We start from the raw sequence: 112,498 nt of genomic DNA on the forward strand, positions 1-112,498 counted from the left end.
TTAAAGTGCTTTCTTTTTTCTGTCTACTATAGGGGGATCATCTCACTTGGTTTCCTCTATTTTTTTATTGTTACAACGCCTTCAGGTAATGAGCCATCCTGTATCCACTTTTCTACCATTTGGTTAAAGAAATCAGGATTCACAAATGATATCCCGTGGCCAACATTAGGTATCATTATCCCGGTACAATTTGAATTTCCTGAAACTATATCTAATGCTGATTTTTTCATTATTGCTTTTTCCTTTTCACCAACAGTAACCAAAATCTTGCCAACTGCTTTATTAAAACCGTTAGGTATCTCAAATGACATATTTTCCTCTAGTATTCTAATAAGTGTTTCAGATTTCATTTGAGAACTTTCCTTGTAATAGGTTTCAAAGTATTCATCATCAATATAAAGTGTTTTAGCTTGGAGTTTTGAAAAGGATTTATTTTTAACTAATGGAAAGAATAATTTTATTGACGGCCCTATCATTTTTTTTATATATGAATTAGGCCTAACTAATGCACTGTTTATAATCGCATAATGAATCGAATTCGGATCCATACTTAACATTTGAATGGTTACTTGCGCACCTAAAGAGAATCCAATAACAATAACCTTTTTACCATCTGCTATTTTTTCGATCAATTCATTTACTTTTTCTGCACTTGATTGAATTGAAAAGTTTTCGGTGTTTTTACTTTCCCCTTGTTCTGGTAAATCTATTGTGATGCAATGATAGTGACTGAAGTATTGAACTTGTTTATCCCACATCCAACTACTGACTCCACCTCCGTGTAAAAACACCATTAATGGAGCGGTCTTATCGCCATACTCTTGATAACTTAAATTCAAACCATTCACCTTTTTCATATATTTTATAGCTAATCCATTGGTTGAACAAAGACTAATGAACGACCGCCAGCAGAGGAAGAACGTTCAACTTGGCGTTTAGCCGCTTAGTAATCCAGTTCTTTTTGCATTGATATTCTAACAAGTTCTAAACACTTTGCTCATTTTGACAAGCTTCACATATATTTTTTCTTACATTGATTATCTCAAGAGTTCGGACACGTTTCAAATAACAATATTTTGCCCAAAAGAAAAGACGAGGTGGGGACAGACAAATTCTGCGGATCATTCAAGTTTTCGGATGAAACGGTGAGAGTCCGCCTGCTCCATTGCACACCAAAAAAGAGCAGGGGAGAGTTCCCCTGCTTTTTAAAAATTCTATCTCGCTTCAGCCGCTTGCCTCTCAGTAAACTCATCCTTAATAGCAGCAAGCACTTCCGGGTCGGTTACGAGCCTCAAAGCTGTAAGGGCAAGCCCCTTCGCTCCGGTGATTATCGCCTGGTCTCCTTGCGGGGAAGCGGCTGCTTCGCGGAATTCGACCGTATGGGCGACAAGATCGGCCGGGCCGATTTTTATATAAGGATGAATGCTTGGGACAACATGGCTGATATTGCCGGCGTCAGTTGAAGCGAGCCCGGAGCGGCCACCTGAAGCAACGGTTTCGCCAAGTTCCTCGATCACTTCCTTGAACACGGCATCGAACTTCTTATTTAATAGAAGATTGTCAACTTCGTTTTGGAAAGCGATGACGTTCAGCCTTGCTCCGGTTGCTAGTGCGGCGCCTTCAGCAATAGCTTTCACTCGCCGGGTCACTTCGTTCAAGCCGCTCCTCGTTGCCGCACGAATGTAGAAGCGCGCTTTCGCGTATTCCGGTATGATGTTTGGTGCATCGCCTCCGTGGGTGATAATGCCGTGGATGCGTACATCATCGGTTAGCTGCTGGCGGAGGGCGTTAATTCCGTTAAACAGCTGAATGACTGCATCAAGTGCGTTAATCCCTTCATGTGGAGACACGGCAGCGTGTGCAGGTTTACCGAAGAATTCGAAATCAAGCGGGTCAACCGCAAGTGAAGTAGACGAGAGCCTCGTTTCACCGTACGGATGAATCATTAGCGCAGCATCAATCCCTTTGACAAGCCCATGTTTAACGAAGCTTGCTTTCGCGCTGCCATTCGGGCCCCCTTCTTCAGCAGGGGTACCGAAAACGACCGCTTCCCCGCCAGTTTCATCAATAACCTTACTCAGGGCAATCGCCGCTGCTACACTCGTTGTGCCAATGATATTGTGGCCGCAGGCATGGCCCAGGCCAGGCAGGGCGTCATACTCCGCTAGGAACGCAATCGAAGGGCCGGGCTTGGCTGATTTCTTACGTGCCAGGAAGGAAGTTTCATGGCCGGCCACTGCTTTTTCGACTTCAAAGTCTTCCTCTTGCAAAAGTTTAACCAGTTGGGAGGAAGCGAAAAACTCCTGATTGCCGATTTCCGGTCGGGCATGAATTGCCTGGCTTGTCGCAATGTAGATGTCCCGCTTTTTCTCGATGTTTTCAATGATTGCATTTTTCAAATCGGTTATCGATTTTGCCGGTGCTGCCATTTTACCTTCCTCCTTATTCTATAAATTGAGGGAAGAAAGGAGACCATTCCTCCCATTCGGCTAAATCAACAGATTATCTATCAGTGGGAATAAGGATGACATAACTTTTTTAGATTTCATGTAAGTTGATTGGAGCGAAGGGCACCGACTCCTGCGGGATGCAGCGGCAAGGTGGAGACCCCACAGGCGCATGCGCCGAGGAGGCTCCACTGACGCCCCGCGGAAAGCGTGTGCCCGGAGCGGAAATCAACCGCAAGGTTCCGAAGAGTATATACATATCCTTTCAAAAACCGAATGTAGGAAAGGTGCAGTCCCCAGCTTCACTTACCACCCAATGTTGCTGAGTGGGACGAAGGTTGGAATGGAGTTGCCTTTGTATTCTTTTTCGATGAATTCTTTTACATCGTCTTCCTGGTACAGTTCAGCAAGTCTTTTTAGGGTTTTGTTGTCTTTGTCTTCTTCACGGACCGCGATGATGTTGATGTATGGGGTAGCGGTTTCGCTTTCAAGGAAGATTGCGTCCTCACGAGGCGTCAGGCCTGCATCAACGGCGACCCCGTTATTGATGATCGAAGCGGCCACATCCGGCATAACCCGTGGCGTCTGGCCGGCAATCATTGGAACAAGCTCGAGTTTCTTTGGATTTGCAACAATTTTATCAAGGGAGCCAATGCCGTCAAAACCTTCCTCAAGCTTGATCAATCCCGCTTCCTGGAGAAGGAGAAGGCCCCGTCCCATGTTTGTTGCTTCGTTGGCAAGCGCAATTTTGCCGCCTTTTGGAATATCATTTACATCTTTGTACTTTTTCGAATAAATCCCCATCGGAGCAATTTGTGTTGTCGCGATTGGCACAAGGTCAAGCTTATGTTCCTTGATGAACGCGTCGAAATACGAAACGGTCTGGAACGAGTTCGCATCCAATTCACCTTCAGCAAGCGCCAGGTTCGGCTGGACATAATCCGAGAACGTGACGATTTCAACCTCGATGCCTTCCTTCTTCGCCTTTTCCGCCACGAAATCCCATACACGGTGATCCGTGCCGCTCACTCCAAGTTTCACTTTTACCGTTTTTTCTCCCTTTGCGGATGAAGAGTTTGAGCATGCCGCGCTGAACACTGCAAGGACAAGAACAAGGATTGCTAATGTGATTTTTTTCATTGGTAAAATTCCTCCTGATTATCGTCTTCTGATTTTCTTTGCTGCTAAATTTCCTGCTGATTGCAAGCCTTGGACCATCACGATCAAAATTCCGACTGTAATCAGCATTGTTTTCGTATCAAACCTCTGGTAGCCGTATGTAATGGCCAGGTCGCCAAGGCCTCCGCCGCCAATCGCGCCCGCCATTGCCGAGGCTCCGATCAGACCGATTGTCGCGATCGTGAAGGCAAGGATGAGGGAGCTCAATGCTTCCGGTAAAATAAACCTGAACACAATTTGCCATGGGGAGGCACCCATTGCCTGTGCCGCCTCAATGACCCCGGGGTCGACTTCAAGAAGCGAATTTTCTACCAGCCTTGCAATATATGGACCGGCGTAGAAAACGAGCGGGACAATCGCTGCCGCCGTTCCGATTGACGTACCGACAATGAATCTTGTAATTGGAATGATTGCAACTAGCAAAATGATAAATGGAATTGAGCGCAAAACGTTGATCGTGCCATTTAGAACATTAAAGACAGGTGCATTCTCAAGCAAATGCCCTTTCCGGGTGACAACGAGCGCGATTCCAAGCGGGATGCCAAGTAAAGCCGAGAAAACAAGCGAAAATCCCACCATCTGCAACGTTTCGATGAGTGCCTCTATGATTTGGTCCGAATTAACTAGCATGTGCTTTCACTTCCTTTATGTTGACATTCTGCTGATGAATAAAGTTGAGGGCACGGATGATTTCCTTCTCGGTTCCTTGGAACTCGACAATAAGGTTGCCGAACGGCGTCCCCTGCAGCTCGGTAATATTCCCGAACAGCACGTTCACATCAAGGTCGAACTTTTTCGCAAGCTGGGACAGGAGCGGCTGGCCGGCCGACTCGCCGACAAAATTTATTCGGTACACCTTTTGCAGCCCAGCGTTTTGCTCAATTAGCTTCTTGACCGAATCTGGAATGCGATCATTCATAACCGAGCTCACGAAATTCCTCGCAGTCTCCGTTTTTGGTGCCGAGAACACTTCGAATACTGAACCCTGTTCGATGATTTTCCCCGCCTCAATGACCGCCACCCGATCGCAGATTTCCCTAATGACCGACATCTCGTGCGTGATCATCAAGATTGTGATGTTATACTCCTTGTTAATCTTTTTCAAAAGCTGAAGAATCGAGCTTGTCGTCTGCGGGTCAAGTGCCGAAGTCGCCTCATCGCACAGCAGGATCGACGGCTGTGTCGCCAAAGCGCGCGCAATCCCAATCCGCTGCTTTTGCCCGCCCGAAAGCTGATCCGGGTAACTGTCCGCCTTATCGGCAAGCCCGACAAACTCAAGCAGCTCGTAAACCCGGTTCCTGATTTTATTACTCGGCGTATTCGCGAGAACAAGTGGCATCGCCACATTCGCGAACACCGTCTTCGAATTAAGGAGATTGAAATGCTGGAAAACCATCCCGATATTCCTCTTTACCTCCCGGACTTCCTTTGCCGAAAGGGCAGTAAGGTCATTCCCATCGACAATCACCTTGCCTGAAGTCGGCCGCTCAAGCAAATTCACACAGCGGATCAGAGAACTCTTTCCCGCACCGCTGAAGCCGATCACCCCGAAAATCTCGCCCGTATTCACCTTCAAATCAATCCCGTCAAGCGCGGCAACCTGATTCCCGCTGCCCTCGCCATAAACCTTCCGCACCTGCTGAAACTCAATCATCTGCCTGCCTCCTTGTCACAAAATGTATGTTTGTTTTTTTTCTTTTGGGAAAAAATGCTTTGCGCCAACGCACTCCGAGGGTTATCCACCCAGTCTTCCACGCACCCCGTTTTGGAAAATAAAAAAGCCCTCTTCCGGCGAGACAGAAGAGGGCACACTTGGACAAAAGCAACCAAGGTCTCTTCTTATCTCCCAAGCTTTCGCTTGCTGGAATTGGCACAGACAAACATGTCCGCTGCCGAGGCGTCATAGGGCCAGTCCCTCAACCTCTCTGGATAAGAATGAAATCGTATAGGGTGATGTTTTTAGGAAAATAAAAAGCCTCTTCACAAAGAAGAGGACAGAATTGATCAAGTTCGCCTCTTCTTATCTATCAAGCCGCGCTTGCTGGATTTGGCACAGACTAATATGTCCGCTGCCGAGGTGTCATAGGGCCAGTCCCTCAACCTCTCTTGATAAGAAGGTAACATATTCGCTTTTCGAAATTTCCTGTGTCCTACTGTAACCCTTAAAAACAAAAATGTCAAACACTTAAAAAAAATTTAATGTTTTTGCAATGTGCCGGACCCCCAGCTGGGACATTATAAGTCCAGCCAAAGTAACGGGCATCCAACCGGGACAATAGTAGTCCAGCCGCGCTTCTAGGCCCCAAAAAGGGACAATAAGTCCAACCACGGTACTTGGCACAAACAAGGACAAAAAAACGTTCGCCATGGTGCCAGGCAGCTTACCCCTTTTATTCGAGGATGCTTCGATAGTGGTCTTTGATTAAATGGGCGAGATTGAGCCTTTCCAAGTATTTTACGGGTGCGAGGAAGGTAACGGTGACGACGCCCGGGTGGCGGCCGATTTCGATTGAGCCGGTGATGGTGGCCCGGTTCATCACTTCAGGGACAGTGATTCCTAGAGCTTTCGCCGCGCGTTCAAGCCCATTTGCGGTGGCGTCATTAAGGTTGGCCCCGGTCCCGATGAATGAGATTGGCAGTGATTCCTCCAGCTTGTTAACTCCCCATTGCCTTGCAAGTGACATGGCGGATTCTTTTTCTTTTTTCGTAATCGGTTTCGCAAGGTAGGGGAGGTCTTCCGGAACTGGCAGCAAAATCGGGCCATCTATCTTCAATCCTTTGATGACAATGGCCTGGAGCGTTACGATTCCTGCAACATCGGCGGTATGGCCGGCGATTTCACCATCCCCCTGCATCGCATGCATGTCGCCAATGTAAACTCCGCCGCCCTCAACTTTCACAGGACAAATCAGGACGGCGCCTTCGCGAACCCTGTTAATGTCCATGTGGCCATCAGTCCGGTCCTCCAATTGTTCGCGGGAGATGCTGTATTCATGCGGGGCCTCCACGAGGAATTGCCCGAAATCACCCGCATTATGTGAATCCGGCATCCGTCGCGCCGGGGTCGTTCCGAGCTGGCCGAGGAACGGGCGAAGTCTGGCAACGGTGCCGACCATATCATGTGGAGCGAATGCGACAATCGGATTTTGCACTGAATTTTCAGGTGTGTTCATGAAACTCCTGCCCTGTGCTGCCGCTTCTTCAGCCGCGGCCTTATCAAGCGTAATGCCTACTTTTCGCTCAGAATCGAACGCAATCGTGTAGCCATGTGTAAAAATGAACGGTGTAACATCGGTATCGCAATTCGCGCACCTTACTGACTCCGGGCCTGACCCAACGACTTTCGTGTCGGGATAAAGCGTTCCACAGCCCGGGCATTTCACTGCGACAAACGGATCGCCGATAAATCTTCCCTCGACTGGCGAGTCATTTCCCGATGATGTGCCCATCGATGTGACATCGATGGACTTGATGCGGATCGCAATCGCATCACCGACTTCCGCGCCCTCGACATAGACGGGCTTTGTCACCTCATGCCCGCCTCTCAAGCAGGGGGTGATCATCGGCCCCCAGCAGCCTGGTGCCGTATTCGCCACAATATGGCCTCCATTTTTCAAAGGACCCAACATATCTTCCCCGGGATCCAAAATGCCATTCGTGAACTCATTTACAAAGACGGTCTGACGAGCTTCCTTCAACATAACAACCCCTCCTCAAAAAATATCCAACCACCTTCATTATAGAGAACGAATGCGCCAGAAGACCAATTTTTGGATTAGCGGACTGCCCTGTTCGATTCGCCAAATTAATAAATGGCCTTACTTTTAAGAAAATAAAGGAAAAAAGGTAGATATTGTCGAAATAGGAAATACTAGTTAGTGAGAATGAAAGTGGCATCCAAAGAAATACTAGTTCGTTGTTTGGGGGGATGAGAGTGGAATCCAAAGTTGTTTTTGCCGGAGTTCCAAAAGAGAATGAGAAGCGGGCCATCCAGGAGCTAAAGAAAAAGCTGCCGCGTGAAAACCATATTATCATTGTCGGTGCCCTTGTGCCGAAGGATGGATACATAAAGGACCAGGAAATGGATGTTATCCTGATTTGCCCGAAAGGGATTTTTAACATAGAAATGAAATCGTATCGGGGAACGATTGTTACCCCTATCAGCAATATGAGCACAAAGCTTGTGACAAGGACCATTACAGGTGAGCAGAAGACGATCGATAATCCGATTATTCAGGCCGCATCGCAGTCGCGAACTCTCCATTCGTTTGTCAATCGTAAGGCGCAAAGGCGCTTGGGAAAACGGGTGTCGGTCCGTCCCGTTATATTATTTACAAGCCCGAGAAACGAATTGGCATACGAAATAGACCAGGGCGGGACGAATGAAGTCATCCACCATATGGATACAATTTCAAAAGTGTGGATGGAAGGCCAGCCGGAATTGACGCCGAATGACATCACGATCGTGTATGAGTCGTTTGGCATCCGCGAGGTGAAGTTTACCGGGCAATCGATCAATATTGATGTCGGCGGCTATGTAACGAAGCGTTTGCTTTTTGCACAATCCAATTATCACGTGTACGAAGCCGTTGACGAATTTGACCAAAAGTATTTCCTAAAGGTACATGAAATCAACCCAGCGCTCCTGAAGGAAGACCAGGAGCTGTTTTTGACGATCACAAAACGGGATACGAAGGTCCGGGCAAATCTAAAGGACAACCCATACGTTCTTTATTACCATGCGAGCCCATTCACGTATGGCGATTACATATGCTCGACAACCCAGTGGGTCGGCCATACCTCATTCTTTTCCCTGATAAAAAAAGCACGGCCGCTTGATGAGAAAATGGCACTCCTGAAGGAATTGTTCAAAGCGCTCCGTTCCATCCACAGGCAGGGGGTTTTCCACCGTGATTTGACCCCGCGCAACATCCTCTATACGGATGACCAAAAACTGAAAATCATCAATTTCGATTACTCGCGTATTGTAGGCGAACCAACCGTCGGTGCGGGAATTCCCTTTGATGAAAAGAATGCCTACGCAGCACCGGAAACGAATGTCGAGGAGCGGAAGGCGGATATCGATTTCCATACCGACTATTATTCGTTTGGTATCATCGCCTATGAGTTCCTTGCAGGCAAGTATCCGTATAAATCCGACATCGACCTGAAGCATGATACGCTCGACAAGCTTGTTCCGGGCGTCCCGGAGGAATTTGCTTTTGCGGTGGAAAGCCTGATCAGCATCAGCCAAAAAGACCGCGATTTCGGGTGGGAATTTTTAGAGGAGCTCTGGGGGCTATAATGTTCAATCCAAACTTCTACGACAACTACGACATTTTTGATCCGATTCCCGGCACCGAAAAAGAAACCGAGTTTTATGAGTCGTCCCTGTCATTCGGAAAACACCGTCAAACAGGAGAGGAAGTCGTTATCAAACAGATTTTCCTGATCGACCCAGCCGATATGAAAAACACCAAGAAAAAGATCGCCATTGAAAATATGTTCCAGGAAGAAATCCGGATTATGCGGAATCTTCTTCAGCTTGATTGTACGGCGAAAATAAGAGAATTTTTCATCGACGATTTCGAAGTCGTTTTCGCAATGGAAAAAGCAGAAGGATCCTCCGTAAGCGAGCTCATCTTTTCAGATGAGGCTACCCTCGGACAACGAATCAGAATTGCCGCGAACATCGCCAAGGCGTATAGTGCGATTCACCGGCTCGGGATTATCCATCGGGATTTGTCGGACAATAATATTTTTGTCAATGAAGCCGGAAACGTCAAAATCATCGACTTTGGCCTATCCTTCCAGCGTGTCGGCGTGCTGATCAAGGCGGGAACGGATGTCTTTCCACCTCCGGAAGCGGTCACACTTCACCACAGGCCGACGCCAGCCTATGATATTTTTTCATTCGGCGTCCTGCTCTACTTAATGGTTTATCGGAAACGCCCGTTTGAAAAGGGAGAAATTTTACAAAAAGGGGGAGTCGTCCTAGACTTTCCTGAGTCACCAACCATCCCGGTTGGCCTAAAGGAACTGATGGCCCATTGCATGCAATTTTCGCCGGAAAAACGGCCGAAATCAATGATTGAGGTCGCACGAAGGCTTGAAAGAGTGGTGATTAACATATGAGCGGCATCATTGGCGATGCATTGTCAGGCAGGACGATACGGGCATCGGGGGTGCTCAATTTCCAGGTTTCCGCGGGTGAAGCGGGGAATGTTCCCCTCATTCTCGCGCAAATAAAAGATAGCGAGTGGCTGTGGGCTGAATTCCGTGGCGAGGAGAACGTTCAGCTCCATACGAAGGATTACAAGCTGTTATGCAAAAAATACGACAGCCCCGCCCATGGAAATGCCGCATTCCGGGTCAATGGCGTGAAAAAACGCAATGCCGCCGACCGCACCCGGATGGTCCGTTACGGGCTCCGGCTTATCTTGCTTGAACAACCGTTTGTGTTTTCCGGGGAAAATTTCAACATGCAAAAGAACCGGAATGCCGCTTTTGTCTTTGCCGACCTTACTAAACTCTCGCTGAAACTCGGCAAGCTCCAACAGGAATCACGCGAGGACAGCTTCGAACAAAGGCGGCGGAAACATGCTGAACAGGAATGGGCCTCCCAGCTGATTCAGATGATTAATAAGCAGGAAGATAACGATTTCGCGGAAACGAAAAAGAAGTATTTTTATTATAGCCGGTTCACGGAAGCCGTTTCTTCCCAAGTAAAAGGCGTATCGTATTCCTTCAAGGTAGCGATTGATGAAAAATATGCTTACAATGACCTGGCCATTTCTCCTGACCCGTTTCCATTATCGTATGAAGAGCTGATTGTCGGAAAAGTGACCCGCTCGGATGAGAACGAAACGATTCTCTCCTTTGCCCACAGTGTCGATTATGGGAAAATTCCGAAACAGGGCTATTTGCTGGTTGTACCAAACAATACAACGTACCGCGTTCAGAAAAGGACTGTACAGGAGCTCATTGATGGACAGAGTGTAAATGAAAAACTATTAAACTATCTCGTCCATAAAGAATTTGAAACCTACCATGCAACAGGCACAGGGCAACCGAAAGGCGGCGCTTTGTTGCCCAAACAAGAGGAGGCGGTTGAAAAGGCGGTCGCGACAAATGATTTTCTTCTCGTCCAGGGGCCCCCAGGAACAGGAAAGACGACCATCATTGTTGAAATGGTCCGCCGCCTGATTGGAAAAGGGGAGCGGGTGCTCATCAGCTCGAAAAACAACCTCGCCGTTGACAATGTCCTCGAACAATTAATTGATGATGGCATCGACTGTGTCAGGATTGGCCGCGAAGAAAAGGTGAAGGTAGCCAAGGTACAGGAGGTCCTCCTCGACCGCGTTGCCGTCAAGCTTCAGGAAAACATGATTATACGCTGCGCAGAGGACCAGAAGCACCTTCACACGGAACGCACTCGCGCGGAGAAGTTTAACCTCCTCCTTGGGGAAGTGTCCGAAGATGTGAGCCGCTTTCAGGTGATTCACAGACAAGCGGCCGAATTCCGGGAAAGCCTTGGGAAGCTTGAAAAAAAGGAGAAATGGAAGCTGTTCCATTTATTCGGGCCATTGGCCGCACTTAGGAAAACGAATAAGCTCCTCCCTTTTTTAAAAATAAACACAGAAGGCATTGAAATAAAAGCCGAAACGAAATTAAAAGCCGCCCTTCAGGAAAATAATGTTTATCAAGAGCTTCTTGAACGGCTTGCCGGGGAGGAAAGCCAGGAAAATACGCACCTATTGATGCTAAGGGCGAAATTTGAAGGATACCTTGAACCGGAAAAAGTCCTTGAGTTTGCTGAAGAAGAAAACTGGCGCCGAATTCAGCTAAAAGCCGCCAACACGTTGGACTCGTTCCAAAAGCAAACATCGATTTCCGCCGACTGGATTGATGAACTGCAGGAGAGGCAGCAATCGCTTTATCCCTTGCTCCTGAGGACAGTGCCGGTCCTCGGGGCTACATGCATCGGGATTGACACGTCCCCGGAATTCAGGGATACCGAATTTGATACGGTCATTATTGATGAATCAGGCCAGATTACGATTTTTGATGTGCTCGTGCCTATGGCGAGGGCCAAAAAGGTTATCCTGATTGGCGACCATATGCAGCTGCCGCCGGTCTCCGACTCCAATCTCGCAAAGGAATTCAGGGAAATGGAATTGCCTAGCGAATGGATTGAAAAAAGCCTGTTTGAAGAGCTTTATTACAATGCCCCCGATTCACATAAGGTTATGCTCGATACACAATTTAGGATGCATCCGCTTGTGGCTTCGTTCATTTCAACTGAATTTTACAACGGGGAATACAAATCAGGGGTTAGCCCGGAGCAACGGACGATTGGATGGAATCTATACGAATCCCCGCTTGTATTTATCGATACAGCCCAATGTGATGAGCGATTCCAGCAATGCATCCCGGACGAGGACCATCTCGTCTATTTCAATCAGCTTGAGGCATACCTGGCCGCGCAGGAATTGATTAAAATCCTGAAATATGGCCGAAAGCCGGAAGATATCGGCATTGTAACACCTTATAAAAAGCAGAAGATGATTATTGAGGGCCATTTGCCTTCGATGCTAAAGGAGGCCGGATTTTCCCCTGAGGATATCAGGAAAATTGTATCCGGTGTTGAAATTGATACGGTCGACAGCTTCCAAGGGCGCGGAAAGGAAATCATCCTGTTCAGTTTTACGAGGAGCAGCCCTGATTTTGAAATCGGCTTCCTCAGGGAACTCCGGCGCCTGAATGTGACGATGACCCGTTGCAAATCGCTTCTCGTCTTGATAGGGGACATGGAAACTCTCGCGAACGCTAAAGACAAACGGTCAGCCGTTTTATTTAAAAATCTCAGGAACTATATCCGCAGGCACGGACAATATGTAGATGCCAAGCTCCTTTTGAAAGAAGGTGAAGCCCCGTGGCGACAGCTCGTATAAAATCCCCGCTTGGCATGATGCGGAACAGGGAAAATCAAAGGCCGCTCGGCAGGCTGATCCAGCTTGATTATCCCATCTATAACCTCCCTGTCATTTTGAAAGAACGGATGAGTGAGCCTTATGAGAGCCTCGAATGGTTCATCACCCGCTTTCTACATGAGGGGAATGTGGCTACACAGGATGAATTGTCTGTTAGGCTTGGCCTTCCAGGAGGGTCACGGATTCTTTCGGAAACGCTCACCCATCTTGAATCGATTGGCCATATCAAGGGCGTGGATGGACGTTACAAGGTGTTGAAGAATGGCGAGGAGTCGTATGAAAAACGGGAAAAAATTTATGATGCCGAGTCCCGAAGGCTTCTTTATTTTGATGCCCTTGCTCTAAAGCCGCTCCCGCGCGAATTTTACGATGACCCGGCAAATGTTATTTTACCAGCCGACAACAGGGACATGCTGAATAGGAGTTTCGTGTTCGATTTATGGAGCCCTCTTGCCGACAACACGGTCCAACAATTGCTCCGTTATAACGGGAGCCAGCGGTTTTCGTTCAATTTGCCGCAGGAAATGATTGAAATTGAGATTAACAGAGAATCACTAGCGGCTGGTGGACTTGGCTTAAAAGGTGAAATTCTTTTTATTCCATTGTTCGTTTGTTTCTTCGGAGAAGAGGAGGACTTTTTATCGTTCACGAGGACAAACAACTGGGCTGGGGTCGAAATCGAAGTGTATATTGGAACAACCGGAAAACGTTCCCCGTTTTTTGAGCAGTTAATCGTAGGGAATCTAGTCAGGGTTTGGGCCATGATCCAATCCGAACAGCAGCAATACAAAGGGAGGCAATTGTCTTTCTCTGTAATGGGCCTTCCTCTTGGGGATTTCCTGGACATGGGCAGGGTCGAAAACGACCGAACCGGAAATATGAACTATGCCATAAGGCCTGAAGACATCGAAAAGTGGAGAGGATTGCCGGAGTTCCAAAATAGAATCCTCCGGCATCTCGCTTACTTAAGGGATCTGCCCGTGCATGCAAATGAGCAGCTCGGCCCAATATTGTCTTTCCGTCTCGCAGACAAAAACACCTATAACGAGCTTCTAAAGCTGCTCAAACAACAAAACGAGGCCTACTACACCAAAAACGAATATAGTAACACCTATATCGAAAACCAAAACAACCACCTTCAAAAAGTTTTTTCCTTTACATGGGAAAGATAGAGAATCTGGGATTCTTGGCCCTCTTGTGAATATATTTTGTCCTGGCAAGGGGGCTTTTCTTCGCATTTCTCTATTCTTGTAAAACTTTAGTAAAAAAATAATCGAAAATTCCTTCCGTGGCCCCTTATACTTCAATTCTTCTTAAATGTCGCTGATTCCCCCAACACAAAAGCTCATGAGGGAAGGAACACTCCAGTAAAAGCTTCCGCCCTTTTGATTTCGCTTGCTGCAGCCTTTTACTTTTTATCGAATCCTATTCACCTTGCGCTTTGCCTTGCCGCTGTGTCAACACGATGTAGCAACCTACGAATATTAATTAAAATTATTAGTAAAATAAATTGATTATTTTACTAAATAAGATAAAATAGAAGTAATCGGAAGTGCGAAAACTATCGTCCCTGGAATAGTGTGGACGGGGAAAGGAGGGATGCACCCTGGCAACGATTAAGGACATCGCCGAACTGGCAGGGGTTTCAATCGCAACGGTATCACGGGTTTTGAATTATGACCCGGCGCTTTCGGTCACAGATGAGACGAGAAAGCGGATAATGGAAGCGGCGGAAGAGCTGTCCTATAAAAAACGGCCCGCCAAAAAAACAGCCGCGAAAAAAATCGCGATTATCCACTGGTATACCGAAAAGGAAGAGATGGAAGACCTTTACTATCTGTCCATCAGGCATGGCATTGAACGGAGATGCCAACAGCAAGACATTCAATTCGCAAATTATTTTTACGATGAACTGAAGGACATTAAATTCGACCAACTGCAGGGAATCATCGCGATTGGCAAATTCAGCCTCGGGCAGGTTGCCGAAATCGCCGGGGTCACCCGGAATATCGTCTTTGCCGATTGCAATCCGGATGATGAAGTGTACGACTCGGTCATTATTGATTTTGATAAGGCGTCGAAGAAAATCATCGATTACCTGAATGAAAAGGGCCATAAATCAATCGGCTATATTGGCGGGCGCGAGACTTACAAAGGAAGCTCCGTAGAGATTGCCGATCAAAGGGAAATGAGTTTCCGTTCCTATATGGCCGAAAAAGGGCTGTTGCAGAACGAAATGATTTACATTGGCTCGTTTTCGGTCGCAAGCGGGTACAGCCTTATGAAACAGGTAATTAGCATTCTCGGGGAAAGGCTGCCGACGGCTTTTTTTGCGGGGAATGATTCAATCGCGATTGGCTGCCTCCGTGCGCTCCATGAAGAAAACATCCCTGTTCCCGAGCGTGTGAACATCATTGGACTTAATGATATAAGCGTATCAAAATATGTATTCCCGGCATTGTCAACCTTGAAAGTCCATACAGAGCTGATGGGAGAAACGGCCCTTGAACTGCTGCTAGAACGGATTGATGGGCGAAGGGTCGCCAAAAAGATTTTCATCGGCACGGAACTGGTGATCCGGAAAAGCAGTTTCTAATGGAGTGCCGCCAACATCGAGACGCCCTTCGCAAAACCTATTAGTAAGGGGAAGAGATTATGGATCTACAACAATTAACGAAAGAATTCCGAGAACTTTTTTCTTACGGGGACACGGAAGGAGTCCGTTGTTTTTTCTCGCCGGGCAGGATCAATCTAATTGGCGAGCATACAGATTATAACGGCGGCCGTGTCTTTCCATGCGCAATCACGTATGGGACGTATGGTGTTGCCAAAAGGCGCGCCGATCGCCGTGTCCGCCTTTTTTCAAAAAACTTCCCGGAAGCAGGAATGATTGAATTCAGCCTCGACGAATTAGATTATGATCCGGCCCAAACGTGGGGGAACTTTCCCAAAGGAATGATCCGCTATATAATCGAAGCGGATTGGGGCATCCCGGCCGGAATGGACATCCTTATTAAAGGGAACATCCCGAACGGAGCCGGGCTATCTTCTTCGGCATCCCTTGAAATGCTGATCGGTGTTATCACCAATGAACTGTTTGCCCTTGAGATACCAAGAATTTCGCTCGTGAAGCTTGGCAAACAGGTTGAAAATGAATTCATCGGCGTCAACAGCGGAATTATGGACCAATTCGCTGTCGGGATGGGAAAAAAAGATTGCGGCATCCTCCTCGATTGTGAGACGCTTGAGTATGAGTACGCGCCGCTTAATTTGAACGGCTGCAAAATTATCATCATGAATACGAACAAACGGCGCGAGCTTGCCGATTCAAAGTACAATGAAAGGCGCAGCCAGTGCGAAAGCGCCCTAGCCTTTTTGCAAAAGGGTCTTAATATACGGTCACTAGGTGCGCTGACCGGGCAGCAATTCGATGCGCATATGCATCTCATCCCGGATGACATTTTACAAAAAAGGGCCAAGCACGCGGTATATGAAAATGAACGCACAATCAATGCCCTTTCCGAGCTGAAGAAAGGAAACCTGGAGGGCTTCGGAAAATTGATGAATGCGTCGCACCAATCCCTGAAGGAAGATTACGAGGTAACCGGAATCGAGCTTGATACACTCGTTGAAGCTGCCTGGGAGCAAAACGGCACTCTTGGCGCGAGGATGACAGGCGCCGGATTCGGGGGTTGCGCGATAGCGCTTGTCGAAGCTGACGAGGTAAATTCGTTCATCGAAGCGGTCGGCGAAGCCTACAGGAACAAAATCGGTTATGATGCAAGCTTTTATGTCGCCCATATTGGGGATGGCACGAAGGAACTTACGGCGGAGGTGAAATGATGGGCATCTTGGTGCTTGGCGGCGCGGGCTATATTGGCTCCCATGCCGTCTATCAGCTGACTGACCAGGGGTATGACGCAATTGTGGTGGACAATCTCCAGACTGGCCATGCGGAGGCCGTCCATCCAAAGGCGAAGTTTTACAAGGGAGACATCCGTAACAAGGAATTTTTGCGCGGGGTCTTTGAAAAAGAGGAGATAGAAGGGGTCCTGCATTTCGCCGCGAACTCGCTTGTCGGCGAATCGATGGAAAAACCGCTTGAGTATTTTAATAACAATGTGTACGGAACCCAAGTACTGCTTGAAACGATGGTTGAATTTGGTGTAAAAAACATCGTCTTCTCCTCGACCGCGGCGACGTACGGGGAGCAATCGGTCATGCCGATTACGGAAGACATGCCTGCGAGCCCCACAAACGCATATGGCGAAACGAAGCTGGCGATGGAAAAAATGATGAAGTGGTGTGAGATTGCCTACGGAATGAACTATGTGTCGCTCCGCTATTTTAACGTGGCAGGGGCAAGGCACACCGGTGAAATTGGCGAGGACCACCAGCCGGAAACCCACCTGATCCCGCTCATCCTCCAGGTTCCGCTTGGCCAGCGGGAGGCTATCTCCATTTTCGGCGACGATTATGATACAGAGGACGGGACATGCATCCGGGATTATATTCACGTCGAAGACTTGATTGATGCCCATATCCTCGCGCTAAGGTATTTGCAAAATGGGGGAGGGAGCGAAATCATCAATCTCGGCAGCGGACAGGGATTCTCGGTTAAGGAAATGATTGAAGCGGCCCGGAAAGTGACCGGCCATGAAATACCGGCAAAGGTCGTTCCCCGAAGAAGCGGTGACCCGAGCAGGCTGATCGCCTCCTCCGAAAAAGCAAAACAGGTGCTGGGCTGGAAACCGGAACGGACTTCGGTTGAACAAATCCTTGAGGACGCCTGGAAATGGCACCGGAATCACCCAGAAGGCTATAAAGGATAGGGGGGCTTGGCATGGAGGTTTATCAGGCGATACAGGCGTTGCTCGACCGGGCGCTTGCCTGCGATATGATCGAACAACAGGATGAAATCTACGCGCGCAACCAGATCATGGCCCTCCTGGAACTGGACGAATTTATCGAAAACAGCGCGGGCCCGGACAGCAAGGGGATTCCAGATCTCCTCGAGGCGCTCGCTGAATATGCCGCCGAAAAGGAAATCATCGGCGGCCTGGATTCCGAACGGGAGATTTTTACCGGTAAGATCATGAATGTCCTCATTCCAAGGCCTTCGGATGTCAATGCCTTATTTTATGAAAAATACAAAACGAATCCGAACCTAGCGACGGATTATTTTTACGAGCTAAGCAAAAACAGCAATTATATCCAGACGAAACAGATTGCCAAAAACATCAGCTACACGTATGAATCGGACTACGGAACGCTTGATATTACAATCAACCTTTCAAAGCCCGAGAAGGACCCGAAACAAATTGCCCTTGAACGGGAAATGAAAAACCGCGCCCCTGCATATCCAAAATGCCTCCTTTGTATCGAAAATGAAGGATACGCGGGTAGGATCGGATATCCGGCGCGCTCAAACCATAGGATCATCGGGCTCGAGCTTGGGGGAGAGCCCTGGTATCTCCAATACTCGCCGTATGTGTACTACAACGAGCATTGTATCGTCCTCAGCGCCGAGCACCGCGATATGAAAATCGGCCGGGCGGCGTTCACGCGGCTGCTTGAATTCGTTGCGCAATTCCCCGCCTATTTTCTCGGTTCGAATGCAGATTTGCCGATTGTCGGGGGATCGATATTGAGCCATGACCATTACCAGGGCGGAAAATACGAATTCGCGATGGCGAGGGCGGGAGAAATCTACTCGTTTCCCGTCGGAGGATTCCCGAACGTGGAAGCGGCAGCGTTGAAATGGCCGCTGTCCGTCATCCGGCTGCGCGGGAACGACCCAAACGATCTTGTTAGCGCCGCAGACAAGATTTACGAATCGTGGAAATGCTACAGCGACCCGGAAGCGGGAATCGAAGCTTATACTAGCCAGACGAGGCATAACACGGTCACGCCGATTGCGAGGAAGCGTGGCCACCAGTTTGAGATGGACCTTGTCCTCCGCAACAATCGGACGAGCGTTGAACATCCGCTTGGCATTTTCCATCCGCACAGTGATGTCCAGCATATTAAAAAAGAAAACATCGGCCTCATTGAGGTCATGGGGCTTGCCGTTCTGCCGGCAAGGCTCCAATCCGAGTTGAAGAAAATCGAAAAGTACTTGCTCGGCGAAGAGGCGGATGTGAAGGATTACCACCTCGCCTGGGCGGATGAATTGAAGCAAAGGCACTCCGCCGAATTGTCGCTTCATACAGCACCAGCGATTATCCGGCAGCATGTCGGCGCTAAATTCGCCAGGGTTCTCGAGGATGCCGGCGTCTTCAAACAAACCGAAGCAGGAAAGCGCGCTTTCCGGAAATTCACGGATTTATTACGATAAGAATGCAAAGCCTGTACCAGCACGAGCTGTTGGTGCGGGTTTTTTTGTTAGAAAAGGGAGTACGTAGAATCTACGTGTCAAATAACTTGGATTCCCCATAATGGGGGATTACCTTCATTTTTATTCAAAGTAAAACGGACGGAGTGTTAAATTCCGCCCGTTTCATTCTATTAATCTCATAATTTTTAAAAGGCTTGAACTCTACTTGAATTGAATCGGTACCATGCTTGACGTGAGAGGCACGAGTTTGAAATTCTGGCTTTTTAAATAATCCAACAATGCTGGCAGGTTGGCGAGCGTCTCCTCCCGTTCATGCAAAAGCACCACAATCGGCCCCGGTTTCCCCTTTTGCTTTTCGATTTGTTCAATCGTGCTGTCGACGAAGCGGCGGTCACGGTAATACCAGTCCCGGCTGTCGACATTCCAGTCCCACATTTTGTATCCGTGTTCGGCAACAGCCCTCTTATAATCAGCCGTCATATACGGAGAACTGCCGAAAGGGGTACGGATTAACGCCGTATCAATTCCCGTAATCCTTTTTATTGTATCCTTTCCCTGGTCCATTTCCGCTACAACGGTTTGTGCGGAATGGTAAAACTTTTGCTTGTTGTGGCTGACTCCGTGCATGCCGAGGCTATGGCCGGAAGCCGCCATCCGTTTGACCTGAACGGGATATTGTTTCATGTTCCCGTCGAGCAGAAAGAAAGTGGCCTTTGCATTGTATTTGTCGAGCAAGTCGAGGATTTGGTTTGAAACGCGATGCGGGCCGTCGTCAAATGTCAGGTAAAGCTCTCGTTGTTTCCCAGATGGAGCGGGAGGTTTAGCTGAAGGTTTGCTTTGGGCGGGAGCTGGCGTTGAGTTGCTTGTTTCTTCGTGTCCAGGCTTTTGGGCCGGATCAGGATTTTGAGCCTGTTGCTGAGCGGGTTTTGCAGTTTCCGCCTGGTTTGAAGCCGACCTCTGGGCAATTTTTGTACCTTGATCCTGGTTTGAAGCCAGGCTCTGGGCAATTTTTGTACCTTGATCCTGGTTTGAAGCCGGGCTCTGGGCAGTTTTTGCAGCCTCGGCCTGATTTGAAGCATGATTCTGTACACGTTTTGAAGTTTGTGCCGAATTTGATGCCGATTTCTGGGCAGGATCCGAAGCCTGCGCGGGATTTGTTCCCGGTTGCCTTTCGTGCTTAGAGGGTACTTGAGTATTCTGTGCAATCTTTGCTGGCTGCGCCTGCTTTTCAGACGGTACCCCAATGTTTTTGGAAGCGGCGGATGCCTGGGTACTTTTACTTCTCTCAAGTGGCGGGGAAACTAGTTTTACGGGGTGAAGCATTGTTCCATAATTGCGAAACTCCGCCGCGAGTTCGTTTTTTATCCCCGTAACGGCGGTGCTGTCAGTCTTTGCCGTCCCTGCTTTGGACGCATAGGCCCCGGCAGCCATACTTATCCCAAAAACAAGTGGAATAAAGGCTAGGCAAATCAATAATGTCTGTATCTTCTTGTTGGCAAGCAGGTTTCTCATCTTTTTCCCCTCTGTTTCGTAAAAATTCGCCTCTCATCTATATAGTCGATTATATTTCTATATCGTTACAAATATTTCTGATATTTTACAAATTACTAGTTTTAGAGAGAGAAAGATAGATGAATTTGTCCTATTTATTTGGAGAAGTTTGTAACATTTTGGAGAGAATCCTGTTCCTGGCTCCATGCAGGTCTGGGTGGTAAAATGTGGATAGTGGGTATTTTTTAAAAAATTAAATTAGGCCTGTTGAAAGCTTGCGCTAATAGCGAAAGCCGGATTTAATGGCGCTATTTATGAAAATATATTCAGAGCCGCTCATTCACTATAAATGACTTTAAATACCTAGAAAAAAACAAAAACAAGGGGTGATAGGATGAACAAGGAAATCAATTATAACAACCGGTGTCCGGAATGCGGCGCACCAGAAGCAAATGGGCTTGATTGCGGTGGACAGCTTGAACAAATTCTCGCTTGGGAGCAGTCCGACCCTGATTTGCTCGGACGGCATTTTTGGACAGTCGCGTGCTTCAATATCCAACATTCATCATCATTTACGGAAGAAGCTTGGACAGGGCTTTGTACCATTTTTTGCGAGGCATACGACCATCAACTAGCTGGGGGCGATATCCGCCGTAAAGTATCCTTGTTGTCGGACGGTCCTGTCAGGATCAGGAGGGAAGAGCCAGCTGTTCCAATATCCCGCGATTGGGCGATGGCCATTTCGGAGGTTTACCTTGCGGGTGAACCAAAAGGAGCGGCCGACCGAGTCCTGGCCTGGTCGAAGGTCATACGAAAACACCTTGAGGGGTTCCTGTGAAATCAACTTCTTCAGGCAATGAGGGTAAACTGTTATTAAGACCACAAAGATCGTTTGGAATACACCATTAAATATCCTGTAAAGACCGATGTTCCTCTTCCAATCGTCTTCTAAAGGTTTGTAAAGACGATTCCATCTCAAAACTAATTCATTCGGTCTTTAGACCCCGCATAAAGACCGTTTCGCGGGGGATCGTGTCCTGAAACGGTCTTTTGGCCCCGCGTAAAGACCGTTTCGCCAAGGATCATGTTTTGAAACGGTCATTAGACCCTGCGTAAAGACCGTTTCGTGGGGGATCGTGTCCTGAAACGGTCATTAGAACCCGTATCAAGACCGTTTCGGTGGGAAACGTGTCCTGAAACGGTCTTTAGAACCCGTATCAACATCGTTTCGCCAAGAATCGTGTCTGAAACGGTCTCTAGGCCACGTATCAAGACCATTTCGCCAAGGATCGTGTCTGAAACGGTCTTTAGCCCCGTATCAAGGCCTAAAAGCAGCCACATCATAAATGAAACAATAAATCGCCCAATCCCCATCCCAAAAATACCTCGATAAAAAGAAAAAACCATGGCATCCCCCTCATTCATGCATGAGAGGCGCCATGGTTTTCTAATCCTTTTTTTGAACCCCACTTTTAAACCAATTCATCGGATTTAAGCTTTTCCGGTAACGTGTTACGGCTTCTTTGCCGAGGATAATGCCGCCGATCCAAAAGGTGGCTTCTCCGGCAATGACAAGGCCACCGGTAACCGCAACCTTTGTCCCGGTTGAAAACGAACTAAGCGGGACGAGCAGGATGGCCGCATAGAAAATGCACGATACAATAATCAATACGACGCCTAAACGGGTGAGCGTTGCTTTTCTCTTTTGCTGGGCGGCTGTTGCTCCCTCATTCTCAAGCATGAATGACCTCCGATTCTTTTTTCTAAATTATATAGCATTGCCGCCCTGCAGGCTATTGAAAACTGGTGCGTCGGCTTGGTGGATAATTCATGCGTACTTCTGTACAATGGGAAGAATGAACGCAAGTGTGCGGGATTTTTCTAAAAAAAGAAAGGTGTTGGACATGGAAAAAAGCATAATCTTCTTTGATATTGACGGGACTTTGCTTGATGATGACAAACGTCTACCAGCATCGACAAAGGAAGCCGTATTCAAGCTAAAGGAACTGGGCCACGAGGTTGCGATTGCGACCGGACGCGGGCCGTTCATGTTTGAAGAACTCCGCGAGGAACTTGGCATTGATACATATGTTTCCTTTAATGGACAATACGTCGTCCTCCGGGGCGAATCGGTTCACCGTAACCCAATGAATGAGCGGGCGCTTGAACAGATTACCTTAACAGCTGCTGAAAATAATCATCCCCTAGTTTATATGGATCCGTTTGATATGAAAACAAGCGTTCCTGAGCATAACTGGATTGACGAAAGCATGGGTACGCTCAAGCTTTCAAAACAACCTTCGCATGGCCCTGACTATTTCAGGAACCGGGAAATTTATCAGACACTTCTTTTCTGCCAGCATGATGAGGAGCTTCGCTATGAAAAAGCATTTAGCGAATTTGATTTTATCCGCTGGCACCCACTATCCGTCGATGTCCTTCCTGCTGGCGGTTCGAAAGCGAAGGGGATTGAAAAACTCGTCTCCGCCATGGGATTGTCCATTGAAAATGCCTATGCATTTGGCGATGGCCTGAACGACATCGAAATGCTTTCATTCGTCCCGAACAGCGTTGCCATGGGAAATGCCGTACCGGAAGTGAAAAAAGCCGCAAAGTATGAAACCATCCATGTTAATGACGGTGGCATTCTGCACGGATTGAAACTCGTCGGGCTGCTTTAAGGGTAGGGCTGGCATTCAACTCTGTGAAATTTTAGCAAACGGACCGTTTCCGTATCACGATGAAAATCTAAATTGAAGGCCTGATTCGTTCCACCGTTTCAGGCAGAAAATAAAACTGAATCAAAACTAGGGTTCCCCGTTTCCTCCGCCAAAAGAATATGGCAATTTGGTGGCGAAATGAAAATGCATGCAGGAATTTGCGGGAACATGACGAATAAGTAAGTTGCGCCTTATCAGCAAAGGGCGGGATTAGGATTTTTTTCACTGATATGATACTATTTCAGGGGAAGAATCTTTAGGGGTGATGCAGTTGGCTTTAATGTTTTATTGGTACCCGAAGTGCGGGACATGCAGAAACGCAAAAAAATGGCTGGATGAGCACAGCTTATCCTATGAAGCGGTACATATCGTCGAGCAGCCGCCGTCAAGGGACGAACTAAAGGACCTTTACGAAAAAAGCGGGCTCGAACTAAAGAAATTTTTCAACGTAAGCGGCCAAAAATACCGTGAACTTGGTTTGAAGGATAAAGTTAAGAAAGCCTCCGAAGATGAGCTGCTTGATATCCTTGCTTCGGACGGAATGCTCCTCAAACGGCCGATACTGACTGATGGGAAAAAAGTCACCGTCGGATTCAAGGAAGAGGACTACAAAGAAATGTGGCTTTAGGTGCCTGTGCCGATCTCGGCATTCATGGTAGTATCGATGAACAATCGATAATAGACAAAAATGGACATATGGAGGGATTGCAATGAGTACACCAAAGGATTTGCGGTATTCAGAAGAGCATGAATGGGTAAAGGTTGAAGGGGAAAAAGTGCGGATCGGCATCACGCATTTCGCGCAATCCGAACTTGGCGACATCGTTTTCGTAGAACTGCCTGAGGTCGGCGATGAAATAACAGCGGACGAGCCATTCGGCAGCGTCGAGTCCGTCAAAACCGTTTCCGAACTTTACGCTCCAATTAGCGGCAAAGTAGTCGAAGTAAACGAAGACCTTTCCGACAGCCCGGAATTCGTCAACGAATCCCCATACGAAAAAGCATGGATGATCGTTATCGAGCCTTCTGACATGAGTGAAATCGAAAAACTCATGACAGCCGAGCAATACGAAGAAATGACCAACGAATAATACAAACCGGAGGCCTCCTGTTCAGGAGGGCCTCTTTTTTTCTGAAAATTGGACAACGCCCTAACTTTCCCAACTATGCATTCCAAACGCATCGGGCATGCTAATGGAAAAACAAAAAGGGTGGTCTACCATGACATTAAATGTACAGAAACTCGACATTACCGACAGGGTGGTTGGAAAACTGAAAAACGGGGAAATAAAACTATACCTGGAAAACGAGCCAATCGGCCGCATCAAGCTAGAAGGCGAGGTCGACTTCGAACTCGACAGGCGTTTTGACATAGACCAACAGCGAATTTTTCAGCACATCACCTTTTCCGAAAACCCCGACGCCAAATACACCGACTGCCAAGATGGAGGCTGGTGCTAAGAAGGCCAGGCACCACCAGGGGAGCAAAGTCCTGTATGTTCTTGTATGGCAGTGGTATAGTTGAGGCAGGGCGGGAGGCTACACACAAAGCGCGCGATTGAATAAGCTATTACCAACAACTTTCCTGCAGGTGATGTCAATGAGCGAAGAATACGCGGATAAAATTATTATTGTTGAAGGCAGATCGGATAAGAAGAAGGTTCTCGGTATGATTAAGGACCGTGTGGAAGTTATTTGCACGAACGGAACCATTTCACTTTCCAGGCTTGATGAATTGATTGATTCGTTCGGGGACAGACAGGTGTTTATACTCGCGGATGCTGATGAAGCGGGTGAAAAGCTGAGGAGGCAATTCCGCAGGGAGTATCCGGAGGCGGAGCATCTCTATATTGACAAGATGTACAAAGAGGTCGCAACAGCGCCATACCATCACCTAGCGATGGTGCTTTTGGCCGCCAATATTGATGTTCATGCCGAATTTTTGGAGATGGGCCGGAACGCGCAATGAAGGAATGGACAAGCGAAGAAGCTTACGCCTTTCTTCAAGGCGCGAAAACAGGGCTGCTTTACTTTTATACGCCTCTGTGCGGAACCTGCCAGGTAGCTTCGAAAATGCTTGAAGTTGTCGCTGCAATGAATCGCCATATCGAAATTGGCAAAATCAATCTCAATTATGCTCCCGAATTCGCGGAGACTTTTGCGATAGAAAGTGTCCCTTGCCTTGTGTTTATTAAGGAAGGGCAAACCATCGATTCCATTTATGCGTTTCGATCTGTACCGTACCTGCTGGAAAAAATACAAACTGTTTTACGATAAGCGGATGCCAGGGTGCATCCGTTTTTTAATATTTGTAGGCCACAGTAAGTGAGATGAGTCCCGAAACCCAGGGAATCCGGGACGGAAAAGTGGTTTTAGGACCAAGATGAGTCTCAAAAACCAGGGAATCGGGACACAAAGCCGGTTTTAGGACCAAGATGAGTCCGAAAATTTCATAACCCTTAAGACAAGCCACCTTCCGCCATCCACAACGGCACTTTCCAAGAATGGATCTCAGCCATATTCCCACTTAACCTAGCGAATGAGCAAGCAATCTTTTAATCAAGAGCCCTCTATATTCAACCTATCAGCCCTCTTATGGCATCTGCTTTCGCCAAACCCCCTCAAATTCGGATAAATTTCAAAAAAATAGGTATGTACCAGCAACTTCCCTAGTTTACAAAATGTTCCTCACCGATTATGATACTTAGGGAGGCGAAATAAATACGCTTTCCAACTAAGGGAATTATGGTTCGGGTTATTCCCGGACATCTGCAAAGGGCGGATCAAGATGGCATTTTACAAAGGATGGGCCAAACAGTTTAACGCCTATAATTACAATATTAAACTGAGTATGGCTGCCAATATCATTACCCAGATTGGAATTGGCATTTTCATTGTTATTTATAATTTTTATGTCCGTGAATTGGGTTATTCGGAATCCGTCAACGGTCAGATTATTTCAATGGCATCGCTAGCGACGGCGATTGTCCTTGTACCCGCCGGAATCATTGGCGACAAATTCGGCCGGAAAAGGGTTATTTTCACGGGCATTCTCGTATCTGGAACCTTGCTCATCATGAGAGCATTGGCAGCTGATGAAACGATGCTAGTGTATTTGGCATTTGCCGCGGGCCTTTCGGGCGCATTCCTGCAAGTTTCGGGAATTCCGTGGCTGGCTGAAAACTCTGACCCATCACAGCGGGTCAACCTGTTTTCGCTCCACTTCGCATTAATGACGGCGGCGAGTGTAATTGGAAACATGCTGGGCGGAATTTTGACCGATTTTTTCGGCCTTTTTTTCACCAGCCTTGAAAGCTTGCGGATTACATTGTTAATCGGGGCGGCTATTTATTTGGGAGGAGCAATCCCTGCCTTTAAGTTCAGGACTCCCGCCAATCGTATGGAAAAACCACAAATAGATGAAGCCGGAAGGAAAAAAGCCGCGTTTAACTGGAGCGGCTTCAAAATCATTGCCCTTTTTGCAATCGCGCAAATGCTGATTGGATTTGGGGCTGGGCTCGTTATTCCATACCTGAATCTCTATTTTGCGGGACGGTTTTCTGCTTCTACATCGACGACCGGATTCATCATTTCTCTTGGCCAGGCGGCCACCGCTTTTGCGATGATTATCGGACCCAAGGTCGTCAAGCGCGTCGGGGAGGTCAGGGCTGTCGTTATCCTACAGTTGCTGTCGCTTCCATTCCTGCTTTTGACCGCTTACACGGAAAACTTGTGGCTAGCTGCGATTGGTTTCCTGTTCAGGCAGGCGCTCATGAATGCCGGGAACCCGATTCAAAGCTCGCTCATCATGTCACGAGTTGATGATTCGATGAAAGGATTGGCCAATTCGATCAATCAGACTGTTTTCAATTTAGGTTGGGCGTTCATGGGGCCGGTTTCAACGGGAATCGTAGTCAAATACGGCGACTATTGGGGCTATGCATATGTGTTCACAATAACCGCAAGCCTTTACTTAATTAGTTCTGTTTACTTCTATCTTGTTTTCGGGCGGAAGGTTTTAAAAAGCCAGGCATCCAAGGTTCCAAAAGCTGCCGGAATGTGACATATTTCCCCGGAAATTTTGCATTCCCTTTTAGCTTTGGCGGATTTTTTTGAAAAACACAAAAGAAGCCTGCTTATGAAGATTTTGTCGAACGAATAATGGAGGAATCCTGATTCCGGAAATGAATTAAGTAAGCAGGGGGGATTCACAATGATTGAGCAGATTCATCGGTTCTGTGCAAATTTTAATAAAAAGCCGCATATCCATTCTTTATTTGGCAGCAGCCAGACGGTTTATATACAAATTGGAGGCTCTTTTGTGGAGTTTGGGGACGGTAAGGCGAGGGTTTCAAACGGCGAGAAACTAAGCAAACCCTTGCTTGCAAACATCACGGGAAGCCCTGAAGCTATCGGCGAACTGCTTTGCGGGACGGCAAGAATGCGCGATCTGCTCAATCATCGGGCAATACATATCGATGCGTCCTTTCGCACTGTGCTAAAGCTTGAATCCATTTTTCTTTTGGCAAAGGAACTTGAGTTTGAAAAAATTCCCTATTGACGGAAAGAATGTCTTAAGATAAACTTTCTTTAAATCTTTGGCAAGATTCTAATAATTTCATAATTCTTATCAAGAGAGGCGGAGGGAATGGCCCGATGATGCCCGGCAACCGGTGAATGCACGGTGCCAATTCCAGCAGGGAGACCCCCTGTAAAGATAAGAGGAGATAGCCCTCTTCTCTTATGGAGCGGGTTTTTATTTTTAAGGGATTGTAAATGATTCTGCATTGTGTGATTCTGGCTGATATTTCCGGCTCTTTTTCAAAAACTTCTTTATTGACACCTTAATTTCACCATGATACGATAGCAATCGTTATTAATTGAATAGTTTAGCTGCTCTTATCAAGAGAGGTGGAGGGATGTGCCCGATGAAGCCCGGCAACCGTCACAGGATGATTTCTGTGAAATGGTGCCAATTCACACAAAGCGTTCGCTTTGGGAGATGGGAGAAAGGATTAATGTTTAATTTGCCTTTCTGCCCGGTTGCAGAAAGGCTTTTTACTTTTCCGGAATGAATCCTGTAATAGATTCAAACGATAGGATTAGATAGATTAAGACATGATTGCTGCCCGGCATGATGGGTAAATGGGTGTAAAGAAGGTGATTCGATGATTTCGATAAAAAATGTCAGAAAAAGCTTTCCTTCAAAACACGGGACACTGACAGCGGTTGATAATGTCAATCTCGATATACGCGAAGGGGAAATCTTCGGTGTTATTGGGTACAGCGGCGCCGGCAAAAGTACGTTGATCCGGATGCTGAACAGGCTTGAAAGCCCAACCGAAGGATCCATAACGATTGCAGGCCGTGAAATTTCAAAAATTTCTGGAAGGGAGCTTAGGAAGGCACGCCAGGAAATCTCAATGATTTTCCAGCATTTCAATCTACTTTGGTCACGCACAGTCCGGGAAAATATCGCGTTTCCGCTTGAAATTGCGGGAATTTCGGGGCCGGAACGCAAAAAACGTGTTGATGAGCTAATTAAGCTTGTCGGCCTTGAAGGCAGAGAAAACGCGTATCCGTCACAATTGAGCGGCGGGCAAAAGCAGCGTGTCGGTATTGCCAGGGCGCTTGCGAATAACCCAAAGGTCTTGCTTTGTGACGAAGCGACATCTGCTCTCGATCCGCAGACGACGGATTCGATTCTTGACCTGTTGGTCGACATTAACAAGCGGCTCGGTTTGACGATTGTTCTGATTACCCACGAAATGCATGTTATCAGGAAAATTTGCCACCGCGTCGCCGTTATGGAGAGCGGTAGGATCGTTGAACTCGGCCCTGTATTGGATGTCTTTAAAAAGCCGCGGCAGCCAATAACGAAGCGATTCGTCCAGCAGGTAACAGAACCCGAGGAGACAAAGGATGCGGTCGAGCATCTGCTCGAGCGCCTTCCATCCGGAAAGGTCATCCAGCTCACATTTGTCGGCGAGGCTACCGAACAGCCGCTTATCACAAATTTGATCAGGAAGTTTGATATAACGGCGAATATTTTGCAGGGGAAGATTTCACAGACGCAAAGCGGATCCTACGGTACCCTGTTCCTTCATCTTGATGGACCGGAAAGCGAACTCGCAAAGGCACTGGAATATATCAACTCCCAGCAGGTAGGCGTGGAGGTGATTGCAAATGCTTGAAACCTATTTCCCGAATGTCGTCTGGGAAAATATGTGGGCGGCAACACGGGAAACGCTCTACATGACGAGCATATCCGTTGCGGTTACATTTGTCCTCGGCATCATCCTTGGATTGCTTCTCTTCCTTACTGGGAAGGGCAACCTTTGGGAGAATGCCTTCATTAATAAAATCATTGCAGCTTTTGTGAACGTCTTCCGTTCAATTCCTTTCATCATCCTTATCGTCCTGCTTATCCCGTTCACGGTGTTCGTAGTCGGGTCCATGATAGGGGAAAATGCCGCATTGCCAGCACTCATTATCGGTTCGGCGCCGTTTTACGCGAGGATGGTTGAAATCGGGCTGCGTGAAATTGATAAAGGCGTCATCGAAGCGGCAAAATCAATGGGCGCATCAACGTGGACGATTATTTGGAAGGTGCTGTTGCCCGAATCAATGCCGGCGCTTGTATCCGGAATTACTGTTACAGCGATTGCCCTTGTCAGCTACACGGCAATGGCTGGCGCGATTGGCGCTGGCGGACTTGGAAACCTTGCTTACCTTGAAGGCTTCCAGAGAAGCCGCAATGACGTAACAGTGATGGCCACAATCATCATCCTAATTATTGTTTTTATCATTCAATTAATTGGGGACACAATTACCCGTAAATTGGATAAAAGATAAAATCCCTCAGTCCATACGGCTGATAGTTTACTTACAACAAAGGAGAATAGAACATGAAAAAATGGCTTGGAACACTTTTAACATTCGCCCTTGTCCTTGTACTGGCTGCTTGTGGCAGCTCCGATGACAACAAAGCTGGAAGCGACAAAAAGGAAGACGACAACAAACTCGTTGTTGGCGCTACAAACGTACCGCATGCTGAGATTCTTGAAGAAGCGAAGCCGATTTTGAAAGAAAAAGGCATCGACCTTGAAATCAAAACGTTCACGGACTATGTTCTTCCTAACAAAGCATTGGATGCAAAGGAACTTGATGCTAACTTCTTCCAGCACATTCCATACTTTGAGGCCCAAATCAAGGAAAATGGCTATGACTTTGCCAACGCTGGCGGAGTCCACATTGAGCCAATTGGCGTTTATTCCAAGAAATACAAGAGTCTTGATGATCTGCCAGATGGCGCGCACATCATTGTGAGCAGCTCTGTTCCTGACCACGGCCGAATCCTTTCCATGCTTGAAAGCAAAGGGTTACTCAAGCTGAAAGATGGCGTTAACAAAGTTGAAGCGACTGTTGAAGACATCGTTGAAAACCCTAAAAACCTTAAATTCGATGCAAAATACGAAGCAAAGCTTCTACCGCAAATCTACAACCAGGGTGAAGGCGACGCAGTGCTCATCAACTCGAACTATGCGATTGACACAGGCTTGAACCCAATTGAAGATTCAATTGCCATTGAAGAATCCGATTCACCGTATGTCAATATCATCGCTGTCAACAAAGGCGATGAAAACAGTGACAAAATCAAAACTCTCTTGGAAGTCCTACACTCTAAGGAAATCCAGGACTTCATTCTTGAAAAGTACAAAGGCTCAGTCGTTCCGGTATCCGAATAATCGGATTGCGGATCGGCTTTCCTTAGGAAAAATGTGATACTTCTAATTTGGAGGCCCCCATTAAATGGGGACCGCTTTTTTATTGCTTTTCTTTGGAAGGAAGGGCGCCGCCAACACGCATACTTCCCCGGCCAATTCTCCATACTAACGAGGACAATGAATCGTTAGGAGTGGAAGAAATGGAACATTTTCACGAGCCCCAAAATTCAACTGAAGAAGCATTATACGAATATAAGGCTGGCCTTGGCGTCTTTACGAAAAAAATGCCCGAAATAGCGCGCCTGTACAACGCATTCACAGAGGAATGCTTTAAGGAAGGAGCCCTCTCCCAAAAGGACAAGCACCTGATTGCGCTTGGCGTATCCCTTCACGCGCAGGATGAATATTGTATTATTTATCACCTGAAAGGCTGCCTCGACCAAGGAGCGTCCGAGGACGAAATTCTTGAAACAGTCGGCGTGACAGCTGCATTCGGCGGCGGCGCGGCCATGAGCCAGGGCGTCACCCTCGTCCAGGAAGCAATCGACGAACTCAACCAGCTGAAGCAGTAATAAGAAATACTTTATTTAAAGGCATATGAAGACAGTTTTGAAGGCGTTTTGAGATTGATACTGTCTGTATTCCCACCCCTATATGAATCTTTTTCCATAAGTTCCTCCCTTTACCGTCCAGAAACTTGTTTTTATAAAATGTCCAAGGGTATACACTTAAAGTCGGAGAAATTCAATGCAAAGAGTCAATGGCCATTTTACAAAAACCAAACGCAATGGGTAAACGAAAGGACGTTTTATTTGTGGAAAAGCTTAACATGAGGTATACATCCGAGATGGAGAAAGCGATGCAAGGATCTCATGGAATCGGTTTTGAAGAGTACAAGCTAAAACATGACGTGCGGATGGAGGTCGAGCAGCGCCGCGAGAGGGAATATGTGAAAAGCCAGCGGCTGATTGCGGACATTGAACGGAAAATTTTCTAGGAAAAATAAGCCTGAAGGAAGGCATGCCTGGAAAGGGCGGTCCTTCTTGCAGGATGGACATACTATATAATAGGAAGAAAGCCGGGGAGCCAGTGGACCGTATCATTGGCTTTTCGGCTTTTTTTAAGCTATTGTTAAAGCGTGTATACATGAAGCTGTCCTGGCGAGGGGAGAATAGCCTTGAAAAATCGAAAGGGAGATTCTCAGTCCTGCCTGGTTCAGTGAAAATCAGTATAGCGCCATAACATTCAGTTTAGAGGGTTGCTAACACATTTGATTTGTTATAAGATTGGAATGAGAATAAAATGAGAATGGAAGTTTCCGCATTTCAGCCGGGCAGACTTCCTTATTAGTAGCGGAGGTATTGATATGGGTGGATCAACTTTAACGATCAAAGATCTTCATGTCTCGATCGAAGGGAAAGAAATTTTAAAGGGTGTAAACCTTGAAGTAAAAGGCGGGGAAATCCACGCCATCATGGGCCCGAACGGAACAGGGAAATCGACTCTCTCTTCCGCGATCATGGGACATCCTAAATATGAAGTAACAAGTGGCTCCATTTCGCTTGACGGCGATGATGTCCTTGAAATGGAAGTTGACGAGCGCGCGCGTGCGGGGCTTTTCCTTGCGATGCAATATCCAAGCGAAATCAGCGGCGTAACCAATGCCGACTTTTTACGTTCAGCCATCAACAGCCGCAGGGGCGAAGGCAATGAAATTTCATTAATGAAATTCATCCGCCAGATGGACTCCCAAATGGACTTCCTTGAAATGGACCAGGACATGGCCCAGCGCTACCTGAATGAAGGTTTCTCCGGCGGTGAAAAGAAGCGGAACGAAATCCTTCAGCTCATGATGCTTGAGCCGAAAATTGCCATTCTTGACGAGATCGACTCCGGTCTGGATATTGACGCGCTGAAGGTCGTTTCCAAAGGAATCAATCAAATGCGCGGCGAAGAGTTCGGATGTTTAATTATTACACACTACCAGCGCCTTCTAAACTACATTACCCCGGACCATGTGCATGTTATGATGCAGGGCCGTATTGTAAAATCGGGCGGACCGGAACTTGCGAAGCGCCTTGAGGCGGAAGGATACGAGTGGATCAAGCAAGAGCTTGGCATTGAAGATGAAACTGTCGGCCAAGAAGCATAAGCATTAGGGGGACTAGAGATGACTACTGAAACCATTTTGCCTTTTGACAAAGAGTTCATCAGCTCTTTTTCAAAAGATAAGGCCGAACCGGCATGGCTTGAGGAATTGCGTCTGAAGGCTTTTGCCAGCCTCGATTCTCTGCCAATGCCAAGGCCCGATAAAACAAAGATTGACAAGTGGAACTTTACACAGTTCGAACGCCACACTGTCGAAAGCCAACCTTTCACATCCCTGAATGACCTTTCCGATGATGTAAAGGCGCTTGTCGACATCGAAGGCCAAAAGAACCTATATATCCAGAGGAACAACACGCCGGCCTATCTTTCCCTTTCACAGGATCTGAAGGATCAGGGCGTTGTGTTTACCGATATTTTCACGGCAGCGAAGGAGCATGGCGACCTGCTGCGCCGTTACTTCATGAACCAGGCTGTCCAGGCTGACGAACACCGCCTTACAGCGCTGCATGCGGCATTGATGAACGGGGGCGCGTTCCTGTACATTCCGAAGAATCTTGAAGTAAGGGAGCCAATTCAGGCCGTTTATCTCCAAGATAATGCCGAAACGAACCTGTTCAACCATGTCATTGTCGTTGTTGACGACAACAGCTCGGCGACATATGTTGAGAACTACATTTCGACTGTCGATGGACAAGGCGTGTTCAATATCGTCAGCGAAGCGATCCTTGGCACGAATGCCAGCCTTCAATACGGGGCGGTTGACACTCTGGCCAAAGGAATTACGACATATGTGAACCGCCGCGGCGTTACTGGCAGGGATGCAAGAATCGATTGGGCGCTTGGCCTGATGAACGATGGCAACACGATTTCCGACAACGTGACGAACCTTGTCGGTGACGGTTCCCACGGCGACCTGAAAACGGTTGTTGTCGGGCGCGGGGAACAAGTCCAGAACTTCACAACACAGATTGTCCATTTTGGTAAAAATACAGAAGGTTTTATCCTGAAGCATGGCGTTATGAAAGACAGCGCAACCTCGATTTTCAACGGTATCGGCAAAATCGAACATGGCGCGACCAAATCGAATGCCGTCCAGGAATCACGTGTCCTGATGCTTAGTGAAAAAGCACGCGGAGACGCGAACCCAATTCTCTTAATCGATGAAGACGATGTTACCGCGGGACACGCAGCTTCCGTCGGCCGTGTCGACCCAATCCAGCTGTATTACCTGATGAGCAGGGGAATTCCGAAGTCCGAAGCAGAACGCCTTGTCATTCACGGCTTCCTTGCTCCAGTCGTTAACCAGCTGCCGATCGAAGGGGTTAAAAAGCAGCTGACCGAAGTGATTGAGAGGAAAGTAAGATGATGAATTCAGCCGAAATCCGCCAGCTGTTTCCAATTTTGAACCAGGAAGTAAACGGAAAGCCGCTCGTCTACCTTGACAGCGGCGCGACTTCCCAAAAGCCGGTTCAGGTCATTGAAGCGCTTGACAAATACTATCGCGAATACAATTCCAACGTCCACCGCGGGGTTCATACGCTCGGCACAAAGGCGACTGACGCCTTTGAAGGAGCGCGGGAAAAAGCGCGAAAGTTCATCAATGCCAAATCGACCCAGGAAATCATATTCACGCGCGGGACGACGACAGCACTAAATCTTGTCGCCCACAGCTTTGGCACGGCGAATTTGCGGGAAGGCGATGAAATCGTCATTACCCCGATGGAACACCACAGCAACATCATCCCGTGGCAGCAGGTAGCAAAACGGACCGGCGCCACACTGAAATACATGCTGCTTCAGGAAGACGGCACAATTTCCCTCGATGATGCGCGAAAGACGATTACGAAAAATACGAAAATCGTCTCCGTCGTCCATATTTCCAACGTCCTCGGCGTAGTGAACCCGGTCAAGGAAATCGCCAAAATCGCCCATGAAAATGGCGCGGTCATGGTTGTCGACGGCGCACAGAGCGCACCGCATATGAAGGTGGATGTCCAGGATTTGGATTGCGATTTCTTCGCTTTTTCCGGCCATAAAATGTGCGGACCGACTGGAATTGGGGTATTATACGGAAAAAAGCAACTTTTGGAAAACATGGAGCCGATTGAATTTGGCGGTGAAATGATTGATTTCGTCCATGATTACGAGTCGACCTGGAAAGAGCTTCCGTGGAAGTTCGAAGCCGGCACCCCGATTATCGCGGGCGCTATCGGACTTGGAGCGGCGATCGACTTTTTACAGGAAATCGGCATGGACAACATCGATGCACATGACCGCAGGCTCGGTGCCTACGCGCTAGACAAAATGTCCAGAATCGAAGGAATGAAGATTTACGGCTCAACGGATCCTGCCAAGCGCACCGGCATCGTGACCTTCAATATCAGTGACGTCCATCCGCATGATGTCGCCACTGTCCTTGATGCGGAAGGCGTTGCTGTCCGTGCAGGCCACCACTGCGCCCAGGTGCTGATGAGGTGGTTGAAGGCTTCGGCCACGGCTAGGGCAAGCATGTATTTGTATAACACGGAAGAAGATGTTGACAGGCTCGTTGACGGACTTGTCAAAACAAAGGAGTATTTCAGCGATGTCTTCTAATAACTTGGATCAGCTTTACCGCCAGGTGATCATGGACCACTACAAAAACCCACGCAACAAAGGGGTAATCGAGGATGGCAGCCTGACTGTCAATATGAATAACCCAACTTGTGGCGACCGGATCCAGCTGACGATGAACGTTGAAGACGGAATTGTAACGAATGCGAAGTTCGAAGGGGAAGGCTGCTCGATTTCGATGTCTTCCGCTTCAATGATGACGCAGGCAATCAAAGGGAAAAAAATCAACGACGCCCTCAAGCTGTCGAAGATTTTTTCCGATATGATGCAGGGAAAAGACTACGACGACGATCTAGACCTCGGCGACATCGAAGCCCTCTCCGGCGTTTCGAAGTTCCCGGCGCGGATCAAATGCGCGACACTGGCATGGAAAGCGATGGAAAAGGGACTCGCGGATGCTACTAAAGAATAGGTTTGACAGCCCTTTGGAAGCGGTGCGCGTGCAGGGCAACAATGCCGGGCCTCCGGTACTGTGCGTTGGCGCAAAGCACCTTTTCAAAAAAAGGACTTTAAAAACCTAAGAATGGAGGAAAACGGTGATGGCTAAAAAAGCGCCAGAAATCGGTGATTATAAATATGGCTTTGCCGACAGGGACGTTTCCATCTTCCGGTCGAAGCGCGGGCTGACGCGCGAGATCGTTGAGGAAATTTCGAAAATGAAGGAAGAACCCCAGTGGATGCTCGATTTCCGCCTGAAATCGCTTGAGCATTTCTACAAGATGCCGATGCCTCAGTGGGGCGGGGACCTGAATTCGTTGAACTTCGACGAAATCACGTATTATGTAAAGCCTTCCGAAAAAACTGAACGCTCTTGGGATGAGGTGCCTGAGGAAATCAAGGCGACCTTCGATAAGCTCGGCATCCCGGAAGCTGAACAGAAGTACTTGGCAGGGGTTTCCGCTCAGTACGAATCGGAAGTTGTTTACCACAATATGCAGGAAGACCTTGAAAAGCTTGGAATCGTCTTTAAGGATACAGACTCCGCGCTTAAGGAAAACGAAGAGATTTTCCGCAAGCACTGGGCAACGGTTATCCCTCCGACCGACAACAAGTTCGCTGCCTTGAACTCGGCGGTTTGGTCCGGCGGCTCGTTTATCTATGTACCGCCAGGCGTGAAGGTCGACACTCCGCTTCAGGCGTACTTCCGCATCAACTCCGAAAACATGGGGCAGTTCGAACGGACACTGATTATTGTGGATGAAGGGGCCCATGTACACTATGTTGAAGGCTGTACGGCGCCTGTCTACACAACGAATTCGCTGCATAGTGCGGTCGTTGAAATCATTATCAAGAAAAATGCTTACTGCCGTTATACAACGATCCAAAACTGGGCGAACAACGTTTACAACCTTGTAACGAAGCGCGCGGTTTGCGACGAGAACGCGACGATGGAATGGATTGACGGTAACATCGGCTCGAAGCTGACAATGAAGTATCCGGCAGTCATCCTGCGCGGCGAGGGTGCTCGCGGTTTGACGCTGTCGATCGCATTGGCAGGGAAGGGCCAGCACCAGGACGCGGGCGCGAAAATGCTCCACCTGGCGCCAAACACATCTTCAACAATCGTGTCAAAGTCGATTTCGAAGCACGGCGGAAAGGTAACGTACCGCGGTATCGTCCACTTCGGACGTAAAGCGGACGGTGCCCGTTCCAACATCGAGTGCGACACGCTGATCATGGACAACAAATCAACTTCGGATACGATTCCGTACAACGAAATCCTGAACGACAACATTTCGCTCGAGCACGAAGCGAAGGTTTCCAAGGTTTCCGAAGAGCAGCTCTTCTATCTGATGAGCCGCGGGGTCTCCGAACAAGAAGCAACTGAAATGATCGTTATGGGCTTCATCGAGCCATTCACGAAAGAACTTCCAATGGAATACGCCGTTGAAATGAACCGCCTCATCAAGTTCGAGATGGAAGGCTCCATTGGTTAATAATTTTGTTTTAAAACCGTCTGTCCTTTGGGCAGGCGGTTTTTGATTGTGACGAAGGATTCTCCGGGCAAGAAACTATTCGAGACAAACGCTGTGCGGGTGGTCCAAATACAGGTGGATTCAGACAAAGAAATGTAAAATCTTGAAAAGGTGTCGCACAAATCCGTTTGAGCGACAAGGAATTGCCCGAAAGAAGAAAAGATGTCCCACAAATCGGCTTGAGCGATAAAGATTTGTCCGAAAGAAGAAAAGCTGTCGCACAAATCTGTTTGAGCGACAAAGATTTGCCCAAAAAGCAAAAAGGTGTCCCTCAAATCGGCGTCAGCGACAAAGATTTGTCAGAAAGAAGAAAAGCTGTCGCACAAATCCGTTTGAGCGACAAAGATTTCCCCGAAAGAAGAAAAGCTGTCGTACAAATCCGTTTGAGCGACAAAGATTTGTCAGAAAGAAGAAAAGCTGTCGCACAAATCAGTTTGAACGACAAAGATTCTCCCAAAAGCCTAAAAGGTGTCGCACAAATCCGTTTGAACGACAAAGATTCTCCCAAAAGCCGAAAAGGTGTCGCACAAATCTATTTGAACGACAAAGATTTTCCCAAAAGCCGAAAAGGTGTCTCACAAATATCAAACCCCGACAAAGCTTGTCAGAACCCCACCCCGCTTTTACCCGCCCCAACCCCAACCCATACAAAGATCAGTGTTTACTTTCCTCCACCCCGGGAAAAAGACGTGAAAAAGGTGGTTTTTAGGTCTATTGTGCTATGATGGGTACTGGAGGGATTGTATGATTTATATTGGAGTGACAGGGTGGGGGGACCATGATAGCCTGTATCGGCCGGGGATGCCTGCCCGCGAGAAGCTAAGTGAATATGCGGGCCATTTTCCGGTTGTTGAGGTCGATGCCGCGTTTTATGCCATTCAGCCTATAAAGAACTCAACGAGATGGGTTGAGCAGGTGCCCGCCAACTTCCAGTTCATCGTCAAAGCCTATCAGGGAATGACCGGCCACCAGCGAGGCGACAACCCTTTTGAAACGGAAACGGACATGTTCGCCGCGTTCAAAGAATCGCTCATGCCCTATTTGGATCATGGCAAGCTTGCCATGGCCCTGTTCCAATTCCCACCATGGTTTGATTGCAAAAAGGAGAACGTGGACTATTTGCGTTTCTGTAAAGCAGAGATGGGTGACATTCCGTGCGCAGTTGAATTCAGGCACCAATCCTGGTACTCACCGGCGTTCCGCGAGCAAACGCTAACCTTCCTCAGGAATGAAAAATGGATCCACTCCGTGTGCGATGAGCCGCAGGCAGGCTCAGGATCAATCCCGATTGTCCTGGAAGCTACCAACCCCGACAAGACACTCGTCCGGTTCCACGGCAGGAACGTGCACGGCTGGCAAAAGAAAAACGCGAAAAACTGGCGCGAGGTGCGCTATTTATATAAATACAACCAGGAGGAGCTGGCCGAATGGGCAAACTACTTGAAACAGCTCCAGCAACAGAGCAAAGACCTTTACGTTCTGTTCAACAACAATTCGGGCGGGGACGCCGCAGGAAACGCAAAGGAAATGATTGAAATCCTAGGCATTGAATACGACATCCTCGCACCACGGCAGCTGGACCTTTTTTAAAAACCCTGGCTTTTTTTAAAAATGGCCTATGCCAGCCATTACAATAACATATATAGAATCAGCAAACACCACGCAAACAGTAGGCAGGTGCGCGCAACAGTAGGGGATTGACGTACAAATGGAATGGATATTCATTATATTGCTTGGGGTAGCGGCAAGCGCGCTTGGGTCACTCATCGGCCTCGGTGGTGGAATTATCATTGTTCCGGCGCTTCTCTACCTCGGCACGCTCGGCATCTTTCCGGATATCACGCCGCAGCAAATCGTAGGAACATCGCTTTTTACAATGATTTTTACCGGCGCGTCCTCGACCGTCGGCTATATTAAACATAAAACTGTTGACTATAAAAGCGCCCTTATTTTTCTAATCGGAAGCGCTCCGGGAGGTATTTTTGGCGCCTGGATGGTCAAAAACCTTGATGTGCATACCTTTAACCTTTACTTTGGCATGTTCATCCTATTTGTATCCGCCGTCATGGCCCTCCGGAACCGGATTAAGCCGCTTCCGTACAAAAAGGATTCAGGTTATGCGATGGCGTATACGGACAATAGCGGGAAAATCCACGAGTACGGATTCAATCCGTTGCTTGGCATTGTGATTTCCCTCGGGATTGGCTTCATCTCGGGAATATTCGGCGTCGGCGGCGGATCGCTTATGGTTCCGGCAATGATCCTTCTCTTTTTCTTCCCGCCGCATGTGGCCGTCGCGACATCGATGTTCATGATCTTTTTGTCCTCGATCATCAGCTCGACTGCCCATATCGCACTCGGAAACATTAATTGGCTTTATGCCGCCGCACTTGTCCCCGGTGCCTGGATTGGCGCTCAAATCGGCGTTTTCCTGAACAGGAAGCTGCAGAGCAAAACGATAGTCCTGATACTGCGCCTCATTCTAGTCATTATCGGTTTACGCCTTGTCTATGAAGGTGTCATTGGGTAAAAGAACCGGACGAAATCCAGCAAGACCTATAAAGATAAACAAAACACCGAACACTGCAGATTAAGAATCTTTGTACCTTCTTCTAAAGCAAAGGAAGCGACACAAATGGAAAAGATACATATTTATCACACAAACGATTTACACAGCCATTTCGAGCATTGGCCGAAAATCAGCCGCCTTATCCGGGACCGTGCCAAAGAGCACCGGAAAGCAGGGGAAGAGGTCTTCGTTTTTGACATTGGAGACCACGTCGACCGCTGGCATCCATACACCGAGGGGACGATGGGGACAGGAAATGCGGGGCTTTTGGAAGAAGCGGGCTATACCGCTGTCACAATAGGCAACAACGAGGGGATAACCCTTCCGTATGAAGGGCTTGACACCCTTTTTCGGAAAAAAAGCTTTGACGTCCTTGTCGCAAATTTTTACAACAAAAATGGACTTCGCCCTGAATGGGCCAAGCCTTTTAACATCTATACAACAGCGGCAGGCACGAAAGTTGGCGTCCTTGGCCTGACTGCCTACTTCGCGCTTTTTTACAAGCTGCTGGGCTGGCGTTTGACCGATCCGATCGAGGAACTCAGGCGCCAGCTTCCCGACTTGAAGGAGCAGGCCGATGTCATCATCCTTCTTTCGCACCTAGGCATCTATGAAGATGAACGGATTGCCGAAGAATTTCCCGAAATCGATGTAATCCTCGGCGGGCATACCCATCACGTCCTTCATGAAGGGAAGCTTGTGAACGGCGTCCTGCTCGCTGCCGCTGGCAAATACGGACATTTTGCCGGCCACGTCACATTGGAGATTGAAAACGACAGAGTCAGCAGCAAATCAGCCCTGCTTTACCCAATTGAAAGCGTTCCCCGCGAGAGGTGGGAACTCGATGAAACCGAAGCGTTATTTGAAATGGGCAGGAGCCTCCTTGAAAAAAAAGTTGCCGAGGTGGAGCTGCTGACCGCCGATTTTTTCATCGACTCGGATTTGCCCCAGCTTTTATGCGAAGCGTTAAGGGAATGGTGCGATGCCGACTGCGCCTTTTTAAACGCCGGCCTGGTCCTTGGCCCGCTTGAAGGAGCTGTGTCAAAGTTCGACCTGCTGTCCGTTTGCCCGCACCCGATCAACCCTTGCACAGTGACGCTCGAAGGGGACGAGCTGAAGGAAATCCTCCGCATGACTTTGGACGAAAGCCTGCCTCACATCGAGGTAAAGGGATTGGGGTTCCGCGGGACGGTTATGGGGAAATTTGTTTACGACCGGATTCAAATCCTCGAGAAGGAAAAGGACTTCCTCATTAACGGAAAGCCGATTGACCCAGAGGGGAAGTATATCGTCGCCATTCCTGACATGTTCACATTTGGCCGCTTCTTCCCGCAAATCGTCCGATCCGAAAACAAATACTACTACATGCCGGAATTCCTGCGTGACGTCCTCGAGTGGAAACTAAACCGGATGTAAGAAACAAGCGCCTTTTGCCCATGCAATTGGCGCTTTCGAATTTGCAGTATCCAACGCCGAAAGATAGTTTACGATGGCGGGACAAGTTCACTCCCCCTTCGCCCGTGCATACAGTAATAGGGACAGGGGGAAAGGAGTGGACACATGATTGACGTAACACCATTAGAAGTAGGCGGGAACACGTTCCTCGGAATCACAGTGAAACTCCCAAGGACGACCCTCCTCGTTATCACAGGCGGCTCCGGCTACATTATGTGCGGCGCGCTAGACATTGGCCTGTTAAACCGGAAACTGAAGGATAGAAAAATCATTGCTGGACGGGCGGTAGGCGTAAGGACAATTGACGAACTCCTCGACGCCCCGCTTGAATCCGTCACTCACGAGGCGGCAACGCGCGGCATCCACGCCGGCATGACAGGCCGGGACGCCCTATTACGAATGATTTGAATACACAAGGCATCCACCCGCCCACGGTTGAATGCTTTTTTTTTTTGGAAAAATTGGCCCATGAACTCCGGTTCGGCTGCGGGGCAATCCGTTCCCGGTCACCCGGATTTCGCCAAAAACCTTCTGAAAAAGAGCAGCATTTCTATTATCTAGAGTGAAAAAACACTTTCCAATAAACATTTTTCGGTATCAGTTGGAATTTTTAACAATATCATTATTTAAAGCCAATTTTTATAAACAAAAAGATTCATGAATTTTTCCCTAGAAAAAATCCTTATTTTTACTTTTAAACTAAAAGCTTTCCTCATTATAATAATATTTCGGTAAAATTTATTCTGTATGTGAACTATAAACCAAAATATTCTAAAATAATATTTTTTTAGTTGACAAGCCACCCTGGAATCCATATACTAACGTTATGATTTTAAAAGTCAGAAAAATAGCAATTTTGGGTTTATTCATCTAAGAATCTTGGAGGTATTTGTTTATGGAAAATAGACCGCAATGGGGAACACGCGCAGGATTCGTCCTTGCTGCCATCGGTTCCGCAGTAGGATTAGGGAACATCTGGAGATTCCCGGCCGTAGCGTATGAAAATGGAGGAGGGGCGTTCTTTCTCCCGTACTTGTTCGCACTTTTGACAGCAGGGATTCCGTTGCTCATTCTTGAATTTACGCTTGGCCAGAAATATAGGGGTTCCTCACCGCTGACATTCGCGCGGCTGAATAAAAAATTTGAATGGCTTGGCTGGTGGCAGGTGGCAATTTCGTTTGTCATTTCCACTTATTATCCGATTATCATCGCATGGGCGCTCTCCTACGCATGGTTCTCTATGAACCTCTCTTGGGGAAAAGACCCGGGCGCATTCCTTTTTGGCGACTACCTGAAGGTGGCACCAAACCCAGGGGAATTCATCGGCCTTGTCCCTGGCGTTTTCATTCCATTGCTCCTCGTTTGGGGAATTACGCTTGGAATCATGTTTAAAGGTGTTAAAAAGGGGATTGAAGCAGCAAACAAATTCATGCTTCCAACTCTGGTCATCCTATTTCTAATCATTGTTGTCCGTGCTGTTTCCCTTGATGGTGCTGTGGAAGGACTAAATGCTTTCTTCAAACCGAATTGGGAGGATATTGCGAACCCTAAGGTATGGGTGGCCGCATACGGACAAATTTTCTTTAGCTTGTCGATAGGTTTTGCCATTATGGTTACGTACTCAAGCTATCTTCCGAAGAAGACCGACCTGACGAACAATGCATTCATTACTGGCTTTGCAAACTCCGGATTTGAATTGCTTGCTGGTATCGGCGTATTCGCGGCGCTTGGCTTCATGGCTCAGCAGCAGGGCGTACCAATTAACGAAGTCGTTAAATCGGGAATCGGCCTGGCCTTTGTCGTTTTCCCGCAAATCATTAACGAGTTCCCGGCGTTCAACCAGTTTTTCGGATTTCTGTTCTTCGCCTGCCTGTTCCTGGCGGGATTAACATCACTTATTTCAATCGTTGAAACGTTCGTCGCCGGAGTCCAGGACAAATTCAACGTCTCAAGGACAAAATCAGTCATGATTGGCGGGGGACTTTCCGCTTTGGTTTCCTTCCTTTATGCAACACGTGGCGGCCTGTACCTGCTTGATGCGGTCGACAACTTCATCAACCACTTTGGTATCGTAATTGCCGGCCTTGTCGAGGTCGTCCTTGTTGCCTGGGTTGCCAAGAAGCTTACAAACCTGCAGGATCACGCAAACGCCATTTCGGATATAAGAATCGGGAACTGGTGGAAGATTTCCCTTTCCATCATCACCCCACTCGTCCTTGGTTATATGGCGGTGCAAAACTTTATTACAAATATAAAAGAAAATTACGAAGGCTATCCAACATCCTTCCTTCTTTACGCTGGCTGGGGCGTTGCCATCGCAGCCGTTGTAGTAGGATTCGTATTCATGTCCCTGCGCTGGGGCAAGAACAGCCTGAATATGCCTGATGAAAGGGAGGTTTAATACTATGGATGGAGATGCAATCGCGATGATGATCGTCGGTATGGTCATCATTTGGGGAGGACTCGTCGCAAGCATCGCGAACGCCGCTATTAAATCAAAAAAAGCAAACTAAAATAAGTGAAGCCATTCCGGACTGCCCGGAATGGCTTTTTTTGAATGTGGATTCGTGACAACGAAGAGCAAAAATCCAGTTTAGTTGTCACGCATGTACTCGATTCGTGACAACCAAGGGCTAAAACCCGATTAAGTCCGTATAATTGTGTAAAAGAAAAGGGTCATAAATCGTGAACCGCGATAAAATGTTTTTCGACCAAGAAAACCATTCACGGAGGACACGATTATAACCCATATTAATATTACTATAAACTTGGAAGATACTCAAACCCGAATGAGTGACATTGTCCGGACAGCCAAAATCGAAAAATGAAGCCACCCAAATCCAAATGAGTGACTTCAATCGTGAAAACTCCAAAAAGGATGTCACTACAGACCAAAAGAGACAACCCAACCCCAAAAACCAGCACCAAAAGAAAAAACAAGAAAGCCGCCCGTTACCTTCGTTTGGCCTTCTTGTCCAGGCGTGCCCACTTACGTAGATGCGGGTAAGGATTAAATGCCCATTCCGTATATCCATTGTCCTTGTACATCCCGTAGTGCAGGTGTGGAGGGAATTTTCCCGATGTTCCAGGCGGCCCGTATCCTGAGCTACCAACTCCGCCAATCAACTTGCCAGGTTCCACAACGTCTCCAACCTTAATATCTTTGGCAAACCCGCTCATATGCGCGTAATAATGATAATTATTATTCAAATCCCTAATTCCGATCCGCCAGCCGCCAAACCGGTTCCAGCCCTTCATCTCAACAATTCCATAGCTTGTCGCCCGAACCGGAACGCCATAGCCGGCAAAGATGTCCGTTCCTTCATGCATACGGCGGCCACCCCAGCCACGCGCATCACCCCATGTGTTTTTATAATCATGGCTGCTTCTGGAGGCGACGGGGAATACGTTTCCTTCAAGGTCAATCCGGCCAAACTGGTTGAACACTTTCGCAAAGCCCATAATTATGCCGACAGCTTTGTCACGGTGGTAATACTCCCAGAGTGCAATCCGGAAATTTTCGTTATCGGAACCGTACTTAAGAACATGGTTGGCAAATGCTTGAAGAACGTCCTCATCCTCAAAGCGGCTCGCTTTTTTGTTCCCGTTGCCGTCAATTCCGGCCCCGCCGAAAAATGCGATCGAAACTGGATGTTTGTCCTCGTGGTTCGGGTTCGCCGCTCCAGCCCAAGTTTCCGGGGTAAAATAAATCGAAATCGCCCCCTCCGGATCCGGCAAATCCTTGCGGGAAAGTCGGACATTTCGCTCATATCGGTCAACTGCAGCGATATAATACCATGGAATTCCGGTGGCCGCTTCTGTTTTTTTATAAAGCTGCAGCCTTATTTTATCCAAATCCAGCTCCGCCGCGCTAACACCTTCAATACTCGCAATGGCCAGCAGCAGCGAAAGAGCCAGCGATGATAACAATATCCTCAAAAATAGTCCCCTCCTTTCAGCCCGGCTTTTTCTGTATTTTGCCTCATTAAATTCCCCTTCATAAGGTACAATAATTGCCAATGAAAAGCCTTAATCTTGAAGGGCTTTCTTGAGTATGTTACAGTTCAAAAGAGAATAGCATTCTGTACATAATCATTGGAGTGGATGACATGACAACAGGAAACAAGCCTCTGAGAAAGCCTGATTGGCTGAAAATAAAACTGAACACAAATGAAAACTACACAGGGCTTAAGAAAATGATGCGCAGCAAAAACCTCCATACAGTGTGCGAGGAAGCGCGCTGCCCGAATATCCATGAGTGCTGGGCGGTCAGGCGGACAGCTACGTTCATGATTCTTGGGGACACCTGTACCCGCGCCTGCCGTTTTTGCGCCGTCAAAACAGGCCTGCCAACCGAGCTTGACCTGCAGGAACCGGAGCGCGTAGCCGACTCTGTATTCCAGATGAATTTGAAGCATGCCGTTATCACAGCTGTCGCCCGCGATGACCTTCGTGACGGAGGAGCCGCCGTTTTCGCGGAAACAGTCCGCGCAATCCGCCGCAAAAATCCGTTCACAACCATCGAGGTGCTCCCATCCGATATGGGCGGCGTTGAAGAAAACCTCCGTACGCTAATGGATGCCCGCCCGGATATTTTAAATCACAACATCGAAACAGTCAGGAGGCTCACACCGAGAGTCCGTGCACGAGCTACATACGACCGTTCTCTCGAATTTTTGCGCAGGGCAAACGAAATGCAGCCTGACATCCCGACAAAATCAAGCCTCATGATTGGTTTAGGCGAAACATGGGAAGAAATCCTAGAGGTGATGGACGACCTTCGCGCCAACAACGTCGACATTATGACAATCGGCCAATACTTGCAGCCAACGAAAAAGCACCTTAAAGTCGAAAAATATTACACGCCAGACGAGTTCAATGAGCTGAAGGGAATCGCCCTTTCCAAAGGATTCAGCCATTGCGAGGCAGGCCCGCTTGTCCGATCTTCATACCATGCCGACGAGCAAGTAAACGCTGCTGCCAAAGCACGGGCCGCGATGGCGGAAGCGGCTGGCAACGAAGCCATTGAGGCGTAACTCCCGCTTAGTCCACAAACCTATAGAACAAACCAAACAAGGCATCCGTCCCGGCGGATGCCTTTATCAATTCCATTGAACCCCGTTGGTATATGTCCGCCAGAATTCACAGATTCTCTGCAATCCACCAGCAGCCCATCAAGCCCAATCACCGTTTCATACCGCCATTCATCCCGCGCTTCAAATCATCAGAAGTCTCGCCATTTTCATTTTCCGAAGCATTAATCCTTGCACCCTGTGGCGATTTTTTCATCTCCTTAATCACCGCCGCGATGGCCTCATTCGCATCCTCGTCCTGCGTTGTCAAGCTTGTAAGGGTTTCCACATCACGCATCAGGTTTTTATTATCCGAAACATACACATGGAAAAATCGCGGGACCCGTGACATTGCCGTTCTCTTCACCTGGTCCGCCGTCAGTTCCCGGTTAGTTGTATCCGTATCGTAAGCGATAAGCACCTCTTCATCCGTGACAAGAACTGCTGCATCATTCACATTCGGCAGTGTTGTACTTACCCGGCTGATGTCCTTCGCGATTTGTTCCCTATCAAGGACGGCCATCTCTTTCGCATTTGACCGGTCTCCCATAATAGGGCTCTTCTGGTGCCGATAATAACCAAACCTCTGTGACACGTCTGGCCGCTTCTTATTTGCCTGGTCCCCATAGACCTCTGACCGGCGGTTATCCGGATGCAAATGGCTCACGCCGCCATAATTGTCCCCCTTCGGATTATCCTGGCACCCCGTAAGCAGCAGCCCGCACAGACCCGCAGCCAAAAGCTCCTTCCTCATTCGCAACACCTCCTACCACAAGTATTGCCATGCGTAAGTTATTTTCTGTTAGTAATTAGTTGGGAATCGGTTATAATGGAGAAAGAGATTTGCCTGCAAATGAGGTGATAGGAATGATCATTGTCAACAACACCGCTTACGAGGTCATAGAAGATTACAGGAACGGTTTCAATGAAGATGCCTTCAAGGACAGATACAGCGAAATCCTAGCAAGGTATGATTATATAGTCGGCGACTGGGGGTACGGCCAACTCCGCCTCCGCGGCTTCTTCGACGACCAGAACCAGAAAGCCACCTTCGACACGAAAATCAGCACCCTGACCGAATACCTTTACGAATTCTGCAACTTCGGTTGCGCCTATTTCGTCGTTAAGAAAATCAAGAAATGATCTTTTTTTGGAAAAAAGGGGCAGCCATAACCCGGCTGCCCCTTGCCAATGCCATCAATTAGCGGCCAAATCAAGGAGCCGCACACACCACGTTACACAATCTCTGCCAAAAACGAACGAAGCTCCTCCGCATCCTCCGCCGAAAGCTGGAAGGCGTACTCAAGATACCCTTCCTCCTTCAGGTCATCCTGGCCGATAATCGCAAATCTGCTCCCCTGCATATCGAGGACAAGGGTTTTGCCGTAATGCCGGCCAGTCTGGATGAGGGCTAAATCGAACCTATTGTTTTCACCAACGAAGCTCACGAACCGTGTTTTCGAAGCTTCCGTATCATCATATAAGAAAAAACGCTCTGCCATTTTTCCGCTCCTTTTAAAAAAATTGCTCTGTTAAACTTAGCTGTTGATTTCCGCTCCACAAAGGAAAGCTTCTGAGAATAAGCATCGCAGGGACAGGCGGTTTTTGCCTGTCACGAGGCACACGCTTTCCGCGGGGCGTCAGTGGAGCCTCCTCGGCGCTTGCGCCTGTGGGGTCTCCACCTTGCCGCTGCATCCCGCAGGAGTCGGTGCCTTCCGCTCCAATCAACGTAGTTAAAAATCAACAGTGTCCATTGACTGAGCAAAAAATATTTCCATATCCCATCATACCAAAATTCCCCTAAGAAATGCATGTCGACACCTTTTTTGGAAAATTGGATATAAAAACGACGAAAACTGCCAAATTGTGTTACAATACGGTTACAGGCACAACGGAGAGGAATGAAACGAATGGTCCGTCAGTATGTGACAAAGGCAACTCAATTCATGCAATGGGGCAAGATTGTTCTTCCCCTGTCATCCATAAAGTTTTTCCCTCCGCAATTCGTCCTCAGGAACCCGGTTGCCCAGGGAGTAAAAAATGCTTTCCGGGAAGGCTACGAGGCTGCCGTTATAGTATTTAACCTGAAAAATTTAAAGGAACTCGCCGATTTCCTTGGCCCAGCCGAATTTCCAAAATTCATGGGACGGTTCAGGGAAGTTTTTCGCGAGGCCGTTGAAACCGAAGTGGAAGAAGAAGACATCATTTCACTTCATGATTTTTATGGAGATGGGTTGTCGCTTTTCGTCCGTGTCGGGCATGACCGGAACGGGCTGTCCGTGATTGATTCAATCATGAGGAAAGTGGCGGGCACGGGACGAAGGGAGCTTCATAATGAGTTCCCAACAGCGCAAATGGTTCTTGAGACAGGCTATATGTTTGTTGAAAAGAAGCATTATTCAGTCCAGGAAGCCATCTTGAAAGCCCATCAGCAAGCAGTGGCAATGGCTGAAAAGCGAGTTGAATCCGAATTTAATGAAATGCTCTTCATTATGGGCAAAATCATTTCCCAAAAGGAAATTTTCCTGCTCGCCCAGCCGATTTTCGATGTGGCGACAAAGGAAGCTCGCGCATTGGAAATGCTGACTCGGGGCCCGGCAGGCACGATGCTTGAAAACCCATTAACGCTTTTCTCGGTCGCCAGGCAGACGGGGAAGCTATATGAATTGGAACTCGTTGTGCTAGAGAAAGCCCTTGAAGAAATTGGGCAGATTGAATGCACGCAGGATATCTTTATTAATTTCACGCCGCTGACGCTTGGAAATGAACGGTTTATCCGTGATGTGAAAAGGCTGATGCAAAAATACAAGAATATTTCCCCGAAGCGAATTACATTCGAAATCACGGAACGGGATTCAATGGAAGAGATGCGGGATTTCATCTACAACATTAAAGTCCTCCGCCTGATGGGATTCCGGATTGCGGTTGACGATACGGGCTCAGGCTATGCTAGCCTGAACACGATTAACGAAGTGATGCCCGACATCATCAAAATCGACCGCTCCGTCATTGAAAACATCGACAAAAATTCAGTGAAGGAATCGATGCTGAAGGGGCTTTTGCTTGTTGCCAAAGAGGCAGGCTCGCTTGTTGTCGCGGAAGGCATTGAAAATGAGGAAGAGGCTTCCGTCCTTTCCCGCAACAACGTCGACCTTGCCCAAGGTTATTTCTATGCGAGGCCAAGAATGCTGGCGAAAAAAATTGCAACATAGGGATGTGGATGTATGTACTTTGTCGACCGGGATCAGATGGAGGAAAAACTCCTCTACATAGAGCAGTTGGCCGGGCTGTTTAGGGCGCAAGGGAAATGGGAGTCCCCTCTTGAAAAAGCTGCGCTTGAAAGGATTGCCCATATGCTGGCTGAAGCGATTCTTGATGTTGGCAACGCTATGATTGATGGCTTCATCATGCGCGACCCAGGCAGCTATGAAGATATTATTGACATTCTCCTCGACGAAAAGGTAATCGATGAGCACGTATCCGCCAATCTGAAGGTACTCGTTTCCCAACGGAAACAGCTTGTCCAGTACTATACAGCCATCGACCATAAGCAGCTTGTTTCTGAAATTGCGGGAATCTTGGATGGAGTCAAGGACTTCCCAGGAATGGTAAGGGCATACCTCATCAACGAGCTCGGACCTGTATCGGCTTTTAAAAAATAACTAATCGACCTGGCCGCGTGCAAGCGGCCTTTTTTTATTATGGGTACGATAAAAACAGTAGAATGACATTTTGCCGGGAGTGATGATTGTGAAAAAATATAAAGGCTACATGATTGATCTCGATGGAACGATGTATAGAGGTACGGAACGGATTGAGGCTGCTTCCGGTTTTGTGAAGAGGCTTGAAAGCAAAGGGCTTCCGTACTTGTTCGTCACGAATAACTCGACTCGTACGCCCGCCCAAGTCGCCGAAAAGCTGCGCCGTTTTGACATACCCGCCACCGCAGAACACGTATTCACTTCAAGCTTGGCAACAGCTAGCTTTATCGCCGGGGAGAAGCAAGGAGCATCTGTGTTTATGATTGGGGAAGAGGGGCTTCGCCACGCCCTTCACGAAAAAGGGCTCGATGCGGGAGCGGAGCATGCCGACTATGTCGTCGTAGGGCTTGATACGGCTTTGACGTATGAAAAGCTCGCTGTAGCCTGCCTCGCTGTCCGCGGCGGTGCGCTTTTTCTGTCAACGAACAGCGATTTGGCCGTCCCGACCGAGCGGGGAATGCTGCCGGCAAACGGGGCAATTACGGCGGCGATTACCGCATCGACGGGGGTGCAGCCGACATTCATCGGGAAGCCCGAATCGATTATCATGGAGCAGGCTCTAAAAGTTCTTGGAACAAACAAGGAGGAAACGATTATGGTCGGCGACTATTATGATACCGATATTCTCGCCGGAATGAATGCAGGCCTTGACACCCTCCTTGTCCATACCGGCGTGACGAGCCGCGAATTATTGGCAAATTACGAAAAAAAGCCAACGTACTCAATTGACACCCTTGATGAATGGAATGTTTAAATGCAAACAGTCCAGCCGTCTTATGGCTGGACTGTTTTGAAATTTTTTTTGCAAATCGCTTTTTCTATTCCGCATTTTCTGCTCGGTGGGCGAGGCGGCTTGACGCGGCCGCGGCAACCGCTCCGACGATGTCATCCAGAAAGGTATGGACTTCTCCAGTCGATTTATCGTTCAAGCGCCTTAGGATCCCCGGCTTTTGTTTATCAATGTATCCATAATTCGTGAATCCAATCGAACCGTAAACATTCACGATCGAGAAAGCGAGGATTTCGTCTACGCCATATAGGCTTTCATCGGTTTTTATAATCGACTGGAGGGGCTCCTCCAGAAGGCCTTTTTCGGCAAGCATATCAAGCTGGATGCCGGTAATAATCGCATTTTGGACTTCCCTTTTTGAAAGAACTCGCTCGACGTTGTGGAGGCAGTCTTCAATTTTCAAGTCTTCATGGTACTTCTGCTGCAAGAAATAGACGAGGTCAGCGATATCCTGGACCTCGACCCCCCGCTCCTTCAGCCATCTGCGGGCGGTAGTTTCCGTTAAGTTTTCGTTCTTCTTCTCAGACATGTGGTAGTCACCTTTCCCCGTAATTTTCACTATATATATAACCCTATTTCTTTACATTATGCCTGACCTCCCCAAAAGGAACAAATTTGGGGATTCTTTCATATTGTTTGCAATTGCCGCCGGTTCATTCCGATTTTTAAAAAAACGGGCGCAACAAGTTTGCCGCGCTTTGGCATATACATAGTAGGGAATCCGGGAAGGCAGGTGGTTTCATGCTCGGGCAAATGCTTGAAAAAGTGTACGGGATTACTGCTGGAGAATATATGAGGATTGAATCGTACGATGCTTTCAGGGGGAATGGCTTTTACTATATTGTCGCCAACTCCCGGGGAAAAGACGAGGAAGAGGCGGCCGAACTGCAAAAAATAGCCGCCCATTTAACAGCATATGGAGATCGGAATGTTCCCGCAATCCTTCCGACGAAAAGCGGGAGCATCATTGGCGATTGGGAAGGGGGGAAGTATTGCCTGCTTGCTTTGGGTCCTCCGGCGCGCCAAGGGCAAATGCGGGTTGGGCGAAAGCTCGCAAAATTTCACGAGCGGGGCAGGATGGTTCCCTTTCAGGTCGAAAAAACGTCCAGAATCGGTCAATGGAAAAACATGTGGGAAACAAGGCTCGACCAAATGGAGCGGGTGTGGTCGGAACGGATTTTCCAGCCCGCAAATGATGAATTTGAACGGATGTTCATTGAATCGTTCCCGTATTTTGTGGGGCTTGCCGAAAATGCCATCCAATATCTTGTAGATACGGAGCTAGATGAGGATGCGGAAATGATTGATGGCGGAACAGTCTGCCATGAAAGGTTTTCGGAAGGATCCTGGGGCAGGCAATATATTTTAAAGAACCCAATGGATTGGGTTTTTGATCATCGCAGCCGCGATTTGGCGGAATGGGCGAGAGGAAGGTTTTTTCATAACAGCAGAACATGCGGCCCGGAAATCGCGCAGTTCTTCTCGGACTACAAAAGCATCGCGCCTCTGTCAAAATTTTCGTGGAGGCTACTGTATGCGAGGCTTTTGTTTCCTCTCCATTATCTTGAAACAATTGAAACGTATTACAGCTCCAACCGGGAGTCAATCCAGAAGGCGCTTGAGGACCGGCTAATCGCCATCTTGAAGCAGACATCTGACTACGAGCAATTTACCGCATCATTTTTTGCCACAGCCGGTTCGCCATTTACATCAGTGCTGCCAAAACCGGAGTGGCAGGCAAACCGCTAAGTACTATTAACCCGTCTTTTTGGGCGGCTGCATGGCCAAAATGGCTTCCTCCTGGCAGGCAAACCTCAACGTGCTTTAAACCCGTCATATTGTGATACTATAAAGGTAAGACGGGTTTTTTACAAAGAGGACAAGCATCGGTACTGAACGAGGCTTGCCCTTTTATCTGGAGGGATGAAAAATGAAGCCATACATATTTATTACACGTAAATTGCCTGATGAAGCAGTGGAGGGATTAATCGGGAGCTACGAAGTTTCCATGTGGGACAGCGAGGAAATGCCGGTTCCAAGGGAAAGGCTCCTGGAAGAGGCGGCCAAGGCGGACGCCCTATTAACGATGCTATCCGACCGAATTGACGAGGAGGTTTTAGACGCAGGCAAAAACCTCAAGGTTGTCGCCAATCTTGCAGTCGGTTTCGACAACATTGATGTCCCGGCCGCAACGAAAAGGGGGATCGCGGTCTGCAATACGCCCGATGTCCTGACGGATACGACAGCCGACCTGACTTTTGCACTCTTAATGGCAGCGGCCCGTAGAATTGTCGAAGCGGCTGATGTTATCAAAGATGACAAATGGAAAAGCTGGAGCCCGCTCCTTTTGGCAGGGCAGGATATTCACCACAAGACAATTGGGATTGTCGGTATGGGCAAAATCGGTGCCGCCGTGGCAAAGCGCGCAACGGGTTTTGACATGGCCATCCTTTACCATAACCGGTCACGGAATATGGAGGTCGAGGAAGCAATCGGCGCCCAATACGTATCCTTCGATGAACTTATAGCGGAATCCGATTTCGTCGTGTGCATGACGCCGCTAACAGAGCAAACAAGAGGGATGTTTACCCGGGATGTGTTCAGGAAAATGAAGAAAACCGCCATTTTTGTCAATGCCTCACGCGGTCCTGTCGTTGATGAAGAAGCGCTTTATGAAGCTCTCGCTGAAGGGGATATTGCTGGAGCTGGGCTGGATGTATTTGACAAAGAGCCGATCAGTGCCAGCCATCCGCTTTTGAAGCTTAAAAATGTGACGGCGATTCCACATATCGGAAGCTCGAGCATCGAAACGAGAATGACGATGATGAATCTCTGCGCGTACAATATTAGCCTTGTTTTGTCAGGCAAAGAACCGAAAACAATTGTGAATAAAGACTGGAAATCCTGATTCGGAGATAAAAAAAGCGATTGCCTGGTTGGGGCAATCGCTTTGCTATACATAATTTAGAATACTTGTTCAACTTCGACAACGCCAGGGACTTCTTCAAGAAGCGCGCGTTCAATCCCGGCTTTAAGTGTGATTGTCGAGCTCGGGCAGCTGCCGCACGCACCAAGCAAACGGAGTTTAACAATGCCATCCTCGACATCGACTAATTCACAATCGCCGCCATCGCGAAGGAGAAACGGGCGCAATTTATCTAGAACTTCTTGAACCTGTGCAATCATTTCCTGTTCTGTCATGAAAATCGACTCCTTTCATACTATCTATTATAATCTGATAGGGGTTAAAAATCCATTCTTCGGAACAGGAAATCTTTGAATAAAGACCTTTTTTATTTTATTATAGTCACAATGTTGTAAAATTAGGGCAAAGGGGTGATTCAGTATGGGAGAAAAGAAAGTGGAAATAATTGTTTATGGGGCTGATCAACTTTGTCCAAGCTGTGTAAATCTGCCGTCGTCCAAAGAAACCTATGAATGGCTCGAAGCGGCGGTAAGCCGGAAATTTCCGGACCAGCCGTTTGATATAACCTATGTGGATATTTACAACCCACCGGAAGCGGAAGAAAAAAGGTCCTTTGCCGAGCGCGTCATCGAAGAAGACATGTTTTATCCTGTCGTCCTCATCGGCGACAAAATCGTCGGTGAAGGGAACCCGCGGCTTAAAACGGTTTTCGCCGAACTTGAAAACCACGGCTACGGGGCGGGATAACAAAGTGCAAGCTGGAGGGTGGGTACGCAATGCCATCCAGCTATATATTAATCAGGAAATTACATCTCGTGTTTTATCATGACCGTTTCAGTATGGAGTTTAATCTAAAACGGTCTTAAGGACTGTTATCATGACCGTTTCACTATGGAATTTAATCTAAAACGGTCTTAAGGACTGTTATCATGACCGTTTTACTATGGAATTTAATCTAAAACGGTCTTAAGGATTGGTATGAAGACTGTTTCACGTTGGATTTTTAACTAAAACGGTCTTAAGGTTTCACGTTGGATTAACGGTCCTTGAGTGTTTAATAGAACGAACAAAGCAAATAGCCACAGCTAGGCATCAGAGGCATCTCAAAATAAACCTTGGGATGCCTTTCGTTTTTTTAAAAAAGGTGGCCACAAAAACTGCCGATGCAGCGGCCGCCAATCATATAAAAAACCAGGCGCAACACCTGGTTTCTCCATCAGCCCTTATGATATTTGTATAACCATAACACCCCGGATTTAAGTAGCCTGGCGACACGGCCTGTAATCGCGCGTTCCGCCATCATGCCAAAACCCTGTTTTTTTCCGAGTGATCCGAGAACGCCCTTTAATTTAATTGGCGGCATTGTTTCGGGAATCTCTTCGCCGCTCCATCTTTTTTTGAGGATTTCGGCGATTTGTTCGGCTTGCCCCTCGGCAAGCTGCGCGCTTGGCGCATGCGGGAGGCTCGCGCAATCCCCGACAACAAATACATTCTCATAGCCGGGTAGCTGATGATGTGGAGTTACCGTTAACCTTCCGGATGAATCCTTCTCCACATCGAGTTCGCGGACAATCCTATTTGCCTGGATGCCGGCGGTCCAAACAACCGCGTCGCACTGAACCGGTTCGACATGGTTATAAAGTACTTTTTCTTCTACTCTTGTAATATTGGAATTATTGATGACCTCCACACCGTGTTGGATGAACCATTTTTCCACGTACTCACTGAGGCGATCGGGGAAAGCAGGCAGGATATGGTTCCCTCTGTCGAAAAGCTTAACACGAAGGTCAGGACGGCTTTCACTCAGCTCGCTCGCCAGTTCAACACCGCTCAGCCCCGCACCGACAATGCCAACGGTTCCGCCGGGAGCAAGGTTGCTTAACGTTTGATACGTCTGGCGGGACTTTTCGATGCTTTGGATACTGAGAGTGTATCGATCAGCACCCGGAACATTATGGTATTTATCCTCGCAGCCAAGGCCAATCACAAGAATGTCATATCCTATTTTTTCGGAGCCGTTCAGATCGACAGACTGCTCGCCAAGATTTATTCCAGTCACATCGCCGTATTTAATGGTAAGGCGCGGATGTTCGGGAAAGTCAACACGGAGCTCTTTATCCGAAACTGTTCCTGCGGCAAGAGCATAATATTCCGTTTTAAGGGAATGATAAGGATTTTTGTCCACAAGCGTTACCGAAACTCCAGCAGGCAAGTGGTCCGGGAGAAGCTCGTTCAGCAGCCTCATCCCACCATATCCTCCCCCAAGGATAACTAAATTCGTCATAAAATAATCCCCTTTTGTATGCGCAAATGATTTTAGTAAACGGGTAAAATTTTCGCGGCATAGTTTTTAAATACGCACATTCATTCAGTTTGAGTATAGCTAAATTGTGTCAATTTCTCAACAAATTCACTTGACGTATTGACCTTACCCAAAACCGTATGGTAATTGACTGGAAAGGGCAAAAGAGTTAGGATAATAGGGTGTATAAAATGAGGTGAGTGAATGATTAAACCGTTAATAGAGTTCTGTATTAGCAACCTTGCGAGCGGCGCCCAGGCTGCCCTTGAAAAACTCGAAAGGGACCCGAACCTTGATATCGTTGAATATGGGTGCTTAGGCTATTGCGGAAAATGCGCTTCCTCCATGTATGCCCTCGTCAATGGGGATCCTGTCACGGGTGGCACGCCGGAGGAACTTGTGGAAAATATCTACCAATACCTGGATGAAAATCCAATGTTCTAATTTTGCCAAAGATGGGCAGACATGTTGAGAACTTACACTCAACTGAAATATACTGTAATTAAGGCCAGGAAAAGGAGGGATTTGGATGGAAAACCAAATTGTAAATCTTACAGAAGCGGCAGCCCTGCAAATTAAGGATATGATGAAGCAAAATGAAGAGGAAGGTGGATACCTTCGCGTTAGTGTAAAAGGCGGCGGTTGCACCGGCCTTTCTTATGGCATGGGAATTGACCATGAAATTGGTGAAGACGATATCCAACTCGAACAGTTCGGGATTCAAATTTTGGTCGACAAGGAAAGCGGCCCGATCCTGAACGGGACAAAGATTGATTATAAAGAATCCTTGATGGGCGGAGGCTTCACCATCGATAACCCAAACGCTATCGCTTCATGTGGATGCGGCTCATCGTTCCGCACAGCTACAGCCGCCGGCACCCCGGAAGAATGCTAAAGCACTTTTTTGAAAAATAAAGCTATACCCTTCCTGGCCATTTTGGGCAACCAAAATGGTTGGGAAGGTTTTTTCTTTTGGAAAAATAATTGTGCAAACAGACTGAGATTTACAAAACATTTCCGATGGAATCGGGACAAAGATCGGGTTATAAGAGCAAGATGAGTCCCGATAATCATACTTCCTCATAAAAGCCTCCAGGAAACAACCGGGAAGCCGCAACATCAAACAAAAAAGCCTCCCGGAAAAACCGGGAAGCCTTATTTTATTCACCAAACATTGACGAGCTGTGGAGCGGCTGGATTTTTGCTTTTGGATCGATGTAAGCTTTGGCGTTGTTAACCGCTGTCGGCGCTTCACCGAAACCGCAGGCGATCAGCTTTACTTTGCCGTCGTAAGTGCAGATATCCCCGGCGGCATAGATGCCAGGCACATTTGTCTCCATTTTTGAATTAACTAAAATGGAGTTCTTTTCGATTTGCAGACCCCATTCCTTGATTGGGCCAAGTGATGAAACGAAACCGTAGTTGACGATGACTGCATCCACATCGATCGCTTCCTTTGTAGTGCCGTCAACGCTGGCGATGACTACCTGTTTGATATCGTCGTCACCAATCAACTCATCTGGAACAAACGGAGTTTTGATTTCGACCTTCGAATTGTGAAGGTTCTCAACACTATGCTCATGGGCACGGAATTTGTCGCGGCGATGGATGATTGATACTTGTTCAGCGATTGGCTCAAGCATTAGCGCCCAGTCGACCGCTGAATCGCCTCCGCCAAACACGACAACCTTTTTGCCGGCGAAATGGTTCAAATCATCAATGAAATAGTGAAGGTTCTTTCCTTCATACTGGGAAGCGCTTTCCAATTCTAGCCTGCGAGGCTGGAATGCGCCGTTTCCAGCGGTGATAATGATTGTTTTTGAAAAATGCGTTTCCTTATTTGTGGTAAGCTTGAAAACACCATCAGCCTGCTTTTCGACTTTTTCAACCGACTGTTCAAGCGCGACCACTGGTTCGAACTTGGCCATTTGCTCCTTCAGGTTGTTGACTAGTTCCTGGGCGCGAACCTTCGGGAAGCCGGCAACATCGTATATATATTTTTCAGGATAAAGGGCTGACAGCTGGCCGCCTAGTTGTGGAAGGCTCTCGATGATTTTAACCGAAGCCTGTCTCATACCACCATAAAAAGCGGTAAACAGGCCAACTGGCCCTCCTCCAATAATGGTAATATCAAAAACTTTTTGCTCTTCTTGCACGTGTGTATCCCCCCAACAAAGTAGTAAAGGTAGTCCAGAGATAATCATACCACAACTGTGCCAATACAAGCCATATGCTGCAAAATTTAGGAAAGGGCTTTCATTTACTGCTTATCCAATTAATTCCTTTTTGAACAAAACCCTTGCCAATAAAGGGAAAAATAAATAAACTGAATTGTTGAACATTTTAAAAGGAGCGTTTTGGTTAAAGAATTCGCTTGAAAATACGTAAGAAAAAGAATAAGATGAGATATGAAATATTGTTACTAAATTGTGACGAAATCAGAAACTTTTTTTGAACACCCTAGTGAAAAAAATCACAATCTTTCTTTTGGTCCGTTATTTATCCAGATTTAGGGAAATCAAAGAATTATTGGTTAACTAAACAGGAGAACAGCGGCAGAAGCTAAAAACACTTGTATAAAATATAATGTAAAGGTGGAAGTGATTGCGTTGAGAATCCCTAAAATCGTCATTCTTGGGGCCGGCTATGGCGGGCTCGTTACCGCGGTCCGACTTCAGAAAATGGTTGGGGTAAATGAAGCGGAAATTGTCCTGGTCAACAAAAATGATTACCACTACGAAACAACGTGGCTGCACGAAGCCTCCGCTGGGACCTTGCACCATGACCGTGTCCGTTACGACATCGATACAGTCATCGACAGGCAAAAGGTTGAATTCGTCCAGGGTACGGTCGTAGAAGTAAATAAGGAAGAAAAGAAGGTCATTCTTGATACAGGAGAAGTTGCCTTCGATTACCTCGTGATTGCTTTGGGCGCAGAGCCAGAAACATTTGGCATTAAAGGTCTGAAGGAATATGCCTTCGGAATTACGAGTGTTAATTCGGCTCGACAGCTTCGTGAACATATCGAGTATCAATTCGCGACTTATAATTTTGAAGAAGAAAAGAAAGACGAGCGCCTGACAATCGTCGTTGGGGGCGCTGGCTTTACCGGGATTGAATTCCTTGGCGAATTATCGAATCGCATTCCTCAGCTTTGCCAGGAATATGATGTTGATTTCCACAAAGTTCGTGTAATCTGTGTGGAAGCAGCTCCAACAGTGCTCCCAGGGTTTGATCCCGAGCTGGTGGACTACGCTATGGCAACGCTCGAACGCAAAGGCGTTGAGTTCATGATTGGAACAGCCATTAAAGAATGTACACCTAATGGCATCATTGTTGCCAAAAATGAAGGCGAAGTAATGGAAATCAAGGCAGGGACCGTTGTTTGGGCCGCTGGTGTCCGCGGAAATTCCATTATTGAAAAATCCGGATTTGAAGCGATGAGAGGACGTGTGAAGGTCCAGCCAGATCTTCGAGTCCCAGGCTTCAATGATATTTTCATTATTGGTGACTGCTCATTGATTATTAATGAAGAAATCAACCGCCCATATCCGCCAACAGCGCAAATTGCGATGCAGCAGGGTGAAGTTGCCGCACGGAATATTGTCGCGCTTGTTCGCGGAAAAGAAGAGCTGGACGCTTTTGTTCCGGATATTAAAGGAACCGTCTGCTCGCTTGGCGAAGATGATGCAATCGGTGTCGTATATGGCAAAAAGCTGACCGGCGGAAAAGCATCCTTCATGAAAAAAGTCATCGACAACCGCGCGCTTTATCTCGTTGGCGGCGCTGGCCTTGTATTAAAAAAGGGAAAGTTCAACGTGCTATAATCGGAAGGGGCAGAGGAATCTGCCCCTTTTTGCATTGCAGTCAAAGAAAAAGCCCATTCTGGCCAGCAAGAGGGGTCTTTTTCCATAGATTGTAGTCATCTTTTTAACAAAAAATACATATGAAAATAATTAAATTTTGAAGGGGTGGAGGAGATGGCTTCGAATAAGCGCGGAAAGGTCTGGCTGGCCGCGGCTGGCCTTGTTGTATCTGATCAGGGGAAATGGCTTGTTGTAAAAAAAAGCTACGGTGGCCTTAAAGGTAAATGGTCTCTTCCGGCAGGGTTTGTGGATCAGGGAGAAACCGCGGATGAGGCGGCTGTAAGGGAAGTAATGGAAGAAACCGGGATTGAGTGTACGGTAAAAGGATTGATTGGCCTTCGCACCGGCGTCATAGAGACCGATTTTAGTGACAACCTTTTGCTGTTTTTACTTGAAGCGAGGGAAGGAGGCATCATTCGCCGACAAGAAAATGAAATCATCGAGGTTGCCTACATGTCACCTGAAGAATTAATGTTGGAAAAAGACGCTTCCATCCTCATCCACTATTTAATCGGCCTCGGGAATCTTGTCCATCTTCCTGGCAAAGACGAGCTTAACCCTGGCAAAGAGTTCGGTTATACATCGTACAAGCTCTTTTTTTAAAAATAGAGAAGGGTTTAATGAAAATCCCTAAAAATGTGGCAAAAGCGCGTCTTTGTTTATTGAATTATTTAAATTTTCAATAATTTTACGAAAGAGCGAGAAAATAAAAGCATGAGAGGCATGTATGCGTTTTCTTTGCCTTAAATTGGAGAATATTACGCTTTTCGTTTTCATATATTCCTGTTATATTATCAGAAAATTGAGTTAATAAAACAAAAGGAGAGGAACGTATGAAAACAGCTAAGACAGATGCAAAAAAGTGTATGTATTGCGGAGGATTTGGCTATTTTCAGTTGCTTCTTGGCGGTTCGGAAACGTGCACATGCTGTGGAGGTTCCGGAAAAAAGAAGGAGTAGCCGAAAAGGCCTCACACCAGCCGCCTAGATTTTAGGCAGGGCTGTTGACTGACCCAACGGGCTTGAGTAAACTATAACTTGAGTGCCTGAGGGGGATGAATGATGAGTATAGTTGAACTGGTCTTATCGATGCTTTTATTCTTTGTACTATTTTTCGGAATTGGGTTCCTTTTGAATATGCTTTTGAGAATGTCTTGGATCATGGCTGTCATTTACCCGGCCATTGTTCTATTGATTGTTGACAAGGTCAGGTTTATCGAGTATTTTACAAATACTAAAACGGCTTTTAGCCAACTAGGGAACCAGCTTGTTTCATTAGGGTCGGCCGATGTGATTATTCTTTCAAGCGGCCTAGTCGGTGCAATTACCGCGGGTGCTGCCATTAAGCTTTTACGAAAAAATGGATACCAAATGTTCTAGCCTTTTCATTCGTGGAAAAGGCTATTTTTATGTCCGTATAGGCAAATTTACCCGTTGAAAATCATTTTTTTGCTCCTTTTATGAATATTTTCCTGAATCTTGGGGAAGATTGTCATGGGAGGAGTGAAATTATGAACCATAAAAAAGTTTGGGCTAGGCGTTTTGCCATGGTACTCTTATTTGTTATGGCACTTACAACTACCTTTCAATCCATATCCGGAGTCGAGGCAAAAATGCTTATCTCCTACTCTGGACTTGGACAAGAAGCCCCACAACAAGAAAAAAGCGTTCACACATTTTTTGCCCATAAATTTAAATCGGTTGGTTTGAAGCTTAAAAAAATCAGGCAAGCAATTAGGCCACAAAGCTTAGTATCATCAAGCGAAGCAGTCGCGGCGTCCCCGCCAAAGCTCGAGGAAGCGATTGACTGGAGCAAGTACAGGAAAAAGACGGTCATTGCCACTGGCTACACGGCAGGGGTTGAGTCGACCGGAAAGGACGAAAACCACCCAGCCTATGGAATTACATACTCAGGGGTCAAGGTAAAACGGGATCTTTTTTCAACAGTCGCCGCTGACCCGACGATATTCCCAATCGGGACTGTGCTTTTCATCCCGGGTTATGGATACGGAGTGGTAGCCGATACGGGCAGCGCCATCAAAGGACATAAGCTCGATCTTTATTTTGAAACGGTAGAAGACGTTTTCAAGGAATGGGGCAAAAAGTCGGTTGATGTATTCATTGTTAAAATGGGCAATGGGAAGCTGACCGAAAAGGAACTGAGTGTCATGAACGAAACGGAATCCCTACAGGTTTTCCGGCAACAGTACATAAAATCCGAAAAAAAATAAAATGGAAAGTGGGCTGGCAATTCGTTGCCGGCTTTTTTTCATTCCTTTGAATAAGTGGTATCTCTTTTCTCTTGGAAATTCATGTGGAACGGCTTGTTCTTTGAGAAAAACCAGATCCGGAAGTATGATGGAAAAAAGGCTTCCAACAAAGGGGGAAGGTGGCCAAAATGGAACTTTATCCAGATCAGTACTATGAATTCTTTATTTATTTTAATGAAGGAGATTATTATACATGCCATGACCTTCTAGAAGAAATGTGGATGGAAGAGAAGGGAAACCTGTTTTTCAAAGGCCTATTGCAAATGAGTGTCGCCCTATACCATTATGGCTATGGCAATGTGAAAGGGGCCAGGGCGATGATGAACGCCGCCCATGACTATTTGCAGGGTTATAGGCCAAGGCATTGGGGCCTGGACCTTGAGAAGGTGATTGCATACATTGATGAATGCCGGCTGCTTATTCCCAACGGCATCGACAGGGTCCCGTTTGAACAGATCGATATGCTCCCGTCCCTGCCAGTACTCTTTTTGTATCTTCAGGATTAGGGTGAAACGGCTATATATTAATTTTTCAACCTTTTCGATATAATTGAAGGGTATAAAAAGGGAGGTTGTGAGATGTTTACGGTTAAGACGGAAGTCAATTTTTCGGCAAGCCATGAAAACCTTGTCGTAGGCCTATTTGACAGGCCGGTTAAATTTGATGGAGGACTGGCCCCGCTTGATGAACTCTTTGGCGGTCAGTTGAATGAACTTGCCAAGAATGGCGATCTTTCAGGAAAGCTGAAGGAAGTTGGTAAATTACATACGTTGGGCAAGGCTGGCGCGAAAAAAATCTGGTTTGTCGGCCTCGGCAGGGAAAAGGAGTTTACCTTCGATAAATTGCGGGAAGCTCTCGGCCGGGCATTCAAATCACTTAAAAATGCCAAGCAGGAAGAAGTGGCCCTTTACCTTGATTCTTTCCTGGCAGGCGATATCGACGCGGAGGATGCGGCATACGCGGTCAGCGAAGCATTCGCTCTTTCCACCTACACCTTCGAAGGATATAAGCAAAAGCCAAACGAACCGGATAAAAAGCTTGAAGAGATTACTATCTACTCGGAAGCAGCGGATGAGCAGGAAATCAACGCTTCGCTTACGGTCGGGTATGCATACGGGCAGGGAACAAATTCAGCGAGGACACTCGTCAACACGCCTGGAAATATGCTAAAAGCAACGGATTTGGCTGAGTATGCCCGTAAACTTGGGGAAAAGTACGGCTTTGAAACAGAAATCCTTGCCCTCGAGGAAATCAGGAAGCTTGGCATGGGTGCTCTTCTTGCTGTTAACCAAGGGTCTGTCGAAGAGCCACGGATGATTGTCCTTAAATACCAGGGCAAGGAAACATGGGAGGATGCAATCGGCATTGTCGGTAAAGGCATTACATTTGACACAGGCGGCTATTCCATCAAGACGAAAACAGGCATTGTCGGCATGAAGACGGACATGGGCGGCGCTGCGGCGGTTCTTGGGGCGATGGAAATCATCGGCGAATTGAAGCCTGAGCAAAATGTCGTCGCTGTTATCCCTTCGACTGACAATATGATTGGGGGAGGCGCTTTCAAGCCTGATGATGTGATTACATCGATGAGCGGTAAAACGATTGAAGTGTTGAATACGGATGCGGAAGGCCGTTTGGTCCTTGCCGATGCGATGACGTATGCGAAGCACCACGGGGCTCAATACCTTGTCGATGTGGCGACCTTAACAGGCGGGGTTATCACCGCTCTAGGCCTGCATACAACCGGCGCGATGACGAACAATGAAGAGCTGTTTGAACAAGTGCTTGAAGCATCGTTTGAAGCGGGCGAACAAATGTGGCGCCTCCCAATATTTGAGAAGGACCTAGAACGGGTGCGAGGAAGCAAAATCGCCGATTTAAACAATTCGCCAGGCTCTGAGGGCCATGCTGTAATGGGCGGCGCGTTTGTAGGAGAGTTTGCCGAAGGGACTCCATGGGTGCACCTCGACATTGCCGGAACGGCTACCTCAAGGCAGGACACTGACCTCGGGCCATCTGGCGCTACAGGCGTCATGTCAAGAACGCTCGCACTGTTTGTTGAGCGATTCGAGCCATTTGAAAAATAACAGGCATTCCAATTCACGATTGTTTTTAAAAAACAAGCCCTCCGGGACCGGAGGGCTTTTTGCCGTCAATCACCCACCCGCAAAAGCCCGCCCACTCAAACTCCTCCTTTCCTGCATATGAAATAAGGAAGGCTATAGCACAGAAAAGGAGGTTCCCATATGTATGACATGAGAAATCAATATTACTATGGCGGGGATCAGCGGTTTTTTGCAGGGCCATTCCTTGGCGGCCTGCTTGGCGGAGTGTTGGGGAGCGCATTGTTTTTCCCGCGTCCCTTCGTCCCATTCGGTGGCTATCCTGGCTTCGGATTTCCGGGATACGGATACGGATTCGGCGGTTATGGATTTCCATATTATTGAAAAATTCGTTTTCCGCATAGCTGACCGCTTCGTCCCGAAAAACAGCTGGCAGGAATGAAAAGGAGGGCTGCCCATAAAGGGTTCAGCCCTTTTTTCCTGATTGCATCCTTTGGAAAGCCCTTCCTCCTGTGATAAAATTAAAGAAATTAAACCATGGGAGAAAGGACAGGGTTTGAAAAAGTCTATCTCCACCTCAACGTAATTGAAACACCGCAGCAGCCGGGATCGGCAAAAACAACTGTAATCCCATCAGGGTCGTAGATGATTTTGACATCTTTCCTGATTCCGGATGAGGCAATCAGGTTTCTGACAGTTTCCGTTTTTGATGCCTGCGCCGCTTCCATAATCCGTTTCGAGAAATCACGGGAGCCTGCTATTTTATTCGCCAATATGCCTGCCTCCGTTAGGGCGGGCCTTACCTTTCGCGCCGAGGCCATGAACAAGTCGGGAACGGCCGGTGGAAAGACCCTGCCAAAATGTTCGGGATACCTAGAATATATCGTATAAGGATAGCCGTAATAGTGCATTGCATCACTTCCTTCTGAGATGGTATTTATTTAAAAAAAATGGTGCCTCTTGGACACTTCAGTTCATTAATGTATATGAAAATCGGTGCTGGCCTATACGGTTTGCAAAAGGATTGCCCTTAACAAAAAGGGGGAATGGATAGGAAAGGAAATTTAACTGGCAGGGGGGAACTATGGATGAATCTCGATTTTCTCTTAAATATCCTTGAAGAAAGCGGCTATGCCGGTTTGTTTTTGTGGATTCTGCTTGGTTCCTCGACCCTTCCGGTACCCAACGAAATCATCATGATGACAATAGGTGCCGCCGCTTCCAGGAGCGCTGCGGAAACACTTCCCATATTCTTTACCACTCTCGGAGGAGTTTTGACCGCATTGACGGCGAGCTATTGTTTCGGCAGATTCATCGGGTGGCCTTTGCTGAATTTTTTGTCCAAAAAGGAGCGGTTTGCCAAGAAGATTGGCGTTTCCCTCAGGCTGATGGACAAATACCATGCTTTCTCCCTTTCGCTCAGCTATTTTGTGCCGGGTGCCAGGGTGGTTGTCCCATTCCTTTATGGGTTTAGCCGGCTTTCTTTTAAAACATTCATGCTTTTCGCGTACAGCGGCGCCACTGCCTGGCTTTTGATCATGTTTTTTGCCGGTTATTTGTTTGGTGAGCATGTCGGGGGGTTTGTGGGGGAGTTTTTCATAGGGTTAATTATTGTTGCTGCACTCATTTATGGATTAATGAGACTGTTCCGCAAAAAGCGGGGAATTGATGACAATAATCAGGAGCCGATTCCTCCGGGCTGCCTGTCAGCCATACAGAAAGGCAGCCCGGACTAATTCCGGGCCGCCGATCCAAATGTCCAGTTACATTTCCCTTCGGTGTTCGAATAGGTCGATTGTTCCAAGAACAACATGGGCAAGGCCAAATCCAAGAACAGTATTGGCAACCGTTTTGTTGACTCCGTTGTTCCGTGACATTGCATAGCCAGCAGCAGTGACAGCCGATCCGAGGATTGTCGGGATCAGCCCTTCCCTGAATCTATTCAACGCGCTCACCCCATTCGAGATATTTCCGTTGGTCCATTGCTGGACATACATAGTATAAGCAGGAAATGGATTTGTATAGATAGAACATTTTTCATAGAAAGTGGGAGAACAATGGAAACAAAGAATACGTTGATTGAAGCGCTAGGAATTGAAATAACCTTGCTTGAAAAGGGCAGGGTGGAGGCGACGATGCCTGTCGATGAAAGAACGAGGCAGCCATTTGGCCTGTTGCATGGTGGCGCATCGGTCGCACTTGCCGAGACAGTTGCGAGTGTAGGGGCGTATCAGCTTGTCGACCATGAAACCGAGTCGGTGGCAGGGCTTGAGATTAACGCAAACCATGTACGGGGCATCAGAGATGGAAAGGTAAAGGCGGTCGCCACAGTTCTTCACCAGGGAAGAACAACCCAGGTCTGGGACATAAGGATAACGGATGAACAAGGAAAACCTGTTTGCATTTCCAGATGCACGATGGCCGTCCTCAAGTTGAAAAAATAAGGCAGAAGGCAGCGCTATCGCTGCCTTTATTCATTCCCACTGTTGTAAATTACTTAAAATGTTGTTAAAAAATTTAAAAAATTCCCCCGCCTACATGCTATAATAAGGTGAACCTTCCATCAGCTGGTTTTTAGCAGATGGTGTTAGTTCCTTTACTGCAAATGTCCCCATCTATCTTCAATTTCTCTGATTCAAGACGTAGGACGTTACTGCCAATTTAAGTGTGGACGCAAAGAAATATTTAAAAATAGAGCACGCGCACAAGTAATTGTACATGTTCCAAATATACTATAGTACAGGCGCAGGGGGAGGAGTGAATAGCTTGTCAGCGAAAAAACAATATTTGTTTATTGACTTTGAATTTACCATGCCGGAAAAAAACGTCAGGACAAGAGAGTTTTTTCCGGAAATCATTGAGGCGGGTATCGTTTCCGTAATCGACAATAAGATTCAATCCCAGTTCTCGGCATATGTGAGGCCGGCAAGGTTTCCGGTACTTTCAGACCGTTGCAAATCATTCCTACATATTACTCAGGAGATGATTGATGCGGGAATGCCATTTGCCGACTTGGTTAAGTACTTTGAGGAACTTGGCCGGAACCAGGATAACACGATTGTTACCTGGGGGAACATGGATATGAAAGTGCTTCGCCATAATTGTGAGGCTGCGGGGCTGCCTTTTCCGTTAAGAGGCAAAGAAATCGACCTTTCAATGGAATATAAGCGGTTTTTCGGGGACCAGAACCAGACGGGGCTATGGAAGGCTGTACAGGAATACGGCAAGGAAGGGACAGGGAAGCATCATCGGGCCCTTGACGATGCCTTGACTACGTACAATATCTTCAAGCTTGTCGAGAAGGACAAACGGTATCTTGAAAAACCGAAGCCGACGACGATTGGCGATAGGATTGATTTTTCAAAGCTTCTTAATGAATTTGTATAAAAGGCCAAATCACAATTCATGTGATTTGGCCTTCGTGTTTTAACGCAGGAAGTACTCTTTCTCAAGAGTTTCAAGATTGCGGAGGCTCATTTCCGCCCACGCTCCCGCATCCTTTTGGAGTTCGGCTTTCATTTTATCCAGAGATTCCTTAAGAGAGTCTTTATAATCCGGGACGTCACCGTCATATTTTTTCACCATTTGCTTCGGAATCATTGCCCCTTCCCGGTACGATAGAGCCTTGCGTTCATGGAAAAAGCCCACTTCGGCATCTTTTGGATGATGAAGATCACCCTGCATCGGGTGCTTCAAGACGGCGAGGATCCGGACCAGGATTCCATTCGGGCGCTCCTCGGTATATTCGGCAATGTATTTTCCAGTTTTATAAATGGCGGTTACAATATCGCCTTTTTGCAGTTCGGACAAGCGGACCACTCCTTTCGTGGAAATAGAGTTCATACTTGTCTTTATTATGGATGAATTTGATTGAAAAACAAAGTGCAAAAGATTACGATATCGGTTACAGTAATAAAATGGAGGGATGATTTGTGAAACTTAAAATTGCGTCTTTATTGGCCGGAGCAATGCTGATTTTATCGGCTTGTGGCTCCTCAGGAGAAAAGGCGGACGACAAAAAGACAACAGGTTCGGGGCAAAACACGACGGAACAAACTCCAAAAAATGATAACAAACAGGCACCAGAAGTAAAAACCTTTCCGCAGCTTTCGAACGATGTAGCGGAAAATGAAAGGCTCGTTGAAATGGTGACATCGATGGGGACGATTAAAATCAAGCTGTTTCCCGAACTTGCACCCAAAACGGTTGAGAATTTCATCAAGCTTAGCGAAAAGGACTACTATGATGGCGTAACTTTCCATCGGGTCATCAATGATTTCATGATCCAGGGCGGTGACCCAGAGGGTACGGGACGCGGCGGCGAAAGCATCTACGGCAAGCCATTCGAGGATGAATTTTCGCAGCAGCTCCTCAATTTCCGCGGTGCGCTGTCCATGGCGAATTCTGGACCGAATACGAACGGAAGCCAATTTTTCATCGTCCAGAACAAAAACTTTGATCCTGGCCTGAAAAGCCAGATGGAGGAAGCAGGCTATCCGCATGAAGCAATAGTGGGTTACGAAAAAGGCGGCACCCCTTGGCTCGATTTTAAACATACAGTCTTCGGCCAGGTCATCGAGGGAATGGATGTTGTGGATAAAATCGCAGAAGTAAAGGTTGGCGAATCGGACAAGCCGGAAGAGGATGTCATCATCAAGGATATCAAAATCCTAAAATAAGGACCCCCCAGTCGGGAAACTATTTTTTAAGCTCGGATGCTGCGGGTGTGGTATACTTACGATGAAATCAGGCTTAAAGGGGAAGAATCGATATGGACTCCTTAGTAATGGCACTACTACCCCTCTATTTTCCGGAGGATAAAACAGAATACATTCCCGCCGTAATTTGGTTTCTCTTTTTCTTCCTTGGTGCCATTGGTGCGATGTGGCTGTTTTTTCGTATTTCAAAAAAGGAAGCGCGGAAAGCAAAGGAACTTGAAGAGAAGCTGGGTAACAGAGGCGGACAAGAAGGAAACAGTTGATACGCTGTTTCCTTTTTTAATTTTAGGACAATTTAAATATGCCTAAAATCACGTTGAGCAACGAAGATTCGTCGAAACCCTGAAAAGGTGTCTTTCATACCTGCATGAGTGAAAACCGAGGACGAAAATCCCGTTTGGTTGCCACGCAAGTTCTCGATTCGTGACAATCAAGAGCAGAAATCGGGTTTAGTTGTCACGTAAGTCCCTGATTCGTAACAACCTGGGACGAAAACCCTGTTGGTTGTCACGCAAGTCTCTGATTCGTGACAACCAATAGCCAAAATCGGGTTTAGTTGTCACGCAAGTCCTCGATTTGTGACAACCAAGAGCCAAAATCGGGTTTAGTTGTCAGAATGAGGCTGGATTTGAGTAGATTGTAACGAAACCCAATTACCTGACAGCTGACTGCTCAATTTAGTTATTCGCCCTTGGGATCCTGTTCTTGTTTTGTTGATTTTTCTTCAGTACCGATTTCATTTCCCGTTGTGTATTCGTACGATGCCTCGACACCCGAGTACTTCGCTTTTTTCCCTTTCTTGACACGATACTGGGATAGATTCCTATAGACCATTATTGCTAAACCCCTTTCTTTTTATAAAAAACCATCAATTATCTTCAGCCATTTAGTTGGCCCCTATGAATCCCTTTTCACCGATATCCCTACTTTGTGCGAAATTCCATTTGCTGATGCAACGAAAAACTGCATTTCGCACGGATTTTTGCCTGAGCAAAAAAACTTACCGCGTAGATTAGAAAAGTTGATTAAGAACTGATAAAATAGATAAGGCGAAAAATTTTTTACACATATAAGGAGCGAGTGTTCAGATGAATAAGGTTCTTGTTTTTGGACATAAAAATCCCGATACAGATTCGATTTGTTCGGCTATTGCATATGCGGAACTGAAGAAAAAACTCGGCGTGGATGCGGAGGCTGTCCGCCTTGGGGAAATTAACGGCGAGACTGCTCATGCGCTGGAAACGTTCGGCGTTGAAGCGCCCCGCCTCGTGGACAAGGTTTCCGGAGAAGCTGCCGGAGTCATTCTTGTCGACCATAATGAAAGGCAGCAGAGTGCCGACGATATAGGAGAAGTGGGGATTCTGGAGGTTATCGACCACCACAGAATCGCAAACTTTGAAACAAGCGACCCACTTTATTACCGCGCAGAGCCAGTTGGCTGCACGGCTACAATTCTGAACAAAATTTACAAAGAAAAAGGGGTCGCGATCGATAAGGCAACTGCCGGGTTGATGCTTTCAGCAATCATTTCGGATTCGCTGCTTTTCAAATCCCCGACATGCACGCAGGAGGATATTGATGCGGCTGCAGAGCTTGCCGAAATTGCCGGCGTTGATGCCGAGAGCTATGGCCTTGCAATGCTGAAGGCTGGCGCGGACCTGAGTGACAAGACGATTGCTCAATTGATTTCGCTCGATGCGAAAGAATTCCAGATGGGTTCGGCAAAAGTTGAAATCGCCCAGGTTAATGCGGTTGATACGAACGATGTCATGAACAAGAAGGACGAACTGGAACAATCGATCAAGAAGGTTGTCGATGAAAAAGGACTTGATTTGTTCTTGTTCGTTGTAACCGACATCCTGACAAATGATTCAATTGGGCTTGCTGTTGGACGTGAGGCTTCCGCTGTCGAGCAGGCTTACAACGTTGCCCTTGAAAATAACACCGCCGTACTAAAGGGCGTTGTTTCAAGGAAAAAACAGATCGTCCCTGTCCTCACGGAAACTTTCCAGAAACGGAATCAATAAACAATAATCAAAAAGGCCATCCCTCGGGGGTGGCCTTTTTAAGGTGGTAACAGTTTTCTGCTAAGTTGACTAGCTTGCCATTTAAAGCCATCACTTGGACGAAGAGAGGGCTGCTTTAATCAAAAGCTTTTTTGAGGCGGCCAAGCCCGTCTTCAATGACATCCCTAGGACAGGCAATGTTCATCCTGACAAACCCTTCCCCGCCTTGGCCGTATTTTTTTCCTGGCTCCAGGGCAAGTTTGCCTTTTTCAATAAGCCTTCGCTGTATTTCCTCATCGGAAAGGAGCAATTCCCTGCAGTCGAGCCACAAAAGGTACGTGGCGTCCGGTTCGATTAGCTTGACAGCCGGTAGATTATTTTTCAAAAAATCCCTGACAAACGAAACATTTCCTTCTATGTATTCCAATAGAGCTTCGAGCCAGGTGGCTCCGTACAGGTACGCAGCTTCAGTCGTCACGGCTGCGAACGTGTTCAATGTTTTGAACCCTTGCATATTCTGTGCTTCCTTGAATTTTTTACGAAGGCCATCATTCGGGATAATTGCCGCTGCTGCCTGGATGCCACCGAGGTTAAACGTTTTGCTCGGTGCAATGAAAGTGACCGTTCTATCGGCGATATCCTCACTGATGTTTGCGATTGGAACATGGCTCCGCCCTTTGAAAATAATATCCGAATGGATTTCATCGGAAACGATTATACAATCATACTTGCCGCAAAGGTTCGCGAGCCGTTCGAGCTCATCTTTTGTCCACACACGGCCGCCTGGGTTGTGCGGGCTGCAAAGCAGGAACAGTTTGCATCCTTTTTTTATGGCATCCTCAAAATCCGCGAAGTCAATTTCATAACGTCCGTTTTTTAAAACAAGAGGCGATGTTTCAACCATTCGTCCATTCGCTTCGATCATTTCAAAAAAAGGATTATAGACTGGCGGCTGGACAAGTACTTTATCTCCCGGCTCTGTATACGCCTGAACCGCCGCGGCAATTGCAGGTACAACGCCGCTCGCGTATGCCAGCCAGGACTGGTCGATTGTCCAGCCGTGCCGGGAAGCTAGCCAGCTCTGGATCGCTTCATTGACGGAGGGCCGGACAAACGTATAGCCAAAGATTCCATGTTCCACCCTTTCTTGTACCGCATCAATCAATTCCTGCGGCGGGCGGAAATCCATGTCCGCGATCCACATTGGCAAAACATCGTTTGTTCCGTAAATTTCTTTATTCATCTCCCACTTGATTGACCCGGTGTTCAACCTGTTGATTACTTCATTGAAATTCATAATTAACCCCCATGTGGCAAAATTTATTACGGCTTCACTGTATGGTAAAATACAATAAGTTAATTGAATTGCAGGTGATTGGATGGAAACAGCGTTGATGAACCTTCTTCTGGCGGACGAACTGAATGAATGGGATCCGTTTGAAATTGGCGGCGGCTCCTATGACACGGAAATAGCGGACGCCATTCAGGCCGTTTACACGTTGAATGATGAGAAAGAGCTTGCAGAACGGCTGCAGTCCATATATGAATTCTCCTTCGAAGAGGTAATTCCTTTCGAAAATTGTCTCATAGTGGCGAAAAAGCTTCTTAGTATTAAAAATGACAGCTCCTGCTCGCTATAGAAATAATCCGGGCGGTCATTTTATCAAACGGCAAAAAGCAATCCAGATGAAACAGCGGCTAACTCGAAATGGGCGACAGCCGCTGTTTTTTTGTTCGGCCATGTTCTGACAGCCACAGCTTTAGAAATTTGCGTCATAGTCGTTCCTTTACTAGGCGTTCCGAAGGGGTCCACTCCCCAAAAAAACAACTCCGGCTTCGTTCACCTTACTCCTGCCTCTCAATAAACTCTTTCATATGTTGATATACTTCCTTGGGACGTTCTTCAGGAACGAGATGGCCTGTATTTTCAAGAACGATAAGCTCTGAATGTTGCAGGTCGCCATGCAGCCTTTTACCGACATCAAGGGGGACTACCCGGTCATGCACTCCCCAAATCAGGAGGCAGGGAGTCTTGATTTGCCGGAGCGCTTCAGGCCGAAGCTCGCCTTCACGGTCATGGATCAGACGGCCGAGGCCACGAAACATTTGCTTGTCCAAGAAGGGCTGCATGTAGCCTCTCAGCATATCCTCATCTATAAGCGACTGGTCATGGACGACAAGCTTTAAATTCTTTTTTACCCCGCCCGACTTGACAAGCCAGCGCTTGACAGCCAGATGGAAAAACGGCAGCATGCTGCCAAACGACAATAACCTTCCCGGAGGCTCGAGATAACTCGAACTGCAGAACAGCACAGCCTTCCTTGCCAAATCCGGCTGGAGTGCAATCATGTTAAGGACATATTGTCCTCCCATTGAATGGCCAGCCAGCACCGGTTTTTTAATTCCTAGCTTATCCAGAAGCGCGATCATTGTTGTGGCGATATTTTTATAGGAATATAAAAACTTTGTTGACTTGCCGCTTTTGCCAAAGGGGGGCACATCGACGTTCAGTACGTTATAATCCCTGTTTAGAAGCGGTACGAGCTTTCTGAAACTGAAAGAAGATGACAAAAAGCCGTGGAGGAGGACAACCGTTTCAGCTTGAGGAGAGGACGGGTGCCATTCATAATAAACGTTGATTCCATTTAACTTTATCATTGTTGCTTCTGCTGTTTGGCTCATGTGGCCCTCCTTTGTCAAAAGTGTTCTTTATAAGTATATCTAATACCATACCCACTTACTTTGGTGAAGCATCGCCAAAAATAAAAAACACATAAAACATCGCCTGATATCAACCCCCGCATCATTAGACAAGGCCGGAAAGGCGTTTATCCACAAGGGTCCAGTGGAATACGTGTAATGGAGTAGGCTTCAATCGCCTTTTGATTTAATCGGCTCGTTATGTTATAATTTTTTATTGCGTATAATTGGGATAAAAAATTTACAAAACTTAGGAGTGTTTTTATGTCGGAGAAAATTGAAGCAGGCAGCGTCCTGACTGGAAAGGTGACGGGGATCCAGCCTTATGGAGCATTTGTCGCGCTTGACGGGAATACACAGGGACTTGTCCACATTTCTGAAATCACGCACGGATACGTTAAGGATATCAATGAATTTTTAAAGGTTGGAGACGAGGTAAAGGTGAAAGTCCTGTCTGTTGACGAGGAGGCGGGAAAAGTCAGCCTTTCTATCCGAGCAACCGAAGAAGCTCCGGCGCAGGAGGCAAAACCGCGCAAGCCGCGCCAAAAACGCCAGCCAGCGGTAATTATTCCTGAAGCCGAACAGCAACAGGGCTTCAACACATTAAAGGAAAAGCTGCAAGAATGGATTGACCAATCCCAGCAGGAAGAAATCAATAAGTAAGCGAAAATGGCCTGTTCCTCATCGGAACGGGCTTTTCTTATGTTTTAGGAAATTATAAAATTGAACCTTGTGGATAACTCGAAACAAGTTATATTGGCCCCTTTTAAAAGAAACCCGGTTGTGCTGTTCCTGCATAAATAGAGAATGATTGGATTGTTGCGCCATATATTGTTTCAATAATAGCCGCTTCTTATGTACAATAAAGATAACTGTCTTTTAGCGTTTTTTTTTAGTAGGGATGGTGTTCTTTAAAAAAATGGAGGGATTTTAATGGTACATATGGCAAAAACCAAGGATGTAATTGAACAAACGGAAAAATACGGCGCGCGCAACTATCATCCGCTGCCAATTGTCATCTCAAAAGCGGAAGGCGTTTGGGTTGAGGACCCCGAAGGCAATAAATACATGGATATGCTGAGCGCCTATTCGGCTGTCAACCAAGGGCACCGCCATCCAAAAATCATCCAGGCCCTGAAGGACCAGGCAGACCGTGTGACCCTTACATCCCGTGCATTCCACAATGACCAGCTTGGCCCTTGGTATGAAAAGATTTGCAAGCTTACTAATAAAGACATGGCCCTTCCAATGAATACTGGCGCCGAAGCTGTCGAAACAGCGGTCAAGGCTGCGAGAAGGTGGGCCTATTTTGAAAAAGGCGTCGAAGAAAACAAAGCGGAGATCATCGGCTGTGTAGGAAACTTCCATGGCCGGACGATGACAGCGGTTTCACTTTCTTCCGAAGAGGAGTATAAGAAAGGGTTCGGACCTATGCTTCCAGGAATCAAGCTTGTTCCGTACGGCAACCTTGATGCCTTGAAAGAGGCGATTACGCCAAATACGGCTGCCTTCCTGATTGAGCCTATCCAGGGGGAGGCTGGCATTATCATCCCGCCAGAAGGATATTTGAAGAAGGCATACGAACTGTGCAAGGAAAACAATGTCCTTTTCATCGCGGACGAAATCCAGGCAGGGCTAGCACGCTCAGGTAAAATGTTCGCATGTGAATGGGAAGGCTTTGAACCGGATATGTATATCCTCGGAAAAGCACTTGGAGGCGGCGTATTCCCAATTTCCTGCGTAGTCGCGGACAAAGAAATACTCGGCGTGTTCAATCCGGGCTCCCATGGTTCAACATTTGGGGGGAATCCAATGGCCTGCGCTGTTTCCATCGCCGCACTGGATGTCCTTATTTATGAAAAACTTGCGGAAAAGTCTCTTGAACTAGGAGAATACTTTATGGAAAAATTAAAGGAAATCTCCAATCCAAGAATAAAAGAAATACGCGGCCGGGGCCTGTTCATTGGAGTTGAACTAACAGAGCCCGCCAGGAAATATTGCGAACAGCTGAAGGAAGAAGGCCTGCTTTGCAAGGAAACACACGATACGGTCATCCGTTTTGCGCCTCCACTCGTCATCACTAAGGAGGAGCTTGACTGGGCGATTGAACGGATCAAAAAGGTGCTTGAGCAGGAATAACCCGGATTGAGGTCCGCTTCTTCAAAAGGATTTTTTAAAGATGGGAAATCATTCCGTATTATAACCGAACAAAAGGGCTGATATTCAGGCATTCGACTTTGAGGAGAATCCCCATATGCTACAATCGACGCAAAGTGTAATGAAGGAAGCGCTTTGGAAACTGGGCTACAAAGATAATGTATATGAATTGTTAAAAGAACCTTCCAGGCTGCTTGAAGTGCGTATCCCGGTCAGCATGGACGACCGGTCCGTAAAAGTGTTCACGGGTTATCGGGCGCAGCACAATGATGCCGCCGGGCCAATAAAAGGCGGCATTAGGTTCCACCCCGATGTGGATGCCGATACAATCAAAGCCCTTTCCATTTGGACGGCGCTGAAATGTGGGATTGCCGACCTTCCTTTTGGCGGCGGGAAAGGTGGAATTGCCTGTGACCCTCGGCATCTGAGCCTTGGGGAACTCGAACGCCTGAGCCGTGGTTATGTCCGCGCTGTTTCGCAAATCGTCGGCCCAGCAAAGGATATCCTTGGGCCCGATGTGTTCACCAATTCGCAAATCATGGCCTGGATGGTTGATGAATACAACAGGCTGAAAAGATACGATTCTCCCGGTTTTATCTCAGGCAAGCCCCTTGCCCTTGGCGGTTCCGAGGGCAGGGAGAGGGCGAGCTCGCTCGGTGTTGCCATTTGCGTAGAGGAAGCGGCCAAAAAGAAGCAGTTAAGGATAAAAGGGTCTAGGGTGATTATCCAAGGATTCGGAAACGCCGGGAGTTATCTTGCCAAATACCTTCATGACGCAGGCGCGATTATCGTGGGCATTTCGGATGCCTATGGAGCGCTGTATGACCCCGATGGCCTTCCTGTTGAATATTTGCTAAACCGGCGCGACAGCTTTGGAACGGTTACCTCCCTTTTCGAAGGAACGATTACGAATGCCGAGCTACTTGAGCAGGAATGTGACATCCTTGTCCCCGCGGCTGTTTCGGGGCAGATTACGAAAGAAAACGCCCATAATATCAAAGCTTCGATTATTGTCGAGGCGGCGGGGGGCCCGACAACGCTTGAAGCCGAGAAAACTCTCGATAGCTTGGGCATCCACGTTGTCCCGGATGTCCTCGCAGGCTCAGGCGGGATTATCGTTTCGTATTTCGAATGGGTCCAGAACAAACAAGGGCTTTATTGGCCGCTTGAAGAAATTGAGAAGAAGCTTAGGTTAAAAATGACCGAAGCATTCAATACGATATACGACTCCGCAAAATCGAGGCGGATCAACATGCGCCTGGCGGCTTATATGGCTGGCGCACAAAAAATGGCCGAAGCCTCCATAAAACGGGGCTGGGTATAACGGAAAAACAAAAATCCCCGCATATGCTGCGGGGATTTCTTGTGTAAAAAAGGACTATCATAATACATTTTTGGGTGGGATCTTCCCAAATCCGCTTCCTTACCTCGTCGGATTCGTTTGGGCCGCTTCTTCCCTCTCATGGCTTGGGGCAAAGAGCAGGCCGAGGTTAATTAGGCCGGCAATTCCGACAAGGCCATAAATAATACGTGAAACCCCGGAATCCTGCCCGCCAAAAAGGGAAGCAACGAGGTCAAATTGGAAAAAACCGACAAGGCCCCAGTTAATAGCGCCAATAATTGTAAGGACAAGTGCAATCCTTTGAATCGTGCTCATCTAGATCCTCCTTTAATCGTTATCACTACTAATGTGGACACGATTAGGAATTTTATACATGCATGGCACCAAAAAAGCATGCGAACTTTTTGCAATCTATTATGCGATAATAAATAATAGTGTGTGTAAAGGAGGAGTTTCGATGGATAATTTTATTTTCTACAATCCTGTGCGATTGATTTTTGGAAAAGGCCAGCTGGCCGAATTGAAAAATGAAGTCCCGAAATACGGGAAAAAAGTACTTCTCGTCTATGGGGGAGGAAGCATTAAACGGAGTGGCCTTTATGATCAGGTTATTACGCTTTTGAATGAAGCCGGAGCCGAGGTTTTTGAACTGGCAGGAGTCGAACCGAACCCGCGTGTCTCCACTGCCAGGAAAGGAATCGAGATTTGCAAAACAGAAGGGATCGATCTTCTGCTAGCTGTTGGCGGGGGCTCGGTCATCGACTGCACGAAGCTAATTGCTGCCGGTGCAAAATATGAAGGTGATGCATGGGACATTGTTTTGAAAAAAGCAGTGGTGAACGATGCCCTCCCATTCGGCACGGTATTGACGCTTGCTGCGACCGGATCGGAAATGAACGCCGGATCCGTCATCACCAACTGGGAAACGAATGAGAAATACGGATGGGGTGCGCCGCCATACTCAATGCCACAATTCTCAATCCTTGACCCGGTTCATACGTTCACCGTTCCAAAAGACCAGACAATTTACGGGATTGTCGATATGATGTCCCACACATTCGAGCACTATTTCCATAAAGCAGGAAATACACCGTACCAGGACCGCATGTGTGAATCCCTCCTTCAAACCGTAATGGAAATAGCTCCAAAAGCTGTGGAGGACCTTGAAAACTATGAGTACCGCGAAACGCTCCTTTTCTGCGGCACAATGGCATTGAACGGCATGATCAATATGGGCTTCCGCGGCGACTGGGCGACCCACAATATCGAGCACGCCGTCTCGGCTGTTTACGATATTCCGCACGGCGGCGGGCTTGCGATCCTGTTCCCGAACTGGATGAAGCACAACCTGAAAAAAGATCCGGCCAGGTTCAAGCAACTGGCGGTCCGTGTCTTCGGCGTTGATCCGACAGGCAAAACTGATGAAGAAGCCGCTCTTGAAGGAATCGAAAAGCTGCGCGAATTCTGGTCAAGCATCGGTGCTCCAGCGCGACTAGCCGATTACGGCATCGACGACAGCAAGATCGAGCTCATGGCCGACAAAGCTATGGCTAACGGCGAATTTGGCGGATACATCACCCTCAATAAGGATGATGTACTGGCAATCCTGCGTGCATCACTATAAAAATGGAACGGCTGTCCTATTGAAGGGCAGCCTTTTTATGTTGAGGGCTTATTTTTATTTTTACAATTCAACAAAAACAGTTGTGCGAAATTTGCGGGAAGAATCCCGCTGCCACGGCAGGCTGTTCCTTGCTTAACCGATATCCATTGGGTAAAGTGGGTATTATAAACACTATAATACGGAGGTTTCCAAATGACACATATCCGTTTTGACTACACAAAAGCGCTCGGCTTCTTCGGCGAGCACGAACTCACCTACCTGCGTGACGCCGTAAAGGTCGCCCACCATTCCCTCCACGAAAAAACCGGAGCGGGCGGCGACTACCTCGGATGGATCGACCTTCCTGAAAACTACGACAAAGAAGAATTTTCCCGGATCCAGAAGGCTGCGGAAAAAATCAAATCTGATTCCGATGTCCTCATCGTCATTGGCATAGGCGGCTCTTACCTGGGCGCCCGCGCCGCAATCGAATTCCTGGGCAACAGCTTCTATAACGCCATGCCGTCCGACAAGCGCGGCACACCGCAAATCATCTTTGCCGGAAACAACATCTCGTCCACCTACATGCACGACGTTATCGGTCTGCTTGAAGGCAAGGACTTCTCCATCAACGTCATCTCAAAGTCCGGCACAACGACCGAACCGGCCATCGCCTTCCGCCTGTTCCGGAAGCTTCTTGTGGAAAAATACGGTGAAGAGGAGGCGAGGAAGCGGGTCTACGCCACCACGGACAAGTCGCGCGGAGCCCTGAAGACGCTCGCCAACGAAGAAGGCTACGAAACATTCGTCATTCCGGACGATGTCGGCGGCCGCTACTCTGTTTTAACAGCAGTCGGCTTGCTGCCAATCGCTGTGTGCGGAGCGGATATTGAAGCGATGATGAACGGCGCCCGCCAGGCGATGGAGGATTACAGCCACTCCGAGCTTGAGGACAACCCTGCTTATCAATATGCCGCAGTCCGGAACGCTTTGTACAACAAGGGAAAGACTATCGAAATGTTAATTAACTACGAGCCTGGCCTGCAATATTTCTCCGAATGGTGGAAGCAGCTTTTCGGTGAAAGTGAAGGAAAGGACCAAAAAGGGATTTTTCCAGCCTCGGCCAATTTCTCGACTGATTTGCATTCGCTTGGGCAATATATCCAGGAAGGCCGCCGCGATATGTTTGAAACAATCATTAAAGTGGAAAAACCACGATATGAGCTCAAAATCGAGGAGGAAGCGAATGACCTCGACGGCTTGAACTACCTTGCCGGGCAAACGGTCGATTTCGTCAACAACAAAGCCTTCGAAGGGACAATGCTCGCCCACACTGATGGCGGCGTCCCGAACCTGATTGTTTCCATTCCGCAAATGGACGAGTATACATTCGGCTATTTGGTCTACTTTTTCGAAAAAGCTTGCGCGATGAGCGGCTACCTGCTCGGCGTCAACCCATTCGACCAGCCAGGCGTTGAAGCCTACAAGGTCAACATGTTCGCGCTCCTTGGCAAGCCTGGCTACGAAGAGAAGAAAGCCGAATTGGAAAAACGCCTGAAATAAACTTAGTGCTAATGTTTTACGAAAATGAAAAAGGAAAGAGGGGGCTGCTATGATTCCTGTAAAAAGCGATGTTGAAGGAAAAGATTTTTCCTTTAAAGTTCTTGAGGATACCCTGAAACCGCTCGGCTATGCGGTCGGGGGCAACTGGGATTACGACAAGGGCTTCTTTGACTACAAAATTGATGATGACGCCGGATACCACTTTTTCAGGGTGCCATTCCAGGCGATCGATGGCCAGCTTGACGGAGGAAATCCAAGAGTCAGAATTGGCACGCCGTTCCTTCTCGCCCATGAGTACGAGGACGGAGTCGATAAGGAAGGCAACGTCGGCAATCTGTCCGCTTCGGTAAATCAGTTCCAGTCACCAGAAGACAAAGATGCCCCAATCGACTCAGAATACCTGAAAATCGCGGACGACCTGGTCGCAAAACTGGAAGCGGCCCTTCTCTAAAACCTTATTTCATTTTAAAAGCGCGGGGGCTTGGGGCTCCCGCGCTTCTATTTTTATTAAGAATAATATTTCTTTTGAATCATTGGGTACGGACAAAATCCCTATTGAACAGAGTTATAAATCCACAGTTATTTCTGTTTGGGCAGCAACCCATTGATTTGGCGGACATGAGTCCAAAGCTGCCTGATGTTTGGACATCAGAAAAATAGTAGGCGCCAGACGCTTACTAGTGAATCCTAACAAATAACCAGTTAATTTCTGTCATGCTGCGCAATGCTAACTAGTGAATTCTTATCTAATAGTTATAAATTCATCACCAGATTCAATTTTAAAAGTAAGGGGCGGGTTGACGACCAGTTCTTCTCCTCTTTTTATGCCTATCAACAGCTTTTCCCTGGATGCCCAGGCTTCCTTTGCCTCAACGAATGTCCTTCCGCCAAAATGTTCACCTACCTGCTCAGATGCAAGGCGGTTTTCCTGGAGCCCGCCGATGATATCCAGGAGAAGCCCCGTTCCCCGTGAGTGGATGCTGCTAAGCATAAAGATGCTGGTCAGTTTGTTTGATTGCAGGACTTGGTCGGCACCGGCCCGTTTGGCATTCACAACCTGCTCGGGTGTCAGGATTTCGACGATGCACTTTACTTCTGGGCAAATTCCTTTAATGGTCAGCAGGGTAAGAATCGAGTTCATGTCAGCGAGAAGTTCCTCGTGGCTATGGTCTGACGTGATTAGCACCATTTCGGCCTTTGGGACGTTTCCTTTTAAAATGGTTTCATCAACGTGGGGCTTGCCTTGAACGAAGTGGACATAGCGTGACTGGGTCGGGTTCTCATCAAGCGTTTCATCGATTAGGACAATTTCTATCGGGCTGCCGGAATCGCTCAGCTTGCTGATAATTTCTCTTGAACGCTCATTCCAGCCCACAATCACCATATGGCCGGTTTCTTTGTACGCAAGCTTTCCTTCAGACAAAGCGTTCTGTTTTGTTACTGCCGCGGTTGCCAGGGAAACGAAATAATACGAAACAAGCCCCGCTCCAAACAAGATCAGAAGGACCGCGGCAAGCCTACCCAAAAGGGAGTGGGGAACAAAATCGCCGTAGCCCACGGTCGTGGCTGTAATAAACGCCCACCAAATCCCATCGCTTACAGTTTTAAAGGTATCGGGTTCAAGAAAACGGATGCCTACCCCGAACACAAAGAAAAAGAAAAATGTAATAAACAAAACCCTCATTTGGACGGGCAGCCGCAAAAAATGAATGTACCAGCGGTTTGGCATGGAAACCTCCTTATCGGCGAACAGGGCCTATCCGAATAACAGCCTGGCCGGCTCCCCACATGGATTCCTAAACAATCGAGCTATATTCTACAATTATGGACAAAACCTGCTGTTTCCATAAGGGGCCGGCATCAATCTTGTTTTTTTAATCGCCTTACCTGCCCTCAAAAAAACGCTTCCCCCGAAGAGGAAGCGTTCCCAACTAATATAATAATTCTACCAAAGATACTCCCCTACCCTGAATTCATCGGTATGGAAAAGGTAGTCAAGGTTTGGTTTATGGATAAACTCGCGGGAGCGGTTGTCGATGTAGCCGGCACCCCGGGTAGTGTCCTGTGGAACCCATTTGCCGTCAATCATAATTTCATTCCAGGCATGGTCACTGCCATATACGACCTTCGCTTCAATCCCTGCGGCTCTGTGGAGGGCTGCATTCAAATGGGAAAATCCCATGCACATCGCTTTCCCTGACCTCAACGCCTCTAGCGCGGATTTGAACTCAAATGGCCTGCCCGCGATCGCGTCAAAGTAGGTTGCAGCATCATATTCCAGATTTTCAGTTACCCATTTATAGATTGCAATTGATTTTTCTTTCGCCGTTTTCTTTCCATATGTAACTTCTTCGGCGATCCGGATAATTTCCGCATCCCCGCTCTCGACGACTCCGCTTGGAAGCAGGAAAGGATTGCCTTCCATTGTTCTTGTTACATGAAAGGACAGGGTAGTTAAAAGACCGTGTTCTTTGGTGCGGAGGGAGCTGGCTTCATATGCAAGGTCTTTTGACAGGCTGGTTGCCATCGCAAACGGAAGGCCAGGCTGGGCCACGATGATAGCGAGGAAACCGAAGAATACAATTAGAACGAACTTTTTCATGAAGCTTCTCTCCCTGTAAAAGATATATAAAATATAAATATAATATTTATAGTAAATATAGTAAAAAAGACCCGTATTTGTAAAGAGAAAAATACCAAATTTTCAGTTTTTTTGCCGAAACCGCCCGAATTTCGAAAAATCATCATTATTCAAGGATAGTGGCAAAGCTATTTTTCTAAAAAGAAATCACCCATTGGAAAATAAGGAATAATTCACTAAAGCTGGACAAATACTAAAACGGGTCTGAAGGGATAAAAAATGCCGTGAACGAGCATTGAAGTGAGGGGAAGGGATGTTTGCGAGAAAAGAGTGGCGGCATATAACCATAGCCTTCATAGCGCTTGCCATTTATGTGGCGCCGCTGTTCCTGCTTGGGGAAGATGCCCATATCCGCGTCCATGACAACCTCGATTCGAATATTGCTTGGTACAAGGTACTCGCGGAAAGCGGGGAAATTTTCGGGCTGGTGGACGCCTCCATTCCGCAAATTATCAATGGGGAGCTTTCGAGGAACGCGTTCGGGCCGGAAATGAGCGGGATTGTCTGGCTCCACGCGCTGCTCCCACCGATGGCCGCATACGCTGTAAGCCAGGCGATTACACGGATTTTGGCCTTTATTGGAATGTACCTTTTGCTTAAAAAACATACAATCAGTGGGCCGCGGCAGCAATGGATTGCCACAGCGGTCGCGTTGGCCTTTGCGCTTACACCATTTTGGCCTTCGGGTATGCTCAGCACGCTCGGCATGCCCCTTGCGCTTTGGGCGCTTCTCAATATCCGGGCCGGGGAAAAACACCCAATTAACTGGATTGTTTTCCTGCTTTTGCCGCTGTACTCAAGCTTCGTCCTCGGTTTCTTTTTCTTCATCGTGGCGGCGGGGCTGTTCTGGCTAATTGATTCCATCAAAACAAAGAGGTGGAACCTCCGATTTTTCCTGGCGATAGCAGCGATGACAGCGATGTTTTTGCTAGTTGAGTACCGGCTCGTTTATTCATTTTTATTTGATGATGAGCCGAACAGCAGGGATGAGTATTTCCATGCACGGCTTTCGTTTTGGCATGCGGTAAGGCTGTCACTGAAAAATTTCTTCCTTGGCCACACGCATGTCATGACTGTCCACGGGCTGTTCATCATTGCTTCAACCGTGATGGCACTCGGTATTATTTTCACAAAAAAAAGCTGGCGTGAGGAAAAACTGTTTCTGCAGCTGCTAGTATTGAACATCGTCCTTTCCATCTGGTATGCCTTCTGGTTCTACAGAGGCTGGCTGCCGCTGACGGAAAGGTTCCATTTTCTTGATACATTCAATTTCGCGCGGTTCCATTTTCTCAGGCCGCTTGTCATTTACACGGGTTTCGCGCTTGCCCTGAAAATCATCGCGGACTCAGGTGTTGCCTGGAGGAAGGCGGCGGCCGTTCTTGCCGTGGCGCAAATCCTGCTCCTGTTCATGTTTAACGACGAAATCGTTTACCGTGACAAGCCGACGTTCAGGCAATTTTACGCGGAAAAGCAATTTGCGGAGATTGGGCGCCACATCGGCCTGCCAAAAAAGGAATACCGGGTCGCGAGCATCGGCATCCATCCGGCAATCGCCCAGTACAACGGATTTTACACACTCGATACATACAACAATTTCTACCCGCTTTCCTACAAGCATGAATTTCGGAAAATCATCGCCAAAGAACTCGAGAAAAACAACGTTATCCGTGAGTACTTTGACGAATGGGGTGGGCGCTGCTACATCTTCACAGCAGAGCTAGGCAAACGGTATATGTTTAAAAAGAACTCGAAAGCAACCTTAAAGAACCTCGAGCTGGACACCAGCCAGTTCAAAAAGATGGGCGGCACATACATTTTCTCCGCGGTCCCGATTAAGAATGCCGAGGAAAACAGGCTTCAACTCGAACGAACCTTTATTTCAAAGGAGTCCGCCTGGAAAATTTACCTGTACAAGGCGTATTAACTACGCCGCCGGACATTTTTAAAAACAAACGCTCTAATCACATCAGGAGGATCCGAAACATGAGTGAACCAGTCCTTACAATTGTCGTCCCTTGCTACAATGAGGAAGAAGTGTTGCCCTTTACGATACAGGAGCTTTCGGGCCTGTTATCCAGGATGATTGGCGATGGACGCGTATCACCCCGAAGCCGGCTTTTGCTCGTCGATGATGGCAGCAGGGACAGGACATGGGAGCTTATTTACAAAGCAAGCCTTTCAAACCAGCTCGTAAAAGGGCTTAAGCTTGCCAGGAACGCTGGCCACCAGAATGCGCTCCTTGCTGGAATTTTTACGGCAAAGGAAGCTTCCGATTGCATCGTCACAATCGACGCCGATCTTCAGGATGATATCACCGCCATTCCCGAATTTATTGAAAAATATAAGGATGGCTGCGAAGTTGTATACGGAGTAAGGAAGAGCCGGAAAAAAGATACGTGGTTCAAGCGGTGCACTGCCCATGGCTTCTATTCATTAATGGCCAAAATGGGCGTCAATCTTGTCTATAACCATGCCGATTTCCGGCTGCTTGGCAAACGCGCCGTTTCCGAACTTGAACGGTTCCGCGAAATCAATATGTTCCTAAGGGGCGTTATCCCGCTGATCGGCTTTAAATCCGCAGAAGTTTTTTACGACAGGAAGGAGCGCCTGGCAGGGGAATCGAAATATCCGCTACGCAAAATGCTCGGCTTTGCGTTTGACGGGATCACATCCTTCTCGGTAACGCCAATCCGCCTCGTCCTCACATTGGGCGTTGCGGCCTGCCTGGTTAGCATCCTCTCGGGAACGTATTTCTTCTCCCTGAATCTTTTCGGCGAAACGGCATCGGAGTTGACAACGCTAATCATTACAATCTGGCTGATCGGCGGCCTGCAGCTTGTCGCCATCGGACTGATTGGGGAATATATAGGAAAAATTTACAAAGAATCGAAGCAGCGCCCAAAATTCATTATCGACATCGACATGTTCAACCTGCCTTTTGGCTTGATGAACCAAACCGAACCGGGAACGGAGCGATATCGCCTTGATAGCGGCAAACTCCCTGAAACAAACTAACTCATTCGTCCGCTTTGCCCTCGTCGGTATGGCCAACACCGTGTTGGGCTTGCTGATCATGCTTACGCTTTTGAACGTTGCCGGCACCTCGTACTGGCTCTCGACATTCATTGGCAACACAGCCGGAGCGGCTCTCAGCTATTTTCTAAACCGTTCCTTCACCTTTAGAAGCTCAGTCCGCTTTTTCGAAGGGGCACCGAAGTTTGTTGCCGTTATCCATATTTGCTACTTTGCCTCCTACTGGGCAAGTGGGCAGTTAATTGGCGCTGGAGCGGCTGATTTTCTGCCCCCCGTTTATCGTGATGACGCAGCAGTCCTCGCCGGCAGCGCCCTATACACCATAACCAACTATTTCGGGCAAAAAAAATGGGTCTTCCGCGGAAGGCCGGCCGAGCGTTAGGGGAAATATATATCTTCACCCCCACAACGCCCGCTTCAAAAATCATCTAAAAACAGTCGTACAAGCCCACTTCCCTGAATACATTGTGGAGACAAGCTTTTTTTCAGGCAGGGGAGTGGAACGTCATGACCGTCTATTTAAGCTATATATTGCTCGGCCTATCACTCGCAGCTCCAATCGGGCCAATCAATGCCGCCCAACTCGACCGCGGCATCCGCTATGGATTCTGGCATTCCTGGCTGACTGGAGTCGGAGCGGCCGCAGCAGACGGCATCTACATGATCATCGTTTATGCCGGAGTCGTCAACTTCATCGACACTCCAATCGTCCAGACATTCCTCTGGTTATTCGGCGCATTCGTCCTTCTCTACACCGGCGTAGAAAGCCTCATCAACATCAAAGGGCTCACCATCAGCGGCAACAACAAAAAGGAACCGCTCATCAAATCCTTCATGTCCGGCTTTTTAATGTCACTGTCCAACCCGCTCACCATCTTATTCTGGCTCGGCATCTACGGCTCCGTCCTCGCCAAAACCGCCGCCACCTCGGGACACGGACAGCTCATCCTGTACAGCGCCGCCATCTTCTCCGGCCTGCTCATCTGGGACATCTCAATGGCCACCCTCGCAACAGGCGCTAAACGGTACCTCACCTCGGCATTCCTGACAGCCATATCCGTCATCTCCGGCCTCTCACTCATCGGCTTCGGACTCTACTTCGGCTGGCAAGGAATCGGAGCCCTGTTATCCTGGTAAGGCCAACCCCTCTTTTTGGAAAAAGCCCGGCTTCCGCCGGGCAGGCCCACGCCATCTAACCCTCAAACAAAACCCCGGCCGGCAAGCCTTTAAACCTTGCGGCCAGTAGCACCAGGCGACTTATCCGTATTCCCTTGGCCATTATAATCCGTCCTGCCGGCGCCACGCACCTGGTCCCGGTCGGTGCCAACATACTCAGCCTGATGCTTCTCCTGTATTTCATGAAACTTCTTCTTATCCAAGTTCGGCATTTTAACCACACTCCTTTCAAGTTAGGTTGCGCCGCAAGAGCCTTTTTATCCCGCTTAAGGCTTCGGAAACAGGGGAACGACAATTTTCATTAACTCAAAAGTTCCGTTTTATCAAGATTCGGTTTTGCTACTTTAACCGGGTGAAGGCTCAACAAACAGTTGCATAATAAACGGCCGTTTACTTGAAACTAAAGAGAGGAACGGACCGGGCCTTGGCGCGCGGATTTTTTAAGGAAAGGGGCTTGCATATGTTATCTTCAGCGCAATTGGAGGAGCTGCGGTCGCGGCTGCTAGAGGAAAAAGCAAACCTTGAAGGGCATTTGGAGGAAAATGATGAATACGGGCTGCAGCGGGGACACGGGCACGAATCGATGGGCGAGCTCTCAAGCTACGACAATCATCCCGCCGATGACGCCACCGAACTGTACGAACGTGAAAAGGACATAGCCCTGAATGAACACACCAATAACCAGCTTGATAATATAAACAGGGCGCTTGAAGCAATCGCGCACGGCGCTTATGGCAAGTGCCAGGTGTGCGGGAAGGACATTCCGTTTGAACGCCTCGAAGCGCTTCCTGATACGACGTATTGCAAGGAACACAGTCCCGATAAGGTGACCTCGCACACCCGCCCGGTCGAGGAAGGCGTCCTCTTGCCGCCATTCGGGAAATTTGATAAGGACGAAGAGGATGAAAGTGTCTCCTATGACGCCGAAGATACGTGGCAGGAAGTAGCTTCGTATGGGACATCGGAAACGCCATCCGACTTTGCCTTCACCGATGAAAAGGACCACTACAATGACGATTATATTGAGAGTGAGGACCCGGTCGGATACGTAGAGGATTACGAAAACTTCGTCGGAGTCGATATGTATGGCAACAACGTAACCATTTACCCGAACGGCCAACACCGAAAATACGAGGACGAACTCGATGAAGAAGGCCTCATGACCGCTTTCGGCGACTTGCCAGCGTTCGAGCATGACCCATACGTCGATGATGACCCAAAAGACGGCCTCCAAGACCGCCATTCCTATGAAAAATAAGAACGGGTAAATCATGCCCGTTCTTTTTCGTTAGGAGCATTTTTATAAAAAAATAAAGGCACTTTCAACGCCGCAGCCAACTCAAAGTCAGTTTTATAAATATAGGATTTGGGTTGTCGGAATAACCCGGATTCGTGACAAGCAATGCCCAAACTCGGGTTGGGTTGTCAGAATAATCCTTGATTCGTGACAACCCAGGGCGAATATCAGGTCTGGTTGTCACAATAATCCCTGATTCGTGACAAGCCAGGACCAAAATCCGGTTTGGTTGTCAGAATAAGCCCGGATATGTGACAACCTAAGGCCAGAATCTAGTTGGCTTGTCAGAATAACCCTTGATTCGTGACAACTGAGGTCCAAAATCCGGTATGGTTGTCACAATAAGCTTTGAATCGTGACAACCGAGCACCAAAATCTAGGTTCGTTGTCACAATAGCCACCGATTCGTGACAACCAGCTGCCAAAACGGGGTCTGGTTGTCAAGATAACCCTTGATTCGTGACAACCCAGGGGAAAAATCGGGTCAGGTTGTCAGTAAAGCGCCTGATATCTGGACAAGCGCAGGCAATAATTGTTTTTCGGCAACAACCCACTCAAAACTACCTTCATTTCTGCAGCAAGCCGCATTAAAAAAGCATTCCCCGAAAACAGAGAATGCCAGTAAAGCTTTACCGGGGCAAATCATCTGCACTTCCATCCGGACGCTCGATTTTGCCGCCAATTTCACCTTCCATATACACGTCGCTTACTTGTTCATGTGTTTCCGCCAGTCCAGCGGACACCTCATCTTTCTTTTTATAATCGGAAGGGTCATATATGCGTCCGGCGATTCCTCTTTCACGTTTACCCATCTTCATCATCCTTTCCAATATATTTTTCTCAAACAAATGGGTTTTATCCAGAGGGTTTAGGAGAAGAGTAAGGTAAAGGAGGCGAGATCAATGAAAGATAAAGAACAAATGCTTTCACGCAGGGATCTTGATGAAGCATTCCACAACCTGCATGATCAAATCATCCGGATAGCTGTTGAAGAGGAAGAGGAAATGATCAAGCAGGAAGTGGACGAAAAACAAAATCACGAGGAAGCTCCTCGATTAGATTAAAAAAGCCTCCCGGTTGCCATTGCAGCCGGGGGCTTTTTTAACAGAATGGAGGATAAACGGGCACTTGCGCTTTTCTTTGTCCAGCTACAGCGCCCAGCGCCTAGTGTACTTCGGTCCCCTCGCTACGATAAGTCAACATCGATTCGCTTTCGCTCATCGTGTTTCCTTTATCCCACCGTTAAGGGACAGTAAGCCCTAAAGGGCAACTGTCCCTAAAGGTCCGATTTGTTCAACTAACCATCAGCGGAAAAACACCGCTGATGGAAGTTTCACTTTATCTCCATCGGGGCCCTCCAGTTCATACGGCGCTAAACGGACGCTTTCACTTTTCTTATTGAATCGGCAGCCAGCTGACCTTCCAGATACCCTTATGGTTTTTGACTAGCCTAAAGCCAAGGCCATCTTCCTCGGAAATGGTTACGACTGCTTCGTTTTCGCCAATGAATGCCACCTGCTTCACTGGATTGCCGAGAACTTTCTTAAGGATTTTTTCATTTCCCGCAGCCATATTCGGATCCTGGGAGGCCTTAATATATTCATCCACGGATGTAAAAACCGGTGTTGCTTCAGGATCATCGTTGTACAAGGCGAATTGTGTCTCGTAGTCACGTATTTGCTCGGCATAGAAATAAAACAGAAAAACGGAAAACGAATCAAGCGTGTGGAGGATGGTCTCATCATGCGTCTTTGCAAATTCGCTATAGGCCGCCTTTAACGTGTCAGTTAACTCCAAGTTCCCTTTCCCATCCAGGGGAACTGGCCTGTTCGAATACGTAATTTCCGGTTCCTCCGGGATAATGACCCGTTCCAGCTTCAGAACATCCGCTACATTCTTTTCTGCCCTTGCATAGGCGGTATAGCCGCTCACCTCAATCTGGATTCCCTCAGCCATTGAATTGGGAGCCATCCCAAAGACAGTCGCTAAATTCTCTTTGTCCTGCTGGTTAAAGGTAAATTCATCCCCGGATCCAGGATTGACCGGCAGCCTTTCAACACCCTCTTTATCAGGTTGGAAAAAGATTTTATTCGCCTTTTCTCCCATATCGGCCCCATGGTAAATAAGCGTGCCTGTCAGGATAGCCTTACCCTTAAACCGTGCTTCCATCAGGCTGGCATTGTTTATTTCTTTTCCGCTTCCCGTCCCTTTTTTAGTGAGTACCCAGCCATTAAGGGAATCGCCTTCCTTCAGCCCATCATAGAAAGGGAAGTCCGGTGTTGTCGCACGTGAACCATTACCATTGTCTAGCAGCCCAAACTCCTTACCAACAAGTCCGCCGCCGACCAGCAAAACAGCTGCTGCAACGATCGCTGTCAATGTTTTCGGTAAAAAATCACGTTGCTTCCGGGGCTTTTTTCCTTTTAATGCTTTTATCCGTTCCCTGATTTGCTGTTTCTCAGCTTCAGATAAAATCGATTCTTCCGGCAGGCTTCCAAGCAGCGCGCTTTTAAGCTCTTTATTAAACTGACTCATAGCGTCCACCTCTTTCGAAAGGAATGTAGGCATTTCTCACTTTCTCTTTTGCCCGGTGCAGCCGGGTTTTCACGGTCGCCAATGGAATCCCGAGTGTTTCACTGATTTCGGGAACGGTAAGGTCCTGGTAAAAATGCAGTAAAATTACCTCCCTGTATTTCAGTGGCAGGGACCAAACTGCCTCCAACAGCTGCTTGTTTGCATCCTTTTCAATGGCTGCCTCTTCCGGAGTCCGTTTTGTATCCTTCATAAAACTGAAAACTTTTTCAGCAACAGCCATATGGCGGTGGTGCCAGCTTTTCAAATAATCCTTTGAACGATTGATCGCGATTGTATACACCCAAGTTTTATACGAAGAACGCCCTTCAAAATAATCCAATTTCATGTACACAGCCACAAAAACCTCCTGAGTGAGGTCGCCGGCAATGTCCCAATCCTTTACATAAGAATAAACAAGGCGTTTAACCTGGTCGCCATACGCTTCCATTATCTCTTCCAGCTTCGCTTCGTTACCGTCCGCGAGCGCAATCCGTCTCTCTGTCAAATCCCCCGACATGTCTTCACCTCTTCAAGATCGTGTTTCCCTTTTGACGAGTCCCAAATGTAAATAGATTCATTTTCTTCAAAACTTTATTGAAATCCTATTTTTAAAAAAATTCACTTCCCAATATTCCCAGCACTAATCGTACAGGAAAAAAGATTGGAGAAGAAAGTAATAAACCTAAAGTATACTTTGAAAGAGAGCATAACTTGAAGTAGAATAAGGAAAAAAATCCAAAAAGAATATTAAAAGTTCGCTAATCTACCTAAAACCTAGGTTAATATATTCAGAAAAAATGGGGGGAAGAGCATGGATGTCCGTCTGTCGGATTGGAATGAAAACTGGGCGCGGATGTTTGAAGAGGAATCCCGGTTCCTTAAAACGGTATTTGGAGATGTGATCATCAACTTTGAGCATTTTGGCAGCACTTCGGTACCAGGGTTAAAGGCAAAGCCGGTTATTGACATGATGGCGATTGTCGTGGAAATTGAAAAAGTAGATTCCTTGAATGGAGAAATGGCTTTCCTTGGTTACGATGTGGCAGGGGAGTGGGGAATCCCAGGCCGTCGGCTTTTCCGGAAAGGCGGGGAGAATAGGACGCACCATATCCATTTTTATCAATATGATAACGAGCAAATCCATAGGCACCTTATTTTTCGCGACTACCTGCGTATCCACCCGGAGGAAGCGGCGAGGTATTCGGTTTTTAAAGAAGGACTTGCAAAGCGATTTACAAAGACAAGCGAGTACAGCCAGGCAAAAAAATCCTTCGTCCTGGACATGGAACGGCGAGCTCTCGAGTGGCACGACAATGATAGAAAAAACAACAGATAAAACTACTTAAAAACAATTAGGCAATAAATGTAAATTCATGCTTTTCCACTTATAAAAAAACAAAAGAATCCGCTTTTATAAAGAAGCGGATTCCTTTGTTTTCCAATTAATATACACTCTCTACAATTTTTTCCCAACTTAAAACGAGTTCACTGACCCTTCAGAATTTGTTTCCTGTGGGTTATTGGAACCACTTCCGCCGTTGTTTCCATGGCAGCTTTCGTACATTTCCTTTAATTCCTTTTCACTAAAATCCGGGTGCATTTGCTGCATATGCGGCTTCATTTTCCCGAAACTAAGGATTTCTTTGGCAAAAGATGGCGCTTCAGCGAAAACACCGGCGGCATTGGCGCCTAAAAGCATGCCCAGCCCAAGAATTGCAGCGGCGATTTTCTTCATACCTTTATACCTCCTTATTTATATATTCATCTTAAGCTTACAGGAAGTTTGTGCATATTCTTTGCACTATTCATGAAAAATTAGAGACATTTTCCTTCTTGGATAAGCCAAAAGGCCCATTTACTCGCGGCAATTTTCCCAACAGGAAACAGCATGATTTTCGTTGCTTATATCAGAAAATTTAAAATATACTAAAATCATGCAGCAGGGGTGCTGCTGATATTCATACTCGAAAGGAGCAGGCAGATGAAGAAAAGAACCAAAATTGGATCGGCTTTCATGAGTTTAGCATTGGGAGTATCGGTTTTTGCGACGGCTGCATTTGGCCAGGTACCTGAGCAGGCGGCAAAGGATTCCTATCGGGTTTTAATTAACGGCAGCGCAGGAGAAAAGGCCAAGGCACAACAAAGTTTCGGAACCCGTTGGGATTTCGGAGCCAATGGGTTCACGACGACCGTCAATGGAAGCCAATATCAGGCTTTATTGAAAAATAAGAACCTTAAAGTTGAATTTGTTGATGAAGTTCAACTAGATAGCGAGGCGGCTGCAAAACCGGGCCCATCCACGCAGGCGATTCCTTCCGACCAGACACCTTGGGGCATTGAAGCAATTTATAATGACTCTACTATTAAGTCAACCTCGGGCGGAGATGGCATTAAGGTAGCGGTCCTTGATACTGGCGTATATACAAGCCATATTGACTTGAGGGACAATGTCGAGCAGTGCAAGGATTTCACACAGGCTACGTCCCAGCTTGTGAATGGCGTATGTAATGATAGGAATGGCCACGGAACCCACGTTGCAGGCACGGTGCTAGCGAACGGCGGCTATGATGGCCTTGGTATTTATGGAGTGGCTCCACAGGCTGAGCTTTGGGCATACAAAGTACTTAATGACCGGGGTTCGGGCTATTCCGATGACATTGCGGCAGCTATCCGCCATGCGGCTGACGAAGCTTCCCGCCTTGGAGTAAAAACAGTAGTTTCCATGTCTTTGGGATCAAGCACAAAAAATTCATTGATTACGAGCGCGGTTGATTACGCATATGGAAAAGGCGCCCTTGTTGTTGCCGCGGCGGGCAACAGCGGTCCTAGTTCCAACACAATCGGCTATCCCGGTGCTCTTGTGAATGCGGTGGCGGTCGCTTCCCTTGACAACACTTTTGTTAATGGTACCTATAAGGTTTCCGACTTCTCATCAAGAGGAAATCCTGCCACTGCCGGGGATTATGTCATCCAGGAACGTGATATTGAAGTCTCTGCTCCAGGTGGATCCATTTATTCAACTTCCGCTAGCGGCGGCTATACGACAATGAGTGGAACATCGATGGCAACTCCACACATTTCCGGGCTTGCTGCAAAGATTTGGTCTTCCAACAAATCGCTTAGCAATGTCCAGGTTCGCGCCGACCTGCAAAACCGTGCGAAACTGTATGACATCAAAGGCGGAACAGGCGCCGGAACTGGCGATGACTATGCATCTGGCTTTGGTTTCCCACGGGTAAAATAATTCATTAGTCCCGGCCCATCCTGCAAAAATGCAGGATGGTTTTGGGCGTTTAGTATCATATTCTTGCGAAATATCCGATATTTTTGAATAATTGTTTATAATTTTCCATATTTCGTGATAGAGTAGTAGAAAACGGTTGGTGAGTAAATTGGATTTTGGGCCATTGATCAAGTATTACAGAACCCAAAGGAGGATGACTCAAAAGGAGCTTGCCGAGGGGATTTGCTCAATCCCGCATTTAAGCAAAATTGAACACACTTCAAAAGAGGGTAATAGAGAAACAGTCGCCTTGCTACTACAAAGGCTTGGCATCGAAATTGAAGATGTGGCCAGCAAGGACGAAGAAATTAAAGCCCTGCTGGATGAGTTCGATAATCAAATGACATTCCAAATCAAGGCGGAGGCGGATCGCGTCTTTTCCCGGCTCTCAGAGCTTGGCAACCTTATCCCGTTTTCATCACATATTTATACATACGAACTGTATAAATACAGATACCTGCTTTTTAAAGGGGACGATCGCGAAGCAGAAGCCCAGCAGGAATTGCTCAAAAAGCATTTGAAAAACTTCTCACGGCAGGAGCGGAACCTATTCGACTATTTCACAAGCATCCATTTAATGCGGCATGCAAAATACCATAAAGCAGATGCGATTCTTGAAAAGTTGGATGCAGAACAGGCAGGCGGAATCAACCTAGGTGAATTCCTGTACCACAGGGCATTTGCCAAAGGATATACACTTCAATTCGGCTATGCCATCCATTTTGGAAAAAAAGCGCTCCAGCATTTCATGGAGCAGCACAATTTCAGGCGCATCCTTCACACCCTTATGATAATGGGGATAAATTATATTTATTCGAACATTTTTGAAGAAGCTTCCGCATGCTTCGAACATGTTATCCGGAATGCAGAGCTCTTAAATGAAAAAGGCTTGTTACCGCAAATTTATCATAATATGGGTATTTTGCAGAAAAAAACACAAAAGCTTGACCAGGCAGTACATTATTTTAAAAAGAGCCTATCCATTCAAAAAGATAAAGGGTTTTATTATCTGGTAACGCTTAATTCACTAGGTGAAACTCTTTATTTGAAAGGAGAGCATGCCAATTCAAGGAAATGCTTTGAAGAAGTTTTGCGGCTGGCTGACCAACTTGGAAACAGCAAATACATGATGGTAAGTTCATTTTATCTAATGCTTTTCGATTCCGATCCAAGGGCATATGAGTATCTTGAGACAAAAGTTATCCCTCTTCTTGAAGACGGAAAAGAGCTCAAAGATGACCTTTCATATTTTTATAAATTACTAGCAGATCATTTTGCTAGCGATGGAAAGTTCGAGCAGGCAGTCCATTACTTAAATAAAATGATTTAAGGAGGAGTTTTAATGAAAAAAGGGGTTATCATTCTTTGCTCTGTGTTTGCGTTCAGCCTGTTCGCGGCCGGATTTGCGCCTTCAAAAGCAGCAGCGAGTTCACCAATTTACCCGCCGCTAGAGTCGACTGATTCACCGATTTACCCGCCGCTAGTGTCGACTGATTCACCGATTTACCCGCCACTCGAGTCGGCTAATTCGCCAATTTACCCACCACTTGAGTCGGCTGATTCACCGATTTACCCGCCACTTGAGTCGGCTGATTCGCCAATCTACCCGCCGCTAGAGTCGGCTGATTCACCAATCTACCCGCCGCTAGAGTCGGCTGATTCACCAATCTACCCGCCACTCGAGTCGGCTGATTCGCCGATTTACCCGCCACTAGGATTCTAGCATTTCAGGCGGCTGCAAAATAGGCTGGACAACAGATGAAAAAGGCGCATCCATTTCCCGGATGCGCCTTTTTGCGTCAATCATCGTCTTCAGAGAACATATATTTTTTCGTTTTTGCTGAGATATTCAGGACAAGGGACAGCGAAAGAAGGGTTCCTAACAGCGAGCTTCCGCCATAGCTTATGAGCGGGAGCGGTATTCCGGTAATTGGGACAAGGCCGATAACCATGCCAATGTTTTCGAAAATATGGAATGTCAAAACCGAGATGACGCCGGTCGCAATCAAGCTTTCATAAGGGCCTTTATTCCTTAGTGCAATAACAATGATTCGGTAAATCAGGATGAAGTAAAGTGAAATGACGAGGCTGGCTCCAAAGAACCCAAATTCTTCCCCTATAACTGTAAAAATAAAATCCGAATGGGCTTCCGGTACATTTACCTGGGATGCATTGAATCCCTTTCCGTACATCATGCCTGAACCAATGGCCATGATTGAATACGCCAGCTGAAAGGAGCTGTTTTGCATGTCCGCGAATGGATCAAGCCAGGAATGGATTCGGTTTAGCTGATATTGGTCAAGGACGAGCAGCAATAGATCAGGCGCATTAAGATAAATATAAACGAGGCTCGCCAGTAGCAAGGTTGCCGCTCCGCCTAACGTGGCAACAATCCGCCAATTGATTCCTGAGATGAACGTCATTCCAATTACAATCGAGGTAACCGCCATCGCTGTACCGGCATCTGGCTGAAGTAGGATAAAAGCAAGCGGCAAAGCGGACACAACTGAAATTTTACCAAGAAGCACGAAATCTGTCTGCAAGGTCCGATCCATGTATTTCTCATTATGGTTTGAAATCACCCTGGCGAGAAATATAATGAGGAAAAGCTTCATAAATTCCGATGGCTGAATCGAGCCGACCTTCGGAATTTCGAACCACGCCTTTGCACCTTTCGTTACCGGCGCAATGGATTGAGGAGAAAAGAATAGGGCAATTAGGACCAAGACACCAAAAATATAAGCAAACGGTGATATTCTCTTAATCTGATCAAAATCAAAAAAATACACAAAAGCGGACGCACCCAGTCCAATTACATACCAGCGGGCTTGCAGCAATACGAAATTCACGTTATACGGTGAATATTTTTGGGCGCTGTATATTGCGATGCAGCTTACAATCATAAACAGGAAAATAAGCAGCAAAAGCGTAAAATCGAAATAATTCCGTTGTGATTTATCCATAAACGTGCATCTCCACATTTATTGTTTTTCAGAACAAGAGAAAAAATGAATCTCATTTCAAAAATTCCTACTCTATTAGTGTACCTTATTTTCCAAAGGCGGGCAGTCTTTCCGGCAAGAATAGGAAAAATCTTTTCCGATAAAAGAGGAATCCCTTGGAATTCTGTAACGCGTTACACGTCGATTAGATAGACGATATCTCCTGTACTTTTGTTACCCATTTTTTAAAAATATGCCAGCATGTTGGAAAAAAGTCATTTGTAGGGCGTTCCCACTGTTTGCTTCTAAAGTAAAATGGACTATCCTGTAAGTAGTGTCCAACTCTTTAAAAAGGAGCTGGCGGAACGAAAAAGCAACCAATGAGTCAATTCTCAAAAATGAGCTGCTTGGAAAGGGCGGAATCTACGTATGGAAAAAAAGAAAATAACGGTCATCGGCAGCATAAATATGGATCTCGTAACAAAGGTTTCTCGTGTACCTCTTGTTGGTGAAACTGTAATCGGTGAGTCTTTTTACACAGCTCCGGGCGGAAAAGGGGCGAACCAGGCTGTTGCCGCAGCCAGACTTGGCGCACAGGTTTCAATGATTGGATGTGTGGGGGGCGATACTTTCGGCAGGGAGCTCATTTCGAACCTGGAAAGCGAATTGATTGACACTTCAAAAGTCGAGGTTGTTTCCGGTAGTTCGACAGGAATCGCTTCTATTACTGTATCCGGCGGGGATAACAGCATAATCGTAACACCGGGGGCAAATAACCTAGTAACACCGGAATTCATTTTGCGCCATGAAAAAGCAATCTCGGAAAGCGACATTATCATCCTTCAGCTCGAAATACCGTTGGAAACAGTGAAACTCGCGGCTTCGATTGCAAAAAAGCACGGAGTAAAGGTCATTTTGAATCCCGCTCCATTTCAGGTACTTCCGGAGCAGCTGCTCAATGATGTCGACTATCTGACCCCGAATGAACATGAACAAAAGCAGCTACTATTATCCCTTAATAGTGAACAAAAAGAAGAAATCCTGAAAAAATGCATTGTCACCCAAGGGCCAAAAGGTGTCGCCATATACAAGGATGGAGTTGGAGAAATCCCTGGCTACCGAGTTGAAGCGATTGACACAACTGGTGCGGGAGATACATTTAATGGGGCACTAGCCTTTGCATTAAGCGAGGGAATGGAGCTGAAGGAAGCCTGCCAGTTCGCCAACGCGGCCGCAGCGCTTTCGGTTACAAAACCCGGCGCCCAGGGAGGCATGCCAACAAGGGATGAGGTCAAGGCGCTCATAAAATAGGCAGGAAAAACGGGGGCCTAAATCCCTATTTGGCGAACGTTGTCGATATTTTGGTAAAAAAAGGATTACGACTTTTACCCTCTCTGCTTGCCTTTTATTTCTATTCATGTTATTCTAATCAAGAATTATTTTTGTTCGGTAACATGCGACATCGCCTGGATACGTTTGAGCAAGAATAGTAATACAATTGTGTGCGAACCACACGAGGAGGCAACAAACATGGAAAACGGTAAAGTTAAATGGTTTAATGCAGAAAAAGGTTTCGGATTCATCGAGCGCGAAGGCGGAGACGACGTATTCGTTCATTTCTCAGCTATCCAAGGCGAAGGCTTCAAAACTCTTGAAGAAGGCCAAGAAGTAACATTTGACGTTGAGCAAGGCGCTCGCGGACCACAAGCTGCAAACGTTCGCAAAAACTAATTAGTTTTTGCTCCATAGAAAACAGGTTCCTGCAAAGGGACCTGTTTTTATTTTTTTTGGAAAAATACAATCCATTTTTCAGTCGACCCCGTTTGGGTCGTCTGAATCCGTGAAAGTAAAGAGAGAAAAACCTGATTAGTTTCTCCGCTCATACCTCTCGAGTGACAACCAACAGCCAAAACCCGGTTTAGTTGTCAGGCAAAGTTCCGATTCGTGACAACTATGCGACGAAACCCGGTTTAGTTGTCACGCGAAGCCCTGATTCGTGACAACCAGGTGGAAAAACCCGGTTTAGTTGTCAGGCAAAGCCCCGATACGTGACAACCATCCGGCAAAATCTGGTTTAGTTGTCAGGCAAAGTCCGATACGTGACAACCAGGTTGCGAAACCCGGTTTGGTTGTCACGCAAAGCCCTGAATCGTGACAACCATGCGGCAAAATTCAGTTTAGTTGTCAGGCAAAGCCCCGATACGTGACAACCCTGCGGCGAAATCTGGTTTAGTTGTCACGCAAAGCCCCGATTCGTGACAACTATGCGGCGAAATCTGGTTTAGTGATCAGGCAAAGCCCTGATTCGTGACAACCAGGCGGCGAAGCCCGGTTTAGTTGTCAAAATCCCCCGGATGAGGGACATTGAAAAGCCAAATTTCGAAAAGGAAGTCACTCAATTCCAAATGAGTGACATTGATTTGGCAAATTCCGAAAAGGAAGTCACTCAAATCAAGATAAATGACATTGATTGGTCAAAATCCAAAAAGGAAGTCACTCAAATCAAAATGAGTGACATTGATTTGGCAAAATCCGAAAAGGAAGTCACTCAAAGCCAAATAAGTGACATTGATTGGGCAATATCCAAAAAGGAAGTCACTCAAACCCAAATGAGTGACATTGATTAGACGAAAATCAAAATGGAAGTTTCTCAAATCGAACTAAAATGTACTCCAAACCTATCGTGACAACAAAACTCCAACACCCTCAACACGACCACCTCATTATTACCATGACTAATTCCTGACCTTCACCAGCCAGCCCTCCTCATATTCCTTCCTGCCTTTGCCAAAACTAAAGCGATAAACCAGGAAAAGGGGCGGGCAGCGTATATGGATAATCATTGGAAAAAGGATCTTGAAATCTGCCTGGAACTCGGAGACAGGCGCGAGCAATTTGGCGGGGCGGTTGTACCGCCCACCTATGGGAATTCGCTTTTTGTATACGATTCCATGGATAGCCTCACAAAGGCGGTCATGAATGAGCAGGGGCATTATGTATACACCCGCGGCACCAACCCGACCATCGAAACCGCCGAAATGAAGCTTGCCGCCCTTGAACGCGGCGAGGCTTGCCGCTGCTTCTCATCAGGAATGGCTGCCATTGCCGCAGCCCTGATGAACTCCTTGCAAAGCGGCGACCATGTCTTATGTGTCAGCAATCTTTATTTTTCAACAATGGAACTCCTTAGATACCTTAAGAAATTCGGCATTAGCCATTCTGTCTGTTATGAAACCGCGGCAGAAGCTGTTGAAAAACAGATCAAGCAGAATACCCGAGTCATTTTCATGGAAAGCCCGTCCTACATGACATTCCGGCTGACCGACCCCCGGACGATCTCATCACTCGCAAAAAAACATGGCATCAGGACAATCATCGACAATACTTGGGCAACACCTCTTTTCCAAAAGCCGCTGTTATACGGTGTTGATATCGTCGTCCACTCGCTTTCAAAATATCTCGGTGGGCACAGCGACCTTGTGGGTGGGGCGGTCATTTCCAAAAAGAAAATTATCGACAATCTTTTTACAAAAGAACTGCTGCTATTGGGAGGTAACTTTTCCCCGTATGAAGCGACGTTGCTGCTAAGGGGTATGCGTTCGCTGCCGTTTAGGCTAAAAGCGCATCAAGCAAACGCCCTCAAAGTAGCCGAATTTCTTGAACAGCATTCAAAGGTTAAGCAAGTCCTTTATCCCGGGCTCCCTTCCCATCCTGATTATGAACTTGGCAAAACTGTCCTTTCCGGCTATAGCGGGGTGATGGGGTTTGCTGTCCATGGCGGATACCGGGGCGCAAGAAGTGTACTCGACCACCTCCAACACATAAAAATTGGCGTATCCTGGGGATCGTTTGAGAGCCTGGCGATGTCGCCTAACACAGGAAATAATGAAGAACAGCTCATTTCGGAAAATATTGATCCCGGGACCATCCGGCTTGCGGTCGGGCTTGGCGAAAGTGGAGAAATCATTGCCGATTTGGACCAGGCTCTTGCATGAAAGCCTGGGGACAAAGATTCGAATGCCCAAAAGACTAATACAGCTGCCTTAAGTGCTAGGCAAACTGTATTTTTTCCTGGGACGAATAACCAATTTTCCGCCTCCGGAATACGTTAAAGTGATGTTTTAGAAAATGGAGGTATCCGAAATGAATGAAGAACGAAGGACGCTTGCCTGGCATGAAACGCTTGAGCTGCACGAACTGACGGCTTTTCAATCCATTGGTTTAATGAAACTGAAAATGGGGATGAAACGGATTACCGACAACGAGTTGCGTGGGATTTACCAGCGGACAATCCGCGACATCGAGGAAAATCTCACGGAACTGCTACAGTTCTATCCTTCCGCCGCGGGCCAGGCCCAACGTGATGACGATGAGATGAGGGAGGATAATCCCTTTTATGCCGGTGACCTTTTGGCGATGTCCAAGACACTCGTCCGCAACTATGGGATTGCCGTAACCGAAACCGCTACTCCTCAACTCCGGCGGACATTCCTGAACCATATGACCAAGGCAGTTAGGGGCCATGAGCGGATTTTTAACTATATGCACAGCAAAGGACTGTATCCATCATACGACCTTGGGAAAATGCTTCAAAATGACGTAAACTTAGCCCGTAGAGCGATCGGCATCCGCGACGAATAACTCAAATTAACTAGACACAATCCAAGCTGATTTTAAAAGGAAAATGCCTAATTTAAGCGCCCGAGCCAGGGCGCTTTCGCTTTTTATCGCACAGCTGGCACTTTTTTGCTAAATTGGAAGTATGAGATGCATGAAAGGGAGAAAACAATGCACTTTGAACTAAAGCCGCTTGAGCCAGGGCGCTGACAGTCTCTTTCGGCGACCGGATTGCTACGGATATTGACAAGCGGATCAGCGGGGTTATGGCCGCGCTCGAGGCCTAAGTCGGGACCGTTGTAATGGACCGGCACCTTGGAAACGAGGTCCATACTTGTTGGCCTGTCTGCCGCCGCAGGTACCTGGCAACCGGGGATAAAGTTTTTTAAAAAGGGAGAGTTTGATTGCGGACGAATATTTACTTTGTGCGCCATGCACACTCCGAGTATACTCCGGATGAACTAGGGAGGCCGCTTTCAAAGCGAGGCAGCCAGGACGCTGAACGGGTTACGGAACTATTAAAACAGGAAAATATCAGTATGGTCCTTTCGAGCCCATACAAGCGAGCCATTGAAACGGTTGCTGGCATTGCCGAGGCACTTGGAACTGAAGTCATACCTATCGAAGGCTTTAGGGAAAGACTTTTAACAGATCAGCCAGTTGCCGATTTTTCGGCAGCTATTAAAAAGGTTTGGGAGGACGATACCTTTTCACTAGAAGGCGGCGAATCGAACAAAGATGCCCAAAAAAGAGGTGTCGATGCTCTTATGCACGTCCTTGATACATATTGCGGGGAAAACATCGCTGTCGGAACACATGGCAATATAATGGTTTTGATTATGAAGTACTTCAATAATGATTACGGCTTCGAGTTCTGGAACAATCTTGATATGCCGGACATTTATAAGCTCACCTTTGACGGACTAGAGCTGGCCGGGGTGCAAAGACTCTGGAACAAGAGTTAGCAAAGTGATGGATTTGCGGAAGAACGGGAAACTTGAATAATAAAAATAACTACATTCACTAATAGGGCTGCCTCAAGAGGCGGCTCTTTTTTTTCTTTATCCAGCTTAAAGGCCCCGTATCCGTCAGTCGCCACAAGCGTGTATGAACCAGTTTCGCAGTTTTATGAACCAATTTCCCGGATTTATGAACCGGTTTCAAAGATTTATGAACCAGTTAACGAAATTTATGAACCGATTTACGTAATTTATGAACCATCTCAAAATTATGAACTAATCCCAAGTAGATAAACAGCTTCCCGATTTTATGAACCAGTTTCGTAGTTTTATGAACCAATTTCCCGGATTTATGAACCAAGCCCCAAATTAAAGACCAACCCAAATTAAAGACCAACCCAAATAAACGACCACCCCAAAATTATGAACTCATTTACCAACTTATCCGAAGCCCGTGAATGTAAATAACAACTTCCTAACCATATCCAAGCGACCATCTTCCCTACTAGTGTTTTAGTTTTAAGATATTAAGGGTAGGGGAATAGGAGTGGGTTTTTAAAAATAGTAAATTTCTAGTTGGAAAGGGTGGGTGTTTTGCCTGGGAAGATCAACGTCACAATCAATGGGGTAAATGCCGAGGCCGAGGGCAGCCAATCCGTCCTTCAGTACTTATCGGATCGTTCAATTGATATCCCTCAAGTGTGCTACCATCCGAGCTTAGGGCCGATTGAGACATGCGATACATGCATTGTCGAAGTGAACGGTGAACTGGTCCGCTCCTGTTCAACAGACTTGAAGGATGGGGATATCATTAATACTGTTTCCCCTGATGTGAAAAAAGCGCAGACGATGGCAATGGATAAAATCCTTTATAATCACGAGCTTTACTGTACGGTTTGTGATTACAACAATGGGACGTGCGAAATTCATAACACTGTTAAGGAAATGAAGATTAACCATCAAAGCATTCCGTTCGACCAAAAGCCTTACGAGGAGGATAATTCCCATCCTTTCTACCGCTATGACCCGGACCAGTGCATCCTGTGTGGCCGATGTGTAGAGGCATGCCAGAACGTCCAGGTCACGGAGACGCTCAGAATTGACTGGGAGCGGGAACGTCCGCGGGTCATCTGGGATGATGATGTCCCGATCAATGAATCATCGTGCGTTTCCTGCGGGCATTGTTCAACCGTTTGCCCATGCAATGCGATGATGGAAAAAGGAATGGTCGGCGAGGCGGGATTCCTGACAGGCATTGCCAAGCAAACACTCCGTCCGATGATTGAAATGACTAAAAGTGTAGAAACAGGCTATGGCTCCATCCTCGCGATTTCAGATATGGAAGCCGCGATGCGGGATGAACGGATTAAAAAGACGAAAACAGTTTGTACGTACTGTGGTGTTGGATGCAGCTTTGAGGTTTGGACGAAAGACCGGAAAATACTTAAGGTTGAGCCAAAAGTGGAAGCGCCTGCCAATGGAATTTCCACTTGCGTAAAAGGGAAGTTTGGCTGGGACTTCGTCAACAGTGAAGAGCGTTTGACAAAGCCACTGATCCGGGAAGGCGATTCCTTCCGTGAGGCGAGCTGGGAAGAAGCCCTAACCCTTGTTGCGAATAAATTCACTGAAATCAAAAACACTTACGGCCCGGAGTCAATGGGATTCATTACATCATCGAAATGTACGAATGAAGAATCATTCCTGATGCAAAAGCTGGCTAGACAGGTAATCGGCACGAACAACGTCGACAACTGTTCGCGCTATTGCCAGACGCCGGCGACAGTCGGCTTGTTCCGTACAGTCGGGTATGGCGGCGATGCGGGCTCAATTGAGGATATCGGTTCAGCCGGCCTCGTCCTGATTGTCGGCTCGAATACATCAGAGGCACACCCTGTCCTTGCCACCCGTGTGAAAAGGGCTCACAAGCTAAAAGGCCAAAAATTGATTGTCGCCGATTTGCGCAAGGATGAAATGGCTGAGAGAGCGGACGTATTCATTAGGCCAAAAGCGGGTTCGGACCTTGTCTGGCTGTCCGCTGTCACTAAATACATCATTGATATGGGCTTGGCGGATGAAGAATTCCTTGCAAGCCGCGTAAACAAAGTACCGGAATACATTGAGAGCCTGAAGCCATTCACGCTCGGCTATGCGGAGGAAGCTACCGGCATCCCGAAGGAAAGCCTCATTCAAGTGGCAACGATGATCGCCGAATCGAAAAGCGTCTGCGTGCTTTGGGCGATGGGGGTTACCCAGCATATCGGCGGAAGCGATACAAGTACAGCGATTTCCAACCTGCTTCTTGTAACCGGAAACTACGGGAAACCTGGTACAGGAGCGTACCCTCTCCGGGGGCATAACAACGTCCAGGGAGCGAGCGACATGGGTAGCGCGCCTAATTATCTTACTGGATATCAGCATGTCGAGGATGAAGAAGCACGAAGGAAATTCGAGCGGGCATGGGGGGTAAAGCTTAAGCCAGAACCAGGCATCAACAACCATGACATGATCGAGGCAATCCACCATAAGCAGCTCCGTTCGCTTTACATCAAGGGTGAAGAGATGGGCCTTGTTGACTCCAACATCAACCACGTCCACGCCGCATTTGAAGAACTTGACTTCTTTGTCGTCCAGGATATTTTTTTCTCAAGGACGGCGCAATTCGCGGATGTCGTCCTGCCGGCATGCCCAAGCTTTGAAAAAGAAGGAACGTTTACAAATACGGAACGGAGAATTCAGCGCCTCTATAAGGTATTTGAGCCGCTTGGCGAGTCGAAGCCTGACTGGGAGATCATCCAGGAAATCGCGAACCGCCTCGGAGCAGGCTGGAATTACAGCCACCCATCCGAAATCATGAATGAAATCGCGATGCTTACGCCAATCTACTCCGGCGTCACGTACGAAAGGCTGGAGGGCTTCAATAGCCTCCAATGGCCTGTCGCGCCTGATGGCACCGATATGCCGCTCCTATACACGGAAAGGTTCCCGTTCCCGGACGGCAAAGCGCGCCTCCATCCGGTCACATGGTCCGTGCCGAACGAATTCGGCGAAGAATACGACATACAAGTCAACAACGGGCGCCTGCTTGAACATTTCCACGAAGGGAACCTCACCTATAAGTCAAAGGGGATTTCTTCAAAAACACCGGGCGTCTTCCTGGAAGTATCACCGGAACTTGCAAAGGAGCGCGGCATCATGGACGGCACGCTTGTCCGCCTGACATCCCCGTATGGAAACGTTAAAGTCCGCTGTGTTGTGACGGACAGGGTACAAGGGAAGGAAGTATACTTGCCGATGAACGATTCCGGAGAAGCCGCAATCAACCTGCTGACAAGCAGCTATGCCGACAAGGACACCGATACGCCTGCCTACAAGGAGACAAAGGCGAAACTTGAAATTCTTCAATATGACGGAATCAATCCATTGCCATCCATTAACCACAGGTTTGGAAACCCACAGCCGCAAATGGGCGTGGAGGTCCAGAAGAAATGGGCCCGCAAGGATTATGTATTCCCAGGCGACGCTGTGAGAAAGGGGCAGAAGCAGCATGGCTAAGGCAATTAATCAAATCAAAAGGGTTGAAATAACCGAAGAGGAAAAGCGGGAAAAAGATCTCCGGGAGGTAGAGGAGGCGCTTTTAAAAAACAAAGACGCCATCCTTGAAACGCTTGAAGTACTCGGCCATATGAAGGAGCGGGGGGTCTTAAGCCTTGCCTCCGCCCTATTTGGCCAGGGTGACAAAGTCCTGAATGTCCTTGTAAAAGCCGCCGATAAGCCTGAGGCGACCAATACACTGAAAAACCTTCTATTGCTAGGCGGGGTTCTTGGCACGCTGAATGTCAGCCAGCTTGAACCCATGCTTCTAAAATTGAATTCTGGTATCGCCCGGGTCGCAAAATACCGGGATAATCAGGACGAAATCGGTTATTTTGACCTGTTCCGTTCCCTAAAGGATCCTGAAGTCAACAATGCAATCGGCCTTCTGTTTGAATTCCTGAAGGGAATGGGTGAAGATACTTCGGATCTTGAGCGGAATACCCAATTGCCTGAAAATCAGGCTTTGCATAAAGTACCGCATCATAGCGGCTGATATGCCAAGTATCCGCAAGGAGCATAGAGGATAATCCCGAAACAAAAAAACGCTACATGATAAAATCCCATCCGGCAGACTGGATGGGATTTAGTCGATTTCACGGTATTGGACAATATGAAAGGAAGATCCCCCTTCAAGAAGGTTATCAGCCGGAGGCCCATCCGTGTCCGGAACAATGACGAAGATGTCCCCATTTTTCCAGCCGGAGCTGCGGCGGAGCACTTTGTACAGCAAGTCCCCGGCAATTTCCATACAGGATGCCTCCAGCGTGCCTAGCTTAACATGTTTTCTTTCGCCGGATGCTTTATAGATGGAATATTTCATGGCTAATCTCCTTCCTGTGTTCAATATTCCCCCTCGCGAAAAAGATAAACCGGATGGCTTTTGGCCATACATTACGCTTTCAGACTTACAATCTTGCAGTTCGGCTCCGTCCGATCAGCTTAGCAAAAATTGACTCTATTCTAAACACAGCCATTTATAAATAAAGCAGGGGACAGGAATTCCTGTCCCCTAAACCGCCTGGGCCTTACCTGCAGCCGCAGCCTTTCTTATAGCCGCCCATTGGCATTCCGGAATAAGCACCGGCAACACCTGTAGGCGCAGCCATCACGTTGGGCGAAGCCATCATGTTTGGCGTGGGCTGCTGGAATGCGCCGGCTACAGCAGGAGTCGGACCCATCATTCCTGGAGCAGCCATGCCTGGCCCCATCATTCCTGGTCCCATCATGCCTGGCCCCATCATCCCTGGTCCAGCCAGACCTGGCCCAGCTGGAGGCGCAAACGCCCCTGCCACAGTTGGAGCGGGAGGCGGACCTGGCACTGGTCCAAGGTCAGTGACGGAAGCCTCGTTCACAAAGGATTGTGTGTGCGTAAAGTGGTGTGTATGCTCGATATTAGTATGATGGACGTTGGTTGTGTGCGATGGATGGACATGCGGCTGGATCACATTCTCAAAAGAATTCGTAACGCAGCACTGTGTTGGATGGACGATTGCAGGCAAAACCTGTGTTGGTCGCGGACAATACATTAAAATTCCCCTCTCTTGTAGTATTGGTACATTATCAGAGTATGAGGGAAGCTGTGCTCTTGTACTGAGGCAGGTACCTAATTTTGCCTGTTAATCCTCATCCTTAACATCCGGGTCTTCCGGAAGGGGTTCGTTTCTCCATTCCTCTATAAGCTTTTTGGCAAGCTCGACATGGTCGAAATGGTTTTTGAATTGCTCACTGTTAATCACATATTGTTCGCCATCGAATACGGCGCGGATCCGTTTTTGGGCGACCAGCTCCCTGATATAATGTTCGGGGAGGGACAAATATTCGGCAGTTTCCTTTATCGTTAAATACATGGCATATTCTCCTTAAATTTAGCTTGTTGAAGAAGGTTGTTGTTTTCCGGTTTCTTTGTGAAAAGCTTCACCTTGGTTACGATCCTGAATATTTTGTTAAGCCGGTTCTCAGGGACTAATAACCGCTGGCGAAAAAATATTCCGGCACTCGAACTTTTTGTTCTTCCTTTTCTAGGTAATGAGTTAAAATAGGAAGGGTAAAAGCGATTTGGAAAAAACTAATTTTAGCTATAAAAACAGTATACATAAAAGAGAGGAGAGCTGGAATGGGATTGGGACAGGAAAGAATAGCTGCCCGGGATGAAGCGGGCAAGAAGGGCAAAATTTGGACGAGGGATTTCATCCTGATCTGTATTGCCAATATGTTCATTTTTATTGGATTTCAAATGACATTGCCCACTATTCCCTTGTTTGTCGAACACCTCGGCGGGAATGACCAGATGATTGGATTTGTGGTTGGGGCATTCACACTTTCAGCCCTTCTGATCCGCCCTTACGCTGGGAAAGCGCTTGAGTCAAAGGGCCGAAAGTTCGTTTATTTGACCGGATTGGCCATTTTTGTCCTTTCGGTCGGTTCGTTCGGCTTTGCAGGCGGAATAGCGTTTCTGATCCTGTTACGGTTTATCCAGGGAGTTGGATGGGGATTTTCGACAACAGCTTCCGGGACAATCGCTACCGATTTAATTCCTCCTGAACGGAGGGGTGAAGGGATGGGCTACTATGGCTTGTCGGGGAATATCGCACTGGCGGTCGGCCCGTCGCTTGGCCTAATCCTTGTCGGTGTATTGAACTTCCAGCAGCTCTTTTTAATTTGCGCCGGCCTTGGCCTTGCCGCCTTGATGCTCTCTTCTGTTATTCGGTACAAAAAGGTGGAAGCGGTCCAAAAGGCTACCGCCCTTAAATGGGACTTTTATGAAAAGAGCGCGTTGCAGCCGTCAATCCTGCTCTTTTTCATGACAGTTACTTTCGGGGGGACCGCGTCTTTCCTGCCGCTTTACACCACCCAAAAGGAGATTCCCGGCATTCAATGGTACTTTCTGATTTATGCCTTGGCCCTATTGGTGACACGGGCATTTGCGGGACAGATTTATGATAAAAAAGGCCATAGGGCGATTTTTATTCCAGGAGCCTTGCTGATTTTATTCGCGATGCTGCTTTTATTCTGGCTTCCAAACAAGGAAAGTTTATTTTTGGCGGCGGCGCTGTATGGCTTTGGCTTTGGTACAATCCAACCGGGGCTCCAGGCGTGGGCAATCGAGAAGTCGCCAAAGAACCGGAGGGGGATGGCCACCGCAACCTTCTTTTCCTTTTTTGACCTGGGCGTTGGCGTGGGTGCGTTGCTGTTTGGCCAAATTGGCCATATCTTTGGGTACGGGAGCATTTATCTTGCCTCCGGGATGTCTGTATTTATTTCAATTCTTTATTACCTCGTTCTTTTAAAAAAGGAAGGCAGGGAGCGAATGGCTTAAACATGAAAAGCCATTCCCACTAGGAGGCCGCCGTGATGAGGATGGATAAAAAATGGTGAAGGTATCTGATTTGAAAGCTTTTTTATTCACTTTATTCCTTGCCCTACTCGGCGGTGCCCTTTTCGAATTCCTAGGCTTGCCTGTGCCCTGGCTGCTAGGACCGATGGCTGCTTCACTTGCAGCCTCCATATCCGGGAAGGCGGCCTTGAAATGGCCGGTGAAACTTCGCGATACGGCGCTTATCATCGTTGGGTATTCAATCGGCCTTTCTTTTACGAAACCTGCCTTGATGCAAATTATCACGCATTTCCCGTCAATTATGCTGATGACATTCCTTTTGATCGGGTACTGTGCCGTGATGGCCATGGCAGTTGCCAGGCTTTCCGGGCTCGATTACCGGACTGCTTTGATCGGGAGCATACCGGGCGGACTTTCACAAATGATTGCCCTATCCGAAGAAATCAAGGGGACGGATAGCTCGGCAGTGACAATTTTCCAAGTGTTCCGCCTGTTGATGATCATTTTTATCGTTCCATTCACGGTACTACATCCGTTTTCAGGAACCACGGACCATCCTGTTATCCAGGCAGCCGCGGACGCAGGCTTGTTTCCCGAAATTCTAATCTTCGCTCCGCTGGCGGTTGTTTTTGCGGTCTTGGGGAGAAAGCTTGGACTTCCGACCGCGTTCCTGACCGGACCAATCATCATCACGGCCGTTTTAACCGTTTCCGGGGTCGATGGGCCAGAGCTTCCGGGAGTTCTCATGGACGTATCACAGCTGATGATCGGGACGTATATCGGCCTCATGTTCAAGCCAGGAAGCATAGTAAGAAACGGAAAACTTATTCCATTCGCCGCAGGGTCCAGTATTTTGCTCCTCGCAGGATCGGCTGGATTGGCCCTTCTTTTGAAAAATTCATACGGGCTTACGTTTACGACCAGCTATCTTAGTATGGCGCCAGGCGGAATGGACCAGATGGGCATCATCGCCCACGAGACTGGGGCTGATTTATCCATTGTCGCCGGATATCAGCTGTTTAGGGTTTTCTTCATCTTTTTCGCGATGCCTTATTTGCTCAAGGGATTATTTGGGCTGATGGTGAGGCGGGAAATGAACAGGCAGCGCTAACTTGCCAATAAACAATGAAGGTGGGAGAAGGGAAGGTTAAATACCTATACAAAACATGAAGACTATTTGTATAATGGAATGGACATAAAAAATACCTTTATGAACAGGTGCTGGCAATTCTTGTTGTCAGCTTAAAAGGGAAGTTTGGTTAAAAGCCAACGCGGTCCCGCCACTGTAAATGCGAGCAACCTATACTTTGCCACTGCCCAAGGGGCGGGAAGGCATAGGGAGCGATGACCATGAGCCAGGAGACCTGCCTGTTTACACGCACCATTAACCTACGCGGATAGGAGGGTGTTAAGCCGGGCTTCCTATACATATGCCTGCTTAACAATGAACCTCCTCCTTAACAGGGGGATTTTTTTATGCGTAAAAAAAGAATGGGGAGAGAAAGAGAATGGCAAGAAATCAGTATGTAAAGCTTATGCTTGCTTGGATGCTCGTGTTTACCGTATTTGCCGGGGGACTAGGGCAAAAGGCGGCAGCGGCGGCTGTTACCGTAACGGTGAAGGTTCTCGGAGAAAAGGGTACGGTACTCTCCGAAAAGCAGACAGAGATTGGGGAAACTGACACAGCGTTCGACGCCCTCGTCAAGACTTCCGGTACGGACGCGGTCAAGTACGAGCAATACAGCTTTGGAAAAATGATTACAGGAATAAGCGGATTGCCCGCGACAGATACAGTTTACTGGGGATTTTACATAAATGGCATTTCAGCAATGACCGGCGCCGATTCGTATAAGCCACAAGCTGGTGATACCCTGACGTTCCGTTATGAGTCGGAGCCTCCAGCGGGAAAAGTAAATCTTGTTATTAAGGGCAAAGACAATCAGCCTAAGGAGTTTAAGGATATTGCTTTCATCGATAAGCCAAATGCATTCCAGCTCCTTCAGACTGTTGCCGGGCCTGAAAATGTTTCTTACGTGCAATACGACTTCGGAAAAATGATTTCTTCCATTTATGGCCTTGAGGCGACCAACACAAGCTTTTGGGGCTTTTACGTCAATGGAGAGTCCCAGATGGTCGGTGCGGAAAGCTACTCGTTGAAAAACGGCGAGACGATTGCATTTAACTTTGATACCTTTGCTCCTCCAGCCGAAGAGCCTGGAAAGAGCGAGCCTGAAAAAGATGCCGAAGTTTATCCGGCAGACAAGTTTGCTAGCGATTTAAATGGGACACTTGAG

The 112,498-nt window shown here is 47.4% G+C and carries 120 protein-coding genes and 5 riboswitches (1 of these 125 cut by a window edge); of the genes, 86 read left to right on the plus strand and 34 right to left on the minus strand.

Annotated elements, in window-relative coordinates:
* Positions 1 to 56: 56 nt before the first annotated feature.
* The 6 genes from RB160_RS16365 to RB160_RS16390 all read right to left on the minus strand — a co-directional run bounded on the left by RB160_RS16365 (position 57) and on the right by RB160_RS16390 (position 7,327).
* Positions 57 to 839, minus strand: coding sequence for an alpha/beta fold hydrolase (locus tag RB160_RS16365; RefSeq protein ID WP_316571504.1), 783 nt, complete (start codon positions 837 to 839; stop codon positions 57 to 59).
* Between the two features lie 375 nt (positions 840 to 1,214).
* The gene (locus tag RB160_RS16370; protein ID WP_316571505.1) at positions 1,215 to 2,429 is read right to left on the minus strand and encodes a M20 family metallopeptidase; all 1,215 of its coding nucleotides are present in this window, start codon (positions 2,427 to 2,429) and stop codon (positions 1,215 to 1,217) included.
* Positions 2,430 to 2,753: 324 nt separating this feature from the next.
* Positions 2,754 to 3,587, minus strand: coding sequence for a MetQ/NlpA family ABC transporter substrate-binding protein (locus RB160_RS16375; protein WP_316571506.1), 834 nt, complete (start codon positions 3,585 to 3,587; stop codon positions 2,754 to 2,756).
* Positions 3,588 to 3,605: 18 nt separating this feature from the next.
* Positions 3,606 to 4,256 carry a methionine ABC transporter permease gene (locus tag RB160_RS16380; RefSeq protein ID WP_316571507.1) on the minus strand — a complete coding sequence of 217 codons (651 nt, stop codon included), beginning with the start codon at positions 4,254 to 4,256 and terminating at the stop codon, positions 3,606 to 3,608.
* Positions 4,246 to 5,280, minus strand: coding sequence for a methionine ABC transporter ATP-binding protein (locus tag RB160_RS16385; protein ID WP_316571508.1), 1,035 nt, complete (start codon positions 5,278 to 5,280; stop codon positions 4,246 to 4,248). The genes RB160_RS16380 and RB160_RS16385 overlap by 11 nt, the downstream gene beginning before the upstream one ends.
* Positions 5,281 to 5,462: 182 nt before the next feature.
* Positions 5,463 to 5,562: riboswitch (SAM riboswitch) on the minus strand.
* A gap of 81 nt (positions 5,563 to 5,643) precedes the next feature.
* Positions 5,644 to 5,742, minus strand: a riboswitch (SAM riboswitch).
* A 274-nt stretch (positions 5,743 to 6,016) separates the two neighbouring features.
* Positions 6,017 to 7,327, minus strand: coding sequence for an acetamidase/formamidase family protein (locus RB160_RS16390; RefSeq protein WP_316571509.1), 1,311 nt, complete (start codon positions 7,325 to 7,327; stop codon positions 6,017 to 6,019).
* A 233-nt stretch (positions 7,328 to 7,560) separates the two neighbouring features.
* Here RB160_RS16390 and RB160_RS16395 point away from each other — a divergent pair, with 233 nt between their 5' ends.
* The 8 genes from RB160_RS16395 to galT all read left to right on the plus strand — a co-directional run bounded on the left by RB160_RS16395 (position 7,561) and on the right by galT (position 18,956).
* Positions 7,561 to 8,931 carry an NERD domain-containing protein kinase family protein gene (locus RB160_RS16395; RefSeq protein ID WP_316571510.1) on the plus strand — a complete coding sequence of 457 codons (1,371 nt, stop codon included), beginning with the start codon at positions 7,561 to 7,563 and terminating at the stop codon, positions 8,929 to 8,931.
* Positions 8,931 to 9,761 (plus strand): serine/threonine protein kinase, encoded by an 831-nt coding sequence (locus tag RB160_RS16400; protein ID WP_316571511.1) that lies wholly within the window; start codon positions 8,931 to 8,933, stop codon positions 9,759 to 9,761. The genes RB160_RS16395 and RB160_RS16400 overlap by 1 nt, the downstream gene beginning before the upstream one ends.
* Positions 9,758 to 12,580 (plus strand): AAA domain-containing protein, encoded by a 2,823-nt coding sequence (locus RB160_RS16405; RefSeq protein ID WP_316571512.1) that lies wholly within the window; start codon positions 9,758 to 9,760, stop codon positions 12,578 to 12,580. The genes RB160_RS16400 and RB160_RS16405 overlap by 4 nt, the downstream gene beginning before the upstream one ends.
* Entirely contained in the window at positions 12,562 to 13,791 is a 1,230-nt protein-coding gene (locus RB160_RS16410) for a hypothetical protein (protein WP_316571513.1), read from the plus strand. Before RB160_RS16405 ends, RB160_RS16410 begins: the two co-directional genes overlap by 19 nt.
* 434 nt (positions 13,792 to 14,225) lie before the next feature.
* Complete coding sequence (locus RB160_RS16415; protein WP_316571656.1) at positions 14,226 to 15,215, plus strand: LacI family DNA-binding transcriptional regulator; 990 nt, start codon at positions 14,226 to 14,228, stop codon at positions 15,213 to 15,215.
* Positions 15,216 to 15,274: 59 nt separating this feature from the next.
* A complete protein-coding gene (locus tag RB160_RS16420) occupies positions 15,275 to 16,462 on the plus strand; it encodes a galactokinase (RefSeq protein ID WP_316571514.1) in 1,188 nt (395 codons plus the stop codon).
* Positions 16,462 to 17,451: a UDP-glucose 4-epimerase GalE gene (gene galE / locus RB160_RS16425; protein ID WP_316571657.1), complete on the plus strand. Its 990-nt coding sequence runs from the start codon at positions 16,462 to 16,464 to the stop codon at positions 17,449 to 17,451. Before RB160_RS16420 ends, galE begins: the two co-directional genes overlap by 1 nt.
* A gap of 11 nt (positions 17,452 to 17,462) precedes the next feature.
* The gene (galT, locus tag RB160_RS16430) at positions 17,463 to 18,956 is read left to right on the plus strand and encodes a UDP-glucose--hexose-1-phosphate uridylyltransferase (RefSeq protein ID WP_316571515.1); all 1,494 of its coding nucleotides are present in this window, start codon (positions 17,463 to 17,465) and stop codon (positions 18,954 to 18,956) included.
* A gap of 201 nt (positions 18,957 to 19,157) precedes the next feature.
* On the opposite strand, the gene RB160_RS16435 is transcribed toward galT, so the two are convergent.
* Positions 19,158 to 20,468, minus strand: a complete 1,311-nt coding sequence (locus tag RB160_RS16435; protein ID WP_316571516.1) for a polysaccharide deacetylase family protein — start codon at positions 20,466 to 20,468, stop codon at positions 19,158 to 19,160.
* A 373-nt stretch (positions 20,469 to 20,841) separates the two neighbouring features.
* On the opposite strand from RB160_RS16435, the gene RB160_RS16440 reads away from it, so the two are divergent.
* The gene (locus tag RB160_RS16440) at positions 20,842 to 21,285 is read left to right on the plus strand and encodes a DUF5946 family protein (RefSeq protein ID WP_316571517.1); all 444 of its coding nucleotides are present in this window, start codon (positions 20,842 to 20,844) and stop codon (positions 21,283 to 21,285) included.
* Between the two features lie 263 nt (positions 21,286 to 21,548).
* On the opposite strand, the gene RB160_RS16445 is transcribed toward RB160_RS16440, so the two are convergent.
* Together RB160_RS16445 and RB160_RS16450 are read right to left on the minus strand one after the other, a co-directional pair.
* Positions 21,549 to 21,854 (minus strand): hypothetical protein, encoded by a 306-nt coding sequence (locus tag RB160_RS16445; RefSeq protein ID WP_316571518.1) that lies wholly within the window; start codon positions 21,852 to 21,854, stop codon positions 21,549 to 21,551.
* Positions 21,855 to 21,894: 40 nt separating this feature from the next.
* Positions 21,895 to 22,188 (minus strand): transporter suffix domain-containing protein, encoded by a 294-nt coding sequence (locus tag RB160_RS16450; protein WP_316571519.1) that lies wholly within the window; start codon positions 22,186 to 22,188, stop codon positions 21,895 to 21,897.
* Positions 22,189 to 22,351: 163 nt separating this feature from the next.
* Here RB160_RS16450 and RB160_RS16455 point away from each other — a divergent pair, with 163 nt between their 5' ends.
* From RB160_RS16455 to RB160_RS16575, 25 genes are all read left to right on the plus strand, one after another.
* The gene (locus RB160_RS16455) at positions 22,352 to 23,128 is read left to right on the plus strand and encodes a Cof-type HAD-IIB family hydrolase (protein WP_316571520.1); all 777 of its coding nucleotides are present in this window, start codon (positions 22,352 to 22,354) and stop codon (positions 23,126 to 23,128) included.
* 310 nt (positions 23,129 to 23,438) lie between these two features.
* Positions 23,439 to 23,795, plus strand: a complete 357-nt coding sequence (locus RB160_RS16460) for an arsenate reductase family protein (protein ID WP_316571521.1) — start codon at positions 23,439 to 23,441, stop codon at positions 23,793 to 23,795.
* Positions 23,796 to 23,877: 82 nt separating this feature from the next.
* On the plus strand, positions 23,878 to 24,258 hold the full coding sequence (gcvH, locus tag RB160_RS16465; protein ID WP_316571522.1) for a glycine cleavage system protein GcvH: 381 nt from the start codon (positions 23,878 to 23,880) through the stop codon (positions 24,256 to 24,258).
* A 130-nt stretch (positions 24,259 to 24,388) separates the two neighbouring features.
* Positions 24,389 to 24,628, plus strand: a complete 240-nt coding sequence (locus tag RB160_RS16470) for a YusG family protein (protein WP_316571523.1) — start codon at positions 24,389 to 24,391, stop codon at positions 24,626 to 24,628.
* 139 nt (positions 24,629 to 24,767) lie between these two features.
* Entirely contained in the window at positions 24,768 to 25,136 is a 369-nt protein-coding gene (locus RB160_RS16475; protein ID WP_316571524.1) for a toprim domain-containing protein, read from the plus strand.
* Positions 25,133 to 25,444 (plus strand): thioredoxin family protein, encoded by a 312-nt coding sequence (locus RB160_RS16480; protein ID WP_316571525.1) that lies wholly within the window; start codon positions 25,133 to 25,135, stop codon positions 25,442 to 25,444. Before RB160_RS16475 ends, RB160_RS16480 begins: the two co-directional genes overlap by 4 nt.
* Positions 25,445 to 25,955: 511 nt before the next feature.
* On the plus strand, positions 25,956 to 27,230 hold the full coding sequence (locus tag RB160_RS16485; RefSeq protein WP_316571526.1) for an MFS transporter: 1,275 nt from the start codon (positions 25,956 to 25,958) through the stop codon (positions 27,228 to 27,230).
* A 150-nt stretch (positions 27,231 to 27,380) separates the two neighbouring features.
* On the plus strand, positions 27,381 to 27,728 hold the full coding sequence (locus tag RB160_RS16490; RefSeq protein ID WP_316571527.1) for a hypothetical protein: 348 nt from the start codon (positions 27,381 to 27,383) through the stop codon (positions 27,726 to 27,728).
* 63 nt (positions 27,729 to 27,791) lie between these two features.
* Positions 27,792 to 27,891: riboswitch (SAM riboswitch) on the plus strand.
* Between the two features lie 172 nt (positions 27,892 to 28,063).
* Positions 28,064 to 28,176: riboswitch (SAM riboswitch) on the plus strand.
* Between the two features lie 159 nt (positions 28,177 to 28,335).
* Positions 28,336 to 29,361 (plus strand): methionine ABC transporter ATP-binding protein, encoded by a 1,026-nt coding sequence (locus RB160_RS16495; RefSeq protein WP_316571528.1) that lies wholly within the window; start codon positions 28,336 to 28,338, stop codon positions 29,359 to 29,361.
* The gene (locus tag RB160_RS16500) at positions 29,354 to 30,022 is read left to right on the plus strand and encodes a methionine ABC transporter permease (protein WP_316571529.1); all 669 of its coding nucleotides are present in this window, start codon (positions 29,354 to 29,356) and stop codon (positions 30,020 to 30,022) included. Before RB160_RS16495 ends, RB160_RS16500 begins: the two co-directional genes overlap by 8 nt.
* A gap of 53 nt (positions 30,023 to 30,075) precedes the next feature.
* Entirely contained in the window at positions 30,076 to 30,915 is an 840-nt protein-coding gene (locus tag RB160_RS16505; protein ID WP_316571530.1) for a MetQ/NlpA family ABC transporter substrate-binding protein, read from the plus strand.
* A gap of 179 nt (positions 30,916 to 31,094) precedes the next feature.
* Complete coding sequence (locus RB160_RS16510) at positions 31,095 to 31,466, plus strand: carboxymuconolactone decarboxylase family protein (protein WP_316571531.1); 372 nt, start codon at positions 31,095 to 31,097, stop codon at positions 31,464 to 31,466.
* A 242-nt stretch (positions 31,467 to 31,708) separates the two neighbouring features.
* Positions 31,709 to 31,891, plus strand: a complete 183-nt coding sequence (locus RB160_RS16515; protein ID WP_316571532.1) for a YuzK family famiily protein — start codon at positions 31,709 to 31,711, stop codon at positions 31,889 to 31,891.
* Positions 31,892 to 32,260: 369 nt separating this feature from the next.
* Positions 32,261 to 33,046, plus strand: coding sequence for a Fe-S cluster assembly ATPase SufC (gene sufC / locus RB160_RS16520; RefSeq protein WP_316571533.1), 786 nt, complete (start codon positions 32,261 to 32,263; stop codon positions 33,044 to 33,046).
* A gap of 18 nt (positions 33,047 to 33,064) precedes the next feature.
* The gene (sufD, locus tag RB160_RS16525; RefSeq protein ID WP_316571534.1) at positions 33,065 to 34,369 is read left to right on the plus strand and encodes a Fe-S cluster assembly protein SufD; all 1,305 of its coding nucleotides are present in this window, start codon (positions 33,065 to 33,067) and stop codon (positions 34,367 to 34,369) included.
* Positions 34,369 to 35,598: a cysteine desulfurase gene (locus RB160_RS16530; RefSeq protein WP_316571658.1), complete on the plus strand. Its 1,230-nt coding sequence runs from the start codon at positions 34,369 to 34,371 to the stop codon at positions 35,596 to 35,598. The genes sufD and RB160_RS16530 overlap by 1 nt, the downstream gene beginning before the upstream one ends.
* Positions 35,588 to 36,028 (plus strand): Fe-S cluster assembly sulfur transfer protein SufU, encoded by a 441-nt coding sequence (sufU, locus tag RB160_RS16535; protein WP_316571535.1) that lies wholly within the window; start codon positions 35,588 to 35,590, stop codon positions 36,026 to 36,028. Before RB160_RS16530 ends, sufU begins: the two co-directional genes overlap by 11 nt.
* A 127-nt stretch (positions 36,029 to 36,155) precedes the next feature.
* Positions 36,156 to 37,553 carry a Fe-S cluster assembly protein SufB gene (gene sufB / locus RB160_RS16540; protein WP_316571536.1) on the plus strand — a complete coding sequence of 466 codons (1,398 nt, stop codon included), beginning with the start codon at positions 36,156 to 36,158 and terminating at the stop codon, positions 37,551 to 37,553.
* Positions 37,554 to 37,822: 269 nt separating this feature from the next.
* The gene (locus RB160_RS16545) at positions 37,823 to 38,317 is read left to right on the plus strand and encodes a hypothetical protein (RefSeq protein WP_316571537.1); all 495 of its coding nucleotides are present in this window, start codon (positions 37,823 to 37,825) and stop codon (positions 38,315 to 38,317) included.
* 19 nt (positions 38,318 to 38,336) lie between these two features.
* Positions 38,337 to 39,182 carry a DUF72 domain-containing protein gene (locus RB160_RS16550; protein WP_316571538.1) on the plus strand — a complete coding sequence of 282 codons (846 nt, stop codon included), beginning with the start codon at positions 38,337 to 38,339 and terminating at the stop codon, positions 39,180 to 39,182.
* Positions 39,183 to 39,300: 118 nt separating this feature from the next.
* Complete coding sequence (locus RB160_RS16555; RefSeq protein ID WP_316571539.1) at positions 39,301 to 40,122, plus strand: sulfite exporter TauE/SafE family protein; 822 nt, start codon at positions 39,301 to 39,303, stop codon at positions 40,120 to 40,122.
* A 105-nt stretch (positions 40,123 to 40,227) separates the two neighbouring features.
* Complete coding sequence (locus RB160_RS16560; protein WP_316571540.1) at positions 40,228 to 41,577, plus strand: bifunctional metallophosphatase/5'-nucleotidase; 1,350 nt, start codon at positions 40,228 to 40,230, stop codon at positions 41,575 to 41,577.
* Positions 41,578 to 41,721: 144 nt separating this feature from the next.
* Complete coding sequence (locus tag RB160_RS16565; RefSeq protein WP_316571541.1) at positions 41,722 to 42,024, plus strand: YunC family protein; 303 nt, start codon at positions 41,722 to 41,724, stop codon at positions 42,022 to 42,024.
* Between the two features lie 487 nt (positions 42,025 to 42,511).
* Positions 42,512 to 44,017, plus strand: a complete 1,506-nt coding sequence (locus RB160_RS16570) for a sodium-dependent transporter (protein ID WP_316571542.1) — start codon at positions 42,512 to 42,514, stop codon at positions 44,015 to 44,017.
* A gap of 4 nt (positions 44,018 to 44,021) precedes the next feature.
* Complete coding sequence (locus tag RB160_RS16575) at positions 44,022 to 44,129, plus strand: methionine/alanine import family NSS transporter small subunit (RefSeq protein ID WP_316571543.1); 108 nt, start codon at positions 44,022 to 44,024, stop codon at positions 44,127 to 44,129.
* 439 nt (positions 44,130 to 44,568) lie between these two features.
* Here RB160_RS16575 and RB160_RS16580 read toward each other — a convergent pair whose 3' ends face one another.
* A complete protein-coding gene (locus RB160_RS16580; RefSeq protein WP_396954735.1) occupies positions 44,569 to 45,555 on the minus strand; it encodes a M23 family metallopeptidase in 987 nt (328 codons plus the stop codon).
* Positions 45,556 to 45,725: 170 nt separating this feature from the next.
* Between RB160_RS16580 and lipA the strand changes: the two genes are divergently transcribed.
* Positions 45,726 to 46,652, plus strand: coding sequence for a lipoyl synthase (gene lipA / locus RB160_RS16585; protein ID WP_316571544.1), 927 nt, complete (start codon positions 45,726 to 45,728; stop codon positions 46,650 to 46,652).
* 148 nt (positions 46,653 to 46,800) lie between these two features.
* On the opposite strand, the gene RB160_RS16590 is transcribed toward lipA, so the two are convergent.
* Positions 46,801 to 47,442 carry a YhcN/YlaJ family sporulation lipoprotein gene (locus RB160_RS16590; protein ID WP_316571545.1) on the minus strand — a complete coding sequence of 214 codons (642 nt, stop codon included), beginning with the start codon at positions 47,440 to 47,442 and terminating at the stop codon, positions 46,801 to 46,803.
* A 113-nt stretch (positions 47,443 to 47,555) separates the two neighbouring features.
* On the opposite strand from RB160_RS16590, the gene RB160_RS16595 reads away from it, so the two are divergent.
* Positions 47,556 to 47,831: a YutD family protein gene (locus RB160_RS16595; RefSeq protein WP_115452050.1), complete on the plus strand. Its 276-nt coding sequence runs from the start codon at positions 47,556 to 47,558 to the stop codon at positions 47,829 to 47,831.
* 92 nt (positions 47,832 to 47,923) lie between these two features.
* On the opposite strand, the gene RB160_RS16600 is transcribed toward RB160_RS16595, so the two are convergent.
* Positions 47,924 to 48,190 (minus strand): DUF3055 domain-containing protein, encoded by a 267-nt coding sequence (locus RB160_RS16600; protein WP_316571546.1) that lies wholly within the window; start codon positions 48,188 to 48,190, stop codon positions 47,924 to 47,926.
* Positions 48,191 to 48,598: 408 nt separating this feature from the next.
* On the opposite strand from RB160_RS16600, the gene RB160_RS16605 reads away from it, so the two are divergent.
* The 3 genes from RB160_RS16605 (at position 48,599) to RB160_RS16615 (ending at position 51,203) form a co-directional block, all read left to right on the plus strand.
* On the plus strand, positions 48,599 to 49,900 hold the full coding sequence (locus RB160_RS16605; RefSeq protein ID WP_316571547.1) for an EAL domain-containing protein: 1,302 nt from the start codon (positions 48,599 to 48,601) through the stop codon (positions 49,898 to 49,900).
* A 12-nt stretch (positions 49,901 to 49,912) separates the two neighbouring features.
* Positions 49,913 to 50,350, plus strand: a complete 438-nt coding sequence (locus tag RB160_RS16610) for a DUF86 domain-containing protein (protein ID WP_316571548.1) — start codon at positions 49,913 to 49,915, stop codon at positions 50,348 to 50,350.
* Positions 50,351 to 50,438: 88 nt separating this feature from the next.
* The gene (locus RB160_RS16615; protein WP_316571549.1) at positions 50,439 to 51,203 is read left to right on the plus strand and encodes a TIGR01457 family HAD-type hydrolase; all 765 of its coding nucleotides are present in this window, start codon (positions 50,439 to 50,441) and stop codon (positions 51,201 to 51,203) included.
* 64 nt (positions 51,204 to 51,267) lie between these two features.
* Here RB160_RS16615 and RB160_RS16620 read toward each other — a convergent pair whose 3' ends face one another.
* Positions 51,268 to 51,768: a phosphatidylglycerophosphatase A family protein gene (locus RB160_RS16620; RefSeq protein WP_316571550.1), complete on the minus strand. Its 501-nt coding sequence runs from the start codon at positions 51,766 to 51,768 to the stop codon at positions 51,268 to 51,270.
* 212 nt (positions 51,769 to 51,980) lie between these two features.
* On the opposite strand from RB160_RS16620, the gene yutH reads away from it, so the two are divergent.
* On the plus strand, positions 51,981 to 52,988 hold the full coding sequence (gene yutH, locus RB160_RS16625; protein WP_316571551.1) for a spore coat putative kinase YutH: 1,008 nt from the start codon (positions 51,981 to 51,983) through the stop codon (positions 52,986 to 52,988).
* 181 nt (positions 52,989 to 53,169) lie between these two features.
* Complete coding sequence (locus RB160_RS16630; protein ID WP_316571552.1) at positions 53,170 to 54,147, plus strand: 2-hydroxyacid dehydrogenase; 978 nt, start codon at positions 53,170 to 53,172, stop codon at positions 54,145 to 54,147.
* A gap of 56 nt (positions 54,148 to 54,203) precedes the next feature.
* Here the strand turns inward: RB160_RS16630 and RB160_RS16635 are convergent, their stop codons facing one another.
* On the minus strand, positions 54,204 to 54,440 hold the full coding sequence (locus RB160_RS16635; RefSeq protein ID WP_059173595.1) for a NifU family protein: 237 nt from the start codon (positions 54,438 to 54,440) through the stop codon (positions 54,204 to 54,206).
* A gap of 145 nt (positions 54,441 to 54,585) precedes the next feature.
* Between RB160_RS16635 and RB160_RS16640 the strand changes: the two genes are divergently transcribed.
* Complete coding sequence (locus tag RB160_RS16640; protein ID WP_316571553.1) at positions 54,586 to 54,912, plus strand: YuzD family protein; 327 nt, start codon at positions 54,586 to 54,588, stop codon at positions 54,910 to 54,912.
* 469 nt (positions 54,913 to 55,381) lie between these two features.
* Here RB160_RS16640 and RB160_RS16645 read toward each other — a convergent pair whose 3' ends face one another.
* Entirely contained in the window at positions 55,382 to 56,449 is a 1,068-nt protein-coding gene (locus tag RB160_RS16645; protein ID WP_316571554.1) for an NAD(P)/FAD-dependent oxidoreductase, read from the minus strand.
* A 222-nt stretch (positions 56,450 to 56,671) separates the two neighbouring features.
* Between RB160_RS16645 and RB160_RS16650 the strand changes: the two genes are divergently transcribed.
* Complete coding sequence (locus tag RB160_RS16650) at positions 56,672 to 56,911, plus strand: YuzB family protein (RefSeq protein ID WP_316571555.1); 240 nt, start codon at positions 56,672 to 56,674, stop codon at positions 56,909 to 56,911.
* An 85-nt stretch (positions 56,912 to 56,996) separates the two neighbouring features.
* Positions 56,997 to 57,362 carry a HesB/IscA family protein gene (locus RB160_RS16655; protein ID WP_316571556.1) on the plus strand — a complete coding sequence of 122 codons (366 nt, stop codon included), beginning with the start codon at positions 56,997 to 56,999 and terminating at the stop codon, positions 57,360 to 57,362.
* 265 nt (positions 57,363 to 57,627) lie between these two features.
* On the opposite strand, the gene RB160_RS16660 is transcribed toward RB160_RS16655, so the two are convergent.
* On the minus strand, positions 57,628 to 58,623 hold the full coding sequence (locus RB160_RS16660; protein ID WP_316571557.1) for an NAD(P)/FAD-dependent oxidoreductase: 996 nt from the start codon (positions 58,621 to 58,623) through the stop codon (positions 57,628 to 57,630).
* A gap of 453 nt (positions 58,624 to 59,076) precedes the next feature.
* Here RB160_RS16660 and RB160_RS16665 point away from each other — a divergent pair, with 453 nt between their 5' ends.
* The 8 genes from RB160_RS16665 (at position 59,077) to RB160_RS16700 (ending at position 65,049) form a co-directional block, all read left to right on the plus strand.
* Positions 59,077 to 60,294, plus strand: coding sequence for an NAD(P)/FAD-dependent oxidoreductase (locus tag RB160_RS16665; protein WP_396954736.1), 1,218 nt, complete (start codon positions 59,077 to 59,079; stop codon positions 60,292 to 60,294).
* A gap of 153 nt (positions 60,295 to 60,447) precedes the next feature.
* Entirely contained in the window at positions 60,448 to 60,936 is a 489-nt protein-coding gene (locus tag RB160_RS16670) for an NUDIX domain-containing protein (RefSeq protein ID WP_316571559.1), read from the plus strand.
* A gap of 230 nt (positions 60,937 to 61,166) precedes the next feature.
* On the plus strand, positions 61,167 to 61,292 hold the full coding sequence (locus RB160_RS16675) for a YuiA family protein (RefSeq protein WP_316571560.1): 126 nt from the start codon (positions 61,167 to 61,169) through the stop codon (positions 61,290 to 61,292).
* Positions 61,293 to 61,394: 102 nt separating this feature from the next.
* Positions 61,395 to 61,712: a YuiB family protein gene (locus tag RB160_RS16680; RefSeq protein ID WP_316571660.1), complete on the plus strand. Its 318-nt coding sequence runs from the start codon at positions 61,395 to 61,397 to the stop codon at positions 61,710 to 61,712.
* Between the two features lie 131 nt (positions 61,713 to 61,843).
* Entirely contained in the window at positions 61,844 to 62,563 is a 720-nt protein-coding gene (locus RB160_RS16685; RefSeq protein WP_316571561.1) for a 3D domain-containing protein, read from the plus strand.
* 167 nt (positions 62,564 to 62,730) lie between these two features.
* Positions 62,731 to 63,108 (plus strand): DUF309 domain-containing protein, encoded by a 378-nt coding sequence (locus tag RB160_RS16690; RefSeq protein WP_316571562.1) that lies wholly within the window; start codon positions 62,731 to 62,733, stop codon positions 63,106 to 63,108.
* 72 nt (positions 63,109 to 63,180) lie between these two features.
* Positions 63,181 to 64,689 carry a leucyl aminopeptidase gene (locus RB160_RS16695; RefSeq protein ID WP_316571563.1) on the plus strand — a complete coding sequence of 503 codons (1,509 nt, stop codon included), beginning with the start codon at positions 63,181 to 63,183 and terminating at the stop codon, positions 64,687 to 64,689.
* Between the two features lie 159 nt (positions 64,690 to 64,848).
* Entirely contained in the window at positions 64,849 to 65,049 is a 201-nt protein-coding gene (locus RB160_RS16700) for a hypothetical protein (protein ID WP_316571564.1), read from the plus strand.
* Between the two features lie 182 nt (positions 65,050 to 65,231).
* On the opposite strand, the gene RB160_RS24115 is transcribed toward RB160_RS16700, so the two are convergent.
* Positions 65,232 to 65,576 carry a YuzC family spore coat inner layer protein gene (locus RB160_RS24115; protein WP_483870181.1) on the minus strand — a complete coding sequence of 115 codons (345 nt, stop codon included), beginning with the start codon at positions 65,574 to 65,576 and terminating at the stop codon, positions 65,232 to 65,234.
* Positions 65,577 to 65,753: 177 nt separating this feature from the next.
* Between RB160_RS24115 and RB160_RS16710 the strand changes: the two genes are divergently transcribed.
* The gene (locus RB160_RS16710; RefSeq protein WP_316571566.1) at positions 65,754 to 66,401 is read left to right on the plus strand and encodes a DedA family protein; all 648 of its coding nucleotides are present in this window, start codon (positions 65,754 to 65,756) and stop codon (positions 66,399 to 66,401) included.
* 27 nt (positions 66,402 to 66,428) lie between these two features.
* Here the strand turns inward: RB160_RS16710 and RB160_RS16715 are convergent, their stop codons facing one another.
* Complete coding sequence (locus RB160_RS16715; RefSeq protein ID WP_115451737.1) at positions 66,429 to 66,611, minus strand: asparagine synthase; 183 nt, start codon at positions 66,609 to 66,611, stop codon at positions 66,429 to 66,431.
* Positions 66,612 to 66,722: 111 nt separating this feature from the next.
* Here RB160_RS16715 and RB160_RS16720 point away from each other — a divergent pair, with 111 nt between their 5' ends.
* Both RB160_RS16720 and kapD read left to right on the plus strand, forming a co-directional pair.
* On the plus strand, positions 66,723 to 67,109 hold the full coding sequence (locus tag RB160_RS16720) for a hotdog fold thioesterase (protein WP_316571567.1): 387 nt from the start codon (positions 66,723 to 66,725) through the stop codon (positions 67,107 to 67,109).
* Positions 67,110 to 67,431: 322 nt separating this feature from the next.
* Positions 67,432 to 68,052, plus strand: coding sequence for a 3'-5' exonuclease KapD (gene kapD, locus RB160_RS16725; RefSeq protein WP_316571568.1), 621 nt, complete (start codon positions 67,432 to 67,434; stop codon positions 68,050 to 68,052).
* A 39-nt stretch (positions 68,053 to 68,091) separates the two neighbouring features.
* Here the strand turns inward: kapD and kapB are convergent, their stop codons facing one another.
* Positions 68,092 to 68,475, minus strand: a complete 384-nt coding sequence (kapB, locus tag RB160_RS16730; protein ID WP_316571569.1) for a kinase-associated lipoprotein KapB — start codon at positions 68,473 to 68,475, stop codon at positions 68,092 to 68,094.
* A 122-nt stretch (positions 68,476 to 68,597) separates the two neighbouring features.
* Here kapB and RB160_RS16735 point away from each other — a divergent pair, with 122 nt between their 5' ends.
* Positions 68,598 to 69,344 carry a peptidylprolyl isomerase gene (locus RB160_RS16735; RefSeq protein ID WP_316571570.1) on the plus strand — a complete coding sequence of 249 codons (747 nt, stop codon included), beginning with the start codon at positions 68,598 to 68,600 and terminating at the stop codon, positions 69,342 to 69,344.
* 92 nt (positions 69,345 to 69,436) lie between these two features.
* Positions 69,437 to 69,646: a hypothetical protein gene (locus RB160_RS16740; protein ID WP_316571571.1), complete on the plus strand. Its 210-nt coding sequence runs from the start codon at positions 69,437 to 69,439 to the stop codon at positions 69,644 to 69,646.
* Between the two features lie 418 nt (positions 69,647 to 70,064).
* Here RB160_RS16740 and RB160_RS16745 read toward each other — a convergent pair whose 3' ends face one another.
* Positions 70,065 to 70,217, minus strand: coding sequence for a hypothetical protein (locus tag RB160_RS16745; RefSeq protein WP_316571572.1), 153 nt, complete (start codon positions 70,215 to 70,217; stop codon positions 70,065 to 70,067).
* A 254-nt stretch (positions 70,218 to 70,471) separates the two neighbouring features.
* Between RB160_RS16745 and RB160_RS16750 the strand changes: the two genes are divergently transcribed.
* Positions 70,472 to 71,410, plus strand: coding sequence for a manganese-dependent inorganic pyrophosphatase (locus RB160_RS16750; RefSeq protein WP_316571573.1), 939 nt, complete (start codon positions 70,472 to 70,474; stop codon positions 71,408 to 71,410).
* A 115-nt stretch (positions 71,411 to 71,525) separates the two neighbouring features.
* Here RB160_RS16750 and RB160_RS16755 read toward each other — a convergent pair whose 3' ends face one another.
* Complete coding sequence (locus RB160_RS16755; RefSeq protein WP_316571574.1) at positions 71,526 to 72,686, minus strand: MalY/PatB family protein; 1,161 nt, start codon at positions 72,684 to 72,686, stop codon at positions 71,526 to 71,528.
* Between the two features lie 82 nt (positions 72,687 to 72,768).
* Between RB160_RS16755 and RB160_RS16760 the strand changes: the two genes are divergently transcribed.
* Positions 72,769 to 73,029, plus strand: coding sequence for a DUF1871 family protein (locus RB160_RS16760; protein WP_316571575.1), 261 nt, complete (start codon positions 72,769 to 72,771; stop codon positions 73,027 to 73,029).
* Between the two features lie 205 nt (positions 73,030 to 73,234).
* Here the strand turns inward: RB160_RS16760 and RB160_RS16765 are convergent, their stop codons facing one another.
* Positions 73,235 to 74,071: an alpha/beta fold hydrolase gene (locus RB160_RS16765; RefSeq protein WP_316571576.1), complete on the minus strand. Its 837-nt coding sequence runs from the start codon at positions 74,069 to 74,071 to the stop codon at positions 73,235 to 73,237.
* Positions 74,072 to 74,353: 282 nt separating this feature from the next.
* On the opposite strand from RB160_RS16765, the gene yugI reads away from it, so the two are divergent.
* The 3 genes from yugI (at position 74,354) to RB160_RS16780 (ending at position 77,570) form a co-directional block, all read left to right on the plus strand.
* Positions 74,354 to 74,752 carry a S1 domain-containing post-transcriptional regulator GSP13 gene (yugI, locus tag RB160_RS16770; RefSeq protein WP_316571577.1) on the plus strand — a complete coding sequence of 133 codons (399 nt, stop codon included), beginning with the start codon at positions 74,354 to 74,356 and terminating at the stop codon, positions 74,750 to 74,752.
* A 279-nt stretch (positions 74,753 to 75,031) separates the two neighbouring features.
* Positions 75,032 to 76,228, plus strand: coding sequence for an ornithine--oxo-acid transaminase (locus tag RB160_RS16775; RefSeq protein WP_316571661.1), 1,197 nt, complete (start codon positions 75,032 to 75,034; stop codon positions 76,226 to 76,228).
* Positions 76,229 to 76,343: 115 nt separating this feature from the next.
* On the plus strand, positions 76,344 to 77,570 hold the full coding sequence (locus tag RB160_RS16780; protein WP_316571578.1) for a Glu/Leu/Phe/Val family dehydrogenase: 1,227 nt from the start codon (positions 76,344 to 76,346) through the stop codon (positions 77,568 to 77,570).
* A gap of 99 nt (positions 77,571 to 77,669) precedes the next feature.
* Here the strand turns inward: RB160_RS16780 and RB160_RS16785 are convergent, their stop codons facing one another.
* Positions 77,670 to 77,903, minus strand: coding sequence for a DUF378 domain-containing protein (locus tag RB160_RS16785; protein ID WP_316571579.1), 234 nt, complete (start codon positions 77,901 to 77,903; stop codon positions 77,670 to 77,672).
* A gap of 142 nt (positions 77,904 to 78,045) precedes the next feature.
* Between RB160_RS16785 and RB160_RS16790 the strand changes: the two genes are divergently transcribed.
* The 3 genes from RB160_RS16790 (at position 78,046) to RB160_RS16800 (ending at position 81,205) form a co-directional block, all read left to right on the plus strand.
* Positions 78,046 to 79,212: an iron-containing alcohol dehydrogenase gene (locus tag RB160_RS16790; protein ID WP_316571580.1), complete on the plus strand. Its 1,167-nt coding sequence runs from the start codon at positions 78,046 to 78,048 to the stop codon at positions 79,210 to 79,212.
* Between the two features lie 192 nt (positions 79,213 to 79,404).
* The gene (locus RB160_RS16795; RefSeq protein ID WP_316571581.1) at positions 79,405 to 80,754 is read left to right on the plus strand and encodes a glucose-6-phosphate isomerase; all 1,350 of its coding nucleotides are present in this window, start codon (positions 79,405 to 79,407) and stop codon (positions 80,752 to 80,754) included.
* A gap of 49 nt (positions 80,755 to 80,803) precedes the next feature.
* Positions 80,804 to 81,205, plus strand: coding sequence for a YugN-like family protein (locus tag RB160_RS16800; RefSeq protein ID WP_316571582.1), 402 nt, complete (start codon positions 80,804 to 80,806; stop codon positions 81,203 to 81,205).
* Between the two features lie 291 nt (positions 81,206 to 81,496).
* Here the strand turns inward: RB160_RS16800 and RB160_RS16805 are convergent, their stop codons facing one another.
* Both RB160_RS16805 and RB160_RS16810 read right to left on the minus strand, forming a co-directional pair.
* Positions 81,497 to 82,483 (minus strand): potassium channel family protein, encoded by a 987-nt coding sequence (locus tag RB160_RS16805; RefSeq protein ID WP_316571583.1) that lies wholly within the window; start codon positions 82,481 to 82,483, stop codon positions 81,497 to 81,499.
* Between the two features lie 216 nt (positions 82,484 to 82,699).
* Positions 82,700 to 83,356, minus strand: coding sequence for a transglutaminase domain-containing protein (locus tag RB160_RS16810; protein ID WP_316571584.1), 657 nt, complete (start codon positions 83,354 to 83,356; stop codon positions 82,700 to 82,702).
* A gap of 292 nt (positions 83,357 to 83,648) precedes the next feature.
* Between RB160_RS16810 and RB160_RS16815 the strand changes: the two genes are divergently transcribed.
* The 4 genes from RB160_RS16815 (at position 83,649) to RB160_RS16830 (ending at position 87,565) form a co-directional block, all read left to right on the plus strand.
* The gene (locus RB160_RS16815; RefSeq protein WP_316571585.1) at positions 83,649 to 85,319 is read left to right on the plus strand and encodes a DUF6044 family protein; all 1,671 of its coding nucleotides are present in this window, start codon (positions 83,649 to 83,651) and stop codon (positions 85,317 to 85,319) included.
* 59 nt (positions 85,320 to 85,378) lie between these two features.
* Positions 85,379 to 86,410, plus strand: coding sequence for a glycosyltransferase family 2 protein (locus RB160_RS16820; protein WP_316571586.1), 1,032 nt, complete (start codon positions 85,379 to 85,381; stop codon positions 86,408 to 86,410).
* The gene (locus tag RB160_RS16825) at positions 86,379 to 86,810 is read left to right on the plus strand and encodes a GtrA family protein (RefSeq protein ID WP_316571587.1); all 432 of its coding nucleotides are present in this window, start codon (positions 86,379 to 86,381) and stop codon (positions 86,808 to 86,810) included. Before RB160_RS16820 ends, RB160_RS16825 begins: the two co-directional genes overlap by 32 nt.
* A 125-nt stretch (positions 86,811 to 86,935) precedes the next feature.
* Entirely contained in the window at positions 86,936 to 87,565 is a 630-nt protein-coding gene (locus RB160_RS16830; RefSeq protein ID WP_316571588.1) for a LysE family transporter, read from the plus strand.
* Between the two features lie 89 nt (positions 87,566 to 87,654).
* On the opposite strand, the gene RB160_RS16835 is transcribed toward RB160_RS16830, so the two are convergent.
* Positions 87,655 to 87,816, minus strand: coding sequence for a hypothetical protein (locus tag RB160_RS16835; RefSeq protein WP_316571589.1), 162 nt, complete (start codon positions 87,814 to 87,816; stop codon positions 87,655 to 87,657).
* 248 nt (positions 87,817 to 88,064) lie between these two features.
* Between RB160_RS16835 and RB160_RS16840 the strand changes: the two genes are divergently transcribed.
* On the plus strand, positions 88,065 to 88,862 hold the full coding sequence (locus tag RB160_RS16840; protein ID WP_316571590.1) for a TraR/DksA C4-type zinc finger protein: 798 nt from the start codon (positions 88,065 to 88,067) through the stop codon (positions 88,860 to 88,862).
* Positions 88,863 to 89,530: 668 nt separating this feature from the next.
* On the opposite strand, the gene RB160_RS16845 is transcribed toward RB160_RS16840, so the two are convergent.
* On the minus strand, positions 89,531 to 89,713 hold the full coding sequence (locus RB160_RS16845; RefSeq protein ID WP_316571591.1) for a YozQ family protein: 183 nt from the start codon (positions 89,711 to 89,713) through the stop codon (positions 89,531 to 89,533).
* A gap of 90 nt (positions 89,714 to 89,803) precedes the next feature.
* Between RB160_RS16845 and RB160_RS16850 the strand changes: the two genes are divergently transcribed.
* On the plus strand, positions 89,804 to 89,965 hold the full coding sequence (locus RB160_RS16850; RefSeq protein WP_316571592.1) for a hypothetical protein: 162 nt from the start codon (positions 89,804 to 89,806) through the stop codon (positions 89,963 to 89,965).
* A gap of 331 nt (positions 89,966 to 90,296) precedes the next feature.
* Here the strand turns inward: RB160_RS16850 and RB160_RS16855 are convergent, their stop codons facing one another.
* Positions 90,297 to 91,436 carry a hypothetical protein gene (locus RB160_RS16855; protein WP_316571593.1) on the minus strand — a complete coding sequence of 380 codons (1,140 nt, stop codon included), beginning with the start codon at positions 91,434 to 91,436 and terminating at the stop codon, positions 90,297 to 90,299.
* The gene (locus tag RB160_RS16860) at positions 91,423 to 91,992 is read right to left on the minus strand and encodes a sigma-70 family RNA polymerase sigma factor (RefSeq protein WP_316571594.1); all 570 of its coding nucleotides are present in this window, start codon (positions 91,990 to 91,992) and stop codon (positions 91,423 to 91,425) included. The genes RB160_RS16855 and RB160_RS16860 overlap by 14 nt, the downstream gene beginning before the upstream one ends.
* 294 nt (positions 91,993 to 92,286) lie before the next feature.
* Here RB160_RS16860 and RB160_RS16865 point away from each other — a divergent pair, with 294 nt between their 5' ends.
* Complete coding sequence (locus RB160_RS16865; protein WP_316571595.1) at positions 92,287 to 92,811, plus strand: GrpB family protein; 525 nt, start codon at positions 92,287 to 92,289, stop codon at positions 92,809 to 92,811.
* Between the two features lie 138 nt (positions 92,812 to 92,949).
* On the opposite strand, the gene RB160_RS16870 is transcribed toward RB160_RS16865, so the two are convergent.
* Positions 92,950 to 93,210: a hypothetical protein gene (locus RB160_RS16870; protein WP_316571596.1), complete on the minus strand. Its 261-nt coding sequence runs from the start codon at positions 93,208 to 93,210 to the stop codon at positions 92,950 to 92,952.
* A 246-nt stretch (positions 93,211 to 93,456) separates the two neighbouring features.
* Between RB160_RS16870 and RB160_RS16875 the strand changes: the two genes are divergently transcribed.
* The 3 genes from RB160_RS16875 (at position 93,457) to RB160_RS16885 (ending at position 96,481) form a co-directional block, all read left to right on the plus strand.
* A complete protein-coding gene (locus RB160_RS16875) occupies positions 93,457 to 94,719 on the plus strand; it encodes a S8 family peptidase (RefSeq protein WP_316571597.1) in 1,263 nt (420 codons plus the stop codon).
* A 139-nt stretch (positions 94,720 to 94,858) separates the two neighbouring features.
* The gene (locus tag RB160_RS16880; RefSeq protein WP_396954737.1) at positions 94,859 to 96,088 is read left to right on the plus strand and encodes a helix-turn-helix domain-containing protein; all 1,230 of its coding nucleotides are present in this window, start codon (positions 94,859 to 94,861) and stop codon (positions 96,086 to 96,088) included.
* A 12-nt stretch (positions 96,089 to 96,100) separates the two neighbouring features.
* On the plus strand, positions 96,101 to 96,481 hold the full coding sequence (locus RB160_RS16885; protein ID WP_316571599.1) for a hypothetical protein: 381 nt from the start codon (positions 96,101 to 96,103) through the stop codon (positions 96,479 to 96,481).
* Between the two features lie 76 nt (positions 96,482 to 96,557).
* On the opposite strand, the gene RB160_RS16890 is transcribed toward RB160_RS16885, so the two are convergent.
* Positions 96,558 to 97,721, minus strand: a complete 1,164-nt coding sequence (locus tag RB160_RS16890; protein WP_316571600.1) for an FtsW/RodA/SpoVE family cell cycle protein — start codon at positions 97,719 to 97,721, stop codon at positions 96,558 to 96,560.
* A 408-nt stretch (positions 97,722 to 98,129) separates the two neighbouring features.
* Here RB160_RS16890 and rbsK point away from each other — a divergent pair, with 408 nt between their 5' ends.
* The 8 genes from rbsK to RB160_RS16930 all read left to right on the plus strand — a co-directional run bounded on the left by rbsK (position 98,130) and on the right by RB160_RS16930 (position 107,363).
* Positions 98,130 to 99,011: a ribokinase gene (gene rbsK, locus RB160_RS16895; protein ID WP_316571601.1), complete on the plus strand. Its 882-nt coding sequence runs from the start codon at positions 98,130 to 98,132 to the stop codon at positions 99,009 to 99,011.
* Between the two features lie 219 nt (positions 99,012 to 99,230).
* Complete coding sequence (locus tag RB160_RS16900; RefSeq protein WP_043932249.1) at positions 99,231 to 99,431, plus strand: cold-shock protein; 201 nt, start codon at positions 99,231 to 99,233, stop codon at positions 99,429 to 99,431.
* A 674-nt stretch (positions 99,432 to 100,105) separates the two neighbouring features.
* Positions 100,106 to 100,327 carry a hypothetical protein gene (locus RB160_RS16905; RefSeq protein WP_316571602.1) on the plus strand — a complete coding sequence of 74 codons (222 nt, stop codon included), beginning with the start codon at positions 100,106 to 100,108 and terminating at the stop codon, positions 100,325 to 100,327.
* Between the two features lie 204 nt (positions 100,328 to 100,531).
* A complete protein-coding gene (locus tag RB160_RS16910; protein ID WP_316571603.1) occupies positions 100,532 to 101,695 on the plus strand; it encodes a trans-sulfuration enzyme family protein in 1,164 nt (387 codons plus the stop codon).
* A 148-nt stretch (positions 101,696 to 101,843) separates the two neighbouring features.
* A complete protein-coding gene (locus RB160_RS16915) occupies positions 101,844 to 102,341 on the plus strand; it encodes a spore coat protein (protein ID WP_316571604.1) in 498 nt (165 codons plus the stop codon).
* A 380-nt stretch (positions 102,342 to 102,721) separates the two neighbouring features.
* A complete protein-coding gene (locus RB160_RS16920) occupies positions 102,722 to 103,282 on the plus strand; it encodes a histidine phosphatase family protein (protein WP_316571605.1) in 561 nt (186 codons plus the stop codon).
* A 588-nt stretch (positions 103,283 to 103,870) separates the two neighbouring features.
* Positions 103,871 to 106,828, plus strand: a complete 2,958-nt coding sequence (fdhF, locus tag RB160_RS16925; RefSeq protein ID WP_316571606.1) for a formate dehydrogenase subunit alpha — start codon at positions 103,871 to 103,873, stop codon at positions 106,826 to 106,828.
* Positions 106,821 to 107,363: a helical membrane plugin domain-containing protein gene (locus RB160_RS16930; protein ID WP_316571607.1), complete on the plus strand. Its 543-nt coding sequence runs from the start codon at positions 106,821 to 106,823 to the stop codon at positions 107,361 to 107,363. The genes fdhF and RB160_RS16930 overlap by 8 nt, the downstream gene beginning before the upstream one ends.
* Before the next feature lie 90 nt (positions 107,364 to 107,453).
* Here RB160_RS16930 and RB160_RS16935 read toward each other — a convergent pair whose 3' ends face one another.
* The 3 genes from RB160_RS16935 to RB160_RS16945 all read right to left on the minus strand — a co-directional run bounded on the left by RB160_RS16935 (position 107,454) and on the right by RB160_RS16945 (position 108,717).
* Positions 107,454 to 107,690, minus strand: a complete 237-nt coding sequence (locus tag RB160_RS16935; protein ID WP_316571608.1) for a hypothetical protein — start codon at positions 107,688 to 107,690, stop codon at positions 107,454 to 107,456.
* A 205-nt stretch (positions 107,691 to 107,895) separates the two neighbouring features.
* Entirely contained in the window at positions 107,896 to 108,396 is a 501-nt protein-coding gene (locus RB160_RS16940; protein ID WP_316571609.1) for a CotD family spore coat protein, read from the minus strand.
* Positions 108,397 to 108,486: 90 nt separating this feature from the next.
* Entirely contained in the window at positions 108,487 to 108,717 is a 231-nt protein-coding gene (locus RB160_RS16945) for an excisionase family DNA-binding protein (RefSeq protein WP_316571610.1), read from the minus strand.
* A gap of 266 nt (positions 108,718 to 108,983) precedes the next feature.
* On the opposite strand from RB160_RS16945, the gene RB160_RS16950 reads away from it, so the two are divergent.
* From RB160_RS16950 to RB160_RS16960, 3 genes are all read left to right on the plus strand, one after another.
* Positions 108,984 to 110,186, plus strand: a complete 1,203-nt coding sequence (locus RB160_RS16950) for an MFS transporter (protein WP_316571611.1) — start codon at positions 108,984 to 108,986, stop codon at positions 110,184 to 110,186.
* A 52-nt stretch (positions 110,187 to 110,238) separates the two neighbouring features.
* On the plus strand, positions 110,239 to 111,315 hold the full coding sequence (locus tag RB160_RS16955; RefSeq protein WP_316571612.1) for an AbrB family transcriptional regulator: 1,077 nt from the start codon (positions 110,239 to 110,241) through the stop codon (positions 111,313 to 111,315).
* A gap of 88 nt (positions 111,316 to 111,403) precedes the next feature.
* Positions 111,404 to 111,590: riboswitch (cobalamin riboswitch) on the plus strand.
* Positions 111,591 to 111,712: 122 nt separating this feature from the next.
* Positions 111,713 to 112,498 carry the 5' portion of a DUF4430 domain-containing protein gene (locus tag RB160_RS16960; RefSeq protein ID WP_316571613.1) on the plus strand. 969 nt of this gene lie beyond the right edge of the window, so 786 of the gene's 1,755 nt are visible here — the first part of the coding sequence; the start codon lies at positions 111,713 to 111,715; the stop codon falls past the right edge of the window.

Source organism: Neobacillus sp. YIM B06451 (assembly GCF_032667185.1).
Classification (GTDB): Bacteria; Bacillota; Bacilli; order Bacillales; family Cytobacillaceae; genus Bacillus_D.

What these genes read in the sequence shown, in the direction of transcription:
- RB160_RS16370 (WP_316571505.1), bottom strand. Translation starts at nt 2,429, where the DNA reads ATGGCAGCACCGGCAAAATCGATAACCGATTTGAAAAATGCAATCATT.
- RB160_RS16375 (WP_316571506.1), bottom strand. Translation starts at nt 3,587, where the DNA reads ATGAAAAAAATCACATTAGCAATCCTTGTTCTTGTCCTTGCAGTGTTC.
- RB160_RS16380 (WP_316571507.1), bottom strand. Translation starts at nt 4,256, where the DNA reads ATGCTAGTTAATTCGGACCAAATCATAGAGGCACTCATCGAAACGTTG.
- RB160_RS16385 (WP_316571508.1), bottom strand. Translation starts at nt 5,280, where the DNA reads ATGATTGAGTTTCAGCAGGTGCGGAAGGTTTATGGCGAGGGCAGCGGG.
- RB160_RS16390 (WP_316571509.1), bottom strand. Translation starts at nt 7,327, where the DNA reads ATGTTGAAGGAAGCTCGTCAGACCGTCTTTGTAAATGAGTTCACGAAT.
- RB160_RS16400 (WP_316571511.1), top strand. Translation starts at nt 8,931, where the DNA reads ATGTTCAATCCAAACTTCTACGACAACTACGACATTTTTGATCCGATT.
- RB160_RS16405 (WP_316571512.1), top strand. Translation starts at nt 9,758, where the DNA reads ATGAGCGGCATCATTGGCGATGCATTGTCAGGCAGGACGATACGGGCA.
- RB160_RS16420 (WP_316571514.1), top strand. Translation starts at nt 15,275, where the DNA reads ATGGATCTACAACAATTAACGAAAGAATTCCGAGAACTTTTTTCTTAC.
- galE (WP_316571657.1), top strand. Translation starts at nt 16,462, where the DNA reads ATGGGCATCTTGGTGCTTGGCGGCGCGGGCTATATTGGCTCCCATGCC.
- galT (WP_316571515.1), top strand. Translation starts at nt 17,463, where the DNA reads ATGGAGGTTTATCAGGCGATACAGGCGTTGCTCGACCGGGCGCTTGCC.
- RB160_RS16435 (WP_316571516.1), bottom strand. Translation starts at nt 20,468, where the DNA reads ATGAGAAACCTGCTTGCCAACAAGAAGATACAGACATTATTGATTTGC.
- RB160_RS16440 (WP_316571517.1), top strand. Translation starts at nt 20,842, where the DNA reads ATGAACAAGGAAATCAATTATAACAACCGGTGTCCGGAATGCGGCGCA.
- RB160_RS16445 (WP_316571518.1), bottom strand. Translation starts at nt 21,854, where the DNA reads ATGGTTTTTTCTTTTTATCGAGGTATTTTTGGGATGGGGATTGGGCGA.
- RB160_RS16450 (WP_316571519.1), bottom strand. Translation starts at nt 22,188, where the DNA reads ATGCTTGAGAATGAGGGAGCAACAGCCGCCCAGCAAAAGAGAAAAGCA.
- RB160_RS16455 (WP_316571520.1), top strand. Translation starts at nt 22,352, where the DNA reads ATGGAAAAAAGCATAATCTTCTTTGATATTGACGGGACTTTGCTTGAT.
- gcvH (WP_316571522.1), top strand. Translation starts at nt 23,878, where the DNA reads ATGAGTACACCAAAGGATTTGCGGTATTCAGAAGAGCATGAATGGGTA.
- RB160_RS16470 (WP_316571523.1), top strand. Translation starts at nt 24,389, where the DNA reads ATGACATTAAATGTACAGAAACTCGACATTACCGACAGGGTGGTTGGA.
- RB160_RS16475 (WP_316571524.1), top strand. Translation starts at nt 24,768, where the DNA reads ATGAGCGAAGAATACGCGGATAAAATTATTATTGTTGAAGGCAGATCG.
- RB160_RS16480 (WP_316571525.1), top strand. Translation starts at nt 25,133, where the DNA reads ATGAAGGAATGGACAAGCGAAGAAGCTTACGCCTTTCTTCAAGGCGCG.
- RB160_RS16485 (WP_316571526.1), top strand. Translation starts at nt 25,956, where the DNA reads ATGGCATTTTACAAAGGATGGGCCAAACAGTTTAACGCCTATAATTAC.
- RB160_RS16490 (WP_316571527.1), top strand. Translation starts at nt 27,381, where the DNA reads ATGATTGAGCAGATTCATCGGTTCTGTGCAAATTTTAATAAAAAGCCG.
- RB160_RS16495 (WP_316571528.1), top strand. Translation starts at nt 28,336, where the DNA reads ATGATTTCGATAAAAAATGTCAGAAAAAGCTTTCCTTCAAAACACGGG.
- RB160_RS16500 (WP_316571529.1), top strand. Translation starts at nt 29,354, where the DNA reads ATGCTTGAAACCTATTTCCCGAATGTCGTCTGGGAAAATATGTGGGCG.
- RB160_RS16505 (WP_316571530.1), top strand. Translation starts at nt 30,076, where the DNA reads ATGAAAAAATGGCTTGGAACACTTTTAACATTCGCCCTTGTCCTTGTA.
- RB160_RS16510 (WP_316571531.1), top strand. Translation starts at nt 31,095, where the DNA reads ATGGAACATTTTCACGAGCCCCAAAATTCAACTGAAGAAGCATTATAC.
- sufC (WP_316571533.1), top strand. Translation starts at nt 32,261, where the DNA reads ATGGGTGGATCAACTTTAACGATCAAAGATCTTCATGTCTCGATCGAA.
- sufD (WP_316571534.1), top strand. Translation starts at nt 33,065, where the DNA reads ATGACTACTGAAACCATTTTGCCTTTTGACAAAGAGTTCATCAGCTCT.
- RB160_RS16530 (WP_316571658.1), top strand. Translation starts at nt 34,369, where the DNA reads ATGAATTCAGCCGAAATCCGCCAGCTGTTTCCAATTTTGAACCAGGAA.
- sufU (WP_316571535.1), top strand. Translation starts at nt 35,588, where the DNA reads ATGTCTTCTAATAACTTGGATCAGCTTTACCGCCAGGTGATCATGGAC.
- sufB (WP_316571536.1), top strand. Translation starts at nt 36,156, where the DNA reads ATGGCTAAAAAAGCGCCAGAAATCGGTGATTATAAATATGGCTTTGCC.
- RB160_RS16550 (WP_316571538.1), top strand. Translation starts at nt 38,337, where the DNA reads ATGATTTATATTGGAGTGACAGGGTGGGGGGACCATGATAGCCTGTAT.
- RB160_RS16555 (WP_316571539.1), top strand. Translation starts at nt 39,301, where the DNA reads ATGGAATGGATATTCATTATATTGCTTGGGGTAGCGGCAAGCGCGCTT.
- RB160_RS16560 (WP_316571540.1), top strand. Translation starts at nt 40,228, where the DNA reads ATGGAAAAGATACATATTTATCACACAAACGATTTACACAGCCATTTC.
- RB160_RS16565 (WP_316571541.1), top strand. Translation starts at nt 41,722, where the DNA reads ATGATTGACGTAACACCATTAGAAGTAGGCGGGAACACGTTCCTCGGA.
- RB160_RS16570 (WP_316571542.1), top strand. Translation starts at nt 42,512, where the DNA reads ATGGAAAATAGACCGCAATGGGGAACACGCGCAGGATTCGTCCTTGCT.
- RB160_RS16575 (WP_316571543.1), top strand. Translation starts at nt 44,022, where the DNA reads ATGGATGGAGATGCAATCGCGATGATGATCGTCGGTATGGTCATCATT.
- lipA (WP_316571544.1), top strand. Translation starts at nt 45,726, where the DNA reads ATGACAACAGGAAACAAGCCTCTGAGAAAGCCTGATTGGCTGAAAATA.
- RB160_RS16590 (WP_316571545.1), bottom strand. Translation starts at nt 47,442, where the DNA reads ATGAGGAAGGAGCTTTTGGCTGCGGGTCTGTGCGGGCTGCTGCTTACG.
- RB160_RS16595 (WP_115452050.1), top strand. Translation starts at nt 47,556, where the DNA reads ATGATCATTGTCAACAACACCGCTTACGAGGTCATAGAAGATTACAGG.
- RB160_RS16600 (WP_316571546.1), bottom strand. Translation starts at nt 48,190, where the DNA reads ATGGCAGAGCGTTTTTTCTTATATGATGATACGGAAGCTTCGAAAACA.
- RB160_RS16605 (WP_316571547.1), top strand. Translation starts at nt 48,599, where the DNA reads ATGGTCCGTCAGTATGTGACAAAGGCAACTCAATTCATGCAATGGGGC.
- RB160_RS16610 (WP_316571548.1), top strand. Translation starts at nt 49,913, where the DNA reads ATGTACTTTGTCGACCGGGATCAGATGGAGGAAAAACTCCTCTACATA.
- RB160_RS16620 (WP_316571550.1), bottom strand. Translation starts at nt 51,768, where the DNA reads ATGTCTGAGAAGAAGAACGAAAACTTAACGGAAACTACCGCCCGCAGA.
- yutH (WP_316571551.1), top strand. Translation starts at nt 51,981, where the DNA reads ATGCTCGGGCAAATGCTTGAAAAAGTGTACGGGATTACTGCTGGAGAA.
- RB160_RS16630 (WP_316571552.1), top strand. Translation starts at nt 53,170, where the DNA reads ATGAAGCCATACATATTTATTACACGTAAATTGCCTGATGAAGCAGTG.
- RB160_RS16635 (WP_059173595.1), bottom strand. Translation starts at nt 54,440, where the DNA reads ATGACAGAACAGGAAATGATTGCACAGGTTCAAGAAGTTCTAGATAAA.
- RB160_RS16640 (WP_316571553.1), top strand. Translation starts at nt 54,586, where the DNA reads ATGGGAGAAAAGAAAGTGGAAATAATTGTTTATGGGGCTGATCAACTT.
- RB160_RS16645 (WP_316571554.1), bottom strand. Translation starts at nt 56,449, where the DNA reads ATGACGAATTTAGTTATCCTTGGGGGAGGATATGGTGGGATGAGGCTG.
- RB160_RS16650 (WP_316571555.1), top strand. Translation starts at nt 56,672, where the DNA reads ATGATTAAACCGTTAATAGAGTTCTGTATTAGCAACCTTGCGAGCGGC.
- RB160_RS16655 (WP_316571556.1), top strand. Translation starts at nt 56,997, where the DNA reads ATGGAAAACCAAATTGTAAATCTTACAGAAGCGGCAGCCCTGCAAATT.
- RB160_RS16670 (WP_316571559.1), top strand. Translation starts at nt 60,448, where the DNA reads ATGGCTTCGAATAAGCGCGGAAAGGTCTGGCTGGCCGCGGCTGGCCTT.
- RB160_RS16675 (WP_316571560.1), top strand. Translation starts at nt 61,167, where the DNA reads ATGAAAACAGCTAAGACAGATGCAAAAAAGTGTATGTATTGCGGAGGA.
- RB160_RS16680 (WP_316571660.1), top strand. Translation starts at nt 61,395, where the DNA reads ATGAGTATAGTTGAACTGGTCTTATCGATGCTTTTATTCTTTGTACTA.
- RB160_RS16685 (WP_316571561.1), top strand. Translation starts at nt 61,844, where the DNA reads ATGAACCATAAAAAAGTTTGGGCTAGGCGTTTTGCCATGGTACTCTTA.
- RB160_RS16690 (WP_316571562.1), top strand. Translation starts at nt 62,731, where the DNA reads ATGGAACTTTATCCAGATCAGTACTATGAATTCTTTATTTATTTTAAT.
- RB160_RS16695 (WP_316571563.1), top strand. Translation starts at nt 63,181, where the DNA reads ATGTTTACGGTTAAGACGGAAGTCAATTTTTCGGCAAGCCATGAAAAC.
- RB160_RS16700 (WP_316571564.1), top strand. Translation starts at nt 64,849, where the DNA reads ATGTATGACATGAGAAATCAATATTACTATGGCGGGGATCAGCGGTTT.
- RB160_RS24115 (WP_483870181.1), bottom strand. Translation starts at nt 65,576, where the DNA reads ATGCACTATTACGGCTATCCTTATACGATATATTCTAGGTATCCCGAA.
- RB160_RS16710 (WP_316571566.1), top strand. Translation starts at nt 65,754, where the DNA reads ATGAATCTCGATTTTCTCTTAAATATCCTTGAAGAAAGCGGCTATGCC.
- RB160_RS16720 (WP_316571567.1), top strand. Translation starts at nt 66,723, where the DNA reads ATGGAAACAAAGAATACGTTGATTGAAGCGCTAGGAATTGAAATAACC.
- RB160_RS16740 (WP_316571571.1), top strand. Translation starts at nt 69,437, where the DNA reads ATGGACTCCTTAGTAATGGCACTACTACCCCTCTATTTTCCGGAGGAT.
- RB160_RS16745 (WP_316571572.1), bottom strand. Translation starts at nt 70,217, where the DNA reads ATGGTCTATAGGAATCTATCCCAGTATCGTGTCAAGAAAGGGAAAAAA.
- RB160_RS16750 (WP_316571573.1), top strand. Translation starts at nt 70,472, where the DNA reads ATGAATAAGGTTCTTGTTTTTGGACATAAAAATCCCGATACAGATTCG.
- RB160_RS16755 (WP_316571574.1), bottom strand. Translation starts at nt 72,686, where the DNA reads ATGAATTTCAATGAAGTAATCAACAGGTTGAACACCGGGTCAATCAAG.
- RB160_RS16760 (WP_316571575.1), top strand. Translation starts at nt 72,769, where the DNA reads ATGGAAACAGCGTTGATGAACCTTCTTCTGGCGGACGAACTGAATGAA.
- RB160_RS16765 (WP_316571576.1), bottom strand. Translation starts at nt 74,071, where the DNA reads ATGAGCCAAACAGCAGAAGCAACAATGATAAAGTTAAATGGAATCAAC.
- yugI (WP_316571577.1), top strand. Translation starts at nt 74,354, where the DNA reads ATGTCGGAGAAAATTGAAGCAGGCAGCGTCCTGACTGGAAAGGTGACG.
- RB160_RS16775 (WP_316571661.1), top strand. Translation starts at nt 75,032, where the DNA reads ATGGCAAAAACCAAGGATGTAATTGAACAAACGGAAAAATACGGCGCG.
- RB160_RS16780 (WP_316571578.1), top strand. Translation starts at nt 76,344, where the DNA reads ATGCTACAATCGACGCAAAGTGTAATGAAGGAAGCGCTTTGGAAACTG.
- RB160_RS16785 (WP_316571579.1), bottom strand. Translation starts at nt 77,903, where the DNA reads ATGAGCACGATTCAAAGGATTGCACTTGTCCTTACAATTATTGGCGCT.
- RB160_RS16790 (WP_316571580.1), top strand. Translation starts at nt 78,046, where the DNA reads ATGGATAATTTTATTTTCTACAATCCTGTGCGATTGATTTTTGGAAAA.
- RB160_RS16795 (WP_316571581.1), top strand. Translation starts at nt 79,405, where the DNA reads ATGACACATATCCGTTTTGACTACACAAAAGCGCTCGGCTTCTTCGGC.
- RB160_RS16800 (WP_316571582.1), top strand. Translation starts at nt 80,804, where the DNA reads ATGATTCCTGTAAAAAGCGATGTTGAAGGAAAAGATTTTTCCTTTAAA.
- RB160_RS16805 (WP_316571583.1), bottom strand. Translation starts at nt 82,483, where the DNA reads ATGCCAAACCGCTGGTACATTCATTTTTTGCGGCTGCCCGTCCAAATG.
- RB160_RS16810 (WP_316571584.1), bottom strand. Translation starts at nt 83,356, where the DNA reads ATGAAAAAGTTCGTTCTAATTGTATTCTTCGGTTTCCTCGCTATCATC.
- RB160_RS16815 (WP_316571585.1), top strand. Translation starts at nt 83,649, where the DNA reads ATGTTTGCGAGAAAAGAGTGGCGGCATATAACCATAGCCTTCATAGCG.
- RB160_RS16820 (WP_316571586.1), top strand. Translation starts at nt 85,379, where the DNA reads ATGAGTGAACCAGTCCTTACAATTGTCGTCCCTTGCTACAATGAGGAA.
- RB160_RS16830 (WP_316571588.1), top strand. Translation starts at nt 86,936, where the DNA reads ATGACCGTCTATTTAAGCTATATATTGCTCGGCCTATCACTCGCAGCT.
- RB160_RS16835 (WP_316571589.1), bottom strand. Translation starts at nt 87,816, where the DNA reads ATGCCGAACTTGGATAAGAAGAAGTTTCATGAAATACAGGAGAAGCAT.
- RB160_RS16840 (WP_316571590.1), top strand. Translation starts at nt 88,065, where the DNA reads ATGTTATCTTCAGCGCAATTGGAGGAGCTGCGGTCGCGGCTGCTAGAG.
- RB160_RS16845 (WP_316571591.1), bottom strand. Translation starts at nt 89,713, where the DNA reads ATGGGTAAACGTGAAAGAGGAATCGCCGGACGCATATATGACCCTTCC.
- RB160_RS16850 (WP_316571592.1), top strand. Translation starts at nt 89,804, where the DNA reads ATGAAAGATAAAGAACAAATGCTTTCACGCAGGGATCTTGATGAAGCA.
- RB160_RS16855 (WP_316571593.1), bottom strand. Translation starts at nt 91,436, where the DNA reads ATGAGTCAGTTTAATAAAGAGCTTAAAAGCGCGCTGCTTGGAAGCCTG.
- RB160_RS16860 (WP_316571594.1), bottom strand. Translation starts at nt 91,992, where the DNA reads ATGTCGGGGGATTTGACAGAGAGACGGATTGCGCTCGCGGACGGTAAC.
- RB160_RS16865 (WP_316571595.1), top strand. Translation starts at nt 92,287, where the DNA reads ATGGATGTCCGTCTGTCGGATTGGAATGAAAACTGGGCGCGGATGTTT.
- RB160_RS16870 (WP_316571596.1), bottom strand. Translation starts at nt 93,210, where the DNA reads ATGAAGAAAATCGCCGCTGCAATTCTTGGGCTGGGCATGCTTTTAGGC.
- RB160_RS16875 (WP_316571597.1), top strand. Translation starts at nt 93,457, where the DNA reads ATGAAGAAAAGAACCAAAATTGGATCGGCTTTCATGAGTTTAGCATTG.
- RB160_RS16885 (WP_316571599.1), top strand. Translation starts at nt 96,101, where the DNA reads ATGAAAAAAGGGGTTATCATTCTTTGCTCTGTGTTTGCGTTCAGCCTG.
- RB160_RS16890 (WP_316571600.1), bottom strand. Translation starts at nt 97,721, where the DNA reads ATGGATAAATCACAACGGAATTATTTCGATTTTACGCTTTTGCTGCTT.
- rbsK (WP_316571601.1), top strand. Translation starts at nt 98,130, where the DNA reads ATGGAAAAAAAGAAAATAACGGTCATCGGCAGCATAAATATGGATCTC.
- RB160_RS16900 (WP_043932249.1), top strand. Translation starts at nt 99,231, where the DNA reads ATGGAAAACGGTAAAGTTAAATGGTTTAATGCAGAAAAAGGTTTCGGA.
- RB160_RS16905 (WP_316571602.1), top strand. Translation starts at nt 100,106, where the DNA reads ATGAGTGACATTGATTTGGCAAATTCCGAAAAGGAAGTCACTCAAATC.
- RB160_RS16910 (WP_316571603.1), top strand. Translation starts at nt 100,532, where the DNA reads ATGGATAATCATTGGAAAAAGGATCTTGAAATCTGCCTGGAACTCGGA.
- RB160_RS16915 (WP_316571604.1), top strand. Translation starts at nt 101,844, where the DNA reads ATGAATGAAGAACGAAGGACGCTTGCCTGGCATGAAACGCTTGAGCTG.
- RB160_RS16930 (WP_316571607.1), top strand. Translation starts at nt 106,821, where the DNA reads ATGGCTAAGGCAATTAATCAAATCAAAAGGGTTGAAATAACCGAAGAG.
- RB160_RS16935 (WP_316571608.1), bottom strand. Translation starts at nt 107,690, where the DNA reads ATGAAATATTCCATCTATAAAGCATCCGGCGAAAGAAAACATGTTAAG.
- RB160_RS16940 (WP_316571609.1), bottom strand. Translation starts at nt 108,396, where the DNA reads ATGTATTGTCCGCGACCAACACAGGTTTTGCCTGCAATCGTCCATCCA.
- RB160_RS16945 (WP_316571610.1), bottom strand. Translation starts at nt 108,717, where the DNA reads ATGTATTTAACGATAAAGGAAACTGCCGAATATTTGTCCCTCCCCGAA.
- RB160_RS16950 (WP_316571611.1), top strand. Translation starts at nt 108,984, where the DNA reads ATGGGATTGGGACAGGAAAGAATAGCTGCCCGGGATGAAGCGGGCAAG.
- RB160_RS16955 (WP_316571612.1), top strand. Translation starts at nt 110,239, where the DNA reads ATGGTGAAGGTATCTGATTTGAAAGCTTTTTTATTCACTTTATTCCTT.